The following is a 92,835-nucleotide window of genomic DNA, read 5'->3' as shown; positions in this document are numbered from 1 at the left end:
GCTCGACTTGCATGTATTAGGCCTGCCGCTAGCGTTCATCCTGAGCCAGGATCAAACTCTCCATTGTAAATTATCATTATTGTCGATTGTCAAATGCCCTAAGGCCTCTTGACAACTCCCTGCCCTTTTCTCAGGCTCTTTTTCTCTCTTACAACATTTCAAAGAACTTCTCCCGCCTCATTCGGCAGGCTTGGCAAAAACCGGCATCGCTGCCCCGTTTTCCGTTTGATTCGCTTCTCGTTTTCTTCCGTTCCTTTCGAACAGGGTTGCAAAGGTAAGTGAAGTTTCTTTCTTTCCAACAAGAGAGTGAAAATAATTTTTTGATTCTTTTCCTTCTCCCCTGAATATCCGAAACTTAATCTGCTCCGGTACTCCCCCACTTCCGCTCTTTCAACCTGACCCCGGCGCCGTTCGCGTCGATTGGGAGTGCAAATATCTCCCTTTTTTTGGCCACAACAAGACCTCAACCCAAAAAAAATCTCCTTTCTACCTAAACCCCTGAAAATGATTGGGAAAAATTTTAACAAATAAAAAAGCCCTGAGAACTCAATTCTCAGGGCTTTCGATTCAGAATATTTTGATCCTTACAGCTCTTTCAATACAATATTTCGCCAATAAACCTTAATCCCTCCTCCATCATGGATCTGAAGCAAAACTCCGCCTTTTCCTTCGCCGATTTTTGCGTCAGAATAGTTGACCATCTCTACTCCATTTACATAAGAAGTGACATTATCCCCTTTTACAACGATCTTCATTTTGTTCCATTCTCCGAATTTCAATGCTTTGTCTTTTTCAGGATCAGGCTTGATCAACCAGCCTCTTCCATAAGACTCATAGATGCCTCCAGTATCGCTGCCTGGAGGGGCTACCTCTACTTGCCAACCTGAAACTTTGGTGCCATCTACAGTAGAGCGTATAAAAACTCCACTGTTACCATTGGCTTCCTGCTTGAATTCAAGGTTAATCTCAAAGTTGTCAAAGTTCTCTTCGGTCCCCAAATAACCATAGCCTTTGTCCGGACCGCTTTCAGAAATCAAAAGGCCATCTTCCACATACCACTTTTCAGTCCCGTAGATCACCCAGCCCGTGAGATCTTTCCCATTAAAGAGTTTTTTCTTCTTTTGTGCAAATGTGACTTGGGCTACCAAAAGCAAAAGCCCAACTAGTACTAACTTTTTCATAAACGATTATTTTATAGGGGTCTTATTTTAATGTTCTTGAACCAAACGGGATCACCATGATCCTGTAATGCAATCAATCCTTTCTTTGCAATCTTGTAATCCGGGAAATCATTCCACTTGCCAGAGTTTCTCCTAGTATTCCAATCCTCGGAATAAGGAATGAATTCAACCGTCTTTTTGCCATTAAGCCAGTAAGATGAGCCTTGCTCGGAGAAGATAATCTTCGAGGTATTCCACTCACCGGCTGGTTTAACCACGCCTTCGTAGTCCGGCACATACATCGCATAGTCGGCACCGATTGACTGCCAATCTTCCAAAGGCTGGGCAAAACCCAGCTGGTCGATCACTTGATATTCCGGACCTGTATAATAAGGAGCCTTGTAATTAGGACCTTCTACCACGTGGTAAAACACACCGCTATTTCCTCCCTGAGATATTTTCCATGTAAATTCCAACTCAAACTCTTCAAACTCCATCGGACCAAACACCACGTCCCCGCCGATATCTGCTCCGCCTGTTGCCCCAAGTCCTTTCATAGCACCATCATCAATGATCCAGTTTGATGGGGTTGAATCGCCGTTGAAAGCTCTCCAGCCATCCATTGATGTACCATCGAAAAGAAGCATCCAACCTGATGCTTTTTCTTCCTCACTGAGTGAATTGTCAGGAACAACCACAGGTGCCTCGGCTACTTCGGTAGTTTCTTCTGTCGCTTTTGGGCCACAAGCCCAGGCCAAAGCCAGCATTGCTGCTAAGGCAATCGAACTTCTTTTCATAGTGTTAATTGCGTTTTCAAATATTAATGGGTCCTAATTTGTTCACTTTTCCCAAACCGGGTTGTCATTTCAACGAGCTCTCTTGGTCAGACAGCGCATTTTTAAAACACACTTAGATTTTCCTTTATTCTAAAAAGACCGCGATTTGAGTCTAAAAGTTAATTGAATTTTTTACAAAAGTTCCTGCCTGAAAGTTTAATTTTTATAAGTGGAAATCAAAAATGGTGCCTGGCTTTGCCTATAATCTTTTGAAATAGTCAGAAGCATAGAGCAATCTACTTCCATACCAGGAAAATAGCTCCCCATCAACCAAAAGGATCTTAGAATTAGGCAGAAGCTTTTGATAAGTTTCTAAATGTTTTTCCATAAATGGAAACGGCTCTGAGCTCAGTATCAAAAAATCGGGAGAAAGCTCAAGCAATTTGTCCTCCGACATCACGGGATAACGTTCAGACAGTACCACATTTTCAAATCCAGCCAAAGCGAGCATCGCATCAATAAATGTATGTTTGCCCGCAGCCATTTTCGGGTTTTCCCAAATCAAATAAACACAGGTTCCTTTAAATGGAGCAGCCTTGGCAAAAGAAGATTCGATTTTGGTAACAAGTTCAGAAGCGCGGGATTCTGTCATGGTTATTTTCCCCAATTCAGATATCATCCGAAGGGAATCTCGAAGGTCAAAAATATCACTCATCCAAACCGGATTCTTTGAAGCTAGTTTTTCAATTCCTGCCTGGTCATTTTCCTCTTTGTTTCCGATAATCAAGTCCGGCTGCAATTGCTCAATCACGTCGAAACGGTAATTCTTCGTCCCGCCAACAATGGTTTTACTTTTTCTCAGGTGGGAAGGATGAACACAAAACTTGGTCACTCCGACTATCCGATCTTCCAAACCTAAATCAACCAGCAATTCAGTCTGTGAGGGAACCAGGGAAATGATCCGCTCCGGCGGCTTCGGGAGAAAAATGGTTCGTGAAAGGTGGTCTGTAAAATTCATTTTGGTCCACGGTCGACAGACCACAGACCACGGCGATCAACCGTGGACTGTGGACCGTTGACCTATTTTAAATACCTAAAATCAAAACTTGGATCGAAATCTACCAAAAAGGCATACATCAGATTGATCACCTGCTCTATATCCTCCTTGCTTGCCGTCTCTACGGTGGTATGCATGTATTTCAAAGGAAGTGAAATCAGTGCGGAGGGCACACCTTCATTGGAATAGGCAAAAGCATCCGTATCGGTACCAGTTACTCTTGATGCTGCTGCCCTTTGGAAAGGAATTTCCTTTTTCCTTGCGGTATCGATAATCAGATCCAATAGTTTCTTGTGAACTGAAGCTCCATAAGTCAAAACAGGGCCCTTGCCGGCGGTCTGATCTCCACTAGTCACCTTATTATATAGAGGGGCGGTAGTATCATGGCAGACGTCGGTGATGATGGCAACATTCGGTTTGATCCGATGAGCGATCATCTCTGCTCCGCGAAGCCCAATTTCCTCCTGTACTGCATTGACCACATAAAGCCCAAAAGGCAGTTGTGTTCCGGATTCTTTGATTTTCCTTGCCACCTGAGCAATCATGAAGCCTCCGATCCGGTTATCCAAAGCACGTCCTGACCAGAATTTCCCATTCAATTCAATCAATTCATCTTTAAAGGTGATCACGCAGCCCACATGGATTCCCATTTCTTCCACTTCGGCTTTGGAGCGGGCTCCTACATCGATGAAAATATTGTCTAAGGTAGGAGCATCCTCTTTGCCTTCTTTTCTCACATGAATTGCTGGCCAGCCAAAGACACCCGGAATAACTCCTTTATCTGTATGAATATTGACTCGCATAGAAGGGGCAATCATGTGATCAGAGCCTCCGTTTCGGCGGACATAGATGTAGCCGTCGTCTTTGATATAGTTCACAAACCAGCTGATTTCATCCGCATGCGCTTCGATGACTACTTTGTATTCCGCCTCAGGATTGATCACCCCGACTGCTGTACCATAATTGTCAGTGAAATAGGTGTCCACAAACGGTCTGATATAATCCAACCAGATTTGCTGTCCGCATGCCTCGAAACCTGTTGGAGAGGCGTTGTTGAGATAGGTGGTGAGGAAGTGGAGTGGGGTGTTAGACTTATTCATTTAGTATCGTTGGTGAGTTATTGGTTATTAAGTTATTGGTTTGTGGAGCCAGTTTTCGCTTTTTGTAGATTGCTTATGTATCCATTGAGTAGCCTTAAACAATCATCATGTAAAATTCTAAATTCATTCAATTCTTCATCATTTATATATTTTTCATCGGAAGCTACGATCATATGATCCAAAGTCTCAGTAAGAGAACCTCGTGAAATTCTACAGAATTGAATGTTTTCTTGATAAAAGAACCTTCCATATCCTTCTGCAATATTGTTGGTTATTGATCTTGAGGATTTTCTAATTTGAAGAGTAAGTGCAAACTTCTCTTCGGGTGGAAACTTTTTCACTACAGATTGGACAAAAAGTCTGACATCTCTGCCCTTTTTCCAAACTTCCAAATCTTCAAAAGCCCTTAAATTCATCAGATAAACGGTTTAAGCCACAAATAACTTATAACTCAATAACCAATCCCCCTATCAAAGAGGCATGTTTCCATGTTTTTTCCTCGGTAGCTTATCCACCTTGTTTTCCAGCATTTTGAAGGCTTTGATCAGTTTTATCCGGGTTTCGGACGGTAAAATCACCTCATCGATAAAGCCACGAAAAGCTGCTCGATATGGATTGGCAAACTTTGCGGTGTATTCGTCCACTTTCTCTTGAAGTTTAGCCTCAGGGTCGGCTGCTTCCGATATTTCCTTTTTAAAGATGATTTCAGCAGCCCCTTTTGCACCCATCACCGCAATCTCTGCTGTTGGCCAAGCATAATTCATATCTGCACCGATATGTTTGGAATTCATCACATCATAGGCTCCACCGTAGGCTTTTCGGGTAATTACCGTAATCCGGGGAACTGTTGCTTCTGAAAAAGCATACAGTAGCTTGGCTCCATTGGTGATAATTCCATTCCACTCTTGGTCAGTTCCAGGCAAAAATCCAGGTACGTCGACCAAAACCAGCAAAGGCACATTAAAGCTGTCACAAAATCTCACAAATCGTGCAGCCTTGACCGAGGCATGATTGTCCAAAACTCCGGCCATAGACTGAGGCTGATTTCCCACTATTCCAATACTTCTCCCGGCTATTCTTGCAAAACCAACCACGATATTATCCGCATAGTTTTCATGAACTTCCAAAAATGATTCTTCATCAACGATCCCTCTAACCACATCCCGCATGTCATAGGGCTGGTTTGGGTTTTCCGGAATGAGAGTATCGAGCACTTTTCGGGTTTCGTCTTTTTTCAATTCATAAAAGTAAACTGGAGCCTGATCCTCACAGTTTTGCGGAATATAAGAGAGCAGCCGTTTGATATGCCGGATCGCTTCCAGCTCATTGGCACAGGCGAAATGTGTTACTCCTGACTTAGTACTGTGAGCGGAAGCTCCTCCGAGTTCTTCTGCAGTTACAGTTTCCTGAGTGACAGTTTTCACCACATTTGGACCAGTCACAAACATGTATGAGGTATTCTCCACCATCAGGATAAAATCCGTGATCGCTGGAGAATACACCGCTCCACCTGCACACGGCCCCATGATGGCAGAGATCTGGGGAATTACTCCTGAAGCAAGGGTGTTTCTATAAAAAATATCTGCATAGCCTCCCAGAGAATTTACTCCTTCCTGAATTCTTGCCCCGCCGGAGTCATTTAGGCCAATGACCGGCGCGCCGTTTTTCATGGCCATATCCATGATTTTGCAAATTTTTTCTGCATGGGTTTCGGAAAGGGAGCCTCCAAAAACAGTAAAATCCTGAGAAAAAACAAAAACCAATCTCCCGTTGATCTCACCGTATCCGGTGATCACACCGTCACCGAGATAGTGCTCCTTATCCAATCCAAAATCCTTGGAGCGATGCATCACAAATCGGTCGATCTCCTCAAAAGTCCCTTCGTCCATCAGCAAATCGACTCGCTCCCGTGCAGAAAGTTTCCCCTTCTTATGCTGAGCCACGATTCTTGCCTCTCCTCCACCCAACTGTGCTTCGGCATTTTTCTTTTGTAGCAATTCAAGCTTTTGGGCTTTGCTGGGCAAAGTATAATTGGGTTTATCCTGATCTATCATTACCGGTTTTGTTGTCTTGACCAAATATAACCCGAACCACCAAATGAAAAGTTGAGGCATCGAAAAATTGGGCAAAGCGGGGAAAAGTTTTGTCCAGAACTTATCCCAAAAGGTTCAATTGAAGCACTTTCTTCTTTAACTCCTCAATTATTCCAAACGACGAAATTTGAAAAACACAAGTCAATAATCTTAAAAGCCAAAAATCAGATTTTTAGGCTTAAAAATCAAAATTCACTCCAAAATTCAGCCATTTTCTACCAATTGCACATCCAATTTTTCATTTCACTGACAATTTCAAACTCATTTTTAGAAAAAATTCAAAGAAGGAGCGCGTTTTATCATTTAGAATTTCATCTTATCAAAAACTTTCTATATTCGCCCATCCAAAATTTTGGCAGCAATATGAGTATCCGAAAGGCCGCGGTGATAGACATGGGAACCAATACATTTCATTTGTTATTGGTGGAATTGAACGGGGTGGGCTTTAGGACAATCTATAAAGAGAAAATCCCGGTAAAGATCGGTCAAGGCGGAATCAGCCAAAATCAAATTGCTCCAGATGCCCAAAAAAGGGCTTTTCATACCCTAAGACACTTCAAAAACCTGATTGATGGCGAGCACATCGATCAGGTTTTTGCTTTTGCGACCAGCGCAGTCAGAAATGCCGAAAACGGCCCGGAATTCGTGTCCAAAGTCAAAGAAGATTTAGGAATTGACATCCAGGTCATCTCCGGCGAAGAGGAAGCCCAACTCATCTATGAAGGGATCAATCTTTCAGGTTCGCTCAATGGCCATCCTACTCTCATGATGGATATCGGAGGTGGTTCGGTGGAATTTATCATCGGAACTTCACAGGAGGTCTTCTGGAAAAAAAGTTTTGAAATAGGCGGTCAGAGACTTTTGGATGCTTTTCACTACCATGACCCGATTTTACCTGAGGAAGTAAACAAGCTGGAAACATACTGCCTCGAAAAACTTCAGCCACTGATCGAAGCCATTCAAAAATTCAAACCTACCGGTTTGGTAGGTGCCTCAGGCACTTTCGATACGTTGACGGATATTTATTTTGAATCCATGCTCCAGTGCAAACTCACCGGTCAGCATGTGTTTGAATTGCCGACTTTAGAGTTTGATAGAATTTTTGAAATGCTCAAAACAAAAAACAGAGAAGAGCGACTGAAAATCCCCGGAATGATTGCAATGCGGGTTGATATGATTGTGGTAGCAAGTTGCCTGATCGAGTTTATACTCCGCTATGTGCCTGTGGAAGCGATAGTTTGCTCCTTTTATTCTTTAAAGGAAGGCGCAGTTTCCAGATTGCTCTCAGGAAAAGTGGCGGTTTAAGATTTTGCTACAAAGGCAGGAAGGCACAAAAGAATCAGTTTATGCTTTATTTTTTTGATCTTTTGAGAAAAGATCCACCTGACCATCTGTGGCAATTCTGACGATTTATAAAGTCAATAGGATTTAAGGGAAAGCAAAAAATCCAGATTTATTTGAATTCCCAAATACAAAAATCATCTGTGCATTTGTGGCCACACACCCTATCTTTAGCCACCGAAAATACGACCCTATGCAAACCTTCTCCTACGACCAACTTTTCCAATTCACTTACGAAATGCTGATCAAGATCGGCTGTCCGAAGCACGATGCTAAAATCGCCTCGGAAGTGCTGCTTTCCGCCGATCTCAGGGGTGTCGACAGCCATGGTGTTGCCCGACTTTCGGGCTATGTGAGACTGTGGGAAAAAGGAAGGATCAATCCAACTCCAAACGTGCGAGTAACTTACGAAACTCCCTCCACCGCAGTCGTCGATGGAGACAGTGGTCTGGGTTTGGTTGTAGCGCCGTTTGCCATGCAGGTAGCTATTGATAAAGCCAAAAACGTAGGAACAGGCTGGGTTTCGGTGAAAAACTCCAACCACTACGGCATCGCTGGCTACCATGCCATGATGGCTTTGGAGCACGACATGATCGGAATCTCACTGACCAATGCCAGTCCTCTGGTGGCTCCGACATTTTCAAAAGAAAGGCTCCTCGGCACTAATCCGATTTCAGTAGCGATTCCAGCCAAAGACCAACCTCCTTTTGTCGCCGACATGGCTACGACTACCGCAGCAAACGGCAAGCTCGAGATACTTCAGAGAAAGGGCCTCGACACGCCAAGCGGCTGGGTACAGGACAAAGACGGACAACCTACCACTTCCGCTAACGGTGTAAAAGACGGAGGGGCTTTGCTTCCGCTTGGAGGAGACAGAGAACATGGTTCTCACAAAGGCTATGCGCTTGGCGCGATTGTGGATATTTTCTCTGCTGTGCTTTCCGGTGCAAATTATGGCCCTTGGGTACCGCCATTTGTAGCTTTTCTCGATCCACTACCAAATCTAGTGGGAGAAGGAATTGGTCACTTTTTCGGCGCCATGCGTGTAGATGCATTCCGTCCTGCAGACGAGTTCAAATCGAACATGGACAACTGGATCACGCGTTTTAGGTCAGCTACGCCAACTCCCGGCAATGACAAAGTCCTGATCCCAGGCGATCCTGAACGTGAACTTGAAGCTATTAGAATGAAGGAAGGTATTCCGCTGCTTGAACCGGTGGTGAAGGATTTAACGGAATTGGGAGAACGGTTTGGGGTGAAGTTTTGAGCAATCGACGTGCTTTGACAACCTCGGCAACTCGTTCCAGCACAATTTTGGATATTGTACTTGGAACCTCGGATTTACTTTTTCCAAGTCTAAATCCCTAACTTGATCTTCATGAACGACTCTCCTAAAAAATACAAGCTGGATCGATCAGCCTTCCAAGCAAGAAGTGCCTCCGAACAGGTCAATTACGGAAAGGAACACCAGAAACTTACTTGGCAGGAACGACTCAAGATTCATCGCTACCTCAATAGCAAAGCGTATGGATATGATATCGACAATCCACCTAGAATGGATAAAACTACGTTTAGCGCAAAATCTCGGGGTTAATGGGGAATGTTTTTGATGAAGATTTTAGAGAATTCATTGGCACCCTAAACCAGCACAAGGTTGACTATATTTTGGTCGGCGGGTTCTCTGTAATACTTTATGGATATTCCCGCACAACCGGGGATCTTGATATTTGGGTAAAAAAAACCAAGGAGAACTACCAAAAGCTTTGTAAAGCTTTCTCGCAGTTTGGAATGCCTGTTTTTGACATGACGGAAGAAAACTTTTTATACCATCAGGAATGGGATGTTTTCACCTTCGGTAGATCTCCAGTTGCTATTGACATCATGACTGCTGTAAAGGGGCTGGATTTTGATGAAGCTTTTGTGAAGACAAGAGTGTTTGCAGAGCAAGGACTTTCCATACGAACAATCCACAAGAACGATTTAATTACAGCGAAAAAAGCATCCAATCGACCAAAGGATCAAGATGACTTGGAAAACATTTGAAATTATATCATTTCCTTTTATCAGGTGACACCATTTTTTATCTTCATCCATGCCTTTCACGCCACAAACCTTTCGCCCTTCTTTCGAAGTCAATCCCAAGCTTGCCAAAGCAGCGCACAACTTGAGTTCGCTCCTTATCGCCATCGGGCAAAAATCAATCACACCCGGACACGAGCAAAAGATCAACGAGATGGTCGCGGGCGTAAACGACTTTTCCAGCCCAGACCCAGAACTCCTCAAGCATCTCACGTCAGTTCAAGTCGGCATTTTAAAACTTTTGGAAAACGATCTCCAAATCGTGGCGAAAAACCACTATCAAGGCCAATGGCTTGCGATTGGGATGGCTGCGTTTGGTATCCCCTTGGGTGTGGCCTTTGGAGCATCGCTGGGGAACATGGCGTTTATGGGACTAGGCCTTCCTATAGGGATGGGCATTGGCATCGCGGTAGGGACAGCCAAGGACACGCAAGCGCTGCAAGAGGGTCGGCAATTGAACTGGATTTCAAAGTGAGATTTCAAACCAGTTGTTTGTAGGACAAGCCCTCAGGGTAAAATCCCTTGGCAAAGCCCGAGCTTTTTGTAATTTAATGCGCTAGTCCTCTCAAACCCAAAAAATTGATGAATCCCCTAAACAGAAGAGAATTTTTAAAAGGAAGCGCAGCCCTGATGTCCCTGGCAAGTTTCGGCTTGCTGGGTATGGATTTCAAAGACAGAGAAGGCCCGCTTAAAGTGGCTTTAATCGGCACGGGCTGGTACGGCAAGTCCGACCTTTTTCGATTGATTCAGGTGGCTGATGTGGAAGTCGTGGGACTCTGTGATGTGGATAGCAAGCAATTGGCAGATGCAGGAAATCTCGTCGCCTCACGCCAGAAATCAGGAAAAGTGCCTGTGCTTTATGAAGATTACAAAGAGCTTTTAGCTAAGGAAAAACCGGAATACGTCCTGATAGGCTCACCCGACCATTGGCATGCACTGATGGCGATTGATGCTGTGAAAAGTGGCGCGCACGTGTATCTGCAAAAACCGATTTCCGTAGATGTGATCGAAGGCGAGGCGATTTTGGCTGCTGCCAGAAAATACGACCGCAAGGTTCAGATCGGCACGCAGCGACGCAGTACACCGCATTTGGTCAAAGCAAAACAAGAAATCATCGACTCTGGAAAGCTCGGCAAAATCTCCCATGCGGAGGTTTGCTGCTACTACCACATGCGAAACAGAAATCATCCTGAGGTCATGCCTGTGCCGGAAAATCTGAACTATGAGCTATGGGCTGGCCCGGCTCCGATGCTGCCTTATCGTGGGATTTTGCACCGCGGCTGGAGGGCATTTATGGAATACGGCAATGGCATCGTCGGTGACATGTGCGTGCATATGCTCGATGCTGTGCGCTGGATGCTGGATTTGGGCTGGCCAGTGCAGGTCACTTCCTCCGGCGGGATCTACGTGGACAAAGCCTCCATCTCAAACATTTCCGATACCCAGACCGCCATCTTTGAATTCAACGAGCTCAATGTGATCTGGCAGCACCGCACCTGGGGCAACCCGGTGGACAAGGATTATCCCTGGGCTTTTAAGATTTATGGAGAAAAAGGGATGCTGGCTGGAAGCCCCATGCGGGCAGATTTTTACCCGGTCGGAAAAGAGGAGCCGATTCATTACGACGTGCTGCTGGAAAAAGAGCAATATCCCGAAGATGTCACCGAAAAAGACATCGAAATCCATGCAGCACCAGCCACGAGAGCCCAGATGAAAGACTGGCTTCAGGCCATTGATACCAATTCGTTGCCGGTGGCAGATGTGCTTCAGGGACACATTTCCACAGTTGCCTGCATCTTGGCAAACATGTCCATGGACTTGGGAGGCAGAGCCCTGCGCTATGATCCCAAAACTAGGATCGTGATCGGTGACGAAGAAGCCACAGCACTTTTGAGAAGACCGTACCGGGATGGTTATGTGCATCCAGAGCCGGATCAAATTTGATGCTTCGACTACGCTCAGCACAAGAATTAGAAATTTGAAATTTGAAACTCCGTAGCCAACCACTTCGCCACTTATCCAATTCCTATTGCTAAGGGTTTGTGTTTTTGTATCTTAAGAGACCAATTAACCTCAAACCCTAAATCAATGAATACACTCAACAGAAGAGATTTTTTGAAAGGCTCCTCTGCCTTGGCCACACTGGCAAGTTTTGGCCTTTTAGGCATGGATTTCAAAGACCGGGAAGGCCCACTCCAAGTCGCACTGATAGGTGCAGGTTGGTATGGCAAATCCGACCTGTTTCGCCTGATCCAAGTGGCTGACGTTGAAGTTGTCGGACTTTGCGATCCGGACAAAAACATGCTCAAAGCCGCCGGAGAAATGGTGGCCACCCGTCAAAAGTCAGGAAAAATCCCCGCTCTTTACGAAGACTACAAGGAACTGCTGGCTAAAGAAAAGCCGGAATTTGTGCTGATTGGATCTCCGGATCATTGGCATGCTCTTCAGTGTATCGATGCGCTCAAAGCCGGAGCGCATGTCTACGTCCAAAAGCCGATTTCGGTGGACGTGATCGAGGGAGAGGCGATGGTGGCCGCTGCGCGAAAGTACAATAAGAAGGTCCAGGTTGGAACCCAGCGAAAAAGCACTCCGCATTTGATCGATGCCAAAGAACAAATCATCGATGCCGGAAAGTTGGGTAAAATTTCCCATGTGGAAGTTTGCTGCTATTATCACATGCGTGCCAACGGAAATCCTCCAGTGGAGCAAGTCCCTGATTTTTTCAATTATGAGCTTTGGACCGGTCCAGCTCCGCTGCGACCTTACGACGGCATCCCTCACAAGCGCTGGTGGAGAACTTTCATCGAATACGGAAATGGAATCACTGGCGATATGTGCGTACACATGCTGGATACTGTGCGCTGGATGCTGAAGCTCGGCTGGCCAACTCAAATCACCTCTACTGGTGGAATCTATGTGCAAAAAGAAGGGAAATCGAATATCTCAGACACCCAGTCCGCCATCTTCGAATACCCGGAACTGAATGTCGTTTGGCAGCACCGAACCTGGGGCAATCCCGATGACGCGACCTATCCTTGGGCATTTAAGATTTTCGGAGACAAGGGAATGCTAGCGGGAAGTACCATGCAAGCAGATTATACCCCGCTCAGCAAAGACGAAAAACCAATCCATTTCGAATGTCTTTTCGAGCGGGAGAAATACCCCGAAGATGTGAATGAACCCGATATCGAACTGAATGCTGCTCCGGCGACCCGATTTCACATGAAGAATTGGCTGTCATCGATCGAGACAAATTCTCTTCCTGTGGCAGATATTGAAGAAGGCCATATTTCTACCGCTGCCTGTATCCTGGCCAATATCTCGATGGATCTGGGTGGCCGAACATTGAAATACGATCCCAAGACGAGAACCGTCCTCAACGATCCCGAGGCCACCGCTCTCCTGAAAAGACCCTACCGATCACCTTATGTGCATCCGGATCCAGATAAGGTTTGATTTGAGGTATGAATTTTGAGATTTAACATCCCGGACAAAATCGAAATGTTCGGGATTTTTTTTTAGCTGAGTTTACTAATTTCCCTTATAAATCCAGGTTTCGGTGCTTACCTAGATTTTCTGTAGAGCATACTGGCCCCATCTATTGAAAAATGTAAGGGTAGTTCTTGGTATTACTAATTCCTCTTAAATCTTATTGATTGCCAGATCAAAAATTTTCTAATTTTTTAGAATCAAATTTTAATAAACTCAGATCCAACTCCCTAGAATTTACCACAACCCCTTGGTAATAAGGCCTGATTCTCAATCCGGGATGCTCTTTATCCGCAAAATATTCAACCAGTTTTTCGAGTTGGTCGAGATCCACTGCTTCGATCCGTACGTTTGCAAGTCCATCACGGACCATCTCGATCCGTTCTGCAGCCGCTCGGGAGACATCAATCTGTCGCTTGGAATAAGACGGAAGTCGATCATTGATCCGGACTACTACTTCTAGTTTATTCTTTTTGTTGATTACTCGCACCCAGGTATCTAAGGGTAAGCTCTTGTGTGCCGCAGTCATACTGTCCAAATGAAATATCTCCCCACTGGCAGTCCGGCGACCATGAAATTTCTTACCGTAAAAACTCGCCGTCCCCTCTTGAATGAGCAAAGAATCCACCTGTGCGGCAGCCGAAAAACCAATCACCATCAGGCAAATAAGCAGGATTACTTTTCTCACCATTTCCGAATCTAGCATATCCTCCCTGCTTTTCAATAAAAATGCCAATTCCTGACAAGCCACCAATCTTCTCTTGGAGGAAGCTTTGCCTTGGCTTATCTTAGTGAATAATGTTTAGTCAATCCTACAGCCTGAATTTTTTTGAAGACCTCAAACTTATTTCCCGCTGCTGTGGACTGCTGACTGTTGACTGTTGACAAAAATGAAAATCCTCCATACTGCAGACTGGCATCTCGGAAAGCGCCTTCAGGAATATTCCCGCCTCGAGGAGCAAAAGCTCGTATTGGACGAAATCTGCCAGATCGCCGATCAGCAAGATGTCGACCTCATACTTCTTGCAGGAGACATTTTCGACACCTTCAATCCAACCCACGAAGCGGTCGAGCTCCTCTATAAAACCCTCCGCAGATTATCCAAAAACGGTACCCGTCCTATTGTTGCCATCTCGGGTAATCACGACAGCACACAGTTTGTCGAGGCACCAGATCCACTTGCACGGGAACTGGGGATCCTCTTTTACAGCCGTTTTGACACGGTGATTCCTATTGGGAAACTGGACTCTGGGACGGAAATCACCCAGTCAGAAAGTGGTTTTCTTGAACTGAAATTGCCGAAATTCAATTTCCCGACACGGATTCTTCTCGCTCCCTATGCCAATGAGGTCAGTTTGCGCACCTATCTGGGCGAGGAAAATAGGGAAGCGGAATTCCGTTCTATTTTGGCAAACAAATGGAAACAAATCGCAAATAAATATTGCGATGAAACCGGCGTTAATCTCTTTGCCGGACACTTCTTCTTTACCAGGGAAGGTGAAAAACCAGAAGCCGAACCCGAATCTGAGCGCCCTATCCTCCATGTGGGCGGGACTCAGGCACTTTTCACCCAGAATATCCCAAATCAAATCCAATACGCAGCTCTGGGACATTTGCACCGATACCATGCAGTCAGTCATGACACTATCCCGGTGGTGTATTCAAGCTCGCCTTTGGCATATTCATTCAGCGAAGCCGAACAGGAAAAAAAAGTGGTCATCATCGAAGCTGAACCCGGAAAACCGGCCTTCTTCCGTCCAATCGGTCTGAAGCAGGGACGTCCGCTGATTCGCAAGAAATTTGACAACCTTCCCGAAACCCTTCAATGGCTGGAAGATAATCCCTATTGCTTTGTCGAAATCACCTACGAAACCGAGGAATCAATCGACGCTTCGACCCGAAAAGCAATCATGAAGGCGCACGATGGCATCGTCAGCCTGATTCCCCAAATCAAAAATCCTGCTGGTCAGGAATCTTTTCAGCTTCATGTGGATGACCTGAGCAAAGACGTCGAAAGTCTGTTTCGGATGTTTTACCAAAGTGAAAAAGGGCAAGAGCCCAACCCGGAAATCCTCATCCTTTTCAAAGAAATCATTAGCCAAAACGACCCCGCATGATCCCTGTACGACTGGAAATCGAAGGACTTTACTCCTATCGGGAAAAACAAACCGTGGAGTTTGACCAACTGACAGCAGCCGGCTTGTTCGGGATTTTTGGAGCTGTGGGCAGCGGCAAGTCTTCTATTTTGGAGGGGATCCTTCTTGCGCTCTATGGCAGTACCGAACGTTTGGCCGCAACAGGCGAGCGCTCCAGCATGGTCAATCTGCAAAGTGACCAGTTACTGATCAATTTTACTTTCCGTGCCGGAAAAAACAACGCCCAGACCTATCTCGCCCGCTATTCCGCCAAGCGGAACAAAAAGGACCGAGAGAAAATCGATACCGGAGAGCATACTTTTTACACCTGGAGAAATGGAACTTGGGAAGCTACCGACCAAAACGCGGAGCAGTTGATCGGCATGCGAAAAGAGCACTTCAAACAAACGGTGATTATTCCTCAAGGGAAATTCCGGGAATTCATAGACCTAACACCAGGACCAAGGGCGGAGATGATGCAGCAGCTGTTTGGCTTGGAGCGGTTTGATCTTTCATTCAAAACAAGCAGTTTGCTCAAAATAGCCAGGGAGGAAAAAATCCGTCTGGAAACCCAGCTCAATGGACTTTTAGACATCTCCGAAGATGGTCTGAATAACAGAAAGTCTCAATTCGCGGAACTGAAAAATCAAAATGAAGAAGCCGATCAGAAGCTGAAAAAATCCGAATCGGATTTTCGACAAATGGAACTCATCAGAAAATCCTACTTGCAACTTCTGGAGCAAAAGCTGGTCTTGACGGAATTGGAAAACCGGAAATCTGAAATCGAGGTAAAAAGGCAAGTTCACAGGGAATTTATCACCGCCAAAACATATTTACGGCCGGTGTGGGATAGACTCAACGATGCCAAAAAAGACCTGGAGAAGAATCGCGTCAGTGTCACCAACTGCGAGCGGTTTAAAATCACCTTCCGAAAAGAAGTGGAAGATCTAGAGGAAGAGGCAAAAGAACTGGTCAAGAAAAACGAGGAACGTTCCGCAAGGGAAGCCAAGATTCGGGATCTGAAAAAAGTGATTGAAATCAAGGAACTCGAAGAAAAACTCCGGGAATCCAGCAAATCTCTGGAAACGCTCCAACCTGAAATCGACGAGAAAAAATCAAGTCTCAAAACCCAGGAAAAACAGCTTGCTGAATTGGAAGAAAAGCTGGAAACATCTGCCAATCCCGATGCCAATTTGCTTTCCGAACTCAAAAGTGCTACCCGCGATCTGAGCCTCTGGCAGACAAAACTCAGCGACCTCAAACGAATCCAAACAGCGTTTCTGAATGAAGAAAAGTCCATTTCTGCCCAATTGGAAGCTATTCTTGGGAAAATACCTGCGGATGAAAAAAACCTGGAGACTTGGGCGAAAAGTCAAAAAGCGAGAATTCACGAATTGGAATCGGAGCGGGAAAAGGTGCTGAGAAAACAAGGCTTGAATGCACATGCACACCTGTTGATTCCAGGCGAACCCTGTCCCTTTTGCGGATCAACACATCATCCGGATCCGATCAAGGCAGAAGCTGACCTTCGGGAAATCCGCGAAAAAGAACTTTCCATCCAAAAGGAAAAGGACTACTTGGAACAAATCCTTTCGCTGATTCAGAAGCAAAATGAACTGGGAATTCATCTGGAAAACCAACGAAGAAATGGCAAAGAAAAGGTCACAGAAATCCAGAATTACGAAACTCAACTGAATGCGCTTTCGGCCAGATTGAACGACTTGGAAGTGGCGGATTTGACCAAACTGGATGCTCAAATTCAAATCCTAAGTGAGTCCAGCACATACCGGGAAAACCTCCTGAAAGAAATCCAAAGCCTACGAAAAGGCTGGCAATTCGGCCGAGAAGCAATGGAAAAAGCGGAAAAATTACTCCAACAAGCGCAACTGATTCATCAGACTTGGCTTACTCAGATCAGAAGCAAAAAAGAGGAAATCAAGGATCCAACATTTTGCCTTCCTTTCTTTTCCAAAGAAACCGAAGCGATCCGCACCATGATCTCCAATGTCACCAAAGACATAGAAGATGCAGTGAAACTGCTCAATGGCATGCAAAAACACCTTCAGGAAAAGCGGGCAGAACAGATAAAAAACCTGTCTGATTTGGAAAATTTCCAAAACAGGGTGCGAGAGCTGGAAGTAAATGTAGCAGGGTTCGGAGCTGATTTTGAAAAGCTCAAAATCGAGTACGGATTTACCGATGAAGAAGCTTTAATCCGGATTTTCCACCATTCCATCGATGCAGAAAAAGCCGATCTGGAAATCCGACAATTCGACCAAAAACTCTCCAACACGCTTTCCCGAATTGCGGAATTGAAGGCAGAGGTTGGAGTTGAGGCTTTCTCGGAGGATAATTTTCAAAGGCTCAGAGACGAACTCCAAATCTTCAAAACCGCTGCTTTGGAAATCCAGGAAGCACTGATTTTACTTCAGGAAGACATCAAAACCTTTACCCAAAAGTTGGCCGACAAAATTGTTTTGCTCAAAGCGTTTTCCAAAACCGAATACCGGGAAAGCAATCTCCGAGAGCTAGACAGACTTTTCCAAGGCAAAGGTTTTGTCAAATACGTCAGTTCAATTTACCTCCGTGAGCTCTGCAATACTGCCAATTTGCGATTTATGAAGCTCACCAAAAACAGCCTGAGTCTGGAAATTGACGAGGACAACACCTTTTGGGTAATGGATTATCTGAACGGCGGGAAAAAGCGGCTTCTCAAAACACTATCCGGAGGACAGACTTTCCAGGCATCCCTTTGCCTGGCACTGGCTTTGGCAGAAAAAGTAAAAGCCCTCAATCAGGCTGATCAAAGTTTTTTCTTCCTCGATGAAGGCTTCGGTGCCTTGGACCGCAATTCGCTCCGAGTGGTTTTTGAAACACTCAAGGCACTTCGGCACGAAAACCGCGTGGTCGGCATCATCAGCCACGTGGAAGAACTCCAGCAGGAAGTTGGAGTCTATGTCCAAATCGAACTTGACCCGGATCGAGGCTCGCAAGTGAGTTATTCGTATTAAGAAAGGTTCGCCACAAAGGCACTAAGGCACAAGAAGAAAATTCCCGCAGATCATTTGGTTCAAGCTTTAGGACCCAGAATGGTTCAAGTCTTCTGACTTGGACCACTGTAATGCAGTCTTCAGACTGCTGTTTAACTATTAATCTATGATTGAGACAGTCCAAAGACTGCATTATCCTAAGCACAAGTCGAAAGACTTGCGCTAGTTATTCAAGAAATCTGTGTCTTTTTCTGCGAAAATATGCGGGAACAAATTCTCCAAATCTCGAAAAAAATACATGAAATCCGATTTACTTATCTTATTGAGTAATTTTACTCATTACATTGAGTAAATTTAAAAAAAGTGGTTTTAATTATTGATTTACAGGTATTTACAAAACAATTATTAAGCGAAAAAGACAGCCAAAATGACTGTCTTTTAGGAATACAAACTCACAATATCCATCTGAAGGAAGTCTTCCCAAGGAATCCCATCCGTGCCGATGACCAGGGCCTTTTCCGGTTTGTAGGTCTTGACAAAAGCATTCTTTCCGCTCAGACCCCCAACTTTAGAAGTTTTCACCTCCAAAGCAATGATGCGCTTTTTGTATTCGACCACAAAATCCACCTCATCATTTCCCTCCCTCCAATAGTAGATGGAAATTTTTTTGTCTTTGAAAGACTGATTGAGCAGATGTGCTCCGACAGCGGACTCCACCCATCGGCCCCAGGCTTTGTGATCTGCCTGCAGTGTTTCAAAGGTCTCATTGGAAATTCCGGACATGATGGCGGTATTATGCACCATGAATTTGGGACTGGAAGATCTCTTGCGGACCAGATTGGGGCTGTATTTTTCCAGCCCTCCCAACAACCCGGCTTCATTGAGCAGTTCCAGGTAATTGGACAGCGTAGTTGTATTGCCGGCATCGGCAAGTTGACCCATCACTTTGGTGAAGCTGAGCACCTGACCGGAATAGGCCGACCCAATCTCAAACAGCCGCTTCATCAGTGCCGGCTTGTCGACTCGGGTCAGCATCAGGATATCCCTGGAAATACTGGTTTCGAGTAGGGAATCCCGCACGTAGCTTTTCCAGCGATCTTCGTCTTCTTTAAGCGCAATCGCGCCGGGATATCCTCCATACCAGATGTATTCTTCGGGACTGAGACCGAAGGCTTCCTTCATTTCACCATACGACCAATGTCCCAAATACATCGCCTCGAATCTCCCAGCCAAGGACTCTGTCAATCCCTGCTGAAGCATCAATCGCGAAGATCCAAGCAAGATCACCCGAATGTCCCGCTCTTCCATCGTATCCCGATCCCACTCGGCTTTGACCTGCTCACTCCAGTTGTCGATCTTTTGCACTTCATCGATGACCAAGAGGTAGGGAGTCTCGGACGAAAGCTGCTGCTTTGCCCGGGCATTTTCCCATTGCTGTGCAATCCATACCTGATCACTGGCAGGCACCGCATCTGCAGCCTCCAGGGAATGGGGAATATTCAAATCTCGGATTACCTGACGGGCCAAGGTTGTCTTGCCGACTTGGCGAGGGCCATAAATCACCTGGATAAACCTGCGGGGCTCATGCTGGAGTCGGTTTTGAATCTGGATTTTTTCAGGCCTCTGGTAAGTCATTTCCATTTTACTCAATGTACTGAGTAAATTTACTCAATACATTAAGTAAATTTCAAATATAGATGCCATTTTGTTTATTTTCAGTCACTTACAAAATAATTATTAAGCCAAAATTGAAGCCTTTCATCGCAGACTTAAGCTGATTTTTGAGTGGCTTTCAATGAATCAAGCAAAAAAATACCCCGGCAACCTGCCGGGGACTTTTTAAACTAAATAGACCTTACAAGAAAATCTTTTGGTTTACCCAGTTTATTTCTTCTTCCCTGATCGTGTGATCCGGGTCATCAAATAATTCTACTTTTATCTCAGCCCCCATTTTGCGGAGCAAATCTGCCGAATCGGTGATCCTTTTGGCAGAGACGTGAAAATCACGTTCACTGCTACCGATGTATATGGAAGTTCCCTGAAAATCACCTGAATAATTTTCAGGCTTCAGTTTTTCACCGATCAATCCTCCGGTAAATGCTACGATTCCACCCATTTTTTGAGCATTCCGAGCCGAAAACTCCAGGCTCAAGCAAGCTCCCTGTGAAAAACCAAGAACAACTACGTTTTCTGGAGCAATGCCTGAATAAAGAATTTCGTCCCAAACTTCTTTTAGAACCTTCAGGGAATTTTCAAGCGCAACTTTATTGCCCTCATCAGAAGCCATAAACCCAAACGGATACCAGGAATTTCCGTTCGCCTGAGGTGCCAAAATTGCATAATCGGTCAAATTGAGGTGGGGAACGAGCGAAAGAATACTTTCAGCGGTTGCACCACGACCATGAATCATGATTATTGCCTTTTTTGCCTCGGACAACGGAAGCCCTTTTCTCTTTATCTCAAGCATAAGCTTCGATATCCAGTTTAACTGGGGTCAAATTCTTTTCGATCTTTTCCCTGCTTGGCTCAGCCCATTCCGGTAGCTTAATCAATTCTCCCAAATGTGCCTCATCTTCATCAATCGCAAAACCGGGTTCATCCGTAGCCACCTCAAACAAAACTCCTCCCGGCTCTCGGAAATAGATTGACTTGAAGTAGTTTCGGTCCTTGACCTCGGTTACCATGTATCCATTTTGCATCAAGATTTCTTGAATTGCTAGCTGAGAAGTGGCATTTGCAGTTCGGAACGCAATGTGGTGGATCGTTCCAGCACTTTGTACACCACGGTTTCCGGACTTGTCGATGACAATATCAACGATATCACCCGGCTTCCCTTGGGTTCCGTATCGAAATCTTTCGCCTTCCTGACCTATCAATCGGTAGTCCATGTGACGGGTCAAAAGCTGCTCCGTCAGTTCTTTGGCACGAAGATTCAATGTCGCTCCATAGAATCCTCTGATCGAATGCTGTGCCGGAATATGACCATAAGTCCATCCCGGCCGGTCATCCTGATCATTGGCAACAAGCTCTATTCCCATGCTGTCATGGTCTTCAAATCGGACCAGCCTTTCTCCAAATCTGGTTTGAACATCCGAAATCGTGATTCCGAATTTCTTCAAACGCTCTATCCAATAGTCCAATGAATCTTTCCCGATGGAAAAGGCCGTATAAGTCAGCTCCCCCGTTCCTTTGGAGCCTTTTCTTGCGCCTGTGAACGGGAAAGTAGTGAAAACCGTCCCCGGTCTGCCCAACTCATCACCAAAATAAAAGTGATAGACGTCGGGAGCATCAAAGTTGATGGTCTTCTTCACCAACCTCAATCCCAAGATTCCGGAGTAGAAATCGACATTCTGTTGAGGATTTCCGGCAATCGCTGTGATGTGATGGATGCCGGTGATTAATGGTTTCATGGTTGTTCCTTTCTTTTTTGGGTTAAAAAAAGCTGCCCGAAGGCAGCTTTCGTTAGTTACGCTATAGCTTCTTCGGAAACTTCTACTGGTTGTTTGACCAGCTGGACGCTCAGATGCAATCTTACTTGATCACTGACCACCACACTTCCTGCTTCGGTCACTGCAGACCAAGTCAAACCAAACTCTTTTCGGGAAATTTTGCCTTCGATCTCAAATCCGGCTTTGGTCTGTCCCCAAGGATCAGCCACTACTCCGCCAAACTCCACATCAAGTTCTACTTCCTTCTTATTTCCCCGGATTTCCAGTTCGCCAACCAGCTTGTGCTCGCCGCCTACTTTGGTGACATTTCCAGAGAAAGTCAATTTAGGATAATTCTCTGCATCAAAGAAATCCGCAGATTTCAAGTGCGCATCCCGGTCTTTCTGATTGGTATTGATGCTGTTTACTTCTGCGGCAAAGCTCACTTTTGCTCCTTCGAAATCGTCATTGGCAGATTCTGCAGCTCCTTCAAATTCCTTGAAAAAACCTGTAACAGTTGAAATCACCAAGTGCTTCACTTTGAAAGATACTTCTGAGTGAGTTGTGTCGATACTCCATTTTGTAGTGCTCATAATTGGTCTTATTTATTTGTTTTTGAAAATTAATTTGTGTTCACATTATTTGTATAGACATTTATTTGTCTAAATTTTTTTAACCCCTCAGCTTGTCCAACAAATCATTGAGCTGGATCGCCTCGTCATTCGTCAGATTGATATATTGGACGTTACTTTCCTCCACTTGCTTTTGAATCGTTTTCAGCAATTCAAGCCCTTTCTCTGTAATCAGGATATCCACTTGCCTCCGATCCGCCGGACATTCATTTCTTTCGACAAGACCTTTCATCTTCAGTTTTTCTACCAGACGGGAAGCATTGGACATTTTGTTCAGCATGCGATCTTGAATGGAGGACACCGTCGTGGGCACTCCGTTCTGACCTTTCAATATTCTCAAGACATTGTATTGCTCAGGAGAAAGATCATGGGGCTTGAACAGCACACTCTGAGCAGTCACCAAATAACTATGCGTGAAAATCAGATTCACCACGGCTTTGTTAAACTGATCTTTGAATTCTTTCTGCTGAATAGCATCTTCGATCTTGCCCATTTTATTTACAATTGATTTTAATGTATATACATACAAATGTAAAAAAAGGTTTCACATGCCAAAAGAAAAATCATAAAAACTTTGATGCTTAATCACTTCGAATCTAAAAAATGGCCCAATTGAAGCAAAAAATGGATATACCGGCTAAAAAATAAAACCAAAATCCACTTGGCAAAATCACACAAAAACTAAGAAAAGATCCAACACGTCAACTTCACCTTTGCCTTTACTCCTGTTAATTGGATCTCTGTAACCCGCACTTTCTCCTCAATCCAAAAAAGGATTCCATCTATGTCCTTTCCTTGAGCCATTCTGCCAATAAATCATTAACAATTTCAGGCTTCTCGATGCAAGAACTGTGTCCTGCTCCTGAAATCAATTGCAAACTCGCCCCTGTGATGGCCATCTGAATGTATTTGGCTTTTTCAGGTTTGGTGGCCACATCTTCGTCACCGACAATTATCAGGGTTGGGCAGGAGATTTTAGATAATTCGTCTTCAATTCCTTTCCTGTAAATCACCCCCTCAACCGGTCCGGTGATGGTCTTTTTATTTGAAGCCAATTCCTTTTTCCAATATTTAATGGAAGCGGTATTGGCTGCATTTGAGAGCCAACTCTCCGCAAACATGATATGCATCACTTTGCTGGCAACGGGAGGAATGACTCCCAGCCATTTCACAATACCATTCAAGGTTTTGTATTTTGGGAGATTTTCGACCGGTTCAGAATTGGCTGAGGTTTCCAACAAAATAAGACTTTTGATCAATTTAGGATGCCGGGCCGCAAGTCTCATTCCGACAAATCCACCCATAGAAAGTCCCGCAAAATGTACCGGACCTTGGGAAAGTTCCGTGATCAGTGCAGCGGAATCTTCAGCTACAGTCTCCAGGTCGAATGGTCCCTTGACTTCACTTTGCCCTTGCCCTCGGTGATCATAGGCGATGACCCGGTAGTTTTTACTCAAAAAATCAATCTGAGCTTGAAACATCCGATGACTCCAAAGAAGCCCATGTGAAAAAACGATTGTCTCATTTCCGGACCCTTTTTCAACATAGAAAAGCTTGACTCCGTTGGCTTGGATGGTAGGCATAAAAATGAATGAATATCGGGTTGAATAGTGAATATAAAAAATAAAGAACGGGAGGTTTAAATTTCTCCCATTCTCCATCGATAAGTTCAAATTTTCAGACTTATTCCCAATCCAAACCTGGTTGGGTGATTTTAGCACCATCCTTTGCTTTTTGCTCATCCACGATTTTGCGGACATCCTCCAGCATTTTTTTGGCATCATACACGATTCCGTCTTTGACGGTGTATTTGACCCCACCAACCCGGACCGGTTCATTGTTTTCGTTGATTCTTATAGCACCCGTACCGTAGAGGACTTTAAGGTTCTGAAGTGGATTTTCTTCCAAAATCACAAAATCAGCCAATTTACCTACTTCAACAGTCCCGATTTCTTTTTCCATACCCAAAGCCTCAGCACCATACATCGTTGCCGAGCGGATCACCTCCAATGGATGAAACCCTGCCTCTCTCAACAATTCCAACTCCCGGATATAAGCAAATCCATACAACTGGTAGATAAACCCTGAGTCAGATCCGGCTGTAACCCGGCCACCACGGTTTTTGTATTCATTCACAAAAGTCATCCAAAGGCGGTAGTTTTCTTTCCACAAAACTTCCTCCTCTGTGGTCCAGTCAAACCAATACGATCCATGGGATTGTCGGCTTGGCGCATAGAATTTCCAAAGTGAGGGAAGCGTATACACTGCATGCCACTCTTGGGTGCGGGCTCTCATCAGATCCCGGTTAGCTTCATAGATATTAAAAGTCGGATCCAGAGTAAAATCGAGCTCAAGCAATTCATTCATTACTTTGTTCCAATGATCTGAATAAGGTGGGGCAGCTTGTTTCCAGAGTTTTCCCGCTTCGGCAAATCTGTGCTGCTCATTTTGATAATTGTAATCCAGACGGAAATTTTGGATAGTCTGATTTTCAAAAAGTGCTTCCGGCAAACCATACCAATGCTCCATAGATGTCAGGCCGGCTCGGGCTGAATTCAGGACATTCCATCTGGCAACGTCCAGTTGCTGATGGTGCATGATGGATCGAAGTCCGATTCTTTTGTTTTCGGCGATTGCCACTTCCATGACTTCAGGTTTCGCCCCAAAAAACTTAATGCCATCGGCACCTTTGGCTTTGTTTTCATTGACCCAGGCCTTGGCCTGTTCAGCAGTAGTGATGGGCTTCTCGGATTTCTGACCAAAAGAAGTGTAAGCGAGTATCCTCGGAGCCGTTATTTCATTGGCAAGGGATTTCTTTTTCTGATCCAAAACCCAATCCAATCCATTACCGGCTGAGGGATCCTTAATGGTTGTGATGCCGTGAGCCATCCAGAGTTTATATACGTACTCGGCAGGAGTACCCTGTCCAGTTCCTCCAATATGTCCGTGACTATCCACAAACCCTGGAAGCAGGTAATGGCCTTCCAAATCCAGAACCTTTGTGTTTTCATCAGCCTTGGGACGTCGGTTTTCACTGATAGGAAGACCGGGATAGCCTACAGTTTGGATCTGGGTGATTCGGTTCTTTTCAACAACAATATCCACCGGGCCAACTGGCGGTGCACCTGTCCCGTCAACTAGGATGACTCCGCGAATAATCAGTTTGGTATAAGGCCCCTCGCCTTCCGCTCTGGGCGGAGCTGGAGTGATCTGGCAGAATGACTGAAAAATCAATCCAATCCCTGCAAAAGCAGTGAGTAAAATTCGTTTTAACATAGTATTGATGGCTTTTTCGTGTCAATAAGATAGGACAAAAAGCATCAGGAAAAAACGGAAATTAGACGATCGGATATCCACAAAAAAAAGCCCGACTGCAAGCAATCAGGCTTTCCTGTCACAGATTAGTGGTTTTATAAATCTTTAAATTTCTCCATTATATCTTCAGAAATTCCTGTGTAGGAATAGCCTCCGTCATGGAAAAGATTCTGCATGGTAACCATTCTGGTCAAGTCAGAGAACATCGTCACAATGTAATCCGCACAAGCTTCTGCCGAAGCATTGCCCAGCGGAGATAGAGCCTCTGCAAAGTTGTAAAAGGAATCAAATCCTCCGATTCCTGAACCTGCAGTGGTTTTGGTTGGGGATTGAGAAATGGTATTTACTCTCACCTTCTTCAATTTGCCATAGCGGTAGCCGTAGCTTCTGGCGATGCTTTCAAGCAGCGCTTTTGCGTCAGCCATATCGGTATAAAAAGGAAATACACGTTGGGCGGCAATATAAGACAGACCTACAATAGATCCCCATTCTTTCATTGCGTCCATTTTCTCTGCTACATGCATCATTTTATGGAAAGAGATAGAAGACACGTCGTAAGACTTCATTGCCCACTCGTAATTCAGATCTCCGTAGTTACGTCCTTTTCGGATATTGGGGGACATTCCGATGGAATGCAGCAAAAAATCAAAGTCAGAACCCAAAAACTCCTTTGCCTCAGCATATAGTTTCTCAATATCTTCCACCACTGTCGCATCCGCAGGGATTACGATGGTGTTGCATTCTTCTGCAAGTTCTTTGATTGCACCCATTCTCATTGCGATCGGGGCATTGGTGAGAACAAATCTTCCACCTTGTTCCTTAACCTTCAGGGCAGTTTTCCAGGCAATTGAGTTTTCATCCAGTGCACCTGTGATGATCCCTACTTTTCCTTTGAGCAAATTTTCTGGCATATAGCTTTTTGGATTGATTTCAAAAATTCGAGGTAAAAATAGGGAAATTTTGGGATTACCCTGCTCAATTGAGCAAGAGCTCCCTGGCACTCTCCACAGCGGAGGCCGATGGATTGGCTCCGGCTATCATTTTTGCAAGCTCAGAAATCCGGTCTTCAGGAGCCAAAAGCCGGATTTTACTGACTGTTTTGTCCGAGGAATTGTCCTTATAAACGAAGTAATGAAGGTCTCCTTTTGCTGCTACCTGGGGCAAATGGGTGATACAAATCACCTGATGTCGGGTGGCAATTTCCTTCATCATCCTTACCATCTGCAAAGCTACTTCTCCTGAAATGCCTGTGTCTATTTCATCAAAAATCAAGGTTGGGAGAGCCATTTTGTCTGCCATCAGAAATTTGATGGCGAAAAGCAACCTGGAAAATTCCCCGCCGGAAGCCACTTTCTTGAGCGCCTGTGGTGTACTCCCTTTGTTGGCTGAAAAGAGCAATTCCACTTCATCCAATCCGGAAGAAGAAGGCATGACAGTTTTATGCTCCAATTGAATCCTTGCGTTTTCCATCCCCAGACCGGAAAGCAAGACTTGGAGCTCTTTTTCGAATGGACCAAAACAAGATTTTCGTTTTTTGGTCAAAACCTCCCCAGCTTGAATCATGGTTTCCTGGGTTTCTTTCAAGGCTTTTTCTGCTATAGACAGCCTTTCATCCAGGTTTTGAAACTCGAAAACTTTGTCTGCCAGATCACTTTCGATTTTCATCAATTCCTCCACTGAATTGGCGCCGTGCTTTTTTTGAAGTTGGTAGATTCTGCTCAGCCGATCCCGAATTTTATCCAACTTTTCAAAGTCGATCTCCACTTTGCTTTCCTCATCAGTAAGCGTATCAACCAAATCTTTTACTTCAATCAAGACACTTTGAAACCGCTCTCTTAACTCAGAAAATTTATGTGCGAGGCGTTCCAGCCCAAGCATTCCATGAAGAATCTGGCCCATTCCCTGAATTACTCCAAACTGCTCTTCTTGAAACAAGGCAAGCATTTCGTTGATTTTGAGTTTGATCTCCTCTGCGTTTTCAAGGACTTCCTGTGTGGATTCAAGATCAGCCTGCTCGCCCATTACCAAAGACAGAGCACTTAATTCATCCAATTGGAATTGGTTGAAATCAGCTTCCTTTTGCAGTTCCAGGGCTTTTTTCTTCAGTTCCTCGTAATGGGTTTTAGCTTTTCGAAAGGCATTGAAGGTTTTCCGATAGGTTTCCAATTCAACTTTGGTCTGTGCAAAAGCATCCACCAAAGCCAATTGGTAACTTCCCTCTCCCAATTGAAGCGTATCGTGTTGGGAATGAACATCCATCAGTTTGGCTCCAAGGATTTTCAAAGAATCCAAAAGAACCGGAGTGTCATTCACAAAAGACCGGGATTTTCCCCCTGGGCTGATTTCCCTTCGGATAATGCAGGTTTCTTCGTAATCCAATTCTTCCTGCTCAAAAAATCCCTGAAGGCCGTATTCTCCGATTTCAAACACTCCTTCCACCACGCACTTCTTGTCTTCATGAAGTAGGACTTTGGTGTCTGATCGATTTCCAAGCAACAGGCCTACGGCTCCCAGCATGATGGATTTACCGGCACCGGTTTCGCCTGTAATCATGCTCAGCCCCTTGCTGGGCTGCATGTGTAGTTGATCGATCAGTGCGTAATTGGAAATGCTAAGCGATTTGAGCATAGACTGGAATGGCTTTGGGCAAAGCTAAAAAAAACCGACTTAGCTTCTCAGTAGCTCGTTGTACTTTCTGGCGTTATTTGGATCCACTTCCAAAAGCAACTTCACCGCTTCATCCCGGATTTCGAAGGGTGCACTTTTGAGAACTTCCGCAATTTCATCCGATTTGGCATCCACAAATGAAATCGTGAAAATTCCGTTTGGCTGGAGTTTGTTGGCCTCTGCTACCAGCCGGATGGCTTCGAGGATATTCTTATAAGCGCTTTCCGGATCCGTTTGGATCATATCCATTCCTTGCCTGTGATAGAGGTAATAGGCATCTCTGATCGAAGAATAAATAGTGGAAACGTAGATATCATTGATCAACCAATAACGGCTCCGCCGGTCGGACTGGGATTGTACCCAGCCAGGCCGGCCAGATTGCTGGGCATTGTTGACAATATCATTGGCAACTGCGAAAAATGGATTACCTCCCCGGCTGGAAAAGGTGTCATAGTCTAATCCCAAAGCGATATGGGCATAAAAAGCCAAGAGGGAACTGATATTGTTCAGGAATGTGAATCGGTTAAATTCCAAGGGCTGGGACTCCAGATATTCAAAAGTCCAGTTGCGGTCTGCATAATTAAAAATCAAAGATTCGTAATTGGTGCCGTAAACTGGCCTGACTACCTGAACTTGAACTGTGGCATTGTAAACACCAACCTGAGGCACCTCATTGATGGTGATCAACAGATTTCCTTTGATCCGTTCCTCTGGGCGATATTCATCATCAGTCCATGAGCGGCCATTGAGAAATTGCTCAAAGTTGGTCTTCATCTGGTTGAAAATATCCGTGTTTTGAATTCTGGAGCGGTCACTGTTGATGATCACTGTAAAATTCAACTCCTGGGCCTGGACGCCTTGGACAAAAAAATAGAGAATAGCCAGAAGTCTGAGTTTTGTCATAGGCCTAAAATAGGTAAAATCCCAAAGCTCAAATCCAAACCGGTGCTTTTTTGATTTCATCCAAAATCAAATCCGCCACCTCAGATTTGGGAATAAGGCCGGAATCTATCTTCATTCCATCTCGGTCGAATATTTTCACCCGATTGGTATCGTGCTGAAATCCGGCACCTTCTTCTCTTGCTGAATTCAAAACGATCAGATCAAAGCTTTTCTTATCCAGTTTTGCTTTTGCATGGATCTCTTCGCTCTCGGTCTCCAATGCAAAACCCACATGAAGTTGTCCCGGCTTTTTTGATTTCCCGAGCTCCAAAGCGATATCCACATTCTTTTTTAGCAAAATGGACATTTCGGAGTCGTTCTTTTTTATCTTTTCCGGTGCAATTTCCACGGGAGAATAATCCGCCACTGCAGCTGCAAAAACACAAATATCCATTTGGGAATGAAGCTTTTTTGATGCCTCATACATTTCATCAGCAGATCTTACCATAAAAAAATGGAAATCCCCGGGATTGATTGAGACCGAAACTGGCCCGGAAACCAAAAAAACCTCAGCCCCTCTTTCTTTAAAGGATTTGGCAATGGCCAAACCCATTTTGCCGCTGGAATGGTTGCTGATAAATCTCACAGGATCCAGCGCCTCCTGGGTTGGACCCATAGTGATCAATACTTTTTTACCCTGAAAGTCTTTTTTTTTTCTGAAGAACTTTTCTACCTGGGCTAAAATATGCTCAGGCTCCATCATCCTTCCCTGACCAGATAGGCCGCTTGCCAATTCACCGCTTTCTGCATCCAACAGGATATTTCCAAAGGACAAAACCTTGCGAAGATTTTCCCGAACGGAAGGATGCTGATACATATCCAGATCCATAGCCGGAGCGAGCATTACCGGGCAGCGTGCGGAGAGATAAGTTGCAGAAAGAAGGTTGTCACAAAGGCCATTGGCAAATTTTCCCAAGGTGTTGGCGCTGAGGGGGGCGACAATAAAAAGATCCGCCCAAAGGCCCAATTCTACATGATTGGTCCATTCCCTTGTGGTTTGATCTGCAAAAGCAGAAAATACAGGGCGCTTGGACAGGGTCGCCAAAGTGAGAGGGGTGATAAAATCAAAAGCTGAAGTGCTCATTATGATTTGCACTTCAGCTCCAGATTTGATGAGTAGGCGAGTCAAAAGGGCAGACTTATACGCAGCAATGCTGCCGGTCACTCCAAGTAGAATCCGCTTACCCTGAAGGTTCATTGGGATTACTCAGCTACCTCCTGCTCGGGGAATCTGTAGTATACTTTACCTTCCATAAACTCTTCCATAGCCATAGTAGATGGCTTAGGCATACGCTCATAAAACTTGGAGATTTCGATTTGCTCCTTGTTTTCAAATACTTCTTCGAGATTGTCAACGGTGGAAGCAAACTCGGAAAGTTTGTTGTTCAATTCTTCCTTAAGGTTGGTAGAAATCTGCTTTGCACGCTGCCCCACGATGTGAAGAGACTCATAGATGTTGCCGGTTTTGTCAGCAATTTTATCCAGGTCACGCGTTACAATGGATGGGTTGATAGCCATACTATATTTGGTTTAAAATTTTCGAATTTATTTATTCTCTGTGTTCGATTTGGACTCAGAGACCACTTTTGCCTCGGCTGCAGCAGTTCTATCGGCAATTTCCTTCTTGAGCTTATGATAGGATTCAAGCTCTTTTTTGGTATCGATTTCATATTCCTGCACCTCACCAAGATAGACACTGCTTGGGTATTTTCTGTAGAAAGTATTTGCAAAGGTAACAGCCTGGTTAAGCCGTTCTTCTTTTTTGTCAAAGGCTGAATTTTTAGCATAACCAAATCCGACTTCTACCAGTTTGTAGGCCAGTTCTTCGTTGTGCTTGCTTTCTGGATAGTCTTTGGTGAAATTCTGGAAATTGATAATACAGGCACGATAAAAGTCGCCTGGAAAAAGGCCGTCTTTTAACCTGTAGTACATTTGGGTTTCGCTGAAGGCTTTTTCCTCAAACCTGTTTTCCAAATCCGTCAACATTTCCATCGCCCGTTCATAGCTTGCTGATGTAGGAAACCGAGTCACAAATTGTTGAATAGCCGACACAGCTTCCTGGCTGCTCTGCTGGTCAAGATTGTAATCCGGTGCATCAAGGTAAAGCGAGTAGGCATTCATAAAAAGGGCCTCTTCAGCCAAAGGGCTTCTGTTATAAGTCCTATAGAAAGTATTGAAATACCCTGCAGCCTCAATATACCGCTTCGTCTTAAAGTGGCAGTTGGCATAGTTGTATTCCGCCATTTCAGCTTTTTCCGAACCTTTGATTACAGGCAGGACTTTTTCGTAAAGGATTATTGCCTTTCCGTATTCTCCTTCTTGGTAATATTTGTTCGCTCCATTGTAGAGCTCTTCCCAATTGGTGCTTTTTTCCAGTTTGGAAAAAGGTCCGCAGGATGCCAATAGAAACAGAACTGAAAGGAAAAGAAGGGATTTTGATTGCATGCTCATTTTCAAGACCGCAAATATACGGGTAAATTGTTCGTATTCAAATGTCTGAATTGGGTTGGGATTTACTTCTTGACTTGAAGTTTTTTGGTGACAATGTTCTTGTTGTCAACGAATAGAGTGTAGAAATAGACTCCTGGCTGAAAATCGGTCACATTGATAACCAAGGAATTCCGCTCGGGATCCAGTTCATATTCAGCAATCGGATTTCCGATAAAACTGTTGATTGTGATTTTTGCTTTAGCTTTTGGATTCACCAATTGATAATCCAACTGGGCAACACGATTACTTGGATTGGGATAGATTTCACTCAATTTGATGTCTTTGTGGGCAAAGTCTGCCTTGGAGACTGTGGCAACTTCATATCTGGCTTCAACGACGAAGTTTTCACGAATATTTTCAGCATTCACAAAAAACAAATCAAAACTGCCCCTTGTCTCTGCAATTCCCATTTCAAACTCCAGATACAAATCAGTAAATATCTCACCCGGCGCGAGCTTCAGAGAAATCTTTGAAAGATCTCTTTTGGAATCAAAACACTGGTCTTTTAGGCAGATTTTTACTTTCTGAGAAGAACCAACACTTCCCCTGACATTTTTAAGAATATAGGTTTTAGAAAGATTGGACTCGTTTTGGAGAATGACCGTCTTGCGCTGAGAAGAACCTATGTCACCGGAAAAATCCACCACCTCACTCAGCACACGCACTTGCTGAGCGCCAGCCAAAACAGGCGCAAATAGCAACAGCCATGTAAAAAATCTGAATAAGGACTTCATGTAAAACTTTAATCAATAGAGGCTGAAAATTGGTTTCTTCGGATATTAATATACGCACAAAATTACTTTTTTGATTTCCTATACAATAAAATTGTGGGTTAATTGTTGTTAAGCTTTTGAAAAAATAAAACTCCCTAAAGGTTGTCTTTCTTCAATACAGGAGTCAACATCTTTTTTACAGGTGTCAAACCCGATTTTTTAAGTTTTTCCTGAATTTGATCATCGGTTGGTAGTTCAAGTCTGATATCAGGATCGTTGAAAAAATTTACTGCTTCTGGATCTATTTCCACTGGTTTTCTCCAACTATCAATGGCTTCACGGTCAGGCTTTTCCTCAATTCTCCAGTTAAATCCCTCCAATTTGGAGACCTTTTCATCAATTTTTTGGACTGGAGTAAACTTCCCGTCCGGCCGGATCCCGAAATTGGCCTTTCTTATGGCACCGTCCTGAAAGGTTAGTTTGATATTTGCGCTTAGAATCCGGTTGATCCCCTGCGTGAGAGTATCCGCTTCCAGGGCATAATACAAGGACTCCCCATTGCCGTCGATTTCAAGCTTTTCGACCTGACCTTCCTTAAAATAACCCGTCATAGACCGCCCCTTCATCTGATTGAAATTGAGCAAAGTATCGGTCATGATAGCAAAGGCTTTGTCTTTCATAAATACACGATCCAACTCTTCATTGGCAATGAAAAAAACCATCGAATCGGCTGATATTTGGCTTTTATGGTTCCACATCACCGGGTCCTGAAATAGCTGGATAGATGAATCCGAGTAATTGTACACCAGGGAATCCGCAACTCCAGCCAAATCCGTTTTTACTAATTTGATTGATTTAAAAGCAAGCAAATATTTGGCGGTATCTGACTCACTGTCATGTGATATCAGCGTGTCGGCAGTCATAAACAGGGTATCCGTCTCAAAATATTTTCTGACCAAGGCATTGCCATACACCTTGCTGTATTTTCGTTCTTCCCAGTATTTTCCGTTGTCACCGAAAACCTCCACTTGCCGCTCTTTATTCAAAACCCGGACGTCCTCTTTTCCTTCGTAATAGGCATTCACCTCATCATAAAACAATTCCTGGGCTTTCACACGACTCTCTTCAGTTTCGACAATTCCGTCAAAAAACCGGAATTGCTTCTGTTGGGTATCATAAAAGCTCCCTTTTTGCGCGTCTAACTTATACCCTTCTTTGGAAATTATGTTAGTTAATCCCTTTGTTTCTGCAGTTTTTGGGATTGTAAGGTAGATGAGATTATTGGTCTTCATCGTGTAGTCCGGATTGACCAAAATCACATCTTGGCTAAAAGTAATCTTCTCCAGATTGATTTCATAAAACCCACGCTCACTGGTCAGAACATTGGTTGAATCCACCACTTTCCCCCCATTGAAATAAGTGGCAACATTCATTTCACGGTTATAGTCCAAGTAATCCGTGGTAAGCGTTGTTTCCTGATTGGTAAAAACCACATTTCTCCGAAGCTTGGCAACTTTCGTATTGCCATCATACTCGGCGTATGAACTGGTCGTGGTGATGGGATCTTCGACATCCTGAATTCTTACTTTTCCAAAAAGCTGAGCCCTGTTTTCCGCCCTGTAAAAATAAGCCGAATCACAAAAGATCAGAGAATTCTGATGCTTCATCTCCACATTTCCCAGTAAGCGCTCAAATCCACTCGCTCCTTCCAAAAGATCAGCATTATTAATTTCAAGGGTGGAAGTCTCTTGGCCAAGGCTTTCTCCTGAAATCGACACTATAAATAAAATGGAGAATAAAATGTAGAGAAAGCGGATTTTCATAATTCCTTAGATGTCGGCAAAATTAGAAGAAAGCTGGGTAATGCTGCATTTCATGCTATAATTAAGTCACAAGTTGCAAATACCTAAGAGCACCATTGCTGACACAATTTCCGAAGAAAAGGCTATTTTTGACCAATGCTCGAAGCTTTTCAATCCCAAACAAAAACACTTTTCGATCCTAAGTCGACTTACTTGCTGGCCTGCAGCGGCGGGATGGATAGCATGTGCCTTGCTTCCCTTATGGTAAAATCCGGGATTCCTTTTGAAGTCGTCCATATCAATTTTCAACTACGGGGAAACGAAAGCGACGGTGACCAGGAGTATGTCCAAAATTGGGCCGAAAGCCATGGAATCACCTTTCACTTGAATCTGGCTGAAACCGGATCTTATGCAAAATCCAAAGGGATTTCAATCCAAATGGCTGCAAGAGAAATTCGATATCGGATTTTTGAGGAAATCAGATCGGAAAGGAAACTCCAAGGAATCCTCCTTGCCCATCACGAAGACGATCAGTTGGAAACAATTTTTCTCAACTTGCTTCGCGGCACTGGGATCGAAGGTATTTACGGAATGGCGGAGCGAAAAGGTTGGTTGATCCGCCCTTTGCTGACTTTTTCAAGAGCTGAAATCCAGACCTACATGATGGAAAACAAGCTGACTTGGCGAGAAGACAGCTCCAATGAAAAAGACGAATACAAGCGAAACAACCTTAGAATCAACGGACTACCTGCAATTTTTGGCCTAGAACCTGATGCCCGAAAAAATCTATTGACAAGTTTCAGTCGGCTTAAGGATACAGGCAGGGCTTTTGGCGGACTTTTCGAAAATTGGAAAACGGAACAAATACGGGAAGATCATCCCTATCAATTCCTGCCTTATCCAGCCATCCAAAATCAACCCGGTGCCGCCACTTTGATATACTTTTGGCTCAGGACTTACGGCTTCAATTCAGATCAGGCCCAATCCATCGCAGAAGGATTAGAGCAGCCTAAGCCTGGGACAATTTTCAAAAGTCCGGGCTATTTGATCCATTTTGATCGGAATGAATTGGTTTTGGCGCCTGAGCCGGAAAGTTTTGAGTCACTCTTTCTGGGTGAAACTAGCAACGAACTCCAACTGCCGGAAGGAAAATATAAACTGATCCGGCAGGTATATCCAATTCAACTGGACAAAAATCCACTTCATGCCCAATTGGATGCATCAATTTTGGAATTTCCACTTGAAATCAGGACCTGGCAAGAGGGGGATAAATTTGTGCCGTTGGGGATGAATTCAACAAAAAAAATCTCGGACTTTTTGATAGATATTAAAATGCCTCTCGCTAAAAAACAATGCGTAAAAGTCTTAGTTTCAGGTGGGGAAATCGCTTGGGTAATTGGACTGAGAATCGCCGACTGGGCCAAGCTAACTCCTGCTACTCAACGTATCCTCTATTTCAAAAAAGACTGATCCATGCTGAATCCATTTTCCAAAACATTTGATGAGGAGCAACTGAAAATGTTTGATTTTATGCAGGGAATCAAGTTTTTTGAGCGGCTTCGTCAAAAAGAACTCGCGAGATTTCTCCCTGCCATGCATCACCGTAAGTACATTATGGACGAGGTGGTATTTTTCAGCAAAGACCCAAGCCAGGCTTTGTACCTGCTCAAAAGCGGAAAAGTAAACCTTACCATAGATATCAAGGATAATTTTGAGACGATAGTGGAAGTGAACAAGGGGGAAGCTTTTGGAGAAAATTCACTTTTGGAAAATGCGAAAAGAACCTACACTGCTCTGATCAATTCCGACGAAGCAGAATTGATCGTCATTCCCCACTTTGCCATTCAGGAGATTTTTGACAGCAATCCCAAGATCAAAGCAAAAATGATGACTTCATTGGCTGAATATTACAACGCAAACAACCAACGGCTTTTCCGATCCTACCGCGAATCTTTCGGCTTTTTCAGCCTCCGGCAGATGTTTGAATAAGCAGCTTATCCGCGACATTTTTCATTTATCAAAAATCACGAAATCAGGCCAAACTATTCTTGACCTAGCTTCGATTCCTAGTTGTTGTTTAATATCTTAGCGCCGCTTTTTAAGGAAGTAATAATTAAATAAACACATAAAATCATGAGCAAAGTAACCGTAGTAGGTGCAGGTAACGTAGGTGCAACCTGTGCCGATGTTTTAGCTTATCGCGAAGTAGCCGAAGAAATTGTTTTAATTGACATCAAAGAGGGTATCGCCGAAGGCAAAGCCCTTGATATCTGGCAAAAAGCCCCCATCAATCAATACGACAGCCGCACTGTAGGCAGCACCAACGACTACAGCAAGACTGCAAATTCAGATGTAGTTGTCATTACTTCCGGACTTCCCCGTAAGCCAGGGATGACTCGCGATGACTTGATCGAAACAAATGCAGGTATCGTGAAGTCGGTGACCGAGAATGTGGTAAAACACTCTCCAAATGCAATCATTATCGTGGTTTCCAATCCATTGGATGTCATGACTTACCAAGCACACCTCACTTCCGGATTTAACAGAAACAAAGTAATCGGAATGGCCGGAATCCTGGATACCGCTCGCTATAGAGCTTTCCTTGCCGAGGAATTGAATGTGTCTGGAAAAGAAATTCAGGCAATCCTGATGGGTGGTCACGGTGACACCATGGTTCCGCTTCCTCGTTATACCACAGTGGCAGGTATTCCTGTGACGGAATTGGTGGCAAAAGACAAGCTGGACGCCATCATAGAAAGAACCAAATTTGGCGGTGGAGAACTGGTGAAACTGATGGGTACTTCAGCATGGTATGCACCGGGATCTGCAGCTGCTCAAATGGTAGAAGCGATATTGAAAAATCAGAGAAGAGTATTCCCGGTATGTATCAAACTTGACGGAGAATATGGCATCGACGACTGCTACCTGGGAGTACCTGTAATCCTGGGCAAAAACGGTGTGGAAAAAGTGATCGAACTCGATCTGAACACCGAAGAAAAAGCTTTGCTTGAAACTTCCCGTGGTCACGTGAAGGAAGTAATGAACGTTTTGGACAAACTGTCTAAATAATTCCATCTCAAAAATTGCCTAGACCTAAGATTCTCCGAACAAAAACGGAGTTTCTTAGGTCTATTTTTTATATTAAGCCGATCGAATCACCCCTCGTAGCTCAGTGAAAATCTGGAAAAGTCTTTTGGTACTCTTTGCAATTATTCTGATTGCCTGGGGCGGCTATTGGGTTTACCTAAATTTCTTTTCCTCCAAGAAAATCAACAGTCTGGAACTCGTCAGGTCGGATGCGGTATTTGCCTTTGAAACGGATCAGGCTGACCAAACCTGGAATGAACTGGTCAATCAGCCCATTTGGAGTATTCTGTCGCAGCTTCCTGCATTTTCAGAAACTGAAGACCAACTGCTCAGTTTAGACAGCCTTAGCGGGGCTCAAGGTGAAATCTCCAAGACTGTCCGGGGAAAACAAGTTACCATTAGCTGCCACGCCACTGGCATAGATAGTTTTGAGTTGATGTTTTCTGTCAATTTTGGAGCAAATTCTCCGGTGGATTTTTTGGAAAAAATCAAATCCAGAGCGCCAAAAAACATCCGTGTCCAGTTAAGAAAATACAGTGACCTTGATGTTATAGAATTTTTTGGAGCAGAAAACTCAAGAAAATGGTCAGTTACCATTTTGGGAAATGTATTGCTTGTCTCCTCCTCCTCTTTTATTATCGAGGAAGCTATTCGACTCTATATCAGCGAGGATCAAAACTCCCTTGCATCGAAGTTGGGTGAGGAATTAAAAGGTACTTCAGGACTTGGTAGATTGATCCTTTCAGCTCAGGGGATTTCAAAACTTCTTTTGGGAGTCAGCTCCAACCGCGACAACCTCTTGGGAACAGAACTTGCTCTGAACGAGTCAATCTTGGCAATGAATCTGATTTTTGAAGAAGGTCAGGTGACTTTTCGGGGACCGTTGATTCAGAAGGAAGCCATAGACTTCACTCCTTCAGTACAAGCCAATTTCCCCGAAATCCAGCAGGTAATTTCCAGTAGGACCCAATCTTTGACACAAGTAAACCTGGATGGAATCTTCGAAGCACAAAAACTCCAAAATGCGGCCTTTTCACCCAAATCAACAATCAGCGGCGAAATCCAAACCCGGTTGACAGACCGGGGTTTTCTGGATAATTTTTCCGGGGAATTCTATTTTCTGGAATTGGAAAATCTGGGAAATGAAGTTCAAAACCAGGTTTTACTGTCAAGAACTCTGGCACCGGCTCAAACTTTTGCTTTTTTGAAAGAATTCAGAAACGGGACAGACTCCGACCAATCGGATTTCTATCGCGATTCTGAAATCTTATATTTTCCTGAAGAAGAATTTCCTGCTCACCTGTTTGGCGGTAAATTTCCCGGCTTTGCCCAGACACACCTCAGCCTGGTCGGAGAAATTCTGATTATGGCCAATTCTGCCGCGGGGATGAAAATGATCCTGGACGATTTTGCAATGGGAAACACTTGGGCCAAAGCCCCAGAATCCGTGATCGAACCAAAATCCATTCATCCGGCTGCTGGGTATTCCAAAAACTTCTACTTTGGAAAAATTTGGGAAAAGTGGGAGGAAAACAGCAATCCAGCCTGGAGTCCATTTCTGCAGAGATACGAAAGCCTTTTCAAAGCTTTCCCTTACCTCAGTCTCCGAATCAACCAAATCGGTGGAAGCCCTGAGGCCACGCTGACCATCCCTTATAATTCAGGTGAAAAAGTGGTGGTCAAAGACGAAACCGGGTTAAATCTCACTCCGTTTCATTCAGTGAGCCTGCCACAGGCAATCACATTTGGACCCAAAAGCATCCTCAATTTCAACGACAAAACAGAAGACCTTGTAGTCCAGGATGCCGATCACAACCTTTATTTGATCAATTCTGCCGGAGAAACTGTCTTCACCCAGCAGCTTTCTGGGCCGATCGTCTCCGAAGCTTTTCAAATTGATTTCCTTAAAAACGGAAAACTCCAACTCCTGCTTGCAACTGCCGAAAAGCTCTATGCAATCGACCGCTTGGGAAATTCTCTGCCGGGATTTCCTGTCTCGTTAGGCAATGAAAAAATAACACATCTGAATCTTGCTGATTACGAAAACAACAGGGATTACCGCTACTTTCTTTCCACCCAATCCGGCAACTTGTGGCTTTTGGATCGCAACGGCAAAGAGCTTGAAGGCTGGAACCCGATGAAATTGGGAGAAAGATCAGTTTTGGCTCCAAGGCATGTCCGAGTGCCGGGAAAAGGGGATTTTATGGTGGCGCAAACTGATAAAGGGAAAGTCTATTTCTTCAACCGACGTGGAGAAAAACAGCCTGGCTCCCCTCTTGCACTGGGAAATGAATTTGTCAGCCCTGCAAAGATCACAACTGGAAGCGGCGGGAACAGCCTGAAAATTTCAGCCATTTCTAAGTCCGGTGAGTTGATCCATGCGGGTTTTGGTGGCGAAATTTCCTACCGAAATCAGTTGATAAAGTCAGATCGGGATGAAAGTTTCGAACTTCTGGCTGACCAATCCGGACATTCCTTGGTGATTTTATCCCGACAATTCTCAAAAACCCTTGTCCTAAATGATCAGGAAAAGGAATTGTTCACCCTAGCCCAGGCAGGTGAAAAGCTATGGTTTGGTTATTTTGATTTTGGATCTGATAGAAAAATCTTGGCCGTATCAGACCCTGAGCAGGGGTTTGGATACTTGTATGATCTGCGGGGAAATATGCTGACAACTACACCTCTGGAAAGTGAAAGGATCATTGAGATTTCCCATCAACCCACCAAAAATCAATACCTGATCCGGACGGTAAGCGGTAAAAGAATCCTGGAATACAGGATGCCCGATTGATCTCCAAAACCCCGCAAGACAATTAGAATTAGCCTGGTTTTATTTGCAAAAAGGAAATCTGGTGATGAACAGGCTTAAGAAATTTACAGATTCTGAACATTGAAAACTGATCGAAAAATTTACCAAGTTTGAACTCGAAAAGTACTTCCAGGCCAAGCATTTCTGCTTCTTCAATCAGTCTTCCTCCCAAAAATCAGGCAAGATCGGCGATGCATACAGGCTACAGTCCGCGCAGCGCCGGTAGGTCGGATAAAAGGCTACAATGGTGGTGCGCTCCATAATTGGTACTACCGGCACGATGTCCCCACTTCCGAAAATCCGCTGATAGTCCACTTGGTAAACAGCCTCCGCGGAGACGATACAATCGTTGAATTGAGGATCAACAAAATTCCAGGGAGTGACATCCTGGAGGTCAACGAATAAACGCTTTTGTCTGATCACACCCAGGCTTACCTGTCCGACTACCGGAATAGCCGGGTCATCAATATGTGAAATATTCCCTCTGATCAGCGAAGGAAGCGGGCTGAAAATCGATCCGATGTCATTGGAATTTTTCTTTAAGATTTCCCAAAACTTGGAAGCCTCCTCGTCGATGGCCATTTGTGAGATCAGAATACTGTAGCGATCCATGATCCGCTCGTCATTTTCGGGTATTTCCGTGATCGTTTGCCTAAAGACCACCTGATCCTGAAACCTCGAGCTGGTTTCTAGCAAAATATCAGGACTGCTGGCCGATTTGTAGCAAATAGAAATCTGCTCATCCGAAAACCTGTCACGGACGTTCCCAATGGATGCATCATAAATATAGGAAGTGCCAATTCGGGGCCTGTAAGCCCAGGTTTCTACAAAACCCCATAGAAAATCATCGGCATTCTCATTCCCCTGAGTAGTAAGGAAGATTTCGACACCTTCTTCATCCCGAAGAAATCCCACATCAATAATCTCCGGTGTTTGAATCGGAGTAAGCGGCGCAGACTGATAGCGTTCCCCATCCTGAAGCTCAATGAATAACCGATACGTATCGTCAAATCCTAGATTGTACTGAAAAAGGTATCGCCCCTCAGAGTCTTCTTCAAGATAGTATTTGGTTCCGACACTGGATTCCAGATAGATCAAAGCAGCCGTCTCGGGGCTCGGGCTTTGGCTGCTGTCCAGTCCAGACATTCTACTGATTTTCAGCTCACTTAGTGTGCCTTGCATATCCAGGTATCCTTCCACTACCAGGATCTGACTGGCAGTTTGTGGTATTTCAGGATCAAAAGGCGTCCTACAGGAAAAAAATAAAACAACCAGAATGGCTAAGGAAAAAAAGCTTGCCCTTGATCTGGAAAAAAAATCGCCCCTAATTAATGCAATCCTGGAAACGGACAGCAGGTATTTCTGCCACAAGCCCGAAAACCTTGAAGCCCTATCAATCATCCTCCCAAAAGTCAGGAGTGATTGGTGAAGCATAAAGGGTACAATCCCCGCATCGGCGGGAAGTCGGGAAGTAGCCGAGAATAACCGTGCCCCCCGGCGGAATGTATGGCCTTGCCGGGAGCACAGCTCCGCTGACAAAGGTGGGGTCATAAAACCTCGCCAAAACGGAGTCCTGCTCCACAATACAGTCATTAAATTCCGGATCGAGGTAACCCCAGGGAGTTACATCCTCCAAATTGATATATATCCTTAATTGCTGGACAACTCCCATGCTTACCTGACCCACCACAGGAGTTTGGGGATTTCCCACAGCTTTCAAATTCCCGGAAATCATCGAGGGAAGTGGACTGAAAATCGAACCGATATCCTCGGTGTTTCTTTTTAGTGTTTCCCAAAATTTAACCGCATCAGAATCAATGGCTTTCTGGTAAACTAATATGCTATACCGCTCCTGAATCCGTTCATCACCTTGGGGGATTTCAGTAATTGTCTGCCTAAAAACCACCTGCTCCTGAAATCTCGAACTAGTCTCCAAAAGGATATCTGAACTGACTTCAGATTTAAAACAAAGAGAAATGTTTTCTGCCTCAGTACGATCCCGGACATCTTTGATTTTGGAATCATAAATATAGGGTACTCGGATCCTTGGCCGATAGATCCAGGTTTCTTCATAAGTCCAAAGAAAATCATCCGCATTTTCATTTCCCTGTGTCGTGATATAAACTTCTACCCCCTCTTCATCTCTCAAAAATCCGGCATCAATAATTGGCGGTGTCAGGATGGGAATAATCGGAAGAGACTCAAAAAGCTCCCCATTGCTAAGTTCTATTTCCATTCGGTATTCCTTGTCCTCCGGCACATTTTGGGAAAATCCGTAAAGTCCCGGCTCCACTTCAGTCAAAGGATAGGCTGCACCGTCTTCACTAAACAAGGTGACTCTGGCACCGGATTCCGGTGCAAGCGTAGTGTCTGCATTAATTAATACAGTTCTGCTAAGCCTAATTTCGCTCTCCAATCCTTCTGTGTCCAAATATCCCTCAACTACTAAAATAGAAGAACTCCCCTCGGGTACCTCAGGATCAAAAGGTTCCCTGCAGGCAAAGGCAAGCACTAGGAAACAAAAAACAGCAACTGATTTTTTCATGGGGCCTGTCAATAACTTAAAATCCATCTCTTTGGAGCATCCAATTTTCTACCTTTTGAAACAAATCACTAAACTTCAATTCCAGCTCAGAGAGCTATCTGTATTTCTTTCTTTGAAACCTGCAAATTGCCTGAATCATCCAAATAACGAACCCAAAGGACATATTCACCGACTAACTCAGAAGCCTGAATGGACTGCCCGCCTGTTTTCCCCCAAAACAAAATTGTCCTGAAATCCGGAAATTCTCCCCCGGATCCGGGACTGCCAAATTGATTTCTCTCCAGTTCGATTTTAGGCTGGAGGCCCGGGTAATCAAAAAACCTGGAGGAAGGCACCAAGGGAAAAAGTCCAAAATTATTCTCGTAACTGCTAAAGCTCAGAACTCCCTCATAGGTCCGGTCATTCAGATAAAATTCCCGGTTTAGGACCTCCAGTTTGGAGATAAATTTGGGATTAAAGCCGGTAAGCAAGTCGGAGTCAAATACCGGCATGGCATCAATCAGGATGAGTGGATTGGTTTCAAAAACATCTTTCACCGCCTCATTTATCAACCTGAACTCTTTCTTTTTATCCCTGGTCCGCACAAAAACACTCGGTACATATTCCCGGATTACCGTTTCCACAGTCTCAAACCGGGTATAATCATCCAATAAAAAAGTATAATCCGCCACAAATCCGGTCACTACTTCGAGTGAATCGCTATCATACTTCTCAACATAATAAGTTTCTACAGCAGCAGCTTTCTGAAGCTGTGTCAAATAAGGCAGATCAGTCGAGGGAATCACCAGATCCGGAAATTTGAAATTTGGCAAAAACTTCGTTTTTACCACCGGAGAAATGATTTCAAGGCCCTCCATTTCTGCACCATCCTCCAATTGAATGATTAGCCGGTCCCAATGGGAAAGTCCGCCCGCATCAAACAGGATCTGTCCATCTGCATCAGCCCTGTCGGTAAACAACGCACTTTGCTTACCATGCAGTGACAAAAAGTAGGTCAGACTGGTGTCGGGCCGGACCACTTTCGATTCCACAATATGGCCGAAGAGCTCTGGCAAGATGGCCTTTTGCTCCAGAGAAGCATAGATTGAGCCCGATTTTAGCTGGACTTGCTCATTTTCCAAATAGGGATTGGAAACCGAAATACCTGCTGCCTGAATGGTCTTTCCGGCAGACAAACTGACCTGAAATGTCTCTCCGGGTTTGGGTGCGGGATTACTTATTTGAGCCAAAGTCCCGGTTACGTCAGAGGTTTTAAGATCCTGAATGGGGCCAGAAATCGGTTTAGGAGGAATTTTTGGATTAATGACCGTAACAAACTGCTGGGCCATACCCAACTCCAAATCCAAGTACGGACTTATTCGAGTATAAACCCTGAGAAGGTATTGGTCTGAGGGGATCGCGTTGGATAGCAAAAGAAAATTAAGAGTACTTCCATTTTCCAATGGCACCTTGGTATAGGCCACAGAATTGGAAAAGCGATCCACCAATTCAGCATACAGGACTTTGGAGGGACTTGCTTCCTGCGCAGACTTTACCTCTGCTTCAAACCAGATTTTCTCCCCTGTCAAATAAAGGGTTTTTGGGGTATTAAACTGAACCGTCTCTTTCGGAAGTTCCGATTGACGTGCAATCAGCACGACCGAAGGTATCAGTAAAAAAAACCACAGGCAGAAAAGCCCTTTTTGAAAATCATTCAAGCGCAAATCCAATGGTATCAGCATGCAAGGTTCTTTGATCTTATTCATCTTCCCAAAAATCAGGTTTGGTAATATCAGCATATAGTGTACAGTCCCCACATCTAACCTCAGTAGGATAATACCCTAGAATTCCTGGTGCAGGCACTGGCCCATCGCCCATAAATGCCTGTGCGGGAAGATAAGCGCCGGATCCGAAGTACTGAAAAATTTCTATTGTCCCAATTAATATTGGCTCCGGACCGACAACACACCCAAAAAAGATCTCATTGCTATAGGGCCAAGGTGATATTTCCTCCCTGTCGATGTAAAGGCGATGTTGACGGACTACTCCGAGATTTACCTGCCCTACTACCTGTTTGTCTCCATCCACTGAAACAATATTCCCCGAAATCAGAGATGGAAGTGGGCTGAAAATAGATCCTATATCCTCGGTGTTTCTTTTCAATGTTTCCCAAAAGGCTACCGCATCTGAGGGAATCGCCATCTGGGAAATCAGGATGCTGTAGCGGGCTTGGAGTCGCTCATTTCCCGTAGGGATTTCTGTAATGGTCTGTCTGAAAACAACCTGATCTTGAAATCTTGAGCTTGATTCCAGCAGGATTCCGGGATTGGGTTCAGTTTTGTAGCAAGTATAGATTTGCTCTACCTCTTTCCGATCCCTAACATCATTTATCATGGGATCGAATATATATCCTACTTGAGTATAGGGCCTGAAAATCCAGGTTTCATCGTAGGTCCAGAGAAAATCATCCGCCTGTTCATTCCCCTGAGTATTGACAAAAATCTCTACGCCATCTTCATCTTTTACAAATCCTGCCTCCAATATTTCAGGGGTTCGGATGGGTTTTAATTCAAGAGATTCGTAGCGATCTCCATTGCTCAGCACTATCTCCAACCGATATCGGGATTCTTCATCGATGTCTTTTTCAAATTGATACAACCCCGGTGAGATCTCCTGAAGTTGAAAACTTTCCCCTGAATCTGAACTAAGAGCCACCAGGGCGCCTGATTCCGGGGAGGCTATTGAATCATAGGAAAGCGGTACTGTCCGGCTGATTTTGAGCTGACTGGGATTTCCCTCTGTATCAAGATAGCCCTCCACTACCAGGATGCCGAGATTTTCGGCGAAAACCTCAGGATTGTAGAGTTCCCGACAGCCTTGCAGCATCATAAAAAATCCACCAACAACGAAAAAATAGGATCGCATCAGAACCTGAAATTATAGGTGACAAAAGGAATCGGTTCTGCAAAAATCGAAAGCTTATACCCCTGCAGCGTTCCTTCTTCCGGGATATAATAGACAGAGTAGGGATTGTCTCTTCCAAGCACGTTATACACCCCAAATGACCAGGAACCGTGCGCCGTCTTCTTTACCTTATGGTTTCCCTCAAGGTTGACGGAGAAATCCAATCTGAAATAATCCGGGATTCTCACGGAGTTTCTGTCTCCGAAATAAACCCGCTCAGAGCCTCCATATTCAAATTTTGCCACAGGCAAAGTCACCGGACGGCCTGTACTGTATTTTGCGGCCAAAGTAGTGTTGATTCTCCTGCTCAATTCATAATTCAGTACCAGGTTGGCATTGTGAGGCTGATCAAAGTTGCTCGGATACCATTCTGAGCGGTTGATTTGCTCCTTTTGTTCTGAAGGATCGGTTTGCATCAGGGATCTGCTGTAGGTATAAGCCACAGATCCATTCAGTTTGCCTGTTGATTTTCTTAGAAAGAGTTCCAGTCCATAAGCTTTCCCTTTGGTCACCAGGACATCCTGTTCGATGCGGTCATTCAGGACTATTTTCGCTCCGGATCTGTAGTCCAGGAGGTTTTCCATGGTCCGGTAGTAGACTTCTGCAGAAAACTCAACCGAGTTGTTTTTCAAATTATGAAAATACCCAAGTCCATATTGAATCCCTCTTTGCGGCTTAATGAATGGATCACTGAGTTTCCAGGTATCTGTGGGCGTCATCACCGAAGAATTGCTCATCAAGTGGATATTTTGCCTCATGGTGTTCACACCACCCTTGATCGAGGACCAGTTGGTCAGGGCATACCTTCCAGAAAAGCGGAATTCAGGACCATGATAGGATTTGGCTAATTCCCCAGAGGCATAGTTTTTTTCTCCGATAATATTCTCCGGCAGATTAGGTTGTCCCGGAGCATATTCGGGCAGCGTCTGGGGGCCAAAGTACCCGTATAGATTGTACCTCAATCCTCCGGTGACTGTCAGCTTTTCATTGATTTCAAACTCATCTCCGAAAAACAGGGAAGTTTCGAGCGCTTTTTCAGCTGCCACATCATCGGGTATCACAATACTTTCTGCCCCAAACGGAGCAATTTCTCCGGGATTTAAATCATACCAAATGGAATGTATTCCATAGGAAAAGATGTGCCGATCCCCTTTCTCCTGACGAAATTGTGCTTTGACAAACCGCTGCCGGATATCAAAGTTATACCGATACGAATTGAGAGGATTGTCCTCTCCCTGAACTTGAAAGTCGTATCCATCCTGTCCGGCTGAAAAAGTCGCTTCCACCTGATCGTTGAAATAATGAGTCCAGGACAAAGCAAAATTTTGATTGGAATAGCTGTAAACGGTATCCGGATCAAACTGGAATTCATCCTCGCTGTAATAGCCTGTGAATCTGAGAATGTTTTTCTCATTGAGTTGATGCTGGATCGTCCCGTTGAAGTCGGCGAAAAATGCACGGCTGGCACCGATGTCTGCCTTGTCCTCCAAGTAGTCAAGCAACCAATCCGAATAGGTCATCCGCGCTCCGACAATGAAAGTTGTCTTTGATCCGATTGGTCCTTCTACACTCAGGCGGCTGGTCAAGGGTCCGATCCCTCCGGATCCTCCGATCTTATCTGTCCTCCCGAGCTTAGGAGTCACCTGCAGGACAGAAGATAATCTTCCTCCCAAATTGGCCGGAATTCCGGCTTTATACAATTCCACTCCCTGCACCATATCGGAATTGACCGAGGAGAAAAAGCCAAACAAATGCGAAGGGTTAAACAAGGTGTTTTGGTCATATAGAATCAAATTCTGATCCGCTGCACCTCCCCGGACATTGAATCCCACACTCGCTTCACCGGCTGTATTTACGCCAGGCATGGTCAGGATCCCTTTGAGGATATCGACTTCCCCCATCACAGAAGGTAGTTTTCTCATCTGCTGGACAGAAAGTGATTGGACCCCCATCTCCGGACGGGAGATATTGGTCAGCGCTCCGGATCGGACCACCACTTCGCTGAGCGAAAATACACCTTCGCCGATACTCATATTCAGTTCACCATCCCCTTGGATAGTAACCAATCGCTGCTCGGTATAGCCACCGATATTCTGGATCAAAATCGTCTGATTCCCCTTGGGCACAGTCAATTCATAGCGCCCTTCAGGGTTAGTAATGGTTTGGGCTTGGGTGATTTTGTCATACACGATTGCCCCTTGGATGGGTTTGCTGTTTTCGAGGCTCAATACCTGGCCTCTGATCTTGGCTGTGGTCCCTTCCCCGCTAGGCACTCCGATGACATAGCGCCTGTTTCGGACAAATTCGTCCTGAGCACTGGTCATTCCTTCGGATTGATTTTCTTCATTTTGGGCAAAAAAGGAATCGGGGAAATCCACTGTCAATTTTTGTCCCTTACTTATAAATACTTCCCCTGTTTTAGAAATCGAAAATTTCAGATCAGTAGGAAGAAAAATCTGACTCAGGACATCCTCCAGCTTATCATTGTTTGCCTGAAGATTGACTGTGAGATCCTTTATGTCTGATTCTTTGAAAAAAAATCGATAGGTCGTTTCCTCTTCGATTTTCTCCATAAACCGCTCAAAAGGGACTCCGGGGTAAAACCCGGAAATCCGGTTGGGAGTCTGTTGGGCATACGACAGACCGGAAACCAGACAAAGGATAAGAAGAATTCCCCGGGTAAAAATATTCATAGGCAATTTACTTTTCAGAGGATTTTGACACCAAATACCGAAGGAAATTTTCCGGATTCTGTTTGAAATTCAACCCATTTTCGCGAAGCTTCTTTTTCGTCTCTTTTGGATTGAGACCAAGTAGTTCTATGGCTTGGTTTCCTTTACTCACCTGATTAAAAACCCCGTCTTTCCAAAGGAAAAAATCACTCTTTTCGACATACAATTCATCAAACTGAGACATTTCCCGAGTCTGCTTTGTGGTTTTGTATCGCTTTGCAAGCGCAGTATATTGGCCTTCTCCCAGAATCTGATAAATCCCGTTATGATGTCTCAGATAAGTGGAATTACCAATCAAAAACCGAAACCTGTCTCCATTGGAAAGTGCAAATCCATCTATTTTTTCAGGTTTTATCAGGATTTTCTGATTGAAAACAGGATGAAAAGTCACCAATTGATCCAGATAGCAATCATAAAGCAAGGGCACTTCCGGATAGCTGATCCCATTGATGCTTAACGTTCCTTTTTCAAATTGTCTTGAAGCAAAATAAGGATCTCCTTGGATCAGCCTCGAAGGTTCCGCATATTGTCCTCCTGTGATCAATTCCTGGAAATAAGGAAGCTGTTCTTTGTATTCAGGAAGGTAAGCCAAATTATCACCAGCCACCTGGGCAAATGAATTGCTTATATAAATGGATGTGGTGAAAAGAAAAAATATTATTTTTTGCATCCTGTAAAATACGATTGAAAACGCTTTCAAGTTATATTAATTCAAAATATGTATAAACGGTAAAGTTCTTCTATAAATGGAAAGATTCAGTTTAACTCAAAACCTATGACTACCCGCAGAACCCTTTTAAAAACCCTTGCACTTTCCCCCTTGGCTATTTCAACAGCACCTGTTTTTGGGCAATCGCCGGAGAAAAAAGAAAGCTCATTTAAATTCTCTCTCAATACCAGCACCATCCGGGGACAAAAGCTCAGCCTTCCCCAGATCATTGAACTCTGTGCCAAAACGGGCTATAACGGATTTGAGCCCTGGATGATGGAGATCGAAGCCTACCTGAAAGAAGGAAAAACGGTGGCATCCCTAAAAAAACTAGCATCTGATGCCGGAATCGAGTTTTTTGACTGCATCGGCTTCCCCACTTGGATGGCTCAGGATGACGAAAAAAGCAAGACCGGATTTGCGCAGATGGAAAAGGAAATGGGAATCCTCGCCGACTTGGGTTGCCCGAGAGTAGCCGCCCCTGCTATCGGAACGGAAGCCCCGATTGATTTGCTAAAAGCCGGAGAGCGATATAAAAACCTTTTAGATCTCGGAAGAAAGACAGGAGTGATGCCCCAATTGGAGTTTTGGGGAGCTTTTCCATCCTTCTTTCATCTTGGGCAAGCTATGGCTGTGGCCGCCGCCGCGGATGACAAAGACGCCAAAATCCTCGCCGACGTGTATCATCTGTTCCGCGGAGGTTCCGGCTTTGAAGGAATGAAGATGCTCGACGGCCATGCGATCGACATCTTCCACATGAATGATTTTCCGAAGGAGATTCCAAGAACCGAGCAGCAGGACAAGGATCGGGTATTCCCCGGTGACGGTGGAGCTCCTTTGCAGGAACTTGCCGATACCCTGAAGTCAAAGGGCAAACCCATTATTCTTTCCCTAGAGCTTTTCAACCCGACCTATTATGCGATGGATGCGGAGTATGTGGTGAAAATGGGTTTGGAAAAGATGAAGAGGTTTTTTTGAGGAATTGGGCTAAAGCCCCGAAATTCTCTTCTGATTTTTTCAACCTCCAGCTAAAGCTGGAGGCAATTCATCTACATGAATTGGCCTATCTATGAATAGGAATGTGGCTTTAGCCCATTCCTGAAAAAGTGAATGATTAATAAGGGGGCTTTAGCCCAAGTCATTTTAAACCAGATTATCCGAACAAATCCGAACTCAAATATCGATCTCCGCGATCGCAGGTGATACAGACGATTAGGCCTTCTTCGAGTTCTTTGGATAATTCAATCGCGGCATGCAAGGCTCCTCCGCTGCTCATTCCGGCAAGGATTCCTTCTTCCTTGGCCATGCGGCGGGTCATCTCTGTTGCCTGCTGCTGACTGACATCGATGACTCGATCCACCCGGCTAGGTTCAAAAATCTCAGGCAAAAACTCCGGTGACCAGCGCCGGATACCAGGAATACTTGATCCATCCGTAGGTTGGGTACCGACGATTTGGATGTCAGGGTTGACTTGCTTCAAAAACCGGGAAACCCCCATGATCGTACCCGTGGTCCCCATTGCCGAAACAAAATGGGTGATTTTCCCCTTGGTATCTTTCCAGATTTCCGGACCGGTCGTATAGTAGTGAGCCATATAATTGTCCGGATTTGCGAACTGATTGAGCATATAAAACCCTTCTTCGTCACTCATCTTTTCCGCCAAGACACGGGAATATTCTATGGTTTTGGCTGCGGGAGTCAAGATGACTTTGGCACCATAAGCTTCCATGGAGAGTACGCGCTCCTTGGTGGAGTTGTCCGGCATGATCAGGGTCATGTCCAAGCCGAGGACTTTTGCCACCATAGCCAAGGCGATCCCTGTGTTTCCACTTGTGGCCTCAATCAGTTTATCCCCAACTTTGATGTCACCCCTGTCCAAAGCAGATCGGATCATATTGTAAGCCGCACGGTCTTTCACACTGCCTCCGGGATTTTGACCTTCCATTTTGCAGAGGATCCGAACCTTGGGATTTAGCGGAATGTGTTCGAGCTCCACCAACGGAGTATTGCCTATCAGTTCAAAGAGTCGCATCAAAGTCGTTTTTGAAAACATAAAGATCTGTCACCGTACCTTCCTCGTGGTGCATTTGGGTTTGGTAATAGACTTTGGAACCCGGAAGGACTGATTTAGTTAACCAGACATTTCCACCGATTACACTGTTTTTTCCTATGATGGTCTTTCCTCCCAAAATGGTAGCTCCCGCATAGATGACCACATTTTCCTCAATGGTCGGATGCCGTTTGATATCAGCATCGGCTTTTTCTACACTCAAAGCACCAAGGGTAACACCTTGGTAGATTTTCACATGATTTCCGATGATGGTAGTCTCGCCAATTACCACTCCGGTACCGTGATCAATGCAGAAATATTGGCCGATTTTGGCTCCTGGGTGAATATCCACTCCCGTTCGGCTATGTGCGTATTCAGTAATCATCCTTGGAATCAATTTGACTCCCAAGCGGTGTAATAGATGGGCAATTCTATAAGCCGAAATGGCATAAAATCCCGGATAGCTTCGCAAAATTTCAGTCCGTGATTTGGCTGCAGGATCACCCTCATACATCGCATCGACATCCTGATTTAACCAATCAAAAACGGCCTCAAGCTCACCGAAAAATTGCTTCGCAATCTTTTCCCCATCTCCGGAATGCAGGTGGATATTACGGGAAAGAATTGTCGTCAACTGAACGAGGAGATTTTCCATTTTAGATTTGACATCTTCCTCCTCCCGGATGCTTTGAACCGAATATTCCGGAAACAACAAACCCAATAAATCCTCAAAAAATTGTTGGATTACTTTCGGAGAGGGGCATTCAGTGCATTCCTGATGCGCTTTATGTAATTTTTTGATTAAAGAATCCATGCTTCGAAGAGGGTGGAAAGATCACATCACAAAACCGATCCGAATCACATAAGGTTCAGCGTAATAGGAATTTTGATTGTCATGGAGGACGTTGTACAAAAAGGTAAAATTGGCGCCTCCTCTTGAACCAAATGGAGCAAAGTAACCCGCTCCTAAAAACAAGGCATTTGACCAGGTTCTTCTGAAATCTTCGACAAAATAATCATAGGTCTCCCAATTGATTGACTCGTATTCGGCATGCAGGAAAACATTGGGCAGCACATTGAATCTGCTAAAGAGCCTTCCTCCATAGGACGTCCCCTCTGCTCCCTGATACCTGCTGTCATCGTAATATTGAAAAGTAGCTCCTACTCCACCTGATAATCTTGGCGTGATCATCACTCCAACCAAGGGAGACACATCCACCAAAGTGACTGTACCGAACTGAAGCCCCAGGTTTCCTCCGAAATACAACCGGTCTTTAAAAGGGATGGAATCTGAATAGATTTCCCGCTGTGCAAAAGATTGCCCGGAGATGAAAAAAAACCCTAAAAGGGCAATGATCAGGAGGTTATTTCTCGACAATGACATACAAGTCTTCGGTTTGCTTCTTCATTAAGTACCTCTCACGGGCAAACTTCTCCAGGAGTTCAGGATTGCTCATCAATTCTGCGCGTTCTGCGGTAATCTTTCCTTTTTTCTCCAGATAAAACTCCTTCTGGTCCTCCAGCTGGTTCAACTTTTGACTCAGACGGAAATGGTTAATCAAGTTGTTGGAGTCAATGAAAAGCATCCAAAATAGAAAAAACAAGATGGCCAGTACATAAAAATTGCCGCTGTACTTAAGAAGTTTTTTCATACCTGATTTGAATTACAGGCATCAAGGTACAAAAATGGTGCAAAAAAAAGACAGCCCACTGATGCAGGCTGTCCATTTAGTAATTTCGATTCGAAATTATTTCAATCTACCCTTGAAAACTGCTGATTCTCCCAATTGCTCCTCGATTCTGAGCAACTGATTGTATTTGGCCATACGGTCAGATCGGGAAGCTGAACCGGTTTTGATCTGTCCGCAGTTGGTAGCGACAGCCAGATCAGCGATGGTAGAATCTTCAGTTTCACCGGATCTGTGAGACATTACTGCTGTAAAACCTGCCTTGTGAGCCATGCTGATTGCATTCAAGGTTTCAGTCAGTGTTCCGATTTGGTTTACTTTCACCAGGATAGAATTAGCGGATTTCTCCTCAATACCTCTTTTGAGGAATTTCACGTTGGTCACGAATAAATCGTCACCTACCAATTGAACTTTGTCACCGATTTTGGCAGTAAGCAATGCCCAACCAGCCCAATCCTCCTCAGCACATCCATCTTCGATGGAGTCGATAGGATACTTGCTGGCTAGTTCTGCCAAATAAGCCACTTGCTCTTCGCTTGATCTGATTTTGCCAGTTGGGCCTTCAAACTTGGAGTAGTCGTATTTTCCGTCCTTGTAAAACTCTGAAGCTGCACAATCCAATGCGATGGTTACATCATCTTTGACTTTATAGCCAGCTTTTGCGATAGCTTCCAAGATACAACCCAAAGCCTCTTCAGTTCCTCCTGAGAAGTTTGGAGCAAATCCACCCTCATCACCAACAGAGGTATTCAAGCCTTTGTCATGAAGAATTTTCTTCAGGTTGTGAAAAATCTCAGCACCCATTCTGATGGCTTCGGAGAAGCTTGGTGCACCTACTGGACGAACCATGAATTCCTGGAAAGCGATAGGAGCATCAGAGTGGGAACCACCGTTGATGATGTTCAGCATCGGCACAGGAAGTGTGTTTGCATTCACACCGCCGATGTAGCGGTAAAGCGGCTGTCCGGACTCCATCGCTGCAGCTTTCGCAACAGCCAAGGAAACCCCAAGGATCGCGTTAGCGCCAAGTTTGCTTTTGGTCGAAGTACCATCCAGTTCGATCATGATCTGGTCAATGGTGTTTTGCTCAAAAACATCCATCCCAACCAGTTCAGGTGCGATAATGTCATTTACATTAGAAACGGCTTTCAGAACGCCTTTTCCCAAATATTTGCTTTTGTCTCCGTCACGGAGTTCGACTGCTTCATTGACACCGGTAGAAGCTCCACTAGGTACAGCTGCACGGCCAAATGCACCGTTTTCGGTGACTACATCTACTTCAACGGTTGGGTTACCTCGGGAATCGAGGATTTGTCTTGCATGAATTGATTGGATCAACGTCATAGTTTTAAAAGGTTTATGAAAATTAGTTTTGGTTAATGAGTGCGATAAACTCGTCAAAAAGGTAACGGGAATCGTGAGGACCCGGGGAGGATTCCGGGTGATATTGAACCGAGAAGGCAGGCTTGTTTTTCAATCGGATTCCTGCCACGGTGCTGTCATTCAGATGGACATGGGTGATTTCGACTTCAGAATTTTTCTCAGCATCCTCGCGTACCACGTTGAAGCCGTGATTCTGGGAAGTGATTTCGCTCTTGCCTGTCAAAAGATTTTTGATCGGATGGTTCAAGCCTCTGTGACCGTGGTGCATTTTGTAGGTTTTAATACCTACTGCTTCGGCAAGAAGCTGATGTCCCAAGCAAATTCCAAATACCGGTTTCCCTGTTTCAAGAATTTCTTTCACGGTATCCACAGCATATTCCATTACGGCAGGATCACCAGGTCCATTCGAAAGGAAATAGGCATTTGGAGCCCAGGATTCCATTTCAGCAAGTTTGGTCTTGGCAGGGTAAACCTTACAATACGCCCCTCTTGAGACCAGATTTCTAAGGATATTTTTCTTAATCCCAAAATCCAAACAAGCCACTTTAATCTCAGAATTTTCATCACCGACAAAATAAGGTTCCTGTGTGCAGACAGTGGAGGAAAGCTCGAGTCCGTTCATATCCGGGACTTTTGCCAGTTCAGCTTTCAAACCATCCAAGTCACCTTCAAACTCGGAACTGATGATGGCATTCATTGCGCCTTTGGATCTCAGATGTCTGACCAGCATTCGGGTGTCTAAGTCTGCTATTCCGGTAATTCCATAATTAGCAAGGTAGTCCTGCAATGAACCGGATGCATCCAGTCGGGAATAAACGTCCGAGAAACTATTGACTACGATCCCTGCGATACAAGGATGGTCAGATTCGATTTCGTCAGGATGGACTCCATAGTTTCCGATGTGGGAAGTGGTATTGACAACGATTTGTCCGGTATAGGAAGGGTCGGTGTAGATTTCCTGATAACCGGTCATCCCGGTGTTAAAACATATTTCACCACCGTTTGTACCGGGTTTACCAATGAGGGAACCATGAAATACTGTCCCGTCAGCCAGAAGAAGTGTTGCTTTCTGTTTAATCATTTTTTTGAAAGTTGCGCAAAGTTAACCAATTCTTGGGAAGGAGGATAAGAGGTATGGGTATAAAAAAAGGATTGAACGGGCGTCCAATCCTTTTAATATTTGAAGTGCTATTCAAATTATTTTTCTTCGTTATCGCTTTCGGCAGAAGCTTCAGGAGCGCTAGGCGCTTCAGTTTTGGCTTCAGCAGCAGGTGCAGAAGTAGCCGCAGGTGCGTCTGCTTTGGCCACAGCAGTTCCTCTACGGGATCTTCTGGTGGTCTTTTTGGCAGGCTTAGCATCTTTCAGCATCAATTCATTGTAATCTACCAGCTCGATGATACACATTTCAGCGTTGTCACCCAGACGGAAGCCAGTTTTGATAATTCTGGTATATCCTCCCGGACGAGTACCTACTTTTTCGATTACCTCACCGAAAAGCGCCTTGATGGCATCTTTACTTTTCAGGTAAGAAAAAGCGATACGTCTGTTGTGTGTAGAATCTTCTTTTGCTCTGGTCACCAGAGGCTCAACAAACTTCTTCAATTCTTTAGCCTTGGCAAGCGTAGTTGAAATACGCTTGTGAAGAATCAGGGAAGTTGCCATGTTAGAAAGCATTGCCTTCCTGTGCGGGGCAGTTCTTCCTAGGTGGTTAAATTTCTTACCGTGTCTCATTTTATATTATTCTTCGTCAAGTTTGTACTTAGAAATGTCCATCCCAAAGGTCAGACCTTTCTCCTGGATCAGCTGCTCAAGTTCAGCCAAAGACTTCTTACCGAAGTTTCTGAATTTCATCATATCTGAAATCTCAAGTCTGGCAAGATCTCCAAGAGTTCTCACATCAGCAGCTTTCAGACAGTTGAACGCACGAACAGAAAGGTCGAGGTCGCTCAAAGAGGTCTTGAGAAGCTTACGCATGTGAAGGAATTCCTCATCGATAGGCTCTGGCTCGGCTACACCGGTAGAATCAAGGACCATGGTCTGGTCAGAGAATAGCATGAAGTGCTGGATCAAAATCTTTGCAGATTCCTGAAGGGCTTTCTCAGGATGGATAGAACCATCTGTGGAAACCTCAAGAATCAGTTTTTCGAAGTCAGTCTTCTGCTCTACCCGGGTGTTTTCTACGCTGTACTTCACATTTTTAATTGGTGTGAAGATCGCGTCGATTGCGATTTGCCCAAAAACCTGCTCTTTTGGTTTGGATTCTTCAGCTGGTAGATAACCTCTTCCTTTTTCGATCGTGATCTCAATTTCAAAGTTTTTGGTCTCGTCGATGTGACAGATGATCAACTCTGGGTTGAGGATTTCGAAGGAAGAAGTGAACTTAGCAATGTCCCCTGCGGTGAAAACAGACTGATTTTTGATTTCGACAGTGATTTTTCCGTCAAATGCTTCGTGCACTTTCTTGAATCTCACCTGCTTCAGGTTCAAAATGATATCAGTCACGTCTTCTACTACGCCCTCGATGGTTGAGAATTCGTGAACCACTCCCGGGATTTTGATAGAAGTGATGGCGTATCCTTCCAAAGAAGAAAGCAATATTCTTCTCAGGGCGTTACCGATGGTAACTCCATAGCCTTTTTCGAGTGGTTTGAAAGTGAACAAGCCATGAAAGTCATCGGCTTTTTCCATCACCACTTTCTCGGGCATTTGAAATGCTAGTATGGACATATATCTCGTTCTGGTTTTTAGCTGAAAATAGTAAAATTACTTAGAGTAAAGTTCGACAATGAGCTGCTCCTTGATATTCTCCGGAATATCATCTCTGCCAGGAACACTGACGAATTTGCCTGTCAAAGAAGCATTATCCCACTCTAACCAAGGATATCTGTTTGCTGCTTTGCCTGCCAGGCTGCTGGTGATTGCTTCCAGAGACTTAGAACGCTCTCTTACGGAAACTACATCACCCGGCTTCAAAGTATAAGATGGAATGTTAACCACTTCACCGTTTACCAAGACGTGCTTGTGCGAAACAAGCTGTCTTGCGCCACGGCGCGTTGGAGAAATTCCCAGTCTGTACACGGTGTTGTCCAAACGAGCTTCAAGAAGCTGAAGGAGGTTTTCACCAGTGATACCGGACTTTCTGGAAGCGATGTCAAACATTTTAGCGAATTGTCTTTCCAACACGCCGTAGATGTATTTTGCTTTTTGCTTCTCAGACAGCTGAACTGCATATTCGGACTGCTTCTTTCTTCTACCGCGACCGTGCATGCCGGGAGGGTAGTTTTTCTTCTGAAGTGCCTTGCTATGCCCTTCAATTGCTTCTCCAAATTTTCTGGAGATTTTAGCTTTAGGACCTGTATATCTTGCCATTCTGTTAGCTTTTTAAAATTAAACTCTTCTACGCTTAGGAGGACGACAACCGTTGTGCGGCATTGGAGTCACGTCGATAATCGTGGTCACATCCAATCCTACGTTTTGCAATGTTCTGATCGCGGATTCACGACCAGCGCCTGGACCTTTTACGAATACTTCGATTTTTCTCAAACCTAAGTCGTAAGCTACCTGACCGCAGTTTTGGGCGGCCATTTGAGCAGCGTAAGGAGTATTTTTCTTAGAACCTCTGAAGCCCATTTTACCGGCAGAAGCCCAAGAGATCACTTGACCTGCATTATTGGTAATAGAGATGATGATATTGTTGAAGGAGGCTCTGATGTGTGCCTGACCTACAGCTTCTACCTTTACTACTCTTTTTTTACCTTTTGCTTTATCGTTTCTTTTCTGAGCCATAATCTAAATCAGGTTTTATTTAGTTGCCTTCTTTTTGTTAGCAACAGTTTTTCTCTTACCCTTCCTTGTTCTGGCGTTGTTTTTAGTGCCTTGACCACGTACAGGAAGTCCTTTTCTGTGTCTCAAACCTCTGTAACATCCGATATCCATCAGACGCTTGATGTTCAATTGGATCTCTGACTTCAGTACACCTTCGGTTCTGAATTCTTCAGCGATGATGTTACGGATAGCGGTAGATTCTTCGTCATTCCACTCTCCGGCCTTTTTGTCGAAAGAGATACCGGCTTTGCTCAGGATCGCTTTGGCGGCACTTCTTCCTATTCCGAAGATGTAGGTAAGTCCGATTTCGCCGCGCTTATTGTCTGGTATGTCTACACCTGCAATTCTAGCCATGATTAACCTTGTCTTTGTTTATACTTAGGATTTTTCTTATTGATCACAAACAATACTCCTTTTCTGCGGATTAGCTTGCAGTCAACACTTCTCTTTTTAATAGATGCCTTTACTTTCATGTCAGTCTATTTATATCGATATACTATTCTGCCTTTTGTCAAATCATAGGGAGATAATTCCAGCTTGACCTTATCTCCGGGAAGGATTTTGATATAATTCATCCTCATCTTACCGGAAATATGCGCAATCAACTGATGTCCATTTTCCAGTTCCACTTTAAACATCGCGTTTGACAACGCTTCAGTAATGGTTCCGTCTTGCTCGATTGATGTCTGTTTGGCCATATTAGAATTTAAAGCTCTCTTCTATGTATTTATGGGTCGTCAAAACCTCAGTTTTATTCTCAAATATTGCAACCGTATGCTCATAGTGAGCTGAAGGTTTCCGATCTGCAGTTCGGATAGTCCACCCATCTCGCTCCTGTACGATGTTTCGCGTACCCAGATTGATCATTGGCTCAATTGCAATCACCATACCCGCCTTGAGCGGGACACCACTTCCTTTTTTTCCATAATTGGGAACCTCAGGGGCTTCATGCAGTTTTTTGCCCAAACCATGTCCGACAAGCTCTCTGACTACCGTGTAGCCTTTTGCTTCAACAAACTTTTGGATGGCATGACCGATGTCGCCGATTCGATTTCCAGCTACAGCTTGCTCAATTCCTAAATAGAGCGAATCTCGAGTGGCTTTTAATAATGCAATAACAGAAGGGGAAACCTCACCGATAGGATACGTATAAGCGGAATCGCTATGAAAACCTTGGTGAAAGACTCCACAATCTACTGAGATTATATCGCCATCTTTCAATTCATAATCACTTGGAAAACCGTGAACAACAACTTCATTCACTGAAATACAAAGTGAAGACGGGAAGCCATTGTAACCTTTAAATGAAGGTACTCCATGGTGATCCCTTATAAACTCTTCAGCAATCTTGTCAAGAAAAGAGGTCTTTACCCCTTCTTTAATATGCTTGGCTACTTCTCCGTGAGCTTTGCCAAGAATATCAGCACTTTTTTTTATCAACTGAACTTCTTCCGAAGTCTTGTATTGAATCATATTAGGCAACCTGGTAATTAGAAGGGTTATTCTTCATATTACCGCTTTTCATCATTCCCTCGTAATGTCTCATCAACAAGTAACTTTCGATTTGTCTCAAGGTATCCATGATCACACCCACCATAATCAAGAGGGAAGTTCCACCATAGAATTGAGCAAACTCACCACCTACACCGGCTATGATAGCCAAAGCAGGAAGGATTGCTACTGCTGCCAGTAAAACAGATCCAGGTAATGTGATTTTGGAGATAATGCCATCAATAAACTCTGAGGTAGGAGCACCTGGCTTAATGCCTGGAACAAATCCACCGTTACGCTTCATGTCTTCAGCAATTTGCTCCGGGTTAACGGTAATCGCGGTGTAGAAGAATGTGAAGATGATGATCAACGAGGCAAACAACAGATTGTACTGCCAAGAAGTGAAATCGCTGAATGTAGTGCCGATATAGTTTGCAATGTCACTTTCACCTGCCCAAATCTGTGCGATCAACGCTGGCACAAACATCAAGGACTGAGCAAAGATAATTGGCATTACACCGGAAGCATTCACTTTGATAGGAATGTACTGACGCTGACCGCCATATACTTTACCGCCTACTACCTGCTTAGCATACTGAACCGGAATTCTTCTTGTAGCTTCTGTCAGAGCAATAACTCCTACGACTACAAAAAACAACACCCCAGCTTCAATAATCAAAAGCAACATTCCGGAGGAGCCTTTTTCCAAACCTTCGGCGATAAGTGCGCCAGGGAATCTGGAAATAATCCCAATCATGATCAGCATGGAGATACCGTTTCCGATACCTTTTTCAGTGATCTTTTCTCCCAGCCACATACAGAACATCGTTCCGGCTGAAAGCAAAACCAAAGAGCTAAACATGAAAAGAGAGGTACTAACCATTACTGCACCGGTTGGAAGGATGGTTGCTGTGACGTAACCAATACCTTGGGCTACAGTGATCGCAATGGTCAGTACTCGGGTAATCTGGTTGATTCGCTTTCTTCCGGATTCACCCTCCTTTTGCATTTTTTGAAAGTAGGGTACTCCGACAGTCAACAGCTGCAGCACGATGGAAGCAGAGATATAAGGCATTATCCCCAGACCGAAGATGGAGGCATTGCTAAATGCTCCTCCAAGAAAGGTGTCAATCAATCCGAAAATCCCTTCGGGAGTGCCACCCAACTTGGATGGATCTACACCAGGAAGAACGATGAATGAACCTAATCTGAAGATGATGAGGAATCCGATTGTATTCAGGATTCTAACTCTCAGATCTTCGATTGAGAAGATATTCTTAACTGTCGAAATAAACTTTTTCATTTACTTAAATCTTGTTTACAGTACCGCCAAGTTTTTCGATTGCTTCAACTGCTGAAGCAGAAAACTGATGGGCAGTCACGTCTAATTTGGCTGTCAGTTCACCACCACCGAGGATCTTGATTTTGTCATTCTTAGAGGCGATTCCATGAGAAACCAAAGCTTCCATGTCGATCACTGTAAGATTGTACTGCTCGGAAAGGGCCTGCAAGGTATCCAAATTTACTGGTTTGAACTCAACCTTATTAAAGGATTTGAAGCCAAATTTTGGAACCCTTCTTTGAAGTGGCATCTGACCACCTTCAAAACCGATTTTAGATTTGTATCCAGAACGGGATTTCGCTCCCTTATGACCTCTTGTTGAAGTCCCACCTCTACCAGAACCGGTACCACGACCAATTCTTTTGCGGTTTTTGGTTGATCCTTCGGACGGAGTTAATGTATTTAGTTTCATAATTAAGCTACCTCCACTTTTACAAGGTGATTCACTTTATTTACCATTCCAGCAATCTGAGGTGTATTTTCCACTACTACGGATTTGCTGATACGACCCAAACCCAAAGCAGTGATTGTTGCTTTTTGATCTTTTGGTCTGTCGATCGTACTTTTTACCTGTGTGATCTTGATCTTCGCCATGATTATTATCCGTTAAAGACTTTAGCCATTTTCACACCACGCTGCTGTGATACAGCGATTGCATCTCTTAATTGAGTCAATGCATCGATGGTAGCTTTCACCACGTTGTGCGGGTTAGAGGAACCTTTGGATTTAGCCAAAACGTCGGTAACGCCTGCACTTTCCAAAACTGCTCTCATTGCACCACCTGCAATAACACCGGTACCTGCTGCAGCTGGCTTGATCAAAACAAGTCCGCCACCGAATTTACCAATTTGCTCATGAGGAATAGTGCCTTTCAAAACCGGTACTTTTACCAGGTTCTTTTTTGCGTCCTCGATGCCCTTGGTGATTGCATCAGTTACCTCGTTGGCTTTACCCAAACCATAACCTACAACACCCTGGCCATCACCTACTACTACGATTGCTGAGAAAGAGAATCTTCTACCGCCTTTTACCACTTTGGCTACTCGGTTGATAGCAACAACTTTTTCTTTTAATTCTGTATCTGTAGCCCTGATGGGTTTTCTTCTTACTTGAGACATAACGATTAGAATTTAAGGCCCCCTTCTCTGGCGCCGTCAGCCAAAGCTTTTACATTACCATGATACAAGTAGCCGTTTCTGTCGAATACTACTTCAGAAACGCCATTTGCGATGGCTCTTTCGGCAAGTTTTTTACCTACTTCTTTGGATACTTCTATCTTGGTATTGGCTTTAGCACCAAGTTCTTTGGAAGAAGCCTGTGCCAATGTCTGACCTTTAAGGTCGTCCACCAATTGCGCATAGATGCCTGTATTGCTCTTGAATACTGACAAACGAGGTCTGGAATCGGTACCGGAGATCTTTCTTCGGATACCCTGCTTGATTCTAAGTCTTCTGGAATTCTTATTAAATGCCATAACCTATTATTTTTTACCGGCAGTTTTACCAGCCTTACGTCTAACTTGTTCACCAACGAAGCGCACACCTTTTCCTTTGTATGGTTCAACCTTACGAAGGGATTTGATCTTAGCAGCTACTTGTCCGATCAACTCTTTGTCAATACCTTCCAAAGTAATCAATGGGTTTTTACCTTTTGGAGTCTCTGTCTTAAGAGAGATTTCACTTGGCAACGCCATAAAAATACTGTGAGAGTAACCTAAGCTAAGCTCAAGTACCTGGCCCTGATTGGAAGCCTTATAACCTACACCGACCAATTCCAAATCTTTCTTGTAACCTGTAGACACACCGATCACCATATTGTTGATCAATGATCTATAAAGTCCGTGCAAAGATTTATGTCTTTTGGATTCAGTAGGTCTGGAAACAACGATATCGTTGCCTTCCACTTTCACCTGAATATCGGGATTCACATCCTGAGTCAGGGTACCCTTTGGACCTTTAACAGTGACAGTTCCATGAGCTGACACGTCTACAGTAACACCGCCGGGTATATTTATTGCTTTTTTACCTATTCTAGACATGATAGTAAATTAATAAACGTAGCAAAGTACTTCGCCACCGATACCTTCGGTACGGGCTTCTTTGTCAGTCATCACACCTTTGGAGGTGGATACGATTGCTATGCCCAGGCCGTTGATGACTCTTGGGAGCTCATCGTGCTTGGCATATTTTCTCAAACCTGGAGTACTAACTCTTTCAAGGCTTACAATTGCGTTCTGCTTGGTAGTAGGGTTAAACTTCAAAGCGATTTTAATAGTCCCTTGAGGACCACTTTGCTCAAACTTATAGTTTTGGATGTACCCTTTTTCGTGCAATACTTTTGTAATCTCCTTCTTGATGTTAGAAGCAGGTATCTCAACGATTCGGTGAGAAGCCTTGATGGCGTTTCTCAACCTAGTCAGATAATCAGCTATTGGATCAGTCATGGTATTTATAGTCTAGCTCCACCCGTTTTGGGCGTGCAAAGTTACGAATTGATTTTTAGAATAAAAACTACTGTCGTTATTTTACCAGCTGGACTTTGTAACTCCAGGGATCTTGCCTGCTGAGGCCATTTCTCTGAAAGTTACCCTGTTGATACCAAACTTTCTCATGTAGCCTTTTGGACGACCGGTCAGCTTGCAACGATTGTGAAGTCTTACCGGGGAAGCATTTTTTGGCAATTTGTCAAGTGCTTCGTAGTCACCGGCAGCTTTCAGCTCAGCTCTCTTCTTTGCATACTTGGCTACCAGATGCTCTCTTTTTCTCTCACGAGCTTTGATGGATTCTTTTGCCATGATTATTCTTCTTTATTTTTGTTAGCGAAAGGCATTCCGAAAGCTTTCAACAAAGCATAGCTTTCCTCATCTGTCTTGGCAGAAGTCACGAAGGTGATGTCCATTCCAGAGATTCTGTTTACCTTTTCGATAGAGATTTCAGGGAAAATGATCTGCTCAGTGACGCCCAAGGTATAATTTCCTCTTCCGTCAAATCCTTTGTCAGAAATACCTTTGAAGTCACGTACACGTGGCAAAGCAACTGTCATCAGACGGTCCAAAAACTCATACATTTTCTCGCCTCTCAAAGTAACTTTGGCACCAATTGGCATACCTTCTCTCAACTTAAAGTTGGAAACGGCGATCTTTGACTTGGTAGCCACAGCCTTTTGGCCAGTGATCAATGAAAGCTCTTCCACTCCCTGGTCAACCAATTTCTTGTCAGCTACTGCTGCGCCGATGCCTTTGTTAAGGACGATTTTGGTCAATTGAGGTACCTGCATTACAGAAGAATACTGGAATTTCTCTTTCAAAGCCGGAACGATATCGTTCAGGTACTTTACTTTTATTCTTGGATTAGCCATTGATCACCTCCCCGGTTTTCTTAGAATATCTCACTAGTTTACCGTTTTCACCTGCTTTGCGGCCTGTTCTGGTGGCTTCACCAGTTTTAGGATCTACAAGCATCAGGTTACTGATATGCAGAGCTGCCTCTTTCTTTTCGATACCGCCCTGAGGCTTAGCCGCAGTTGGCTTCACGTGCTTGGTGATCATGTTGATCCCTTCTACGTATGCTCTGCTTTTTTCAGTATCTACAGAAAGTACCTTCCCTGTTTTTCCTTTGTCATCACCTGAGATCACCTTTACAGTGTCTCCGGTTTTGATATGCAGCTTTTGCTGCTTTTTAGTCTTTCTTTCCATGATTAGAGTACTTCAGGGGCCAATGAAATGATTTTCATGAACTGCTTTTCTCTAAGCTCTCTGGCCACTGGTCCGAAGATACGTGTGCCTCTTGGCTCGTCGTTGTTGTTCAACAACACAGCAGCGTTGTCTTCAAATCGGATGTAAGAACCGTCTTTGCGACGGATTTCCTTTTTGGTTCTAACGATTACCGCTTTGGAAACGGTGCCTTTTTTCATGTTGCTGGAAGATAGAGCCGACTTTACAGTAACGACTACTTTATCACCGATCGAAGCGTAACGCTTGCCAGTTCCTCCCAATACGCGGATAACGAGTACTTCTTTAGCACCTGAGTTATCTGCAACGCCTAGTCTGGATTCTTGCTGTATCATGATTACTTAGCCCTTTCAATAATTTCAACTAATCTCCAACGCTTGTTCTTGCTCAGCGGACGAGTTTCGCTGATTTTCACCAAGTCGCCTGGGTGACATTCATTGTTCTCGTCATGAACCATAAATTTGGTAGTTTTAGCAACAAACTTACCGTAGATAGGGTGCTTCACTTTACGTTCCACAGCCACAGTCACAGATTTGTCCATTTTGTTGCTTACGACTTTACCAATTCTCTCTTTGCGAAGATTTCTCTCAATCGTAGCCATTTTCTTTTCTGTTAGCTAGTTATTTGGAAGCTAATGCAGTCTTCAATCTTGCGACCAGACGCTTGGCTTCTCTGATTCTGTTAGGATTCTCTATTGGAGAAATCGAGTGGGCAAACTTCAGTTTGCTTAGATTCTCCTGCTCTGCGACAACTCGCTCTGCGATCTCACTTACGGAAAGTGATCTGATTTCTGTATTTTTCATAGTTCTGACTATTCAGCGTAATCTCTACGAACAACAAATCTGGTACTTACGGGTAGCTTCTGCTGCGCAAGTCTCAACGCATCCTGAGCAATCTCCAGGCTCACGCCTGTAGCTTCGAAAAGGATTGTACCTGGTTTGATAACAGCTACCCAGTATTCTGGAGCACCTTTACCCTTACCCATACGAACCTCTGCGGGCTTTTTGGTGATCGGCTTGTCAGGGAAAATCCTGATCCAAACCTGACCTTCTCTCTTCATAGCTCTTGTCATGGCAATACGTGCTGCCTCGATCTGGCGAGAAGTAATCCATCCTGGCTCAAGGGATTTGATGCCAAAGTTGCCAAAAGAGAGTTCTGCTCCTCTTGTAGCAAGGCCTTTGACACGGCCCTTGTGCATTTTCCTAAATTTCGTTCTTTTCGGCTGTAACATGATTTCTCACTTATTCGGTGAAAATAGTTATTTCTTATTTCTGCGTCTTGGACCGTTATCTCTTTCGTTACGACCACCTTTTGGGTTAGGAGTACGCTGGCCTTTTGGCTCATTCGCTGCACCTTGGTTCGGAGACAGATCTCTTTTTCCGTACACTTCACCTTTGAAGATCCATACTTTGATTCCGATGATTCCGTACACGGTAAGTGCTTCGGAAAGTGCGTAATCGATGTCGGCTCTTAAGGTGTGAAGAGGAATTCTTCCCTCTTTGTACATTTCTGAACGGGCCATTTCGGCACCACCCAGACGACCAGAAAGTTTAACTTTGATTCCTTCTGCTCCCACTCGCATGGATGCTGCAATGGCTTGTTTCATTGCTCTTCTGAAGGAAATTCTAGCCTGAAGCTGCTGTGCGATAGACTCACCCACCAATTTGGCATCCAGTTCAGGACGCTTAATTTCGAAGATATTGATTTGAATATCTTTGTTGGTGATCTTCTTAAGCTCTTCTTTCAGCTTGTCTACTTCGGCTCCGCCTTTACCAATTACTACACCCGGACGGGCGGTATGGATAGTCAAGGTGATTCTCTTAAGCGTACGCTCGATGATCACTTTGGCAATACCTCCTTTAGGGATTCTGGCAAGGACATATTTACGGATCTGCTGATCTTCGTATAGTTTTTCAGCAAAGTCTTTCCCACCATACCAGTTGGAATCCCAGCCTTTGACTACACCAAGTCTAAATCCTATTGGGTTAATCTTTTGTCCCATAGTCTTTGTTAATTTGCCTTTTCGTTAGTTACTACTACATCAGCGGTAACGTCTCCTGCGATGAAAGCATCAACAACGAGGGTTACATGATTGGATCTTTTGCGGATTCTGTGACCGCGTCCCTGAGGAGCAGGTCTCAATCTCTTGAGTGATCTGCCTTCGTCCACCATGATGGTTTTAACGTACAGATCAGCTTCCTCAAGTTTTGCGTCAGGGTTTTTTGCCTGCCAGTTGGCTACCGCAGAAAGGAGAAGTTTCTCCAGTTTCATCGCTCCATGGTTAGGAGTGAATTTCAATATGCTAAGTGCCAATCCTACTCGCTTACCTCTCACGAGGTCAGCCACAAGGCGCATTTTGCGCGGGGATGTAGGAACGTTTTTTAATCTTGCTACTGCTTCCATGATTATCTCTTTCCTTTATCTTTTTTAGCAATGTGGCCACGGAAGTTTCTAGTAGGAGCAAATTCACCCAGCTTGTGACCTACCATGTTGTCAGTGACAAACACCGGGATAAACTTGTTACCGTTATGCACTGCGAAGGTATGGCCTACGAAATCCGGAGAAATCATAGATCTTCTTGACCAAGTCTTGATGACAGATTTCTTGCCTGACTCGTTCATGACATCTACTTTCTTCACCAGATGGTGCTCGATATAAGGACCTTTTTTTAATGAACGTGCCATAATTATTTAGATCTTTTGCTGATGATGAACTTGTTTGAATACTTCTTAGGTGATCTGGTTTTCTTTCCTTTAGAAAGAAGACCTTTGCGAGATCTAGGATGTCCACCTGAAGAACGGCCTTCACCACCACCCATAGGGTGATCAACTGGGTTCATGGCTACACCTCTTGTACGAGGTCTTACTCCAAGCCATCTTTTACGACCAGCTTTACCTAACACCACGTTCATGTGGTCACCGTTGGAAACAGTACCTACTGTAGCCATACAAGTTCCCAAAACGAGTCTCATTTCGCCAGAAGGCAGCTTAACAGTTACATATCGCTGATCACGAGCTACAATCTGTGCATATCCACCGGCACTTCTTGCCATGGCTCCACCATTTCCTGGCTTCAGCTCCACATTGTGTACAATAGTACCCATTGGGATGTTGGCCATTGGCATGGCGTTGCCCACTTCTGGAGCAACTTGCTCACCGGAAATCACTGTCTGTCCTACTGACAAACCTTCCGGGGCGATAATATAGGCCTTTGCACCATCTGCGTAATATAGTAGGGCAAGACGTGCAGTTCTGTTTGGATCGTACTCGATAGCTTTCACTGTCGCAGGTACGCCAAACTTATTTCTCTTGAAGTCTACAATTCTGAGTCTTCTCTTGTGACCACCACCGATATAGCGAGCGGTCATTTTGCCTGTATTATTTCTTCCGCCTGATTTCTTCAATGGAGCAAGAAGTGATTTTTCTGGCTTTGACGCTGTGATTTCGTCAAAAGCAGGTGCCACTCTGAATCTTGTCCCTGGAGTTACAGGCTTCAACTTTTTAATTGCCATGATATTGATTCAATTAAATTTCTCCGTAAAAATCAATTACCTCACCATCAGCTACCTGCACGATTGCTTTTTTGAAAGCATTTGTGAAGCCTGATACGATCTTATTCTTGGTGTAGCGGGTCTTGTGCTTTGCAGCATAACGTATCGTACGTACTGACACCACTTTTACGCCGTAGGTTTTCTCTACAGCATTTCTGATCTGGATTTTGTCAGCGGTCTTTTCCACGATAAAACCGTAGACTCCTCTTTCATTTCCAGCAGAAATTTTTTCTGTAATCAAAGGCTGCTTTAGAATATCCATTGTCTTATTTCGATAAAATGGTTTCCAACTTACTTACAGATCCTTCGCACAGTACCAATTGGTCAGCATTGAGGAGTTGGTAAGTATTTACATCATTTACAGTTACCACTTTCGCTTTTGGCAGGTTTCTGCTAGAAAGGAACACGTTCTTGTTTTCTTCAGGAAGTACCAATAGGGTCTTCTTGTCAGAAAGAGAAAGTCCATTCAACAATGCGATGTAGTTTTTGGTCTTTGGAGCTTCAAAAGAAAGATCTTCCAAAACCAAGAGGCTGTTTTCTATCACTTTGTAAGAAAGTGCAGACTTACGCGCCAACTGCTTTACTTTTTTATTGAGTTTGAAAGAGTAATCTCTTGGCCTAGGGCCGAATACTCTACCACCACCACGGAAGTTAGGAGCCTTCAAAGATCCAGCACGTGCACCACCGGTACCTTTTTGCTTTTTGATCTTTTTGGTAGAACCTGCTACTTCGTTTCTTTCTTTTGATTTGTGAGTTCCCTGTCTCTGATTGGCCAGGTACTGCTTCACATCCAGGTAGATTGCGTTATCGTTTGGTTCGATAGCGAAGATTTCGTCAGAAAGAGTCACCTTTCTACCTGTATCTTGTCCTTTATGATTGATTACTGCTAATTCCATGGCTTATTTCTCAATAATTACGAAAGAGTTTTTTGGGCCAGGCACTGAACCAGAAACCAACAACAGGTTTTGCTCAGGATAGACTTTCAACACTCTCAGGTTGATCACTTTTACTCTGTCACCACCAGTTCTTCCGGCCATTCTCATGCCTTTGAATACTCTGGATGGCCAAGAACATGCACCGATGGAACCCGGGTGTCTACCTCTGTTATGCTGACCGTGAGTTTGTCCACCCACACCTGCAAAACCATGACGCTTCACAACACCCTGGAAGCCTTTACCTTTTGAAGTGCCGATGGCATCGACGAAGTCACCTTCTACGAAAACCTCTCCGGCAACCACCGTCTTTCCGAGCTCCACTTGGCCTTCAAACTCGACCCTGAAGTCACGGAATTCAACAACTTTCTGCTTTGGCGTGGTACCGGCCTTTTTAAAATGACCGATCAGAGGCTTTGGAGTGTTTTTCTCCTTGCGCTCACCGAATGCCAACTGCACTGCGTTGTACCCGTCTGTTTCAACGTTTTTTACTTGCGTCACTACGCAAGGACCAGCTTCTATTAGCGTGCATGCGACGTTACGCCCATCGGCACTGAAAATGCTAGTCATTCCTACTTTTTTTCCTATAATACCAGACATCTTGAATAAGATAATTTGATAATCCACAAGAGATTACACACTTGGGCCCTTTTTAAGGACTGCAAAGTTACTGAAATAATATTTGGCAACAAATCCCAACTCTAATATTTTCAAACAATTAGGAAAAATTTGATTTGGTCAGGAACTTATTTGAATCAGCCCAGCCAGTGAAAATTTTAAAATTGCTAAAAAAACAAAAGACCTGCAGGTAATGCAGGCCTTTCGAAGTTCGGATTCCAGGTACCGTCAGACTTTGATTTCTACGTCAACTCCACTAGGAAGCTCGATTTTCATCAAAGCATCCACTGTCTTGGAGGAATTGGAGTAGATATCAACGAGTCTTTTGTAAGTACACAGTTGATACTGATCTCTGGCTTTTTTGTTAACGTGAGGGGATTTCAACACTGTGAATTTCTCCTTCTTGGTAGGCAAAGGAATAGGTCCAACTACTACCGCGCCAGTGGCTTTAACAGCCTTCACGATCTTCTCTGATGACTTATCCACCAGGCTGTGATCGTATGATTTAAGTTTTATTCTAATTTTCTGGTTCATTTTCTTGAAGATTAGGATTTTTCACCTTTTACTTTAGCAATTACCGCTTCAGCTATGTTGTTAGGAACAGGCTCATAGTGAGAGAAGGTCAAAGACGCTGTCGCTCTACCAGAGGTGATTGTTCTCAAATCAGTCACATACCCGAACAACTCAGACAAAGGAACATTTGCTTTGACTACGGTAGAAGTACCTTTGGTATCCATTCCTTTCATCAAACCTCTTCTTCTGTTCAAGTCACCTGTAATAGGACCTGTATATTCATCCGGTGTCACAACGTCAACTGCCATGATCGGCTCCAACAGCTGAGGCTTACATTTCTTAGCTGCATCTTTGAAACCGATTCTCGCTGCCAATTCGAAAGAAAGGGCATCTGAATCGACGTCATGGTATGAACCGTGGAACAATCTTACTTTCATGGCCTCGATTGGATATCCAGCCAAAGGACCATTCTTCATAGCCTCTTGGAAACCTTTCTGAACCGGAGCAATGAATTCCTTAGGAATAACACCACCTACGATGCCATTCACAAAGTCAAGCCCTGGTTTGATTTCGCCGGTTTCCGGATCTGGATCTTTTGGACCCAATTCGAATACGATATCGGCAAATTTACCTTTACCACCTGTCTGCTTCTTGTAAACTTCTTTGTGCTCAACTGAGCCAAACAACGCTTCTTTGTAAGCAACCTGAGGAGCACCTTGGTTGATTTCAACCTTAAATTCTCTCTTCAGACGGTCAATGATAATTTCAAGGTGAAGTTCGCCCATACCTCTCAAGATGGTCTGGCCAGTTTCCTGATCAGTATTCACCTGAAGAGTTGGATCTTCTTCGATCAATTTGGCGATTGCCATACCGAGCTTATCTACGTCAGCTTGAGTTTTAGGCTCAATTGCATAACCGATAACAGGCTCAGGGAACACCATTGACTCAAGAACTACCTTACGTTTTTCATCGCAAAGGGTATCACCTGTTTTGATGTCTTTGAATCCTACTACTGCTCCGATGTCACCAGCAACCAATCTTTCGATTTGGTTTTGCTTGTTGGCGTGCATTTGGAAAACTCGGGAGATACGCTCCTTGTTGCCAGAACGGCTATTGTAAACATAAGAACCTGATTCAAGAATACCTGAATAAGCTCTTACAAAACAAAGTCGACCTACAAACGGGTCAGTGGCGATTTTGAATGCCAATCCAGTGAATGGTTCTTTTTCGTCAGGGTTGATCGCAACCTCTTCTTCAGTATCAATACTGGTAGCGAAGATTGCTTCTTTGTCCAAAGGAGAAGGAAGTAATTCCATCACCAGATCAAGCATGGTCTGAACTCCTTTGTTTTTGAAAGAAGATCCACATACCATCGGTACAATTTTCATGTCGATAGTTGCGGCTCTAAGCGCTTTCAAGATCTCAGCTTCAGTGATTGAGTTTGGATCATCGAAGAATTTCTCCATCAAAGACTCATCGTACTCAGCAACAGCTTCGAGCAAATACTCTCTGTACTCAGCAACTTCTTCTTTCATGTCCTCAGGGATAGGGATGACTTTGTAGGTCATTCCTTTATCCTCCTCATTCCAGACCATTCCTCGGTTGTTGATCAAATCAACTACACCCTGGAATTTTTCCTCAGCTCCGATCGGAAGCTGCAATGGAACCGCATGGGATCCAAGCATTTCCTTTACTTGCTTACATACTTCCAAAAAGTTGGCACCAGAACGGTCCATTTTGTTGACGAATCCGATTCGGGCTACCTTATAATTGTCAGCCAATCTCCAGTTGGTCTCAGACTGTGGCTCTACACCGTCCACAGCACTAAACAGGAAAACCAGACCATCCAGGATACGAAGGGAACGGTTAACTTCAACAGTAAAGTCAACGTGTCCCGGAGTATCGATGATATTGACGTTATACTTATTATCTCGGTAGTTCCAAAATACGGTAGTAGCAGCAGAAGTAATGGTAATACCTCTTTCCTGCTCCTGCGCCATCCAGTCCATGGTAGCAGCACCATCATGAACCTCACCGATCTTGTGACTAACTCCTGAGTAGTAAAGAATACGCTCAGTAGTAGTAGTCTTACCCGCATCGATGTGGGCTGCAATACCAATGTTTCTGGTATATTTTAAATCTCTTGCCATCCTAATTAAAATCTAAAGTGGGAGAATGCTTTGTTCGCTTCGGCCATTCTGTGCGTATCATCTTTTTTCTTAACAGCGGCTCCTTCGCCTTTTGCTGCTGCGATGATTTCACCTGCCAAACGGTCCATCATGGTCTTCTCACCTCTCTTGCGAGCATAATTGATCATCCACTTGATACCAAGTGAAATTTTTCTTTCAGGTCTGACTTCCATGGGAACCTGGAATGTAGCACCACCAACTCTACGACTCTTCACCTCAACGGATGGAGAAATATTGTTTAGCGCTTTTTTCCAAACTTCAAGACCATTCTCGCCTACTTTAGTTTCCACCTTTGCTACTGCATCGTAGAAAATGTTGTAAGCAATACTCTTCTTCCCGTCGAACATTAGACAGTTTACAAACTTGGTGACCAAAGTATCATTGAACTTTGGATCAGGAAGAATATATCTCTTCTTTGGTTTCGCTTTTCTCATTTCTTTTCTAAAATTTTATTTTTTCTTCTTTGCCGGAGCGCCTTTGGTTGGAGCTGCTGGAGCACCTTTACCTGCTTTCGGTCTTTTAGCACCATACTTGGAGCGACCTTGCTTACGGTCTTTTACTCCTGCAGTATCAAGTGCACCTCGGATGATGTGGTATCTTACACCTGGAAGATCCTTTACACGACCACCTCTGATCAATACGATCGAGTGTTCCTGTAGATTGTGACCTTCACCCGGAATGTAAGCGTTCACTTCTTTTCCGTTTGTCAATCTCACCCTGGCCACCTTTCTCATCGCGGAGTTAGGTTTTTTAGGGGTCGTAGTGTATACTCTGGTACAAACACCTCTACGCTGAGGACATGCGTCCAAAGCCCTAGACTTTGATTTGATTTCCAGTGTATTTCTACCTTTTCTTACTAGCTGTTGAATAGTAGGCATTAACTGATAAAATTTAGTTTTCCTGTAAACTGTTAAATTTTGGACTGCAAAGGTAAAGAAAGTAATAAGAGTAACAAAATTAAGCAGTTATATTTTTGTTACGCTTCGCCGGGTGTCCCGAAGGAAATCGGGAAGGTAGGAGCACCGCCACCTTGGTTGATTTTCCCATAGGCTGCTTCATATTTTTCAATATTATCCTTCAATGCCGCTAGCAATCTTTTGGCATGATCAGGAGTCACAATGATTCTGGATTTTACTTTTGCCTTGGGCACTCCAGGCATCAAGCGAATGAAATCTATCACAAACTCCGAGTTGGAATGAGCGATCATGGCAAGATTGGAATAAATGCCCTCTGCAACTTCTTCAGAAAGCTCCACATTGATCTGCTGATCTGGTCTTTTGTTGTCTTCCATATTTTTTGGATTAAAAAAAGGCCTGTACACGACATACAGGCCTTTTATTTTTAAATCAGATAGGATTAAAGGATTGCTTCGCTGGATCTTCTGGAAGATGTTCTTTCCATATTTTCAGAAAGCTTATCGTATTCTTCCTGTGAACCAATGATAAGATTTTGCAATCTTCTCTGTCCGGTACCAGCTGGGATCAAGTGACCCACGATTACGTTTTCTTTCAATCCCAACAATTCATCACGCTTACCTCTGATGGCAGCTTCGGAAAGCACCTTGGTAGTTTCCTGGAATGAGGCAGCAGAAATAAAGCTTTCAGTACCCAAAGAAGCAGCGGTGATACCCTGCAAGGTTGGAGCAGAAACCGCAGTCTCAGCGTCTCTCACCTGAACAAGTTTCAAATCCTTACGCTTCAAGCTGGAATTTTCATCTCTCAATCTTCTTGCAGAAATGATCATACCTGGCTTCAAGGTTGAAGAATCACCGGCATCCATGACCACTTTCTTGTCCAGAATGTTGTCGTTTTCTTCGCGGAATGCCCACTTGTCCACGACTTGGTTTTGAAGGAATCCAGTATCACCGGCATCAAGAATTTCAACTTTCTGCATCATTTGAGATACGATTACCTCGATGTGCTTATCGTTGATTTTCACACCCTGAAGTCTGTAAACTTCCTGGATTTCATTTACCAAGTATTCTTGAACCGCAGTAGGTCCTTTGATAGAAAGGATGTCGTTTGGAGTAATTGCTCCGTCAGACAATGGCTCACCGGCACGGATGAAATCATTTTCCTGAACCAGGATGTGCTTGGAAAGAGATACCATGTATTTCTTAATCACACCATCCTTGGATTCGATGATGATTTCTCTGTTACCACGCTTGATGCCACCATAAGTTACCACACCGTCGATCTCAGAAACTACAGCCGGATTGGATGGGTTACGAGCTTCGAACAATTCAGTTACTCTTGGAAGACCACCGGTGATGTCACGTGTCTTGCCGACTGATCTTGGGATTTTCACCAAGATTTGACCGGATTTCACTTTTTCGCCTGCTTCTACAGCAAGGTGAGCACCTACCGGAATGTTATATGATTTGGTTTCGCCACCATAATTGATGACGATCGCAGGGTTCTTGGTTCTATCCTTTGTTTCGATGATAACTTTCTCACGGAAACCAGTCTGATCATCAGCAACTTCTTTGTAAGTGATGCCTTCTACGACCGCTTCAAATTCAACAAGTCCGTCGAACTCAGAAAGAATAACCGCATTATAAGGATCCCAAGTACAAAGAGACTGACCTTTGGTGATTTTCTGACCATCCTTCACGTTCAACAAAGAACCGTAAGGTACGTGGTTGGAAACCAAGGTTTTTCCGGTCTTCGCTTCGTTGATTTTGATTTCACCAGAACGGCCCATTACAATAGTGATCGCCTCACCATCTTTATTGGTTGTTTCAATGAATCTCAATTCTTCCTCGAATTCAATCACCCCGTCAAATTTGGCTGGGATTGAGGCATCAACCGCCATGTTGGAAGCCGTACCACCTACGTGGAATGTTCTCAAAGTAAGCTGAGTACCTGGCTCACCGATGGATTGGGCAGCAATAACACCGACAGATTCACCTGCCTGGACCATATTACCTGTAGCAAGGTTTCTTCCATAACATTTGGCGCAAACACCTCTTCTGGTTTCGCAAGTCAATACGGATCTGATTTCTACCTCTTCGATAGCAGATTCGTCAACAAGCTTCGCTACTTCGTCACCGATTTCTAATCCAGCAGGAATGATCAATTGATCAGTAAGCGGATCATAAACATCATGAACAGAAACACGACCCAAAATTCTTTCAGAGAGTGGCTCAACGATTTCGTCGTTGTCTTTCAGTGGCTGAACTACCAGACCTCTCAAAGTACCACAATCCTCTTCGGTGATGATCATATCCTGAGCAACGTCTACCAGACGTCGGGTCAAATAACCCGCATCGGCAGTTTTCAATGCAGTATCGGCAAGACCTTTACGTGCACCGTGCGTAGAAATAAAGTACTCCAATACGTCCAAACCTTCTTTGAAGTTGGAAAGGATTGGGTTTTCGATGATTTCACCCACAGAACCTTGAAGGTTTTTCTGAGGCTTAGCCATCAGACCTCTCATACCACCCAACTGACGGATCTGCTCTCTTGAACCTCGGGCTCCGGAGTGCATCATCATGTAGATGGCATTGAATCCTTGCTTATCGTCCTCCATCTGCTTCATCAGATTATTCGTCAAATGAGAGTTGGTACGAGTCCAGATATCGATTACTTGGTTGTATCGTTCGTTATCAGTGATCAGACCCATAAGGTAGTTGTTCCAAACTTGCTCAACTTCCTCTTTGGCCTTGGCAATCATTGGTTCCTTTTGTTCCGGAATAATTACATCGTTCAGACCCATTGACAAACCGCCTTGGTAGGCCATTTGGAATCCAAGATGCTTGATATCATCCAAGAATTGAGCTGTACGGGCAATTCCACAAACTTTAACTACCTCAGCAATAATCTGCTGAAGTTTTTTCTTGGTCAAAAGCTCGTTAACATACCCAACTTCTTCAGGAACGAATTGGTTGAAAATCAAACGACCTGCCACAGTTTCAATGATCTGATCTTTGATTTCGCCCTCGGCGTTTTTCACTTTCACCTTACACTTGATGTTCGCGTGCTTGGAGATTTTGCCTTCATTCAATGCAATAATCACTTCCTCCGTGCTGTAGAAAGTCATGCCTTCACCGGCAACGATTTCTTCAGGAGTGGATTTTTTGCCTTTGGTCACATAATATAGACCCAAAACCATGTCTTGAGATGGTACCGTGATCGGTGCACCGTTGGCTGGGTTCAGGATATTGTGAGCAGAAAGCATCAAAGTGGAAGCCTCCAAAATTGCCTCATGTCCAAGCGGAACGTGAACTGCCATCTGGTCACCGTCAAAATCGGCGTTGAATGCAGTACATACCAATGGATGAAGCTGAATAGCTTTTCCTTCGATCAATTTTGGCTGGAAAGCCTGGATACCCAATCTGTGAAGAGTTGGGGCACGGTTCAAAAGAACAGGGTGTCCTTTCAATACGTTTTCCAAAATATCCCAAACCACAGGATCTTTACGATCCACGATTTTCTTGGCAGATTTTACGGTCTTTACAATTCCTCTTTCGATCAGTTTTCTGATGATAAAAGGTTTGAAAAGCTCAGCCGCCATATTTTTAGGAAGACCACACTCGTGCAGTTTCAGCTCTGGACCTACGACGATTACAGATCGACCGGAGTAATCCACACGCTTACCGAGCAAGTTTTGACGGAAACGACCCTGCTTACCTTTCAACATGTCAGAAAGGGACTTCAGAGCGCGGTTTCCATCGGATCTTACCGCATTTACTTTTCTGGAGTTATCAAAAAGTGAATCCACAGCTTCCTGCAACATTCTCTTCTCGTTTCTCAAAATCACCTCAGGAGCTTTGATATCGATCAAACGCTTTAGACGGTTATTTCTGATGATCACTCTTCTATAAAGGTCATTCAAATCAGAAGTCGCAAAACGACCGCCATCCAAAGGAACTAATGGACGCAATTCCGGTGGAATAACAGGAACCATACGAACGACCATCCACTCAGGACGGTTTTCGATGCGGGTTCTTGCATCACGGAATGCTTCTACCACTTTCAGGCGCTTCAAAGCTTCCGCCTTTCGCTGCTGGGAAGTATCTGTAGCTGCCTGGTGACGAAGTGAGTAAGAAAGATCATCGAGATCCAATCTTGCCAACAACATTTCCAAAGCTTCAGCACCCATTTTGGCGATGAATTTGTTTGGATCAGCATCATCCAAGGCATGATTTTCCTTTGGTAGCTTGTCCATGATGTCCAAGTATTCGTCTTCTGTTAAGAAGTCGAGGTATTGCACACCTTCTTCAGCCTTAATGCCAGCCTGTACTACCACATATCGCTCGTAGTAAACAATCTGGTCCAATTTCTTGGTAGGAAGACCCAGTAGGTAACCGATTTTGTTTGGAAGTGACTTAAAGTACCAGATGTGTGCAACAGGCACCACCAATTCAATGTGGCCCATACGCTCACGACGTACTTTTTTCTCAGTCACTTCTACCCCGCAACGGTCGCAGATGATTCCTTTATATCTGATGCGCTTGTACTTACCACAATGACATTCCCAGTCTTTTACCGGACCAAAGATTCTCTCACAGAACAAACCACCCATTTCTGGCTTGTAGGTTCTGTAGTTGATGGTCTCTGGCTGTGTTACCTCACCATTTGAACTGTCCAGAATTGATTCTGGAGAGGCCAAGCTGATGGTAACTCTGGAAAAATCGTTGTTGAGTTTTTTATTTTTTCTAAACGACATAATTTTTTGAGATATGTTAAGGGCGATTGCTCGCCCTATGAGCCTAATTAATCCAGTGTAATTTCAAGAGCCAAACCTCTCAATTCATGAACCAATACATTGAATGATTCAGGGATGTTAGGCTTAGGAAGGTTTTCACCCTTCACAATTGCTTCGTAAGCTTTTGCTCTACCGATTACGTCATCAGACTTCACCGTTAGGATTTCCTGAAGTACGTGGGATGCACCGAATGCTTCGAGTGCCCATACTTCCATTTCTCCAAAACGCTGACCACCGAACTGCGCCTTACCACCCAACGGCTGCTGGGTAATGAGTGAGTATGGACCAATTGAACGTGCGTGCATTTTGTCATCCACCAAGTGACCAAGTTTCAACATGTAGGCAACACCCACTGTGACAGGCTGGTCAAACTTGTTTCCTGAAAGACCATCGTACAGGTATGTTCTTCCATAAGGTGGAACTCCCGCAGTCTCCAATTCAGCAGAGACTTCTTCCAAAGTAGCTCCGTCAAAAATTGGCGTTGCGAATTTTTTACCCATTTTCTGACCTGCCCATGCCAAAACTGTCTCGAAAATCTGTCCGATGTTCATTCGGGAAGGTACCCCAAGTGGGTTCAACACGATGTCCATTGGAGTTCCATCTTCCAAGAATGGCATATCCTCGTCTCTTACGATACGGGCTACGATACCTTTGTTACCGTGACGACCCGCCATCTTATCACCCACCTTCAGCTTACGCTTCTTGGCGATGTAAACTTTGGCTAGCTTCACGATTCCAGCTGGCAATTCATCCCCTACCTCAAGTGTAAATCTGTCACGCTTGAACAAACCGGAAATCTCATTTCTGGAATTGGTGTAGTTTTTCACCAATTTCACAATCAGTGAATTAGTGTGTGCATCCTCAGTCCAGTCATCCAAAATGATGTCTGAAATCAGGTTTGCTTCCTCAGGCACATTGTAGTTAGACTCGTCTCTGTAAGGGTTCTTAGCAGGGAAAAGGTTATTTTCAATATTCTTCAGATTGAACTTAGTGCCTTTGGTGATGATTTCATCTCCAAATTTATGACGCACTCCAAGAGAAGTTTTGCCATCCAAGATAGTCACCAATTTGTTGATCATCCGGGCTCTGATTCCAAGGAGATCCTTAGAATATTTGCCTTTCAATTTTTCAACTTCAGCTTTAGACTTGGCTCTGTTGTCCTTATCCTTTTTAGGTCTAGAGAAAAGCTTGGTTTCGATCACGACACCGTTCAAAGATGGAGAAGCTTTCAAAGAAGCATCTTTTACATCACCAGCTTTGTCACCAAAGATTGCTCTCAAGAGCTTCTCTTCTGGAGTCGGATCAGTTTCACCTTTAGGAGTGATTTTACCGATGATGATGTCGCCTTCTTTTACTTCGGCACCGATACGGATAATTCCATCCTCGTCCAAGTGCTTCACAGCCTCCTCGGATACGTTTGGAATTTCAGAGGTAAGTTCTTCCTCACCACGTTTGGTGTCTCGAACTTCCAACTGGAATTCTTCCACGTGGATCGAAGTAAAGATATCCTCACGAACTACTCGCTCAGAAATTACGATCGCATCTTCGAAGTTATATCCCTGCCAAGGCATGTAAGCCACTTTCAGGTTTTTACCCAAAGCCAGCTCACCGTTGTTGGTGGAATAACCTTCTACGAGAACCTGTCCTTTGTATACTTTCTCTCCCTTAAGCACCAAAGGTGTCAGGTTGATTGTAGTATCCTGGTTAGTTCTTCTGAATTTGATCAGATCGTATGTTTTGTATTCGTTAGTGAAATTCACCAAAAGTTCGTCTGAAGTCAGATCGTATTTGATGGTGATATTCTTAGCGTCCACGTATTCAACAACACCATTAGCTTCTGCAATAATCAAAGCTCTGGAGTCGATTGCTGCTTTGGCTTCCAAACCTGTACCAACGATCGGAGCTTCTGCTTTCAACAATGGAACAGCCTGACGTTGCATGTTGGAACCCATCAAGGCTCTGTTAGCATCATCGTGCTCCAAGAAAGGAATCAAAGAAGCAGCTACGGATACGATTTGGTTTGGAGCAACGTCCATATAGGTAATTTCGCTCGGATCCAATACCGGGAAGTCACCTTCAAATCTGGCTTTTACTTTTTCGTTGAACAAAACACCATTTTCATCAAGACGGGCATTTGCCTGTGCGATGTTATGGTTGTCTTCTTCTTCTGCAGTAAGGAATACAATTTCTTCAGGTTTCATTCCGGCTTTGCCATTGGCCACCTTTCTATAAGGTGTCTCCAGGAAGCCCATTGAGTTCACTTTAGCATGAACACAAAGTGATGAAATCAAACCAATGTTTGGACCTTCCGGAGTTTCGATAGTACACAGACGGCCATAGTGGGTGTAGTGTACGTCACGAACTTCGAAACCGGCTCTTTCTCTTGAAAGTCCTCCTGGACCCAAAGCCGAAAGTCGTCTCTTGTGAGTCAACTCTGCCAGAGGGTTCGTTTGGTCCATAAACTGAGAAAGCTGGTTGGTACCGAAGAACGAGTTGATCACGGAAGAAAGGGTACGGGCATTGATCAAATCGACTGGTTTGAAGTCTTCATTGTCACGCACGTTCATTCTTTCACGGATAGTTCTGGCCATTCTTGCCAAACCTACTCCGAACTGGCTATACAACTGCTCGCCAACTGTTCTAACTCTTCTGTTGCTCAAGTGGTCAATATCATCGACAACTGCCTTGGAGTTGATCAAACCAATAAGGTATTTCACGATGGAAATAATGTCCTCTTTGGTCAATACAATTTTCTCAGGCTCGATGCTAAGTCCAAGCTTTTTATTGATTCTGTATCGTCCTACTTCACCGAGATCATAACGCTTGTCAGAGAAGAACAAGCTCTGAATTACTTCACGGGCTGTTGCTTCATCAGGAGCTTCTGTATTTCTAAGCTGGCGATAGATAACTTCAACTGCTTCTTTTTCAGAGTTGGAGTTGTCTTTTTGTAGGGTATTATAGATGATTGAGAAATCAGCCACGTTCACATCTTCTCTATGGAGAATGATGGACTTGGAGCCTGAATCCAAAATCATTTCGATGTCTTCTTCAGTCAGAACAGTATCACGCTCAAGCAATACCTCATTTCTGTCAATAGAAACTACCTCACCTGTATCCTCATCAACGAAATCTTCTACCCAGGTTCTCAAAACCCTTGCAGCCAGCTTACGTCCTGCAGCTTTCTTCAGAGCTGCTTTGGTAGCTGCCACTTCTTCAGAAAGACCAAAAAGATCAAGGATGTCTTTATCTGAACCGTAACCGATTGCTCTCAAAAGCGTTGTAACAGGGAATTTTTTCTTTCTGTCGATGTAAGCATACATGACATTATTGATGTCAGTTGCAAATTCGATCCAAGAACCTTTGAAAGGAATAATCCTGGCGGAGTAAAGCTTGGTTCCGTTGGTATGTTTGCTTTGTGCAAAGAACACACCCGGAGAACGGTGCAATTGGGAAACAATTACTCGCTCCGCACCATTGATTACAAACGACCCTTTTTCGGTCATGTAAGGCAAATTGCCAAGAAATACCTCTTGCTCGATGGTTTCGAAATCCTCATTGTCCTCATCGTGGCAAAGCAATCGCAATTTTGCTTTCAACGGAACAGAGTAAGTCAAGCCCCTGTCAATGCATTCTTCCACACTGTACTTTGGTGGATCTACTGCATAGTCGATGAATTCCAGAGTGAAATTTTCTCTGGAATCACTGATAGGGAAGTTTTCAGCGAAAACTTTGAACAACCCATCTGCCCGGCGCTTCTCTGCAGGTGTATCCAGCTGGAAAAAGTCTTTGAAAGACTGAAGCTGAATATCGAGAAAATCGGGATAGTCTTTGACCACCTTAATGGAGGAGAAACTTTTCCTTTCGGTTTGATTCTTGATAGCCAAGGTAGTGTATAGTTTATAGTGAAATATAATATCGGAAAGTGACAATTATCACTTGAAATAGTGCAATTTTCATCCTGTGCACAAACAGGAAAAGACCTGACTAGTTTAGTCAGGTCTTCGGGCTAATTCCGAACCTAAAGGTGCGAAATCAGCAAATTATTTGATCTCTACTTCAGCACCAGCCTCTTCAAGAGACTTTTTCAAAGCCTCAGCTTCGTCCTTAGCGATTCCTTCTTTAAGGGCTTTAGGAGCTGCGTCTACAAGATCTTTTGCTTCTTTCAATCCAAGACCAGTCAATTCTTTAACCAGTTTTACAACTGCAAGCTTAGAAGCACCAGCAGCTTTAAGGATTACGTCGAAAGAAGTTTTTTCCTCTTCAGCAGGAGCCTCAGCAGCACCAGCTCCACCACCAGCTACTACTACAGCACTTGCTGCAGCAGGCTCGATGCCGTACTGATCCTTAAGGATGTCTGTCAATTCTTTTACTTCTTTTACAGTCAAGTTTACCAACTGTTCTGCAAGTTGTGTAAGATCTGCCATTGTATTAATTATTTAATTTGTTTTTGAATGATTTGATAAAATTATTTTGCTTCTCGGTCAGCAAGAGTCTTAAGAACACCAGTAATGCTGTTCTGTCCTGACTGCAAAGCAGATACGAGATTTTTAGCAGGAGACTGAAGCAATCCAATTAGATCACCCAGCAATTCTTGCTTAGACTTGAGGTTAGACAACAGTTCAAGGTTGTTTTCACCCAGAAATACATCTGAATCGATCCCTGCACCTTTGAATACTGGTCTAGTCTCTTTTTTACCTATTTTCTTTCTGAAATCCAGCAATACTTTTGCTGGAAGGTTACTAGTCTCTTTAGAGAAAATAATTCCAGAGAACCCTTTCAATGCACCACTCGCAAGTTTGGAGTAGTCCGCATCCAGATTTTCAAGAGCTTTTGCGATAAGGGTGTTTTTGTACACTTTGTACTCTACTCCTTTTTCGTAACAAGTTCTTCTGAATGCATTCACTTGAGCAACAGAGAATCCGGAAGCATCAGTGATGTAGAAGAAAGGGTTTTCCTTAAGTTTCTCAGTCAGACTGTCGATTATAACTTTCTTTTCGTCTCTAGTCATGATTAAATACCTTGAATGCTACCCTTGTCTACAGCAATACCCGGAGACATTGTGCTCGACAAATGAATACTTTTGAAATATGTACCTTTAGATGAAGATGGCTTCAACTTGGAGATAGTCGCGATAAGCTCTTTCACATTATCCTGAATTTGCTCAGGTGAGAAAGAAACTTTACCAACACCGGCATGGATAATTCCAAACTTATCAACTTTGAAGTCGATTTTACCAGCTTTTACTTCTCTTACCGCTTTTGCCACATCCAGAGTAACGGTTCCTGATTTAGGATTTGGCATCAAGCCACGAGGACCCAATACTCTACCTAACCTACCTACCTTCGCCATTACGTTAGGCATAGTGATGATGACGTCAACGTCAGTCCATCCGCCTTCGATTTTGGCAATGTAATCGTCCAAACCCACGTAGTCTGCACCTGCTTCGGTTGCTTCTGCTGCTTTGTCAGGAGTGCAAAGAACCAATACTTTGATGTCTTTACCTGTACCGTGAGGAAGTGCTACCACTCCTCTAACCATTTGATCTGCTTTGCGTGGATCGACGCCCAATCGAACGTCTACATCTACAGAAGCATCAAACTTGGTCATGGTAATTTCCTTAACCAGTGAAGAAGCTGCCTCCAGGGAGTACATTTGGCTTGCGTCGTACTTAGAAAGAGCTTCTTTTTGCTTTTTTGTTAACTTAGCCATTGTTTTTTATTTATACTTCCCAAGGGGCTTTACCAGAAACTGTGATACCCATGCTTCGTGCTGTACCAGCCACCATTTTCATGGCAGATTCTACTCTGAAAGCATTAAGGTCAGGCATTTTCGTCTCAGCGATCACTCTTACCTGATCCCAGGTAACAGATCCCACCTTCTTTCTATTTGGTTCTGCTGAACCACTTTTGATTTTCGCAGCTTCCAACAGCATGTTTGCAGCTGGAGGAGTCTTTACTACGAAATCAAAAGACTTGTCAGAATAAACCGTAATCAGCACAGGAAGCACAGTACCCATTTTTTCTTGGGTACGAGCATTGAACTGCTTACAGAACTCCATGATGTTCAAGCCCTTGGAACCAAGAGCAGGACCTACTGGAGGTGACGGGTTAGCCTGGCCACCTTTCACTTGTAGTTTTACATAACCAGTGATTTCCTTAGCCATTGCTTAGTCTTGTTTTTCTACTTGTATAAAGTTTAACTCTACCGGAGTATTTCGGCCGAAGATCTTAACCATAACATTAAGTTTCTTCTTCTCCTCAAATATCTCCTCAATTGTCCCGGTAAATCCACTGAAGGGACCGTCCATTACTTTTACGGCCTCTCCAACTATAAACGGCGTGTCGTGTTTCTCGGCAAACTCATCAATCTCTTCAACCTTACCTAAGATACGGTTGATTTCAGACTGCCGTAATGGTTCAGGGGTTTTGGAAGCTCCCCCCTGGTTTGATCCAAGAAACCCGATTACACCCGGGATACTCGTTATTACGTGATTGGCTTCCCCATTGGAAAGATCCGCATTGACAAGCACGTATCCGGGAAAGAAATTTCTTTCACGAACCCGCTTTTTGCCGTTGCGCATCTCATATACCTTCTCAGAAGGAATCAGCACTTCAGGAATGAACTCCCCAATTTTTTGTCTCTGAATTTCATTATCCAGATAGGTTTTGGTTTTCTTTTCCTGTCCCGCGACTACTCTGAGTACGTACCACTTATGTTCAGCCATTCTGTAATGTCAATTAGAATAAATCATAAAACCATGTCATGATGTTCTCAAATCCCAAATCCACAACACCGATAAACAGTGCAAAGATGAGTGATGCTACCAACACCAATACGGCACTATTTTGAAGAAATGAAAACTTAGGCCAAGTGACCTTGTTTTTCATCTCGTCGTATGACTCTAGGACAAAGTTTTTAAGATTCATAGTTTACTTACTTGCTGCACGGGCAGAGAGATTCGAACTCCCATCAACGGTTTTGGAGACCGCTATTCTACCATTGAACTATGCCCGTGTGATTGAACGCTCCGCAAATGGGAACGCAAAATTAGGAATAAAGTCTTTAGAAACAAATGCGATCCCAAAATAATTTGGGATCGCATCGTTTAAAATATAATAAGTATGATTAGTCTAAGATTTCGGTAACCTGACCGGCACCTACTGTACGACCACCTTCACGGATCGCAAATCTCAAACCTTTCTCCAAAGCTACTGCTGACAACAAAGTAACCTCGATAGTTACGTTGTCACCTGGCATTACCATTTCCACGTTTGCTGGAAGTTTGATTTCGCCGGTTACGTCAGTAGTTCTAAGGTAGAACTGAGGTCTGTATTTGTTAAAGAAAGGTGTGTGACGTCCACCTTCTTCTTTTGAAAGAACGTAAACTTCAGCCTTGAAGTGCGAGTGTGGCTTCACAGATCCTGGCTTACAGATAATCATACCACGTTTGATTTGTGATTTTTCAATACCTCTTAGCAATAGACCAACGTTGTCACCAGCTTCACCACGGTCAAGGATCTTACGGAACATCTCAACACCTGTTACAGTAGACTTAAGACCTTCAGCACCCATACCAATGATATCAACTGCTTCACCTGAGTTGATTACACCTCTTTCAATTCTACCTGTAGCTACAGTACCACGACCTGTGATCGAGAATACGTCTTCTACCGGCATCAAGAATTCTTTGTCAACCAAACGTGGAGGGATTGGAATGAAGGAGTCAACCGCATCCATCAACTGCATGATAGTCTCTACCCACTTCTCTTCACCGTTCAAAGCACCAAGTGCAGAACCAGCGATCACAGGGATATTGTCACCATCAAAATCATAGAATGAAAGAAGCTCTCTGATTTCCATTTCCACAAGCTCAAGAAGCTCAGGATCGTCCACCATGTCCACTTTGTTCATGAATACTACAAGCTGAGGTACACCTACCTGACGAGCCAAAAGGATGTGCTCTCTGGTCTGTGGCATAGGTCCGTCAGTAGCAGCTACTACAAGGATAGCACCGTCCATCTGGGCAGCACCAGTAACCATGTTTTTAACGTAGTCAGCGTGACCTGGACAATCTACGTGAGCGTAGTGTCTCTTTTCAGTCTGATATTCTACGTGAGAAGTATTGATTGTAATACCTCTTTCTTTCTCTTCAGGAGCGTTATCAATTGAAGAGAAATCTCTCAATTCAGAAAGACCTTTTTTAGCCAATACGGTAGTGATGGCGGCAGTCAGGGTTGTTTTGCCATGGTCTACGTGTCCAATCGTACCGATGTTAACGTGCGGCTTGGAACGGTCGAAGGTTGCTTTTGCCATGCGTGAAAATCCTCAGTTTAAGTTTAAAGATATGTTTAGATAATAATTCTCTGTAATTGAGCCAACGGCGGGAATTGAACCCGCGACCCCTTCCTTACCAAGGAAGTACTCTACCCCTGAGCTACGTCGGCTTAACCCATTGTGCTCTGTAAGCACAGAGCGGGAGACGAGGCTCGAACCCGCGACCTGCAGCTTGGAAGGCTGCCGCTCTACCAACTGAGCTACTCCCGCTTATAAACCGGCGTACCGGATTTTTTAAAGCCCTGCAAAATTAGAAAAAAATTTCGCATTCAGGCAATTATGTGGGGGAAACAGGATTCGAACCTGTGAAGACATAAGTCAACGGATTTACAGTCCGTCCCAGTTGGCCGCTTTGGTATTCCCCCAACTGCGCTAAAATCCCAGAGTTTTGAACCCTTATGACCTTAACGGATGGCAAAATTATAGCCTTTTATCAAAGTATCAAAGGATGCTTTCCGATTTTGAAAACTTTTTCACTACTCTGAATTCAATGAATTAAAAATCAACCGATTAATTTTCTTCCTTCAGGGATTCAAGGAAATAATTGTAGTAAGTTTTGAGCTCCGGGTCCTTTTCTAATGCTGCCACACGGTTTATTTCGTCCACTACTTCCGAATCATCAGCAAATCCCAACAAGGCTTGAAAGGATCCCAACCGGAGAAAATTTTTCGGATCTTTTTCCATTAAACCCAATAACTTTTCCACGGCCTGAGCTTTTCCTTCCTCGGGAAAACGGCTGAAATACTCGCTGAAATATCCCAAAAAGAAATAGAGCCCCTCACCTGACAGCTTATCCAGCCGGTTCAAAAACCAAGTACCTTTTCCTCTAACACCATTCAAAATATAATATTCAGCGACAGGAATATTAATCCGAAAATTTTCCTCTTCTGAAAATCGCTCAAAAACTGTAGAGTTCACAGGATCCTCAACTTTCACCAAGCCCATCAATGCAGATCCGGCTACCAAATACGACTGCTCATTGACCAGTCGGGTGAAGGTGCTCTGAAATTTATCCGGATCCCAAGCCGCCAAAAGGTCAATTGCTGCGGCCCTCACAGAATTTTTCGGATCTTTTTCTGCAATCTCATACACAATTTCTTCCATTCCTGTCACTTGGGTTTTCCAATCAGGATCGTTTTGCAAAAATCCAAGGGCATTTTCTCTGACCGACCAAAAGGAATCCTTAACCGCCAATGGCAAAATCTCAAGCAGCTGATCTGTAGCTTCTCTGGAAACCAAACTATCCAATGCCTCATATCTCGCCACTCCTAGTTTTGATTCTTTAAATTGCCTCGCAAATTGCTCTGAACTGATTTCCTGAGACCTTCTAGCCAGTAGGCTTTTTCCTTCGTCTATGTATACCTGGGTGACAGGTCTTTGATTTTCAAGTGAAAATTGTTGGAAAGCCTGTGTGACAAATATCTTTTTGGATTTTCGGTTTCCATTCTCATACCAGCTTACTTCAATTGGCAATTGGTAAAGCGGAGTAGTTTGCAGGTTCTGTGCCTGGTATACAGAAACCAATAAGTTTTCCGGCTGGGAATAATCTACTTCAAAATAAAGCTCGGGATGGCCCTTGCTTAAAAACCATTGGTTAAAAAACCAATTCAAATCCTTCCCGCTGACTCGTTCAAAGACAAGCCTCAGGTCATGAATTTCTACAGACTGAAAAGCGTAAGTCGTCAGGTATTCTTTCAAGGACTTGAAAAACACCTCATCTCCCAAGTATTCCCTGAGCATATTGATGATTACTCCGCCTTTATTATAGCTATGCGAATCAAACAAATCCTCCGCATTTTCATATTCGAAGCGAATCAAATCGACTAGCTTTGTCTCTGCCTCGTCAAAGTAACCCTCCATTTCCGCAACTAACTTTAAGCCGGCCTGGTCCTTTCCGTATTTGTTTTCATTCCAGAGGAATTCACTGAAGTTTGCAAATCCCTCATTCAGGGTGAGATTGGACCAGGATTCGGGGGTCACCATGTCTCCAAACCACTGGTGAAAAAGCTCGTGGGCAATGATATAATCCCACTCAGAATCCAAGGCTTCTCTTTCATTCAGTCTCAGATCCTCCATAAAAATCGAAGCCGTGGTATTCTCCATTGCTCCGGACACAAAGTCCCTCACCACAATCTGATCGTACTTGGGCCATGGAAATTTCATGCCGAGTTTTTCCTCAAAAAAACCGATCATCTCAGGCGTATTCTCAAAAACCTTGGCTGCCCCTTTTTCAAACCCCTTCTCCACATAGTAGCCAAGCGGAATATCTCCCCACTTATCTTCAACTTTTCCGAAATCCCCAACTGCTATTGCAGCCAAATAAGGGGCGTGGGGAAGAGTCAATTCCCAGTAATCCTTACGCAATCCATTTTCCAATTGCTCTTGCTTGACCAAAACCCCGTTACTGATAGTCACCAAAGAATCAGCTACCGTGAGCTTAAATAATTGGGTGGCGCGTTCATTTGGTTTATCTATCGTCGGAAACCATTTACTGTTGTGTTCGGTCTCCCCCTGCGTCCATATCATGGTCGGCTTTCCGGGCAGCGTATCCAATGGATCGATGAAATACAGCCCTTTGGTATCTGTGATGACTTCACTTCCATTCCCCGAATTGCGGTCAGGAAAAGCCGTATAGTTAATTTCCACCTCAACGGTATCCTTGGAGGTAAACAATTTCGGCAGGTAGATCAGCAGTTGTTTTTCGTCGTATCTGTAAGAAAGTTTGGTCGGACCTACTTTTTCAATCAAATCGATCCTTCCGACCTCAAAGTCTTTAGCATCAAGGACAAGTTCTTTAGACGGATTAATGTAGGGCTTCAATTTTAGCTTCGCTTTTCCTATAACAGCCTGTCTTTGGTAATCAAACCAAAGATCCAAATCAGTATGGAGTAAATCAAAATCCCTCTTCGCACTAGGCTGATACGCGTTGATTTTTTCCTCCCGATCTCGGATCAACCGGAGCAGATCAGCAGCGGTATCCTCAGCAAGTGTATCTGACTCGGAAAAAGTCACCGGATCGGAATTTTGCTCCAAAGGTATTTTTTCCGATTTACATGAAATGACAATAAGGAAAACTGCTGCGTTGACAAATTTCAGGCAGGTATTCCATCTTTTCTTTGGCTTCCAATGCATTTGTATGATATTTTGGGAAATCAGAACGAGGCAGTTACGCCGCTTAATGTATATTCACACCCAAAATAGCAGGAATGTTTTCAGTAATCCTTCAAAACAACTCCCATTCGGTTGAAAAAAACGAAGAAAGCCTCAAGGTAAACCAAAAGCCGATTTCCTGGGATTTGAAGTGGATAGGAGAGCGAAAAATCCACTTAATCCGGGGTAATGAATCTATGGAAGCTGAATTGCTCTCCATTGACCGGGAGACTAAAACGCTTCAAATCCGGATTGGATATAAAACGGCAACTTTAAAATTGAAAGACCGCTTCGATCTCTTGCTCGAAAAAATGGGAATGAGTGTCAACGGAGTCGGCGGCATGAAAGACATTAAAGCCCCCATGCCTGGTTTGATCCTGGATCTAAAAGTGAAGCCAGGAGATGAGGTCAAAAAAGGGGATGTGGTGCTCATCCTGGAAGCGATGAAAATGGAAAACATCATCAAATCTCCGGGAGATGGAATAGTCAAAGACGTCAAAGTATCACACAAACAAAGCGTGGAGAAAAATCAAGTTTTGATCCAATTCTAATCTTTCCTGTTTGTTCGAGCCTTTCCGATTATTTTCCAAATAGGGTTTTTCGGATATTTTTTATTCTCTGGAGTGGATTGGATCGGATAAGCCTTTTCATTAAGGTTGGGAAAAATCGGTTGAGAGGAACAGTATACCGCTCCGAACCTCCCACTACGAATTCTTCTTTTCCACGTTCTAGTCCTCTTAAAATACCCAATGCACAAACTTCAGGATCCATTCCGCCGGCAAGTGCATTCTGCATTTTGCCACTTGTGCTTCCATCTCCCCTCAGCCCGGCGACCGTAATATTGGTTCGGATAAATCCCGGAATTACGATGTGAATAAAAAGTCCCGAACCAAAAGTCTCTACCCTCAGAGAATCAAAGTATCCCTGAATAGCATGCTTGGAGGCGGCATACGCTGCAAGTTTTGGTACTCCGTATTTCCCGCTTAGGCTGGAGGTGAGAACCAAATGAAGTTTGCTGTCTGGATTTTTCTTCTTCAATAGAACCTTGGTAATTGAAACCGGCCCCCAAAAGTTGATGTCCATGATTTTTCGCTCCACATCCAATCTGCTGTCCACCACCAAATCTCTAACAGCCATTCCTGCATTCAGAAACACATAATCCAACCCTTCAAAGAGTTGCCAGGCCTGATCTGTCTTTTCAGGAAGCGAGGAATGATTTTCAACATCCAGAATTAAGACCTCGATTTCCGCAAAAGGGAAAGCGGCCTTCAGCTCGATTAGTTTGGATTCATTTCTTGCTGAAATAATCAATTTCGCACCATTTTCAGCCAAAACCTTGACCAAGCCCTCTCCGATTCCCGAAGAGGCCCCGATGATCCAAATCCTTTTTTGAGCCCAAAAGTCCATAAAATCAATTTCTTAGCATTTCTAATTTAACTCAGTATTTTCCATTTTTAGATTTTGGTCTAGCATTGTGAGATGAAGAAATTATATTTGTCGGATTGTTTCGCCTTTTCAGGGTCAATTCGATCAGATTTTGACAAATAAATCCAGATAAAAATCGGGGCCTAACCGATAGTAACTTTAGAAATCAAAAATCCAATAGATGAAATCCAGCATGACGGAGCACGCCAAAAAATGGAATGACTATCTGCCATGCGAGATTCTCCCGATAGCTATCGGGGTGGCCATTGAAAAACAATAATAAAACACATGAAATACAACCGCATACTGCTCAAACTCAGTGGAGAAGCCTTGATGGGCGAGAAAAACTACGGAATCGACCCTGCACGCCTTCAACAATACGCAGCCGAAATCAAAAAAGTGAAGGACATGGGAGTTGAGGTAGCGATTGTAATCGGAGGAGGAAATATTTTTAGGGGAGTGCAGGCAGAAAAATCCGGCATCGACCGGGTCCAGGGTGACTACATGGGCATGCTTGCCACCTTGATTAACGCGATGGCTTTACAAAGTGCCTTGGAGCAAAACGGAATGTATACCCGCTTGATGTCAGGAATTAAAATAGAAAGTGTTTGCGAACCATTTATCCGAAGAAGAGCCATTCGACACCTTGAAAAAGGAAGAATCGTAATTTTTGGAGCGGGAATCGGAAACCCATATTTCACCACCGACTCCACTGCAGCTCTTCGTGCGATCGAAATCGAAGCGGATGTGGTTCTCAAAGGAACACGAGTCGACGGAGTCTACACGGCTGATCCTGAAAAAGACCCAACTGCCACCAAATACCATACTATCTCATTCTCAGAAGTCTATGAGAAAAATCTCAACGTGATGGACATGACAGCCTTCACGCTTTGCCAGGAAAACAACCTGCCAATCATTGTTTTTGACATGAACAAGGCCGGAAACCTGAGCAAACTCGTACTTGGAGAAGAAATCGGAACATTGATCACCGCATAATCCTGAATCAAATCATGGAAGAAATCGAGTTATTCTTAGACGAAGCAAAAGAACTAATGCAAAAAGCGGTTGACCACACCGCAGCAGAATTGGTGAAAATCCGTGCAGGCAAGGCTATGCCAAATATGTTGGACGGAATCATGGTCCAATATTACGGTTCTCCAACACCCCTCCAGCAGGTATCTTCAGTCAATACTCCTGATGCCAGAACTCTGGCAATCAAGCCCTTCGAACGAAAATTGATCTCCGATATCGAAAAAGCAATTATCAATTCTGACTTGGGACTAGCTCCTCAAAACAACGGGGAAATCATCATACTGACGATTCCGGCTCTGACGGAAGAGCGCCGAATCAATCTGGTTAAACATGCCAAACAGGAATGCGAATCCGGAAAAATCTCCATCCGAAGTGTCAGAAAAGATACCAATGAGTCCCTGAGAAAACTTCAAAAAGACGGTGCTCCAGAAGATGCTGTAAAGCGTGCAGAAGATCAGGTCCAAAAGCTAACCGACCAATATTCCAGCAAACTCGATGAACTGCTCATCAAAAAGGAAGCAGACATCATGAAAGTCTGAGTCACTTTGACCCAACAAAAAGCCTGGCAAATTAGATTTTGCCAGGCTTTTTTAATTCTCCAACATTAAGGGAATAAAGAAAATTAAGATCCCAACTCAAATCCTTTATTTCAAATTTTTCAGATCTTCTCGAAGGTTATAAACCGAAAAATCAGAATCTCAATTTCCTTAATTTCTCCTATGTTAGCAACGAGTTGAAAAATCACCTTTCAAGCAATTAAATTTATTGAATAAGTGGTGAGGGATGAGAGCCAATTAACTCCTAAATAATCTCAAGATATATTCACATTGAGAAGCCGCC

General features: G+C 44.0%; 96 protein-coding genes, 4 tRNA genes and 1 rRNA gene. 17 read left to right on the top strand and 84 right to left on the bottom strand.

Annotated elements, in window-relative coordinates; genetic code table 11:
- The 7 genes from B0E43_RS24280 to B0E43_RS24250 form a co-directional block, all read right to left on the bottom strand.
- A 16S ribosomal RNA gene (locus B0E43_RS24280) occupies window positions 1–67 on the bottom strand; the annotation flags it as partial.
- Window positions 68–584: 517 nt separating this feature from the next.
- Window positions 585–1,181, bottom strand: a complete 597-nt coding sequence (locus tag B0E43_RS24275; RefSeq protein ID WP_077346376.1) for a DUF1080 domain-containing protein — start codon at window positions 1,179–1,181, stop codon at window positions 585–587.
- A gap of 11 nt (window positions 1,182–1,192) precedes the next feature.
- Window positions 1,193–1,957 (bottom strand): DUF1080 domain-containing protein, encoded by a 765-nt coding sequence (locus B0E43_RS24270; protein ID WP_077346375.1) that lies wholly within the window; start codon window positions 1,955–1,957, stop codon window positions 1,193–1,195.
- A 238-nt stretch (window positions 1,958–2,195) separates the two neighbouring features.
- Complete coding sequence (locus tag B0E43_RS24265; RefSeq protein ID WP_077346374.1) at window positions 2,196–2,954, bottom strand: ABC transporter substrate-binding protein; 759 nt, start codon at window positions 2,952–2,954, stop codon at window positions 2,196–2,198.
- A 62-nt stretch (window positions 2,955–3,016) separates the two neighbouring features.
- Window positions 3,017–4,093 carry a M42 family metallopeptidase gene (locus tag B0E43_RS24260; RefSeq protein ID WP_077346373.1) on the bottom strand — a complete coding sequence of 359 codons (1,077 nt, stop codon included), beginning with the start codon at window positions 4,091–4,093 and terminating at the stop codon, window positions 3,017–3,019.
- A 32-nt stretch (window positions 4,094–4,125) separates the two neighbouring features.
- Entirely contained in the window at window positions 4,126–4,509 is a 384-nt protein-coding gene (locus tag B0E43_RS24255; protein WP_077346372.1) for a four helix bundle protein, read from the bottom strand.
- 54 nt (window positions 4,510–4,563) lie between these two features.
- Entirely contained in the window at window positions 4,564–6,147 is a 1,584-nt protein-coding gene (locus tag B0E43_RS24250) for an acyl-CoA carboxylase subunit beta (protein ID WP_077346383.1), read from the bottom strand.
- A gap of 402 nt (window positions 6,148–6,549) precedes the next feature.
- Between B0E43_RS24250 and B0E43_RS24245 the strand changes: the two genes are divergently transcribed.
- The 7 genes from B0E43_RS24245 (at window position 6,550) to B0E43_RS24215 (ending at window position 13,062) form a co-directional block, all read left to right on the top strand.
- Window positions 6,550–7,491: an exopolyphosphatase gene (locus B0E43_RS24245; RefSeq protein ID WP_077346382.1), complete on the top strand. Its 942-nt coding sequence runs from the start codon at window positions 6,550–6,552 to the stop codon at window positions 7,489–7,491.
- Between the two features lie 229 nt (window positions 7,492–7,720).
- Window positions 7,721–8,794 (top strand): Ldh family oxidoreductase, encoded by a 1,074-nt coding sequence (locus B0E43_RS24240; RefSeq protein WP_077346371.1) that lies wholly within the window; start codon window positions 7,721–7,723, stop codon window positions 8,792–8,794.
- 111 nt (window positions 8,795–8,905) lie between these two features.
- Entirely contained in the window at window positions 8,906–9,121 is a 216-nt protein-coding gene (locus B0E43_RS24235; protein ID WP_077346370.1) for a hypothetical protein, read from the top strand.
- Window positions 9,121–9,570 (top strand): nucleotidyltransferase, encoded by a 450-nt coding sequence (locus B0E43_RS24230; protein WP_077346369.1) that lies wholly within the window; start codon window positions 9,121–9,123, stop codon window positions 9,568–9,570. Before B0E43_RS24235 ends, B0E43_RS24230 begins: the two co-directional genes overlap by 1 nt.
- A 49-nt stretch (window positions 9,571–9,619) precedes the next feature.
- Window positions 9,620–10,081: a hypothetical protein gene (locus tag B0E43_RS24225; protein ID WP_077346368.1), complete on the top strand. Its 462-nt coding sequence runs from the start codon at window positions 9,620–9,622 to the stop codon at window positions 10,079–10,081.
- Window positions 10,082–10,188: 107 nt separating this feature from the next.
- A complete protein-coding gene (locus B0E43_RS24220) occupies window positions 10,189–11,550 on the top strand; it encodes a Gfo/Idh/MocA family protein (RefSeq protein ID WP_077346367.1) in 1,362 nt (453 codons plus the stop codon).
- A 144-nt stretch (window positions 11,551–11,694) separates the two neighbouring features.
- Window positions 11,695–13,062: a Gfo/Idh/MocA family oxidoreductase gene (locus tag B0E43_RS24215; RefSeq protein WP_077346366.1), complete on the top strand. Its 1,368-nt coding sequence runs from the start codon at window positions 11,695–11,697 to the stop codon at window positions 13,060–13,062.
- 208 nt (window positions 13,063–13,270) lie between these two features.
- Here B0E43_RS24215 and B0E43_RS24210 read toward each other — a convergent pair whose 3' ends face one another.
- Window positions 13,271–13,801 (bottom strand): septal ring lytic transglycosylase RlpA family protein, encoded by a 531-nt coding sequence (locus B0E43_RS24210; RefSeq protein ID WP_217349129.1) that lies wholly within the window; start codon window positions 13,799–13,801, stop codon window positions 13,271–13,273.
- Window positions 13,802–13,985: 184 nt separating this feature from the next.
- On the opposite strand from B0E43_RS24210, the gene B0E43_RS24205 reads away from it, so the two are divergent.
- Window positions 13,986–15,212 carry an exonuclease subunit SbcD gene (locus B0E43_RS24205; RefSeq protein WP_077346380.1) on the top strand — a complete coding sequence of 409 codons (1,227 nt, stop codon included), beginning with the start codon at window positions 13,986–13,988 and terminating at the stop codon, window positions 15,210–15,212.
- Window positions 15,209–18,241: an SbcC/MukB-like Walker B domain-containing protein gene (locus B0E43_RS24200; RefSeq protein WP_077346365.1), complete on the top strand. Its 3,033-nt coding sequence runs from the start codon at window positions 15,209–15,211 to the stop codon at window positions 18,239–18,241. Before B0E43_RS24205 ends, B0E43_RS24200 begins: the two co-directional genes overlap by 4 nt.
- A 417-nt stretch (window positions 18,242–18,658) precedes the next feature.
- Here B0E43_RS24200 and B0E43_RS24195 read toward each other — a convergent pair whose 3' ends face one another.
- The 15 genes from B0E43_RS24195 to B0E43_RS24125 all read right to left on the bottom strand — a co-directional run bounded on the left by B0E43_RS24195 (window position 18,659) and on the right by B0E43_RS24125 (window position 34,230).
- Entirely contained in the window at window positions 18,659–19,855 is a 1,197-nt protein-coding gene (locus tag B0E43_RS24195) for an ATP-binding protein (RefSeq protein ID WP_077346379.1), read from the bottom strand.
- 220 nt (window positions 19,856–20,075) lie between these two features.
- Complete coding sequence (locus B0E43_RS24190; RefSeq protein ID WP_077346364.1) at window positions 20,076–20,687, bottom strand: alpha/beta hydrolase; 612 nt, start codon at window positions 20,685–20,687, stop codon at window positions 20,076–20,078.
- Window positions 20,680–21,630 (bottom strand): ring-cleaving dioxygenase, encoded by a 951-nt coding sequence (locus B0E43_RS24185; RefSeq protein ID WP_077346363.1) that lies wholly within the window; start codon window positions 21,628–21,630, stop codon window positions 20,680–20,682. The genes B0E43_RS24190 and B0E43_RS24185 overlap by 8 nt, the downstream gene beginning before the upstream one ends.
- A gap of 56 nt (window positions 21,631–21,686) precedes the next feature.
- Window positions 21,687–22,241: a YceI family protein gene (locus B0E43_RS24180; protein WP_077346362.1), complete on the bottom strand. Its 555-nt coding sequence runs from the start codon at window positions 22,239–22,241 to the stop codon at window positions 21,687–21,689.
- Between the two features lie 79 nt (window positions 22,242–22,320).
- Window positions 22,321–22,773, bottom strand: coding sequence for a MarR family winged helix-turn-helix transcriptional regulator (locus B0E43_RS24175; RefSeq protein WP_077346361.1), 453 nt, complete (start codon window positions 22,771–22,773; stop codon window positions 22,321–22,323).
- 289 nt (window positions 22,774–23,062) lie between these two features.
- Window positions 23,063–23,863 (bottom strand): alpha/beta fold hydrolase, encoded by an 801-nt coding sequence (locus tag B0E43_RS24170; RefSeq protein WP_077346360.1) that lies wholly within the window; start codon window positions 23,861–23,863, stop codon window positions 23,063–23,065.
- 100 nt (window positions 23,864–23,963) lie between these two features.
- Window positions 23,964–25,556: an amidohydrolase family protein gene (locus tag B0E43_RS24165; protein ID WP_077346359.1), complete on the bottom strand. Its 1,593-nt coding sequence runs from the start codon at window positions 25,554–25,556 to the stop codon at window positions 23,964–23,966.
- A 134-nt stretch (window positions 25,557–25,690) separates the two neighbouring features.
- Window positions 25,691–26,506, bottom strand: a complete 816-nt coding sequence (locus B0E43_RS24160) for an enoyl-ACP reductase (RefSeq protein WP_077346358.1) — start codon at window positions 26,504–26,506, stop codon at window positions 25,691–25,693.
- Window positions 26,507–26,570: 64 nt separating this feature from the next.
- Window positions 26,571–28,223 carry a DNA repair protein RecN gene (recN, locus tag B0E43_RS24155; protein WP_077346357.1) on the bottom strand — a complete coding sequence of 551 codons (1,653 nt, stop codon included), beginning with the start codon at window positions 28,221–28,223 and terminating at the stop codon, window positions 26,571–26,573.
- 39 nt (window positions 28,224–28,262) lie between these two features.
- The gene (locus B0E43_RS24150) at window positions 28,263–29,165 is read right to left on the bottom strand and encodes a DUF4835 family protein (protein WP_077346378.1); all 903 of its coding nucleotides are present in this window, start codon (window positions 29,163–29,165) and stop codon (window positions 28,263–28,265) included.
- 28 nt (window positions 29,166–29,193) lie between these two features.
- Complete coding sequence (gene coaBC / locus B0E43_RS24145; protein ID WP_077346356.1) at window positions 29,194–30,402, bottom strand: bifunctional phosphopantothenoylcysteine decarboxylase/phosphopantothenate--cysteine ligase CoaBC; 1,209 nt, start codon at window positions 30,400–30,402, stop codon at window positions 29,194–29,196.
- Window positions 30,403–30,407: 5 nt separating this feature from the next.
- Window positions 30,408–30,722, bottom strand: a complete 315-nt coding sequence (locus tag B0E43_RS24140) for a DNA-directed RNA polymerase subunit omega (RefSeq protein ID WP_077346355.1) — start codon at window positions 30,720–30,722, stop codon at window positions 30,408–30,410.
- Window positions 30,723–30,749: 27 nt separating this feature from the next.
- Window positions 30,750–31,649, bottom strand: coding sequence for an outer membrane protein assembly factor BamD (locus B0E43_RS24135; RefSeq protein ID WP_077346354.1), 900 nt, complete (start codon window positions 31,647–31,649; stop codon window positions 30,750–30,752).
- A 68-nt stretch (window positions 31,650–31,717) separates the two neighbouring features.
- A complete protein-coding gene (locus tag B0E43_RS24130) occupies window positions 31,718–32,428 on the bottom strand; it encodes a T9SS type A sorting domain-containing protein (RefSeq protein ID WP_077346353.1) in 711 nt (236 codons plus the stop codon).
- A gap of 134 nt (window positions 32,429–32,562) precedes the next feature.
- Window positions 32,563–34,230 (bottom strand): OstA-like protein, encoded by a 1,668-nt coding sequence (locus tag B0E43_RS24125; RefSeq protein WP_077346352.1) that lies wholly within the window; start codon window positions 34,228–34,230, stop codon window positions 32,563–32,565.
- A 135-nt stretch (window positions 34,231–34,365) separates the two neighbouring features.
- Here B0E43_RS24125 and tilS point away from each other — a divergent pair, with 135 nt between their 5' ends.
- From tilS to B0E43_RS24105, 4 genes are all read left to right on the top strand, one after another.
- Complete coding sequence (gene tilS, locus B0E43_RS24120) at window positions 34,366–35,679, top strand: tRNA lysidine(34) synthetase TilS (protein ID WP_077346351.1); 1,314 nt, start codon at window positions 34,366–34,368, stop codon at window positions 35,677–35,679.
- Between the two features lie 3 nt (window positions 35,680–35,682).
- Window positions 35,683–36,198, top strand: coding sequence for a Crp/Fnr family transcriptional regulator (locus B0E43_RS24115; protein WP_077346350.1), 516 nt, complete (start codon window positions 35,683–35,685; stop codon window positions 36,196–36,198).
- Window positions 36,199–36,342: 144 nt separating this feature from the next.
- The gene (gene mdh, locus B0E43_RS24110; RefSeq protein ID WP_077346349.1) at window positions 36,343–37,278 is read left to right on the top strand and encodes a malate dehydrogenase; all 936 of its coding nucleotides are present in this window, start codon (window positions 36,343–36,345) and stop codon (window positions 37,276–37,278) included.
- A 103-nt stretch (window positions 37,279–37,381) separates the two neighbouring features.
- Window positions 37,382–40,087, top strand: a complete 2,706-nt coding sequence (locus B0E43_RS24105; protein WP_077346348.1) for a hypothetical protein — start codon at window positions 37,382–37,384, stop codon at window positions 40,085–40,087.
- A 174-nt stretch (window positions 40,088–40,261) separates the two neighbouring features.
- Here the strand turns inward: B0E43_RS24105 and B0E43_RS24100 are convergent, their stop codons facing one another.
- From B0E43_RS24100 to B0E43_RS24075, 6 genes are all read right to left on the bottom strand, one after another.
- Window positions 40,262–41,506, bottom strand: coding sequence for a DUF4249 domain-containing protein (locus tag B0E43_RS24100; protein ID WP_168171876.1), 1,245 nt, complete (start codon window positions 41,504–41,506; stop codon window positions 40,262–40,264).
- Window positions 41,499–42,650, bottom strand: coding sequence for a DUF4249 domain-containing protein (locus tag B0E43_RS24095; protein WP_168171875.1), 1,152 nt, complete (start codon window positions 42,648–42,650; stop codon window positions 41,499–41,501). Before B0E43_RS24095 ends, B0E43_RS24100 begins: the two co-directional genes overlap by 8 nt.
- 86 nt (window positions 42,651–42,736) lie before the next feature.
- Entirely contained in the window at window positions 42,737–44,395 is a 1,659-nt protein-coding gene (locus B0E43_RS24090) for a hypothetical protein (protein ID WP_077346345.1), read from the bottom strand.
- On the bottom strand, window positions 44,388–45,554 hold the full coding sequence (locus B0E43_RS24085; RefSeq protein WP_077346344.1) for a DUF4249 domain-containing protein: 1,167 nt from the start codon (window positions 45,552–45,554) through the stop codon (window positions 44,388–44,390). Before B0E43_RS24085 ends, B0E43_RS24090 begins: the two co-directional genes overlap by 8 nt.
- Window positions 45,554–48,286: a carboxypeptidase-like regulatory domain-containing protein gene (locus B0E43_RS24080; protein WP_077346343.1), complete on the bottom strand. Its 2,733-nt coding sequence runs from the start codon at window positions 48,284–48,286 to the stop codon at window positions 45,554–45,556. The genes B0E43_RS24085 and B0E43_RS24080 overlap by 1 nt, the downstream gene beginning before the upstream one ends.
- Before the next feature lie 7 nt (window positions 48,287–48,293).
- Window positions 48,294–48,995, bottom strand: a complete 702-nt coding sequence (locus tag B0E43_RS24075; RefSeq protein WP_077346342.1) for a hypothetical protein — start codon at window positions 48,993–48,995, stop codon at window positions 48,294–48,296.
- A gap of 105 nt (window positions 48,996–49,100) precedes the next feature.
- Between B0E43_RS24075 and B0E43_RS24070 the strand changes: the two genes are divergently transcribed.
- Window positions 49,101–50,012, top strand: coding sequence for a sugar phosphate isomerase/epimerase (locus B0E43_RS24070; RefSeq protein WP_077346341.1), 912 nt, complete (start codon window positions 49,101–49,103; stop codon window positions 50,010–50,012).
- A gap of 175 nt (window positions 50,013–50,187) precedes the next feature.
- Here B0E43_RS24070 and cysM read toward each other — a convergent pair whose 3' ends face one another.
- The 54 genes from cysM to B0E43_RS23800 all read right to left on the bottom strand — a co-directional run bounded on the left by cysM (window position 50,188) and on the right by B0E43_RS23800 (window position 89,520).
- A complete protein-coding gene (gene cysM, locus B0E43_RS24065; protein ID WP_077346340.1) occupies window positions 50,188–51,066 on the bottom strand; it encodes a cysteine synthase CysM in 879 nt (292 codons plus the stop codon).
- Window positions 51,053–51,898 carry a serine O-acetyltransferase gene (locus tag B0E43_RS24060; protein ID WP_077346339.1) on the bottom strand — a complete coding sequence of 282 codons (846 nt, stop codon included), beginning with the start codon at window positions 51,896–51,898 and terminating at the stop codon, window positions 51,053–51,055. The genes cysM and B0E43_RS24060 overlap by 14 nt, the downstream gene beginning before the upstream one ends.
- Before the next feature lie 21 nt (window positions 51,899–51,919).
- On the bottom strand, window positions 51,920–52,468 hold the full coding sequence (locus B0E43_RS24055) for a hypothetical protein (protein WP_077346338.1): 549 nt from the start codon (window positions 52,466–52,468) through the stop codon (window positions 51,920–51,922).
- Complete coding sequence (locus B0E43_RS24050; protein ID WP_077346337.1) at window positions 52,449–52,736, bottom strand: septum formation initiator family protein; 288 nt, start codon at window positions 52,734–52,736, stop codon at window positions 52,449–52,451. The genes B0E43_RS24055 and B0E43_RS24050 overlap by 20 nt, the downstream gene beginning before the upstream one ends.
- Before the next feature lie 96 nt (window positions 52,737–52,832).
- Window positions 52,833–54,116 (bottom strand): phosphopyruvate hydratase, encoded by a 1,284-nt coding sequence (eno, locus tag B0E43_RS24045; RefSeq protein WP_077346336.1) that lies wholly within the window; start codon window positions 54,114–54,116, stop codon window positions 52,833–52,835.
- Window positions 54,117–54,138: 22 nt separating this feature from the next.
- Window positions 54,139–55,236, bottom strand: coding sequence for a glutamine-hydrolyzing carbamoyl-phosphate synthase small subunit (carA, locus tag B0E43_RS24040; RefSeq protein ID WP_077346335.1), 1,098 nt, complete (start codon window positions 55,234–55,236; stop codon window positions 54,139–54,141).
- Window positions 55,237–55,352: 116 nt separating this feature from the next.
- Entirely contained in the window at window positions 55,353–55,886 is a 534-nt protein-coding gene (rplQ, locus tag B0E43_RS24035) for a 50S ribosomal protein L17 (RefSeq protein ID WP_077346334.1), read from the bottom strand.
- 6 nt (window positions 55,887–55,892) lie between these two features.
- Entirely contained in the window at window positions 55,893–56,882 is a 990-nt protein-coding gene (locus B0E43_RS24030; RefSeq protein WP_077346333.1) for a DNA-directed RNA polymerase subunit alpha, read from the bottom strand.
- A gap of 36 nt (window positions 56,883–56,918) precedes the next feature.
- Window positions 56,919–57,524: a 30S ribosomal protein S4 gene (rpsD, locus tag B0E43_RS24025; RefSeq protein ID WP_077346332.1), complete on the bottom strand. Its 606-nt coding sequence runs from the start codon at window positions 57,522–57,524 to the stop codon at window positions 56,919–56,921.
- 18 nt (window positions 57,525–57,542) lie between these two features.
- Entirely contained in the window at window positions 57,543–57,941 is a 399-nt protein-coding gene (rpsK, locus tag B0E43_RS24020) for a 30S ribosomal protein S11 (protein ID WP_026953287.1), read from the bottom strand.
- A gap of 15 nt (window positions 57,942–57,956) precedes the next feature.
- The gene (gene rpsM / locus B0E43_RS24015; RefSeq protein WP_077346331.1) at window positions 57,957–58,334 is read right to left on the bottom strand and encodes a 30S ribosomal protein S13; all 378 of its coding nucleotides are present in this window, start codon (window positions 58,332–58,334) and stop codon (window positions 57,957–57,959) included.
- Between the two features lie 2 nt (window positions 58,335–58,336).
- The gene (rpmJ, locus tag B0E43_RS24010; RefSeq protein ID WP_077346330.1) at window positions 58,337–58,453 is read right to left on the bottom strand and encodes a 50S ribosomal protein L36; all 117 of its coding nucleotides are present in this window, start codon (window positions 58,451–58,453) and stop codon (window positions 58,337–58,339) included.
- Window positions 58,454–58,459: 6 nt separating this feature from the next.
- Complete coding sequence (gene infA, locus B0E43_RS24005) at window positions 58,460–58,678, bottom strand: translation initiation factor IF-1 (protein ID WP_077346329.1); 219 nt, start codon at window positions 58,676–58,678, stop codon at window positions 58,460–58,462.
- A gap of 1 nt (window position 58,679) precedes the next feature.
- On the bottom strand, window positions 58,680–59,453 hold the full coding sequence (map, locus tag B0E43_RS24000; protein WP_077346328.1) for a type I methionyl aminopeptidase: 774 nt from the start codon (window positions 59,451–59,453) through the stop codon (window positions 58,680–58,682).
- A gap of 1 nt (window position 59,454) precedes the next feature.
- Window positions 59,455–60,774, bottom strand: a complete 1,320-nt coding sequence (gene secY / locus B0E43_RS23995) for a preprotein translocase subunit SecY (RefSeq protein ID WP_077346327.1) — start codon at window positions 60,772–60,774, stop codon at window positions 59,455–59,457.
- Between the two features lie 4 nt (window positions 60,775–60,778).
- Window positions 60,779–61,225 (bottom strand): 50S ribosomal protein L15, encoded by a 447-nt coding sequence (gene rplO, locus B0E43_RS23990; RefSeq protein ID WP_077346326.1) that lies wholly within the window; start codon window positions 61,223–61,225, stop codon window positions 60,779–60,781.
- A 2-nt stretch (window positions 61,226–61,227) separates the two neighbouring features.
- Window positions 61,228–61,407 carry a 50S ribosomal protein L30 gene (gene rpmD / locus B0E43_RS23985; protein ID WP_077346325.1) on the bottom strand — a complete coding sequence of 60 codons (180 nt, stop codon included), beginning with the start codon at window positions 61,405–61,407 and terminating at the stop codon, window positions 61,228–61,230.
- A 5-nt stretch (window positions 61,408–61,412) separates the two neighbouring features.
- A complete protein-coding gene (rpsE, locus tag B0E43_RS23980) occupies window positions 61,413–61,931 on the bottom strand; it encodes a 30S ribosomal protein S5 (RefSeq protein WP_077346324.1) in 519 nt (172 codons plus the stop codon).
- 5 nt (window positions 61,932–61,936) lie between these two features.
- The gene (gene rplR / locus B0E43_RS23975; protein ID WP_077346323.1) at window positions 61,937–62,287 is read right to left on the bottom strand and encodes a 50S ribosomal protein L18; all 351 of its coding nucleotides are present in this window, start codon (window positions 62,285–62,287) and stop codon (window positions 61,937–61,939) included.
- Window positions 62,288–62,293: 6 nt separating this feature from the next.
- The gene (rplF, locus tag B0E43_RS23970; RefSeq protein ID WP_077346322.1) at window positions 62,294–62,851 is read right to left on the bottom strand and encodes a 50S ribosomal protein L6; all 558 of its coding nucleotides are present in this window, start codon (window positions 62,849–62,851) and stop codon (window positions 62,294–62,296) included.
- A gap of 9 nt (window positions 62,852–62,860) precedes the next feature.
- Entirely contained in the window at window positions 62,861–63,256 is a 396-nt protein-coding gene (rpsH, locus tag B0E43_RS23965) for a 30S ribosomal protein S8 (RefSeq protein WP_077346321.1), read from the bottom strand.
- Window positions 63,257–63,337: 81 nt separating this feature from the next.
- Window positions 63,338–63,607 (bottom strand): 30S ribosomal protein S14, encoded by a 270-nt coding sequence (rpsN, locus tag B0E43_RS23960; RefSeq protein WP_077346320.1) that lies wholly within the window; start codon window positions 63,605–63,607, stop codon window positions 63,338–63,340.
- A 2-nt stretch (window positions 63,608–63,609) separates the two neighbouring features.
- Window positions 63,610–64,170 carry a 50S ribosomal protein L5 gene (gene rplE / locus B0E43_RS23955; RefSeq protein WP_077346319.1) on the bottom strand — a complete coding sequence of 187 codons (561 nt, stop codon included), beginning with the start codon at window positions 64,168–64,170 and terminating at the stop codon, window positions 63,610–63,612.
- Entirely contained in the window at window positions 64,163–64,507 is a 345-nt protein-coding gene (gene rplX, locus B0E43_RS23950) for a 50S ribosomal protein L24 (RefSeq protein ID WP_077346318.1), read from the bottom strand. The genes rplE and rplX overlap by 8 nt, the downstream gene beginning before the upstream one ends.
- Window positions 64,508–64,509: 2 nt before the next feature.
- Window positions 64,510–64,878, bottom strand: a complete 369-nt coding sequence (rplN, locus tag B0E43_RS23945; RefSeq protein ID WP_026966248.1) for a 50S ribosomal protein L14 — start codon at window positions 64,876–64,878, stop codon at window positions 64,510–64,512.
- A 2-nt stretch (window positions 64,879–64,880) separates the two neighbouring features.
- Complete coding sequence (rpsQ, locus tag B0E43_RS23940) at window positions 64,881–65,144, bottom strand: 30S ribosomal protein S17 (protein WP_026966249.1); 264 nt, start codon at window positions 65,142–65,144, stop codon at window positions 64,881–64,883.
- Window positions 65,145–65,163: 19 nt separating this feature from the next.
- A complete protein-coding gene (gene rpmC, locus B0E43_RS23935) occupies window positions 65,164–65,346 on the bottom strand; it encodes a 50S ribosomal protein L29 (protein WP_077346317.1) in 183 nt (60 codons plus the stop codon).
- 8 nt (window positions 65,347–65,354) lie between these two features.
- Window positions 65,355–65,774 (bottom strand): 50S ribosomal protein L16, encoded by a 420-nt coding sequence (rplP, locus tag B0E43_RS23930; RefSeq protein ID WP_077346316.1) that lies wholly within the window; start codon window positions 65,772–65,774, stop codon window positions 65,355–65,357.
- A gap of 27 nt (window positions 65,775–65,801) precedes the next feature.
- Window positions 65,802–66,545: a 30S ribosomal protein S3 gene (gene rpsC, locus B0E43_RS23925; protein ID WP_077346315.1), complete on the bottom strand. Its 744-nt coding sequence runs from the start codon at window positions 66,543–66,545 to the stop codon at window positions 65,802–65,804.
- Between the two features lie 8 nt (window positions 66,546–66,553).
- The gene (rplV, locus tag B0E43_RS23920) at window positions 66,554–66,946 is read right to left on the bottom strand and encodes a 50S ribosomal protein L22 (protein WP_077346314.1); all 393 of its coding nucleotides are present in this window, start codon (window positions 66,944–66,946) and stop codon (window positions 66,554–66,556) included.
- Between the two features lie 2 nt (window positions 66,947–66,948).
- Window positions 66,949–67,227 (bottom strand): 30S ribosomal protein S19, encoded by a 279-nt coding sequence (gene rpsS / locus B0E43_RS23915; protein ID WP_074226879.1) that lies wholly within the window; start codon window positions 67,225–67,227, stop codon window positions 66,949–66,951.
- A gap of 2 nt (window positions 67,228–67,229) precedes the next feature.
- A complete protein-coding gene (gene rplB, locus B0E43_RS23910) occupies window positions 67,230–68,054 on the bottom strand; it encodes a 50S ribosomal protein L2 (protein WP_077346313.1) in 825 nt (274 codons plus the stop codon).
- Window positions 68,055–68,067: 13 nt separating this feature from the next.
- Window positions 68,068–68,355 (bottom strand): 50S ribosomal protein L23, encoded by a 288-nt coding sequence (rplW, locus tag B0E43_RS23905; RefSeq protein WP_077346312.1) that lies wholly within the window; start codon window positions 68,353–68,355, stop codon window positions 68,068–68,070.
- A gap of 4 nt (window positions 68,356–68,359) precedes the next feature.
- Complete coding sequence (gene rplD / locus B0E43_RS23900) at window positions 68,360–68,989, bottom strand: 50S ribosomal protein L4 (protein ID WP_077346311.1); 630 nt, start codon at window positions 68,987–68,989, stop codon at window positions 68,360–68,362.
- A gap of 3 nt (window positions 68,990–68,992) precedes the next feature.
- On the bottom strand, window positions 68,993–69,625 hold the full coding sequence (rplC, locus tag B0E43_RS23895) for a 50S ribosomal protein L3 (RefSeq protein ID WP_077346310.1): 633 nt from the start codon (window positions 69,623–69,625) through the stop codon (window positions 68,993–68,995).
- Window positions 69,626–69,871: 246 nt separating this feature from the next.
- Window positions 69,872–70,177: a 30S ribosomal protein S10 gene (rpsJ, locus tag B0E43_RS23890; RefSeq protein WP_024284766.1), complete on the bottom strand. Its 306-nt coding sequence runs from the start codon at window positions 70,175–70,177 to the stop codon at window positions 69,872–69,874.
- Between the two features lie 11 nt (window positions 70,178–70,188).
- Complete coding sequence (fusA, locus tag B0E43_RS23885) at window positions 70,189–72,306, bottom strand: elongation factor G (protein ID WP_077346309.1); 2,118 nt, start codon at window positions 72,304–72,306, stop codon at window positions 70,189–70,191.
- A gap of 5 nt (window positions 72,307–72,311) precedes the next feature.
- Complete coding sequence (rpsG, locus tag B0E43_RS23880) at window positions 72,312–72,779, bottom strand: 30S ribosomal protein S7 (protein ID WP_077346308.1); 468 nt, start codon at window positions 72,777–72,779, stop codon at window positions 72,312–72,314.
- A gap of 15 nt (window positions 72,780–72,794) precedes the next feature.
- Complete coding sequence (gene rpsL / locus B0E43_RS23875) at window positions 72,795–73,223, bottom strand: 30S ribosomal protein S12 (protein WP_077346307.1); 429 nt, start codon at window positions 73,221–73,223, stop codon at window positions 72,795–72,797.
- A 98-nt stretch (window positions 73,224–73,321) separates the two neighbouring features.
- Window positions 73,322–73,636 carry a DUF3467 domain-containing protein gene (locus tag B0E43_RS23870; protein ID WP_077346306.1) on the bottom strand — a complete coding sequence of 105 codons (315 nt, stop codon included), beginning with the start codon at window positions 73,634–73,636 and terminating at the stop codon, window positions 73,322–73,324.
- Between the two features lie 65 nt (window positions 73,637–73,701).
- Complete coding sequence (gene rpoC, locus B0E43_RS23865; protein ID WP_077346305.1) at window positions 73,702–78,015, bottom strand: DNA-directed RNA polymerase subunit beta'; 4,314 nt, start codon at window positions 78,013–78,015, stop codon at window positions 73,702–73,704.
- 47 nt (window positions 78,016–78,062) lie between these two features.
- Complete coding sequence (rpoB, locus tag B0E43_RS23860; protein WP_077346304.1) at window positions 78,063–81,938, bottom strand: DNA-directed RNA polymerase subunit beta; 3,876 nt, start codon at window positions 81,936–81,938, stop codon at window positions 78,063–78,065.
- 156 nt (window positions 81,939–82,094) lie between these two features.
- Window positions 82,095–82,478, bottom strand: a complete 384-nt coding sequence (gene rplL, locus B0E43_RS23855) for a 50S ribosomal protein L7/L12 (RefSeq protein ID WP_077346303.1) — start codon at window positions 82,476–82,478, stop codon at window positions 82,095–82,097.
- A 41-nt stretch (window positions 82,479–82,519) separates the two neighbouring features.
- Window positions 82,520–83,062, bottom strand: coding sequence for a 50S ribosomal protein L10 (gene rplJ / locus B0E43_RS23850; RefSeq protein ID WP_077346302.1), 543 nt, complete (start codon window positions 83,060–83,062; stop codon window positions 82,520–82,522).
- A 2-nt stretch (window positions 83,063–83,064) separates the two neighbouring features.
- Complete coding sequence (gene rplA, locus B0E43_RS23845) at window positions 83,065–83,763, bottom strand: 50S ribosomal protein L1 (protein WP_077346301.1); 699 nt, start codon at window positions 83,761–83,763, stop codon at window positions 83,065–83,067.
- A 10-nt stretch (window positions 83,764–83,773) separates the two neighbouring features.
- Window positions 83,774–84,217, bottom strand: a complete 444-nt coding sequence (gene rplK / locus B0E43_RS23840) for a 50S ribosomal protein L11 (RefSeq protein WP_077346300.1) — start codon at window positions 84,215–84,217, stop codon at window positions 83,774–83,776.
- 3 nt (window positions 84,218–84,220) lie between these two features.
- On the bottom strand, window positions 84,221–84,778 hold the full coding sequence (gene nusG / locus B0E43_RS23835) for a transcription termination/antitermination protein NusG (protein WP_077346299.1): 558 nt from the start codon (window positions 84,776–84,778) through the stop codon (window positions 84,221–84,223).
- Between the two features lie 13 nt (window positions 84,779–84,791).
- Complete coding sequence (secE, locus tag B0E43_RS23830) at window positions 84,792–84,980, bottom strand: preprotein translocase subunit SecE (RefSeq protein WP_026966270.1); 189 nt, start codon at window positions 84,978–84,980, stop codon at window positions 84,792–84,794.
- Window positions 84,981–84,997: 17 nt separating this feature from the next.
- Window positions 84,998–85,068, bottom strand: a tRNA-Trp gene (locus tag B0E43_RS23825).
- Window positions 85,069–85,179: 111 nt separating this feature from the next.
- Complete coding sequence (gene tuf, locus B0E43_RS23820) at window positions 85,180–86,367, bottom strand: elongation factor Tu (RefSeq protein WP_077346298.1); 1,188 nt, start codon at window positions 86,365–86,367, stop codon at window positions 85,180–85,182.
- 59 nt (window positions 86,368–86,426) lie between these two features.
- Window positions 86,427–86,498, bottom strand: a tRNA-Thr gene (locus B0E43_RS23815).
- Between the two features lie 27 nt (window positions 86,499–86,525).
- Window positions 86,526–86,598, bottom strand: a tRNA-Gly gene (locus B0E43_RS23810).
- A 72-nt stretch (window positions 86,599–86,670) separates the two neighbouring features.
- A tRNA-Tyr gene (locus B0E43_RS23805) sits at window positions 86,671–86,753 on the bottom strand.
- Between the two features lie 145 nt (window positions 86,754–86,898).
- The gene (locus B0E43_RS23800) at window positions 86,899–89,520 is read right to left on the bottom strand and encodes a M1 family metallopeptidase (protein ID WP_077346297.1); all 2,622 of its coding nucleotides are present in this window, start codon (window positions 89,518–89,520) and stop codon (window positions 86,899–86,901) included.
- A 74-nt stretch (window positions 89,521–89,594) separates the two neighbouring features.
- Here B0E43_RS23800 and B0E43_RS23795 point away from each other — a divergent pair, with 74 nt between their 5' ends.
- Window positions 89,595–90,089 (top strand): acetyl-CoA carboxylase biotin carboxyl carrier protein subunit, encoded by a 495-nt coding sequence (locus B0E43_RS23795; RefSeq protein ID WP_077346296.1) that lies wholly within the window; start codon window positions 89,595–89,597, stop codon window positions 90,087–90,089.
- Window positions 90,090–90,117: 28 nt separating this feature from the next.
- On the opposite strand, the gene B0E43_RS23790 is transcribed toward B0E43_RS23795, so the two are convergent.
- Window positions 90,118–90,945: an SDR family NAD(P)-dependent oxidoreductase gene (locus tag B0E43_RS23790; protein ID WP_077346295.1), complete on the bottom strand. Its 828-nt coding sequence runs from the start codon at window positions 90,943–90,945 to the stop codon at window positions 90,118–90,120.
- A gap of 306 nt (window positions 90,946–91,251) precedes the next feature.
- Between B0E43_RS23790 and pyrH the strand changes: the two genes are divergently transcribed.
- Window positions 91,252–91,959, top strand: a complete 708-nt coding sequence (gene pyrH / locus B0E43_RS23785) for a UMP kinase (protein ID WP_077346294.1) — start codon at window positions 91,252–91,254, stop codon at window positions 91,957–91,959.
- A gap of 14 nt (window positions 91,960–91,973) precedes the next feature.
- Entirely contained in the window at window positions 91,974–92,534 is a 561-nt protein-coding gene (gene frr, locus B0E43_RS23780) for a ribosome recycling factor (protein ID WP_077346293.1), read from the top strand.
- Window positions 92,535–92,835: the final 301 nt, after the last annotated feature.

The organism is Algoriphagus sp. A40 (assembly GCF_002002735.1).
GTDB lineage: Bacteria > Bacteroidota > Bacteroidia > Cytophagales > Cyclobacteriaceae > Algoriphagus.
The sequence above is the reverse complement of the archived record's forward strand: the minus strand, read 5'-3'. Positions and strand labels throughout refer to the sequence as shown.

Excerpts from the sequence above, each read along its gene's own strand:
- cysM (WP_077346340.1), bottom strand. The coding sequence starts at position 51,066 with ATGCGACTCTTTGAACTGATAGGCAATACTCCGTTGGTGGAGCTCGAA.
- rpsL (WP_077346307.1), bottom strand. The coding sequence starts at position 73,223 with ATGCCTACTATTCAACAGCTAGTAAGAAAAGGTAGAAATACACTGGAA.
- B0E43_RS24125 (WP_077346352.1), bottom strand. The coding sequence starts at position 34,230 with ATGAAAATCCGCTTTCTCTACATTTTATTCTCCATTTTATTTATAGTG.
- rplF (WP_077346322.1), bottom strand. The coding sequence starts at position 62,851 with ATGTCTAGAATAGGTAAAAAAGCAATAAATATACCCGGCGGTGTTACT.
- B0E43_RS24270 (WP_077346375.1), bottom strand. The coding sequence starts at position 1,957 with ATGAAAAGAAGTTCGATTGCCTTAGCAGCAATGCTGGCTTTGGCCTGG.
- B0E43_RS24085 (WP_077346344.1), bottom strand. The coding sequence starts at position 45,554 with ATGCGATCCTATTTTTTCGTTGTTGGTGGATTTTTTATGATGCTGCAA.
- rpoC (WP_077346305.1), bottom strand. The coding sequence starts at position 78,015 with ATGTCGTTTAGAAAAAATAAAAAACTCAACAACGATTTTTCCAGAGTT.
- rplP (WP_077346316.1), bottom strand. The coding sequence starts at position 65,774 with ATGTTACAGCCGAAAAGAACGAAATTTAGGAAAATGCACAAGGGCCGT.
- B0E43_RS24135 (WP_077346354.1), bottom strand. The coding sequence starts at position 31,649 with ATGCAATCAAAATCCCTTCTTTTCCTTTCAGTTCTGTTTCTATTGGCA.
- B0E43_RS23795 (WP_077346296.1), top strand. The coding sequence starts at position 89,595 with ATGTTTTCAGTAATCCTTCAAAACAACTCCCATTCGGTTGAAAAAAAC.
- B0E43_RS24190 (WP_077346364.1), bottom strand. The coding sequence starts at position 20,687 with ATGCTTGAGATAAAGAGAAAAGGGCTTCCGTTGTCCGAGGCAAAAAAG.
- B0E43_RS24260 (WP_077346373.1), bottom strand. The coding sequence starts at position 4,093 with ATGAATAAGTCTAACACCCCACTCCACTTCCTCACCACCTATCTCAAC.
- B0E43_RS24225 (WP_077346368.1), top strand. The coding sequence starts at position 9,620 with ATGCCTTTCACGCCACAAACCTTTCGCCCTTCTTTCGAAGTCAATCCC.
- coaBC (WP_077346356.1), bottom strand. The coding sequence starts at position 30,402 with ATGAACCTTCAGGGTAAGCGGATTCTACTTGGAGTGACCGGCAGCATT.
- fusA (WP_077346309.1), bottom strand. The coding sequence starts at position 72,306 with ATGGCAAGAGATTTAAAATATACCAGAAACATTGGTATTGCAGCCCAC.
- rplK (WP_077346300.1), bottom strand. The coding sequence starts at position 84,217 with ATGGCTAAGGAAATCACTGGTTATGTAAAACTACAAGTGAAAGGTGGC.
- B0E43_RS24265 (WP_077346374.1), bottom strand. The coding sequence starts at position 2,954 with ATGAATTTTACAGACCACCTTTCACGAACCATTTTTCTCCCGAAGCCG.
- rpsK (WP_026953287.1), bottom strand. The coding sequence starts at position 57,941 with ATGGCTCAGAAAAGAAACGATAAAGCAAAAGGTAAAAAAAGAGTAGTA.
- eno (WP_077346336.1), bottom strand. The coding sequence starts at position 54,116 with ATGACGTTGATCCAATCAATTCATGCAAGACAAATCCTCGATTCCCGA.
- B0E43_RS24205 (WP_077346380.1), top strand. The coding sequence starts at position 13,986 with ATGAAAATCCTCCATACTGCAGACTGGCATCTCGGAAAGCGCCTTCAG.
- B0E43_RS23790 (WP_077346295.1), bottom strand. The coding sequence starts at position 90,945 with ATGGACTTTTGGGCTCAAAAAAGGATTTGGATCATCGGGGCCTCTTCG.
- infA (WP_077346329.1), bottom strand. The coding sequence starts at position 58,678 with ATGGCCAAACAGACATCAATCGAGCAAGACGGAACCATTACTGAAGCG.
- secY (WP_077346327.1), bottom strand. The coding sequence starts at position 60,774 with ATGAAAAAGTTTATTTCGACAGTTAAGAATATCTTCTCAATCGAAGAT.
- B0E43_RS24200 (WP_077346365.1), top strand. The coding sequence starts at position 15,209 with ATGATCCCTGTACGACTGGAAATCGAAGGACTTTACTCCTATCGGGAA.
- rplX (WP_077346318.1), bottom strand. The coding sequence starts at position 64,507 with ATGGAAAGAAAGACTAAAAAGCAGCAAAAGCTGCATATCAAAACCGGA.
- B0E43_RS24210 (WP_217349129.1), bottom strand. The coding sequence starts at position 13,801 with ATGCTAGATTCGGAAATGGTGAGAAAAGTAATCCTGCTTATTTGCCTG.
- carA (WP_077346335.1), bottom strand. The coding sequence starts at position 55,236 with ATGATTAAACAGAAAGCAACACTTCTTCTGGCTGACGGGACAGTATTT.
- B0E43_RS24115 (WP_077346350.1), top strand. The coding sequence starts at position 35,683 with ATGCTGAATCCATTTTCCAAAACATTTGATGAGGAGCAACTGAAAATG.
- B0E43_RS24175 (WP_077346361.1), bottom strand. The coding sequence starts at position 22,773 with ATGGGCAAGATCGAAGATGCTATTCAGCAGAAAGAATTCAAAGATCAG.
- B0E43_RS24070 (WP_077346341.1), top strand. The coding sequence starts at position 49,101 with ATGACTACCCGCAGAACCCTTTTAAAAACCCTTGCACTTTCCCCCTTG.
- map (WP_077346328.1), bottom strand. The coding sequence starts at position 59,453 with ATGATTCAATACAAGACTTCGGAAGAAGTTCAGTTGATAAAAAAAAGT.
- rpsS (WP_074226879.1), bottom strand. The coding sequence starts at position 67,227 with ATGGCACGTTCATTAAAAAAAGGTCCTTATATCGAGCACCATCTGGTG.
- B0E43_RS24165 (WP_077346359.1), bottom strand. The coding sequence starts at position 25,556 with ATGTTAAAACGAATTTTACTCACTGCTTTTGCAGGGATTGGATTGATT.
- rplV (WP_077346314.1), bottom strand. The coding sequence starts at position 66,946 with ATGGAAGCAGTAGCAAGATTAAAAAACGTTCCTACATCCCCGCGCAAA.
- secE (WP_026966270.1), bottom strand. The coding sequence starts at position 84,980 with ATGAATCTTAAAAACTTTGTCCTAGAGTCATACGACGAGATGAAAAAC.
- rpsN (WP_077346320.1), bottom strand. The coding sequence starts at position 63,607 with ATGGCAAAAGAATCCATCAAAGCTCGTGAGAGAAAAAGAGAGCATCTG.
- rpsE (WP_077346324.1), bottom strand. The coding sequence starts at position 61,931 with ATGTCTCAAGTAAGAAGAAAACCCATCAGGGCTACAGATACAGAATTA.
- B0E43_RS24170 (WP_077346360.1), bottom strand. The coding sequence starts at position 23,863 with ATGCCTACCATCCAAGCCAACGGAGTCAAGCTTTTCTATGTTGAAAAA.
- B0E43_RS24140 (WP_077346355.1), bottom strand. The coding sequence starts at position 30,722 with ATGGCTATCAACCCATCCATTGTAACGCGTGACCTGGATAAAATTGCT.
- B0E43_RS24055 (WP_077346338.1), bottom strand. The coding sequence starts at position 52,468 with ATGTCATTGTCGAGAAATAACCTCCTGATCATTGCCCTTTTAGGGTTT.
- B0E43_RS24185 (WP_077346363.1), bottom strand. The coding sequence starts at position 21,630 with ATGAAACCATTAATCACCGGCATCCATCACATCACAGCGATTGCCGGA.
- B0E43_RS24050 (WP_077346337.1), bottom strand. The coding sequence starts at position 52,736 with ATGAAAAAACTTCTTAAGTACAGCGGCAATTTTTATGTACTGGCCATC.
- B0E43_RS24235 (WP_077346370.1), top strand. The coding sequence starts at position 8,906 with ATGAACGACTCTCCTAAAAAATACAAGCTGGATCGATCAGCCTTCCAA.
- rplQ (WP_077346334.1), bottom strand. The coding sequence starts at position 55,886 with ATGAGACACGGTAAGAAATTTAACCACCTAGGAAGAACTGCCCCGCAC.
- rplB (WP_077346313.1), bottom strand. The coding sequence starts at position 68,054 with ATGGCAATTAAAAAGTTGAAGCCTGTAACTCCAGGGACAAGATTCAGA.
- rpsG (WP_077346308.1), bottom strand. The coding sequence starts at position 72,779 with ATGAGAAAAGCGAAACCAAAGAAGAGATATATTCTTCCTGATCCAAAG.
- rpsM (WP_077346331.1), bottom strand. The coding sequence starts at position 58,334 with ATGGCTAGAATTGCAGGTGTAGACATACCAGACAATAAGCGCGGCGAA.
- B0E43_RS24100 (WP_168171876.1), bottom strand. The coding sequence starts at position 41,506 with ATGATTGATAGGGCTTCAAGGTTTTCGGGCTTGTGGCAGAAATACCTG.
- B0E43_RS24095 (WP_168171875.1), bottom strand. The coding sequence starts at position 42,650 with ATGAAAAAATCAGTTGCTGTTTTTTGTTTCCTAGTGCTTGCCTTTGCC.
- rpsQ (WP_026966249.1), bottom strand. The coding sequence starts at position 65,144 with ATGGCTACGATTGAGAGAAATCTTCGCAAAGAGAGAATTGGTAAAGTC.
- B0E43_RS24240 (WP_077346371.1), top strand. The coding sequence starts at position 7,721 with ATGCAAACCTTCTCCTACGACCAACTTTTCCAATTCACTTACGAAATG.
- rpmC (WP_077346317.1), bottom strand. The coding sequence starts at position 65,346 with ATGAAAAATACAGAAATCAGATCACTTTCCGTAAGTGAGATCGCAGAG.
- B0E43_RS24150 (WP_077346378.1), bottom strand. The coding sequence starts at position 29,165 with ATGACAAAACTCAGACTTCTGGCTATTCTCTATTTTTTTGTCCAAGGC.
- B0E43_RS24080 (WP_077346343.1), bottom strand. The coding sequence starts at position 48,286 with ATGAATATTTTTACCCGGGGAATTCTTCTTATCCTTTGTCTGGTTTCC.
- B0E43_RS24250 (WP_077346383.1), bottom strand. The coding sequence starts at position 6,147 with ATGATAGATCAGGATAAACCCAATTATACTTTGCCCAGCAAAGCCCAA.
- rplO (WP_077346326.1), bottom strand. The coding sequence starts at position 61,225 with ATGAAACTAAATACATTAACTCCGTCCGAAGGATCAACCAAAAACCGC.
- B0E43_RS23800 (WP_077346297.1), bottom strand. The coding sequence starts at position 89,520 with ATGCATTGGAAGCCAAAGAAAAGATGGAATACCTGCCTGAAATTTGTC.
- B0E43_RS24130 (WP_077346353.1), bottom strand. The coding sequence starts at position 32,428 with ATGAAGTCCTTATTCAGATTTTTTACATGGCTGTTGCTATTTGCGCCT.
- rpsD (WP_077346332.1), bottom strand. The coding sequence starts at position 57,524 with ATGGCAAGATATACAGGTCCTAAAGCTAAAATCTCCAGAAAATTTGGA.
- B0E43_RS24230 (WP_077346369.1), top strand. The coding sequence starts at position 9,121 with ATGGGGAATGTTTTTGATGAAGATTTTAGAGAATTCATTGGCACCCTA.
- B0E43_RS24220 (WP_077346367.1), top strand. The coding sequence starts at position 10,189 with ATGAATCCCCTAAACAGAAGAGAATTTTTAAAAGGAAGCGCAGCCCTG.
- rplJ (WP_077346302.1), bottom strand. The coding sequence starts at position 83,062 with ATGACTAGAGACGAAAAGAAAGTTATAATCGACAGTCTGACTGAGAAA.
- rplA (WP_077346301.1), bottom strand. The coding sequence starts at position 83,763 with ATGGCTAAGTTAACAAAAAAGCAAAAAGAAGCTCTTTCTAAGTACGAC.
- B0E43_RS24090 (WP_077346345.1), bottom strand. The coding sequence starts at position 44,395 with ATGAATAAGATCAAAGAACCTTGCATGCTGATACCATTGGATTTGCGC.
- tilS (WP_077346351.1), top strand. The coding sequence starts at position 34,366 with ATGCTCGAAGCTTTTCAATCCCAAACAAAAACACTTTTCGATCCTAAG.
- rpmJ (WP_077346330.1), bottom strand. The coding sequence starts at position 58,453 with ATGAAAGTAAAGGCATCTATTAAAAAGAGAAGTGTTGACTGCAAGCTA.
- B0E43_RS24180 (WP_077346362.1), bottom strand. The coding sequence starts at position 22,241 with ATGAGCACTACAAAATGGAGTATCGACACAACTCACTCAGAAGTATCT.
- pyrH (WP_077346294.1), top strand. The coding sequence starts at position 91,252 with ATGAAATACAACCGCATACTGCTCAAACTCAGTGGAGAAGCCTTGATG.
- B0E43_RS24160 (WP_077346358.1), bottom strand. The coding sequence starts at position 26,506 with ATGCCAGAAAATTTGCTCAAAGGAAAAGTAGGGATCATCACAGGTGCA.
- B0E43_RS23870 (WP_077346306.1), bottom strand. The coding sequence starts at position 73,636 with ATGGAAGACAACAAAAGACCAGATCAGCAGATCAATGTGGAGCTTTCT.
- B0E43_RS24245 (WP_077346382.1), top strand. The coding sequence starts at position 6,550 with ATGAGTATCCGAAAGGCCGCGGTGATAGACATGGGAACCAATACATTT.
- rpsJ (WP_024284766.1), bottom strand. The coding sequence starts at position 70,177 with ATGAACCAGAAAATTAGAATAAAACTTAAATCATACGATCACAGCCTG.
- rplL (WP_077346303.1), bottom strand. The coding sequence starts at position 82,478 with ATGGCAGATCTTACACAACTTGCAGAACAGTTGGTAAACTTGACTGTA.
- rpsC (WP_077346315.1), bottom strand. The coding sequence starts at position 66,545 with ATGGGACAAAAGATTAACCCAATAGGATTTAGACTTGGTGTAGTCAAA.
- rplW (WP_077346312.1), bottom strand. The coding sequence starts at position 68,355 with ATGGATATTCTAAAGCAGCCTTTGATTACAGAAAAAATTTCTGCTGGA.
- rplC (WP_077346310.1), bottom strand. The coding sequence starts at position 69,625 with ATGTCTGGTATTATAGGAAAAAAAGTAGGAATGACTAGCATTTTCAGT.
- nusG (WP_077346299.1), bottom strand. The coding sequence starts at position 84,778 with ATGGCTGAACATAAGTGGTACGTACTCAGAGTAGTCGCGGGACAGGAA.
- rplE (WP_077346319.1), bottom strand. The coding sequence starts at position 64,170 with ATGGCTAATCCAAGAATAAAAGTAAAGTACCTGAACGATATCGTTCCG.
- mdh (WP_077346349.1), top strand. The coding sequence starts at position 36,343 with ATGAGCAAAGTAACCGTAGTAGGTGCAGGTAACGTAGGTGCAACCTGT.
- frr (WP_077346293.1), top strand. The coding sequence starts at position 91,974 with ATGGAAGAAATCGAGTTATTCTTAGACGAAGCAAAAGAACTAATGCAA.
- rplN (WP_026966248.1), bottom strand. The coding sequence starts at position 64,878 with ATGATACAGCAAGAATCCAGACTAGGCGTTGCAGATAACTCAGGTGCT.
- B0E43_RS24255 (WP_077346372.1), bottom strand. The coding sequence starts at position 4,509 with ATGAATTTAAGGGCTTTTGAAGATTTGGAAGTTTGGAAAAAGGGCAGA.
- B0E43_RS24030 (WP_077346333.1), bottom strand. The coding sequence starts at position 56,882 with ATGTCCATACTAGCATTTCAAATGCCCGAGAAAGTGGTGATGGAAAAA.
- tuf (WP_077346298.1), bottom strand. The coding sequence starts at position 86,367 with ATGGCAAAAGCAACCTTCGACCGTTCCAAGCCGCACGTTAACATCGGT.
- rpsH (WP_077346321.1), bottom strand. The coding sequence starts at position 63,256 with ATGACTGATCCAATAGCTGATTATCTGACTAGGTTGAGAAACGCCATC.
- rpmD (WP_077346325.1), bottom strand. The coding sequence starts at position 61,407 with ATGGCGAAGATCAAGATCACACAGGTAAAAAGTACGATCGACAGACCA.
- rplD (WP_077346311.1), bottom strand. The coding sequence starts at position 68,989 with ATGGAATTAGCAGTAATCAATCATAAAGGACAAGATACAGGTAGAAAG.
- B0E43_RS24060 (WP_077346339.1), bottom strand. The coding sequence starts at position 51,898 with ATGGATTCTTTAATCAAAAAATTACATAAAGCGCATCAGGAATGCACT.
- B0E43_RS24075 (WP_077346342.1), bottom strand. The coding sequence starts at position 48,995 with ATGCAAAAAATAATATTTTTTCTTTTCACCACATCCATTTATATAAGC.
- B0E43_RS24215 (WP_077346366.1), top strand. The coding sequence starts at position 11,695 with ATGAATACACTCAACAGAAGAGATTTTTTGAAAGGCTCCTCTGCCTTG.
- recN (WP_077346357.1), bottom strand. The coding sequence starts at position 28,223 with ATGCTCAAATCGCTTAGCATTTCCAATTACGCACTGATCGATCAACTA.
- B0E43_RS24195 (WP_077346379.1), bottom strand. The coding sequence starts at position 19,855 with ATGACTTACCAGAGGCCTGAAAAAATCCAGATTCAAAACCGACTCCAG.
- B0E43_RS24275 (WP_077346376.1), bottom strand. The coding sequence starts at position 1,181 with ATGAAAAAGTTAGTACTAGTTGGGCTTTTGCTTTTGGTAGCCCAAGTC.
- rplR (WP_077346323.1), bottom strand. The coding sequence starts at position 62,287 with ATGGCATTTAATAAGAATTCCAGAAGACTTAGAATCAAGCAGGGTATC.